This is a genomic window from Mesonia sediminis, assembly GCF_042684705.1.
GTDB classification, from domain to species: domain Bacteria; phylum Bacteroidota; class Bacteroidia; order Flavobacteriales; family Flavobacteriaceae; genus Mesonia; species Mesonia sediminis.
Genome location: NZ_JBHULZ010000041.1, coordinates 498,732 through 613,472 on the forward strand (window position 1 = coordinate 498,732; position 114,741 = coordinate 613,472).

102 protein-coding genes and 2 tRNA genes (1 of these 104 cut by a window edge) are annotated in these 114,741 nt (G+C 37.4%); 53 read left to right on the plus strand and 51 right to left on the minus strand.

What is annotated here, in order from left to right:
• On the plus strand, positions 1-610 hold the 3' portion of the coding sequence (locus tag ACFSQ0_RS10330) for a TonB-dependent receptor (RefSeq protein WP_379047871.1). Its footprint begins 1,790 nt before the window's first position; only the last 610 of its 2,400 coding nucleotides appear in the window; the start codon falls outside the window, past its left edge; its stop codon occupies positions 608-610.
• A 57-nt stretch (positions 611-667) separates the two neighbouring features.
• Here the strand turns inward: ACFSQ0_RS10330 and ACFSQ0_RS10335 are convergent, their stop codons facing one another.
• Positions 668-1,105, minus strand: coding sequence for a hypothetical protein (locus ACFSQ0_RS10335; protein ID WP_147862258.1), 438 nt, complete (start codon positions 1,103-1,105; stop codon positions 668-670).
• Positions 1,106-1,225: 120 nt separating this feature from the next.
• On the opposite strand from ACFSQ0_RS10335, the gene greA reads away from it, so the two are divergent.
• Positions 1,226-1,699, plus strand: a complete 474-nt coding sequence (gene greA, locus ACFSQ0_RS10340; protein ID WP_147862259.1) for a transcription elongation factor GreA — start codon at positions 1,226-1,228, stop codon at positions 1,697-1,699.
• 53 nt (positions 1,700-1,752) lie between these two features.
• Here the strand turns inward: greA and ACFSQ0_RS10345 are convergent, their stop codons facing one another.
• Positions 1,753-2,562: a purine-nucleoside phosphorylase gene (locus tag ACFSQ0_RS10345; RefSeq protein ID WP_370450892.1), complete on the minus strand. Its 810-nt coding sequence runs from the start codon at positions 2,560-2,562 to the stop codon at positions 1,753-1,755.
• A gap of 281 nt (positions 2,563-2,843) precedes the next feature.
• On the opposite strand from ACFSQ0_RS10345, the gene ACFSQ0_RS10350 reads away from it, so the two are divergent.
• The 7 genes from ACFSQ0_RS10350 to ACFSQ0_RS10380 all read left to right on the plus strand — a co-directional run bounded on the left by ACFSQ0_RS10350 (position 2,844) and on the right by ACFSQ0_RS10380 (position 10,676).
• Positions 2,844-6,908, plus strand: a complete 4,065-nt coding sequence (locus tag ACFSQ0_RS10350; protein ID WP_379047875.1) for a T9SS type B sorting domain-containing protein — start codon at positions 2,844-2,846, stop codon at positions 6,906-6,908.
• Positions 6,909-7,019: 111 nt separating this feature from the next.
• Complete coding sequence (locus ACFSQ0_RS10355) at positions 7,020-7,178, plus strand: hypothetical protein (RefSeq protein ID WP_379047877.1); 159 nt, start codon at positions 7,020-7,022, stop codon at positions 7,176-7,178.
• A gap of 254 nt (positions 7,179-7,432) precedes the next feature.
• Entirely contained in the window at positions 7,433-8,464 is a 1,032-nt protein-coding gene (locus ACFSQ0_RS10360) for an RHS repeat-associated core domain-containing protein (RefSeq protein WP_379047880.1), read from the plus strand.
• A 58-nt stretch (positions 8,465-8,522) separates the two neighbouring features.
• Complete coding sequence (locus tag ACFSQ0_RS10365; protein ID WP_379047883.1) at positions 8,523-8,981, plus strand: hypothetical protein; 459 nt, start codon at positions 8,523-8,525, stop codon at positions 8,979-8,981.
• A complete protein-coding gene (locus ACFSQ0_RS10370) occupies positions 8,974-9,507 on the plus strand; it encodes a hypothetical protein (RefSeq protein WP_379047886.1) in 534 nt (177 codons plus the stop codon). The genes ACFSQ0_RS10365 and ACFSQ0_RS10370 overlap by 8 nt, the downstream gene beginning before the upstream one ends.
• Positions 9,508-9,706: 199 nt before the next feature.
• Entirely contained in the window at positions 9,707-9,934 is a 228-nt protein-coding gene (locus tag ACFSQ0_RS10375; RefSeq protein WP_379047889.1) for a hypothetical protein, read from the plus strand.
• Positions 9,924-10,676: a hypothetical protein gene (locus ACFSQ0_RS10380; RefSeq protein WP_379047892.1), complete on the plus strand. Its 753-nt coding sequence runs from the start codon at positions 9,924-9,926 to the stop codon at positions 10,674-10,676. Before ACFSQ0_RS10375 ends, ACFSQ0_RS10380 begins: the two co-directional genes overlap by 11 nt.
• Before the next feature lie 292 nt (positions 10,677-10,968).
• Here the strand turns inward: ACFSQ0_RS10380 and ACFSQ0_RS10385 are convergent, their stop codons facing one another.
• Both ACFSQ0_RS10385 and ACFSQ0_RS10390 read right to left on the minus strand, forming a co-directional pair.
• Complete coding sequence (locus ACFSQ0_RS10385; RefSeq protein ID WP_379047895.1) at positions 10,969-11,124, minus strand: GIY-YIG nuclease family protein; 156 nt, start codon at positions 11,122-11,124, stop codon at positions 10,969-10,971.
• A 47-nt stretch (positions 11,125-11,171) separates the two neighbouring features.
• Positions 11,172-11,244: transfer RNA gene (locus tag ACFSQ0_RS10390), tRNA-Phe, on the minus strand.
• A gap of 98 nt (positions 11,245-11,342) precedes the next feature.
• Here ACFSQ0_RS10390 and ACFSQ0_RS10395 point away from each other — a divergent pair.
• From ACFSQ0_RS10395 to ACFSQ0_RS10420, 6 genes are all read left to right on the plus strand, one after another.
• On the plus strand, positions 11,343-12,083 hold the full coding sequence (locus ACFSQ0_RS10395; protein ID WP_379047898.1) for a type III pantothenate kinase: 741 nt from the start codon (positions 11,343-11,345) through the stop codon (positions 12,081-12,083).
• On the plus strand, positions 12,080-13,321 hold the full coding sequence (locus ACFSQ0_RS10400; RefSeq protein WP_379047901.1) for a hypothetical protein: 1,242 nt from the start codon (positions 12,080-12,082) through the stop codon (positions 13,319-13,321). The genes ACFSQ0_RS10395 and ACFSQ0_RS10400 overlap by 4 nt, the downstream gene beginning before the upstream one ends.
• Positions 13,322-13,346: 25 nt before the next feature.
• Entirely contained in the window at positions 13,347-14,723 is a 1,377-nt protein-coding gene (locus ACFSQ0_RS10405) for a tetratricopeptide repeat protein (protein WP_379047904.1), read from the plus strand.
• A gap of 1 nt (position 14,724) precedes the next feature.
• Positions 14,725-15,288: an LPS export ABC transporter periplasmic protein LptC gene (gene lptC, locus ACFSQ0_RS10410; protein WP_379047907.1), complete on the plus strand. Its 564-nt coding sequence runs from the start codon at positions 14,725-14,727 to the stop codon at positions 15,286-15,288.
• A gap of 197 nt (positions 15,289-15,485) precedes the next feature.
• Positions 15,486-16,775, plus strand: coding sequence for a hemolysin family protein (locus ACFSQ0_RS10415; RefSeq protein WP_379047910.1), 1,290 nt, complete (start codon positions 15,486-15,488; stop codon positions 16,773-16,775).
• 123 nt (positions 16,776-16,898) lie between these two features.
• Positions 16,899-19,019: a peptidylprolyl isomerase gene (locus ACFSQ0_RS10420; RefSeq protein ID WP_379047913.1), complete on the plus strand. Its 2,121-nt coding sequence runs from the start codon at positions 16,899-16,901 to the stop codon at positions 19,017-19,019.
• Between the two features lie 60 nt (positions 19,020-19,079).
• Here ACFSQ0_RS10420 and ACFSQ0_RS10425 read toward each other — a convergent pair whose 3' ends face one another.
• Positions 19,080-20,000 carry a GYDIA family GHMP kinase gene (locus ACFSQ0_RS10425; RefSeq protein ID WP_379047916.1) on the minus strand — a complete coding sequence of 307 codons (921 nt, stop codon included), beginning with the start codon at positions 19,998-20,000 and terminating at the stop codon, positions 19,080-19,082.
• On the minus strand, positions 19,987-21,303 hold the full coding sequence (locus ACFSQ0_RS10430; RefSeq protein WP_379048825.1) for a hydroxymethylglutaryl-CoA reductase, degradative: 1,317 nt from the start codon (positions 21,301-21,303) through the stop codon (positions 19,987-19,989). The genes ACFSQ0_RS10425 and ACFSQ0_RS10430 overlap by 14 nt, the downstream gene beginning before the upstream one ends.
• A 168-nt stretch (positions 21,304-21,471) precedes the next feature.
• On the opposite strand from ACFSQ0_RS10430, the gene ACFSQ0_RS10435 reads away from it, so the two are divergent.
• The 4 genes from ACFSQ0_RS10435 to ACFSQ0_RS10450 are packed head-to-tail and all read left to right on the plus strand — an operon-like array spanning position 21,472 to position 28,191.
• Positions 21,472-23,655 (plus strand): S9 family peptidase, encoded by a 2,184-nt coding sequence (locus ACFSQ0_RS10435; protein WP_379047919.1) that lies wholly within the window; start codon positions 21,472-21,474, stop codon positions 23,653-23,655.
• 16 nt (positions 23,656-23,671) lie between these two features.
• Positions 23,672-25,486: a peptide MFS transporter gene (locus ACFSQ0_RS10440; protein ID WP_379047922.1), complete on the plus strand. Its 1,815-nt coding sequence runs from the start codon at positions 23,672-23,674 to the stop codon at positions 25,484-25,486.
• 11 nt (positions 25,487-25,497) lie between these two features.
• A complete protein-coding gene (locus ACFSQ0_RS10445) occupies positions 25,498-27,606 on the plus strand; it encodes a peptide MFS transporter (protein ID WP_379047925.1) in 2,109 nt (702 codons plus the stop codon).
• A gap of 45 nt (positions 27,607-27,651) precedes the next feature.
• Positions 27,652-28,191 carry a thioredoxin family protein gene (locus ACFSQ0_RS10450; protein WP_379047928.1) on the plus strand — a complete coding sequence of 180 codons (540 nt, stop codon included), beginning with the start codon at positions 27,652-27,654 and terminating at the stop codon, positions 28,189-28,191.
• Here ACFSQ0_RS10450 and ACFSQ0_RS10455 read toward each other — a convergent pair.
• The 5 genes from ACFSQ0_RS10455 to surE are packed head-to-tail and all read right to left on the minus strand — an operon-like array spanning position 28,188 to position 32,894.
• Entirely contained in the window at positions 28,188-30,209 is a 2,022-nt protein-coding gene (locus ACFSQ0_RS10455) for a ComEC/Rec2 family competence protein (protein WP_379047931.1), read from the minus strand. The genes ACFSQ0_RS10450 and ACFSQ0_RS10455 overlap by 4 nt on opposite strands.
• 27 nt (positions 30,210-30,236) lie before the next feature.
• Positions 30,237-30,713, minus strand: a complete 477-nt coding sequence (locus tag ACFSQ0_RS10460) for a C40 family peptidase (protein ID WP_379047934.1) — start codon at positions 30,711-30,713, stop codon at positions 30,237-30,239.
• Entirely contained in the window at positions 30,710-31,825 is a 1,116-nt protein-coding gene (gene lpxB, locus ACFSQ0_RS10465; protein ID WP_379047936.1) for a lipid-A-disaccharide synthase, read from the minus strand. The genes ACFSQ0_RS10460 and lpxB overlap by 4 nt, the downstream gene beginning before the upstream one ends.
• A gap of 12 nt (positions 31,826-31,837) precedes the next feature.
• Positions 31,838-32,119, minus strand: coding sequence for a hypothetical protein (locus ACFSQ0_RS10470; RefSeq protein ID WP_379047939.1), 282 nt, complete (start codon positions 32,117-32,119; stop codon positions 31,838-31,840).
• Positions 32,112-32,894 carry a 5'/3'-nucleotidase SurE gene (surE, locus tag ACFSQ0_RS10475; RefSeq protein ID WP_379047942.1) on the minus strand — a complete coding sequence of 261 codons (783 nt, stop codon included), beginning with the start codon at positions 32,892-32,894 and terminating at the stop codon, positions 32,112-32,114. Before surE ends, ACFSQ0_RS10470 begins: the two co-directional genes overlap by 8 nt.
• 271 nt (positions 32,895-33,165) lie before the next feature.
• On the opposite strand from surE, the gene ACFSQ0_RS10480 reads away from it, so the two are divergent.
• From ACFSQ0_RS10480 to ACFSQ0_RS10490, 3 genes are read left to right on the plus strand one after another with little or no spacing between them, the layout of a single operon-like run.
• A complete protein-coding gene (locus tag ACFSQ0_RS10480) occupies positions 33,166-35,310 on the plus strand; it encodes a carboxy terminal-processing peptidase (protein WP_379047945.1) in 2,145 nt (714 codons plus the stop codon).
• Positions 35,310-36,425, plus strand: a complete 1,116-nt coding sequence (locus tag ACFSQ0_RS10485; protein ID WP_379047948.1) for an ABC transporter permease — start codon at positions 35,310-35,312, stop codon at positions 36,423-36,425. The genes ACFSQ0_RS10480 and ACFSQ0_RS10485 overlap by 1 nt, the downstream gene beginning before the upstream one ends.
• Positions 36,426-36,442: 17 nt before the next feature.
• Positions 36,443-36,832 carry an HIT family protein gene (locus ACFSQ0_RS10490; RefSeq protein WP_379047951.1) on the plus strand — a complete coding sequence of 130 codons (390 nt, stop codon included), beginning with the start codon at positions 36,443-36,445 and terminating at the stop codon, positions 36,830-36,832.
• On the opposite strand, the gene ACFSQ0_RS10495 is transcribed toward ACFSQ0_RS10490, so the two are convergent.
• On the minus strand, positions 36,822-37,979 hold the full coding sequence (locus ACFSQ0_RS10495; protein ID WP_379047954.1) for a sensor histidine kinase: 1,158 nt from the start codon (positions 37,977-37,979) through the stop codon (positions 36,822-36,824). The two genes, ACFSQ0_RS10490 and ACFSQ0_RS10495, sit on opposite strands and share 11 nt — an antisense overlap.
• 98 nt (positions 37,980-38,077) lie before the next feature.
• Here ACFSQ0_RS10495 and ACFSQ0_RS10500 point away from each other — a divergent pair, with 98 nt between their 5' ends.
• From ACFSQ0_RS10500 to aat, 3 genes are read left to right on the plus strand one after another with little or no spacing between them, the layout of a single operon-like run.
• A complete protein-coding gene (locus ACFSQ0_RS10500) occupies positions 38,078-38,956 on the plus strand; it encodes a flavin reductase (protein ID WP_379047957.1) in 879 nt (292 codons plus the stop codon).
• A 4-nt stretch (positions 38,957-38,960) separates the two neighbouring features.
• Positions 38,961-39,329, plus strand: a complete 369-nt coding sequence (locus ACFSQ0_RS10505) for a DUF3127 domain-containing protein (protein WP_379047960.1) — start codon at positions 38,961-38,963, stop codon at positions 39,327-39,329.
• A 53-nt stretch (positions 39,330-39,382) separates the two neighbouring features.
• A complete protein-coding gene (aat, locus tag ACFSQ0_RS10510; protein ID WP_379047962.1) occupies positions 39,383-40,024 on the plus strand; it encodes a leucyl/phenylalanyl-tRNA--protein transferase in 642 nt (213 codons plus the stop codon).
• A gap of 6 nt (positions 40,025-40,030) precedes the next feature.
• Here the strand turns inward: aat and ACFSQ0_RS10515 are convergent, their stop codons facing one another.
• Positions 40,031-40,747, minus strand: a complete 717-nt coding sequence (locus ACFSQ0_RS10515; RefSeq protein ID WP_379047965.1) for a DUF2490 domain-containing protein — start codon at positions 40,745-40,747, stop codon at positions 40,031-40,033.
• 151 nt (positions 40,748-40,898) lie between these two features.
• Positions 40,899-41,462 (minus strand): DNA-3-methyladenine glycosylase I, encoded by a 564-nt coding sequence (locus ACFSQ0_RS10520; protein ID WP_379047968.1) that lies wholly within the window; start codon positions 41,460-41,462, stop codon positions 40,899-40,901.
• Positions 41,463-41,512: 50 nt separating this feature from the next.
• Between ACFSQ0_RS10520 and ACFSQ0_RS10525 the strand changes: the two genes are divergently transcribed.
• The gene (locus tag ACFSQ0_RS10525; protein WP_379047971.1) at positions 41,513-42,121 is read left to right on the plus strand and encodes a thioredoxin family protein; all 609 of its coding nucleotides are present in this window, start codon (positions 41,513-41,515) and stop codon (positions 42,119-42,121) included.
• Here ACFSQ0_RS10525 and truB read toward each other — a convergent pair.
• Genes truB through ACFSQ0_RS10545 form a run of 4 tightly spaced genes read right to left on the minus strand, consistent with a single transcriptional unit; the run spans position 42,113 to position 44,797 of the window.
• Entirely contained in the window at positions 42,113-42,826 is a 714-nt protein-coding gene (truB, locus tag ACFSQ0_RS10530) for a tRNA pseudouridine(55) synthase TruB (protein ID WP_379048827.1), read from the minus strand. The genes ACFSQ0_RS10525 and truB overlap by 9 nt on opposite strands.
• Before the next feature lie 10 nt (positions 42,827-42,836).
• Positions 42,837-43,622 (minus strand): undecaprenyl-diphosphate phosphatase, encoded by a 786-nt coding sequence (locus ACFSQ0_RS10535; protein WP_379047974.1) that lies wholly within the window; start codon positions 43,620-43,622, stop codon positions 42,837-42,839.
• Positions 43,622-43,891 carry a DUF3098 domain-containing protein gene (locus tag ACFSQ0_RS10540; protein ID WP_379047977.1) on the minus strand — a complete coding sequence of 90 codons (270 nt, stop codon included), beginning with the start codon at positions 43,889-43,891 and terminating at the stop codon, positions 43,622-43,624. The genes ACFSQ0_RS10535 and ACFSQ0_RS10540 overlap by 1 nt, the downstream gene beginning before the upstream one ends.
• Positions 43,892-43,918: 27 nt before the next feature.
• The gene (locus tag ACFSQ0_RS10545; RefSeq protein WP_379048829.1) at positions 43,919-44,797 is read right to left on the minus strand and encodes a cell division protein FtsX; all 879 of its coding nucleotides are present in this window, start codon (positions 44,795-44,797) and stop codon (positions 43,919-43,921) included.
• Positions 44,798-44,942: 145 nt separating this feature from the next.
• Here ACFSQ0_RS10545 and leuS point away from each other — a divergent pair, with 145 nt between their 5' ends.
• Positions 44,943-47,816, plus strand: a complete 2,874-nt coding sequence (gene leuS / locus ACFSQ0_RS10550; RefSeq protein WP_379047980.1) for a leucine--tRNA ligase — start codon at positions 44,943-44,945, stop codon at positions 47,814-47,816.
• A gap of 50 nt (positions 47,817-47,866) precedes the next feature.
• Here the strand turns inward: leuS and ACFSQ0_RS10555 are convergent, their stop codons facing one another.
• The gene (locus ACFSQ0_RS10555) at positions 47,867-48,337 is read right to left on the minus strand and encodes a LysM peptidoglycan-binding domain-containing protein (protein WP_379047983.1); all 471 of its coding nucleotides are present in this window, start codon (positions 48,335-48,337) and stop codon (positions 47,867-47,869) included.
• A 171-nt stretch (positions 48,338-48,508) separates the two neighbouring features.
• Here ACFSQ0_RS10555 and ACFSQ0_RS10560 point away from each other — a divergent pair, with 171 nt between their 5' ends.
• Positions 48,509-49,201 carry a zinc metallopeptidase gene (locus ACFSQ0_RS10560; RefSeq protein WP_379047986.1) on the plus strand — a complete coding sequence of 231 codons (693 nt, stop codon included), beginning with the start codon at positions 48,509-48,511 and terminating at the stop codon, positions 49,199-49,201.
• Between the two features lie 52 nt (positions 49,202-49,253).
• On the opposite strand, the gene ACFSQ0_RS10565 is transcribed toward ACFSQ0_RS10560, so the two are convergent.
• Complete coding sequence (locus tag ACFSQ0_RS10565; protein WP_379047989.1) at positions 49,254-50,624, minus strand: saccharopine dehydrogenase family protein; 1,371 nt, start codon at positions 50,622-50,624, stop codon at positions 49,254-49,256.
• A 70-nt stretch (positions 50,625-50,694) separates the two neighbouring features.
• Here ACFSQ0_RS10565 and ACFSQ0_RS10570 point away from each other — a divergent pair, with 70 nt between their 5' ends.
• Positions 50,695-51,084: a DUF423 domain-containing protein gene (locus ACFSQ0_RS10570; protein ID WP_379047992.1), complete on the plus strand. Its 390-nt coding sequence runs from the start codon at positions 50,695-50,697 to the stop codon at positions 51,082-51,084.
• Between the two features lie 71 nt (positions 51,085-51,155).
• Positions 51,156-52,751: a phosphoenolpyruvate carboxykinase (ATP) gene (gene pckA, locus ACFSQ0_RS10575; RefSeq protein ID WP_379047995.1), complete on the plus strand. Its 1,596-nt coding sequence runs from the start codon at positions 51,156-51,158 to the stop codon at positions 52,749-52,751.
• Positions 52,752-52,826: 75 nt separating this feature from the next.
• Here the strand turns inward: pckA and ACFSQ0_RS10580 are convergent, their stop codons facing one another.
• Both ACFSQ0_RS10580 and ACFSQ0_RS10585 read right to left on the minus strand, forming a co-directional pair.
• A complete protein-coding gene (locus ACFSQ0_RS10580; RefSeq protein ID WP_379047998.1) occupies positions 52,827-53,573 on the minus strand; it encodes a uroporphyrinogen-III synthase in 747 nt (248 codons plus the stop codon).
• Positions 53,574-53,601: 28 nt separating this feature from the next.
• Positions 53,602-54,255, minus strand: a complete 654-nt coding sequence (locus ACFSQ0_RS10585; RefSeq protein ID WP_379048001.1) for a DUF4271 domain-containing protein — start codon at positions 54,253-54,255, stop codon at positions 53,602-53,604.
• A gap of 91 nt (positions 54,256-54,346) precedes the next feature.
• Here ACFSQ0_RS10585 and ACFSQ0_RS10590 point away from each other — a divergent pair, with 91 nt between their 5' ends.
• From ACFSQ0_RS10590 to ACFSQ0_RS10600, 3 genes are read left to right on the plus strand one after another with little or no spacing between them, the layout of a single operon-like run.
• Positions 54,347-55,075 carry a polyprenol monophosphomannose synthase gene (locus ACFSQ0_RS10590; RefSeq protein ID WP_379048004.1) on the plus strand — a complete coding sequence of 243 codons (729 nt, stop codon included), beginning with the start codon at positions 54,347-54,349 and terminating at the stop codon, positions 55,073-55,075.
• Positions 55,072-56,415 (plus strand): dihydroorotase, encoded by a 1,344-nt coding sequence (locus ACFSQ0_RS10595; RefSeq protein ID WP_379048007.1) that lies wholly within the window; start codon positions 55,072-55,074, stop codon positions 56,413-56,415. The genes ACFSQ0_RS10590 and ACFSQ0_RS10595 overlap by 4 nt, the downstream gene beginning before the upstream one ends.
• The gene (locus ACFSQ0_RS10600) at positions 56,412-56,798 is read left to right on the plus strand and encodes a DUF4296 domain-containing protein (protein WP_379048010.1); all 387 of its coding nucleotides are present in this window, start codon (positions 56,412-56,414) and stop codon (positions 56,796-56,798) included. The genes ACFSQ0_RS10595 and ACFSQ0_RS10600 overlap by 4 nt, the downstream gene beginning before the upstream one ends.
• A 9-nt stretch (positions 56,799-56,807) precedes the next feature.
• Here the strand turns inward: ACFSQ0_RS10600 and ACFSQ0_RS10605 are convergent, their stop codons facing one another.
• Entirely contained in the window at positions 56,808-57,827 is a 1,020-nt protein-coding gene (locus ACFSQ0_RS10605) for an NAD-dependent epimerase/dehydratase family protein (protein ID WP_379048013.1), read from the minus strand.
• A 72-nt stretch (positions 57,828-57,899) separates the two neighbouring features.
• Here ACFSQ0_RS10605 and tyrS point away from each other — a divergent pair, with 72 nt between their 5' ends.
• Positions 57,900-59,198: a tyrosine--tRNA ligase gene (gene tyrS / locus ACFSQ0_RS10610; protein WP_379048016.1), complete on the plus strand. Its 1,299-nt coding sequence runs from the start codon at positions 57,900-57,902 to the stop codon at positions 59,196-59,198.
• Between the two features lie 158 nt (positions 59,199-59,356).
• On the opposite strand, the gene ACFSQ0_RS10615 is transcribed toward tyrS, so the two are convergent.
• The 4 genes from ACFSQ0_RS10615 to ACFSQ0_RS10630 form a co-directional block, all read right to left on the minus strand.
• Positions 59,357-60,340, minus strand: a complete 984-nt coding sequence (locus tag ACFSQ0_RS10615) for a LuxE/PaaK family acyltransferase (RefSeq protein WP_379048019.1) — start codon at positions 60,338-60,340, stop codon at positions 59,357-59,359.
• A gap of 84 nt (positions 60,341-60,424) precedes the next feature.
• Positions 60,425-62,158 carry a T9SS type A sorting domain-containing protein gene (locus tag ACFSQ0_RS10620; RefSeq protein ID WP_379048022.1) on the minus strand — a complete coding sequence of 578 codons (1,734 nt, stop codon included), beginning with the start codon at positions 62,156-62,158 and terminating at the stop codon, positions 60,425-60,427.
• Between the two features lie 199 nt (positions 62,159-62,357).
• Positions 62,358-63,527, minus strand: a complete 1,170-nt coding sequence (locus ACFSQ0_RS10625) for a hypothetical protein (protein WP_379048025.1) — start codon at positions 63,525-63,527, stop codon at positions 62,358-62,360.
• 18 nt (positions 63,528-63,545) lie between these two features.
• Positions 63,546-66,332: a TonB-dependent receptor gene (locus tag ACFSQ0_RS10630; protein WP_379048028.1), complete on the minus strand. Its 2,787-nt coding sequence runs from the start codon at positions 66,330-66,332 to the stop codon at positions 63,546-63,548.
• Between the two features lie 184 nt (positions 66,333-66,516).
• Here ACFSQ0_RS10630 and ACFSQ0_RS10635 point away from each other — a divergent pair, with 184 nt between their 5' ends.
• Both ACFSQ0_RS10635 and ACFSQ0_RS10640 read left to right on the plus strand, forming a co-directional pair.
• Positions 66,517-67,200, plus strand: coding sequence for a response regulator transcription factor (locus ACFSQ0_RS10635; protein ID WP_379048031.1), 684 nt, complete (start codon positions 66,517-66,519; stop codon positions 67,198-67,200).
• 6 nt (positions 67,201-67,206) lie between these two features.
• Positions 67,207-68,259 carry a sensor histidine kinase gene (locus ACFSQ0_RS10640; protein ID WP_379048034.1) on the plus strand — a complete coding sequence of 351 codons (1,053 nt, stop codon included), beginning with the start codon at positions 67,207-67,209 and terminating at the stop codon, positions 68,257-68,259.
• Here the strand turns inward: ACFSQ0_RS10640 and ACFSQ0_RS10645 are convergent.
• The gene (locus ACFSQ0_RS10645; protein WP_379048036.1) at positions 68,228-69,283 is read right to left on the minus strand and encodes a glycosyltransferase; all 1,056 of its coding nucleotides are present in this window, start codon (positions 69,281-69,283) and stop codon (positions 68,228-68,230) included. The two genes, ACFSQ0_RS10640 and ACFSQ0_RS10645, sit on opposite strands and share 32 nt — an antisense overlap.
• An 88-nt stretch (positions 69,284-69,371) precedes the next feature.
• Between ACFSQ0_RS10645 and trmB the strand changes: the two genes are divergently transcribed.
• The 7 genes from trmB (at position 69,372) to ACFSQ0_RS10680 (ending at position 73,982) form a co-directional block, all read left to right on the plus strand.
• On the plus strand, positions 69,372-70,046 hold the full coding sequence (trmB, locus tag ACFSQ0_RS10650; RefSeq protein ID WP_379048831.1) for a tRNA (guanosine(46)-N7)-methyltransferase TrmB: 675 nt from the start codon (positions 69,372-69,374) through the stop codon (positions 70,044-70,046).
• A gap of 3 nt (positions 70,047-70,049) precedes the next feature.
• Positions 70,050-70,670 carry a LysE family translocator gene (locus ACFSQ0_RS10655; RefSeq protein WP_379048039.1) on the plus strand — a complete coding sequence of 207 codons (621 nt, stop codon included), beginning with the start codon at positions 70,050-70,052 and terminating at the stop codon, positions 70,668-70,670.
• 10 nt (positions 70,671-70,680) lie between these two features.
• Positions 70,681-71,016 (plus strand): MGMT family protein, encoded by a 336-nt coding sequence (locus ACFSQ0_RS10660; protein WP_379048042.1) that lies wholly within the window; start codon positions 70,681-70,683, stop codon positions 71,014-71,016.
• 100 nt (positions 71,017-71,116) lie between these two features.
• Positions 71,117-72,250, plus strand: coding sequence for an Mrp/NBP35 family ATP-binding protein (locus tag ACFSQ0_RS10665; RefSeq protein WP_379048045.1), 1,134 nt, complete (start codon positions 71,117-71,119; stop codon positions 72,248-72,250).
• Positions 72,251-72,258: 8 nt separating this feature from the next.
• Positions 72,259-72,513, plus strand: coding sequence for a NifU family protein (locus ACFSQ0_RS10670; protein WP_147862316.1), 255 nt, complete (start codon positions 72,259-72,261; stop codon positions 72,511-72,513).
• A gap of 68 nt (positions 72,514-72,581) precedes the next feature.
• Positions 72,582-73,643, plus strand: coding sequence for an NAD(P)/FAD-dependent oxidoreductase (locus tag ACFSQ0_RS10675; protein WP_379048049.1), 1,062 nt, complete (start codon positions 72,582-72,584; stop codon positions 73,641-73,643).
• Between the two features lie 3 nt (positions 73,644-73,646).
• A complete protein-coding gene (locus tag ACFSQ0_RS10680) occupies positions 73,647-73,982 on the plus strand; it encodes a ferredoxin (RefSeq protein ID WP_379048052.1) in 336 nt (111 codons plus the stop codon).
• A 218-nt stretch (positions 73,983-74,200) separates the two neighbouring features.
• Here the strand turns inward: ACFSQ0_RS10680 and ACFSQ0_RS10685 are convergent, their stop codons facing one another.
• The 5 genes from ACFSQ0_RS10685 to ACFSQ0_RS10705 form a co-directional block, all read right to left on the minus strand.
• Entirely contained in the window at positions 74,201-75,379 is a 1,179-nt protein-coding gene (locus tag ACFSQ0_RS10685) for an acyl-CoA dehydrogenase family protein (RefSeq protein ID WP_379048055.1), read from the minus strand.
• A gap of 234 nt (positions 75,380-75,613) precedes the next feature.
• On the minus strand, positions 75,614-75,955 hold the full coding sequence (locus tag ACFSQ0_RS10690; protein ID WP_379048058.1) for a hypothetical protein: 342 nt from the start codon (positions 75,953-75,955) through the stop codon (positions 75,614-75,616).
• Positions 75,956-76,378: 423 nt separating this feature from the next.
• Complete coding sequence (locus tag ACFSQ0_RS10695; protein WP_379048061.1) at positions 76,379-77,101, minus strand: tRNA1(Val) (adenine(37)-N6)-methyltransferase; 723 nt, start codon at positions 77,099-77,101, stop codon at positions 76,379-76,381.
• A 39-nt stretch (positions 77,102-77,140) separates the two neighbouring features.
• A complete protein-coding gene (gene rimM, locus ACFSQ0_RS10700; protein ID WP_379048064.1) occupies positions 77,141-77,665 on the minus strand; it encodes a ribosome maturation factor RimM in 525 nt (174 codons plus the stop codon).
• Positions 77,666-77,682: 17 nt separating this feature from the next.
• Positions 77,683-78,225: a 30S ribosomal protein S16 gene (locus ACFSQ0_RS10705; protein ID WP_147862322.1), complete on the minus strand. Its 543-nt coding sequence runs from the start codon at positions 78,223-78,225 to the stop codon at positions 77,683-77,685.
• A 134-nt stretch (positions 78,226-78,359) separates the two neighbouring features.
• Between ACFSQ0_RS10705 and ACFSQ0_RS10710 the strand changes: the two genes are divergently transcribed.
• A complete protein-coding gene (locus ACFSQ0_RS10710) occupies positions 78,360-79,031 on the plus strand; it encodes a DUF6252 family protein (RefSeq protein ID WP_379048067.1) in 672 nt (223 codons plus the stop codon).
• A 449-nt stretch (positions 79,032-79,480) separates the two neighbouring features.
• Here the strand turns inward: ACFSQ0_RS10710 and ACFSQ0_RS10715 are convergent, their stop codons facing one another.
• From ACFSQ0_RS10715 to ACFSQ0_RS10740, 6 genes are all read right to left on the minus strand, one after another.
• Positions 79,481-81,325 (minus strand): tetratricopeptide repeat protein, encoded by a 1,845-nt coding sequence (locus tag ACFSQ0_RS10715; protein ID WP_379048070.1) that lies wholly within the window; start codon positions 81,323-81,325, stop codon positions 79,481-79,483.
• Between the two features lie 421 nt (positions 81,326-81,746).
• A tRNA-Asp gene (locus ACFSQ0_RS10720) sits at positions 81,747-81,820 on the minus strand.
• Positions 81,821-81,957: 137 nt separating this feature from the next.
• Positions 81,958-82,887 (minus strand): DUF58 domain-containing protein, encoded by a 930-nt coding sequence (locus ACFSQ0_RS10725; protein ID WP_379048073.1) that lies wholly within the window; start codon positions 82,885-82,887, stop codon positions 81,958-81,960.
• A 74-nt stretch (positions 82,888-82,961) separates the two neighbouring features.
• A complete protein-coding gene (gene trxA, locus ACFSQ0_RS10730; RefSeq protein WP_379048076.1) occupies positions 82,962-83,279 on the minus strand; it encodes a thioredoxin in 318 nt (105 codons plus the stop codon).
• Positions 83,280-83,453: 174 nt separating this feature from the next.
• Complete coding sequence (gene dnaE / locus ACFSQ0_RS10735; protein ID WP_379048079.1) at positions 83,454-87,827, minus strand: DNA polymerase III subunit alpha; 4,374 nt, start codon at positions 87,825-87,827, stop codon at positions 83,454-83,456.
• 198 nt (positions 87,828-88,025) lie between these two features.
• Entirely contained in the window at positions 88,026-89,951 is a 1,926-nt protein-coding gene (locus ACFSQ0_RS10740; RefSeq protein WP_379048082.1) for a polysaccharide biosynthesis protein, read from the minus strand.
• Positions 89,952-90,198: 247 nt separating this feature from the next.
• Between ACFSQ0_RS10740 and ACFSQ0_RS10745 the strand changes: the two genes are divergently transcribed.
• Both ACFSQ0_RS10745 and ACFSQ0_RS10750 read left to right on the plus strand, forming a co-directional pair.
• Positions 90,199-90,966: a polysaccharide biosynthesis/export family protein gene (locus ACFSQ0_RS10745; RefSeq protein WP_379048085.1), complete on the plus strand. Its 768-nt coding sequence runs from the start codon at positions 90,199-90,201 to the stop codon at positions 90,964-90,966.
• 1 nt (position 90,967) lies between these two features.
• Entirely contained in the window at positions 90,968-93,355 is a 2,388-nt protein-coding gene (locus ACFSQ0_RS10750; protein WP_379048088.1) for a GumC family protein, read from the plus strand.
• Between the two features lie 344 nt (positions 93,356-93,699).
• Here the strand turns inward: ACFSQ0_RS10750 and groL are convergent, their stop codons facing one another.
• The 9 genes from groL to ACFSQ0_RS10795 all read right to left on the minus strand — a co-directional run bounded on the left by groL (position 93,700) and on the right by ACFSQ0_RS10795 (position 101,443).
• On the minus strand, positions 93,700-95,340 hold the full coding sequence (gene groL / locus ACFSQ0_RS10755) for a chaperonin GroEL (protein WP_379048091.1): 1,641 nt from the start codon (positions 95,338-95,340) through the stop codon (positions 93,700-93,702).
• 50 nt (positions 95,341-95,390) lie between these two features.
• Positions 95,391-95,666, minus strand: a complete 276-nt coding sequence (locus tag ACFSQ0_RS10760) for a co-chaperone GroES (RefSeq protein ID WP_379048094.1) — start codon at positions 95,664-95,666, stop codon at positions 95,391-95,393.
• A 136-nt stretch (positions 95,667-95,802) separates the two neighbouring features.
• Positions 95,803-96,156 (minus strand): preprotein translocase subunit SecG, encoded by a 354-nt coding sequence (gene secG, locus ACFSQ0_RS10765; protein ID WP_379048097.1) that lies wholly within the window; start codon positions 96,154-96,156, stop codon positions 95,803-95,805.
• Positions 96,157-96,158: 2 nt separating this feature from the next.
• Positions 96,159-97,010 carry a hypothetical protein gene (locus tag ACFSQ0_RS10770; protein WP_379048100.1) on the minus strand — a complete coding sequence of 284 codons (852 nt, stop codon included), beginning with the start codon at positions 97,008-97,010 and terminating at the stop codon, positions 96,159-96,161.
• A gap of 6 nt (positions 97,011-97,016) precedes the next feature.
• The gene (locus tag ACFSQ0_RS10775; RefSeq protein WP_379048833.1) at positions 97,017-97,523 is read right to left on the minus strand and encodes an LptE family protein; all 507 of its coding nucleotides are present in this window, start codon (positions 97,521-97,523) and stop codon (positions 97,017-97,019) included.
• 2 nt (positions 97,524-97,525) lie between these two features.
• Entirely contained in the window at positions 97,526-98,800 is a 1,275-nt protein-coding gene (locus ACFSQ0_RS10780) for a sigma-54 interaction domain-containing protein (RefSeq protein WP_379048103.1), read from the minus strand.
• Between the two features lie 94 nt (positions 98,801-98,894).
• Entirely contained in the window at positions 98,895-100,340 is a 1,446-nt protein-coding gene (gene miaB, locus ACFSQ0_RS10785) for a tRNA (N6-isopentenyl adenosine(37)-C2)-methylthiotransferase MiaB (RefSeq protein WP_379048106.1), read from the minus strand.
• Positions 100,341-100,469: 129 nt separating this feature from the next.
• Complete coding sequence (locus ACFSQ0_RS10790; RefSeq protein ID WP_379048109.1) at positions 100,470-101,048, minus strand: hypothetical protein; 579 nt, start codon at positions 101,046-101,048, stop codon at positions 100,470-100,472.
• Between the two features lie 11 nt (positions 101,049-101,059).
• Positions 101,060-101,443 (minus strand): hypothetical protein, encoded by a 384-nt coding sequence (locus ACFSQ0_RS10795; protein WP_379048112.1) that lies wholly within the window; start codon positions 101,441-101,443, stop codon positions 101,060-101,062.
• Between the two features lie 334 nt (positions 101,444-101,777).
• Between ACFSQ0_RS10795 and topA the strand changes: the two genes are divergently transcribed.
• From topA to porN, 6 genes are all read left to right on the plus strand, one after another.
• The gene (gene topA, locus ACFSQ0_RS10800) at positions 101,778-104,315 is read left to right on the plus strand and encodes a type I DNA topoisomerase (protein WP_379048115.1); all 2,538 of its coding nucleotides are present in this window, start codon (positions 101,778-101,780) and stop codon (positions 104,313-104,315) included.
• A gap of 15 nt (positions 104,316-104,330) precedes the next feature.
• Positions 104,331-105,491: a formimidoylglutamase gene (locus tag ACFSQ0_RS10805; RefSeq protein ID WP_379048117.1), complete on the plus strand. Its 1,161-nt coding sequence runs from the start codon at positions 104,331-104,333 to the stop codon at positions 105,489-105,491.
• 111 nt (positions 105,492-105,602) lie between these two features.
• Positions 105,603-106,982, plus strand: a complete 1,380-nt coding sequence (gene porK, locus ACFSQ0_RS10810) for a T9SS ring complex lipoprotein PorK/GldK (RefSeq protein WP_379048120.1) — start codon at positions 105,603-105,605, stop codon at positions 106,980-106,982.
• Between the two features lie 61 nt (positions 106,983-107,043).
• Positions 107,044-107,691, plus strand: a complete 648-nt coding sequence (porL, locus tag ACFSQ0_RS10815) for a type IX secretion system motor protein PorL/GldL (RefSeq protein ID WP_379048123.1) — start codon at positions 107,044-107,046, stop codon at positions 107,689-107,691.
• A 37-nt stretch (positions 107,692-107,728) separates the two neighbouring features.
• Positions 107,729-109,285, plus strand: a complete 1,557-nt coding sequence (gene porM / locus ACFSQ0_RS10820) for a type IX secretion system motor protein PorM/GldM (protein ID WP_379048126.1) — start codon at positions 107,729-107,731, stop codon at positions 109,283-109,285.
• Between the two features lie 19 nt (positions 109,286-109,304).
• Entirely contained in the window at positions 109,305-110,204 is a 900-nt protein-coding gene (gene porN / locus ACFSQ0_RS10825; RefSeq protein WP_379048128.1) for a type IX secretion system ring subunit PorN/GldN, read from the plus strand.
• 1,273 nt (positions 110,205-111,477) lie between these two features.
• On the opposite strand, the gene ACFSQ0_RS10830 is transcribed toward porN, so the two are convergent.
• Together ACFSQ0_RS10830 and ACFSQ0_RS10835 are read right to left on the minus strand one after the other, a co-directional pair.
• Positions 111,478-111,780 (minus strand): type II toxin-antitoxin system RelE/ParE family toxin, encoded by a 303-nt coding sequence (locus ACFSQ0_RS10830; protein WP_379048131.1) that lies wholly within the window; start codon positions 111,778-111,780, stop codon positions 111,478-111,480.
• Positions 111,764-111,997, minus strand: coding sequence for a hypothetical protein (locus ACFSQ0_RS10835; RefSeq protein WP_379048134.1), 234 nt, complete (start codon positions 111,995-111,997; stop codon positions 111,764-111,766). Before ACFSQ0_RS10835 ends, ACFSQ0_RS10830 begins: the two co-directional genes overlap by 17 nt.
• A gap of 508 nt (positions 111,998-112,505) precedes the next feature.
• On the opposite strand from ACFSQ0_RS10835, the gene ACFSQ0_RS10840 reads away from it, so the two are divergent.
• Entirely contained in the window at positions 112,506-113,024 is a 519-nt protein-coding gene (locus ACFSQ0_RS10840) for a hypothetical protein (protein ID WP_379048137.1), read from the plus strand.
• A gap of 261 nt (positions 113,025-113,285) precedes the next feature.
• Here ACFSQ0_RS10840 and ACFSQ0_RS10845 read toward each other — a convergent pair whose 3' ends face one another.
• Positions 113,286-113,918, minus strand: a complete 633-nt coding sequence (locus ACFSQ0_RS10845) for a hypothetical protein (RefSeq protein ID WP_379048140.1) — start codon at positions 113,916-113,918, stop codon at positions 113,286-113,288.
• Positions 113,919-114,741: the final 823 nt, after the last annotated feature.

Genomic DNA, 114,741 nt, shown 5'->3' on the forward strand with positions numbered 1-114,741 from the left:
TTACATGAATTATAAAAACCAATTGGTTTTAACTGGTGAAATTGATGCCGAGGGAGGAGCTGTTAGAGAAAACGTAGGCGATAGTTACCGAGCAGGAATCGAGTTAGACGCTAGTATCAAACTTGCCAATACATTAAGCCTTCACCCTAATGTGGCGATCAGTAGGAATCAAAATAGAGATTTTAAAACTCGTTTTGATGGTGAGCTGCAAAATTTTGGCAATACAGAAATTGCATTTTCACCTAGTGTAGTGGCCGCTAATGCTATTCGGTTTTCACCGGTAAAAAATCTTCAAATCAATTGGTTGAGTAAATATGTAGGAGAACAATATATGAGTAATCTTGAGCGTGAGGCTTCACGATTAGACGATTACTTTATTAACGATTTGAATTTGCAATACGTTTGGGAAAAACCACCTTTCTTTAACGAAATAGTTTTTACTGGTTTGGTGAATAATATTTTTAATGTAAAATATGTTTCCAACGGCTATTACTTCAATTATGAGGTTGAAAATACCAATATTCCAAGCGGTTTAGAGACCCTGGAAGGTGCTGGTTATTATCCGCAGGCTACTATAAACTTCTTATTCGGTATTAACCTAAAATTTTAAACAGTTAAAATTATGTTCCCCCCCCTTCCGTAAAGGAAGGAGGGGGAATTAATTTAATCAATTAGTCACCACTAGGGTGTTGTTGTCTATTTTAGAAATACGATAAGCATACAAAGGGAACCTCAAATTCTCACCACTTATAAAATTCCCGGTAAACAATTCGTAGGTATTTTGCTCACAATCACAAACTAATCGAGTCCCTTCTAGCTGCATGGCATAGCAATCAGATGAAATAGGGTGGTTAGGGTCTGAGGCGTCAAAAGCTACATAGGTGTTTGTGCCGGTATTCATTACAACAATACCAACATTACCTTGGTTGGGTATAAAAACGGGATTAGCAGGATTTAACAAAGGAGTGTATTGTGGTAGTCTAAGATTTATTTCTAGATTTACAGGTGCTCCAGACAAGTAAGGGTTGTCTAAACGGCCATCATCAGAATCGCAACCCGCAAAAAGAAGGCAAGTTAAAAGCAAAAAATTGAGGTATTTCATCATAATAGTTTTTGTGTGCGAATATAAATTGTTTTACTGATTTAATTTTATTATCTTTGGTCTTAACGAATCCTATGCGAGTAGGATTCTTTTTTTTATAGTATAATTAATAACGATGAAGTTATGAGTAAAGTATCTTATTACACTGCTGATGGTTTGAAAAAACTTAAAGCAGAGCTTGATCATTTAAGAGACGTTGAGCGTCCTAAAGCTTCGCAGGCTATAGCAGAAGCTAGAGACAAAGGAGATTTAAGTGAGAATGCAGAGTATGACGCAGCTAAAGAAGCCCAAGGTTTATTAGAAATGAAAATTTCTAAACTAGAAGAGGTGGTTTCAAATGCAAGAGTAATTGATGAATCACAACTAGACACCTCAAAAATATTAATCCATTCTACGGTGAAGCTAAAAAACCTTGCCAATAATATGGAGATGCAATATAAATTAGTAGCCCAAAGCGAAGCCGATTTGAAAGCCGGTAAAATTTCGGTAGATTCTCCTATTGGGAAAGGATTGTTGGGTAAGAAAGCAGGTGAAGAAGCTGAGATTCAAGTGCCTAATGGCAAGATTACTTTTGAAATCTTAGAAATTTCTAGGTAATCTATTAAATCTAAAATTTAGAAAGAGGCGGAGAGATATCTTCGCCTCTTTTTTTATAAACTTGCGATGAGTTTACAGAATAAAGTGATCATTTGCGGCTCAGCTTGCTTAGCGGCTTGCATTATACTTTTAATATTCACAGGTTTTAAATGGTCTGGATCACACAAATCGGTAATAACCGATAAAGCAATGACAGGTAATTTTAAATGATTGGCTACAATAATTTCTGGTACGGTGCTCATTCCTACTGCATCGGCGCCAATCAGTTTCAAATACCTATACTCTGCCCTGGTTTCTAATTGCGGACCCTTTACTGCGGCATACACCCCTTGATGTAGCTTAATGTTTTCTTCCTTAGCTATTTTCATTAGCTTTTTGCGCATACCAGTGTCATAGGGATTACTCATATCTACAAAACGCTCTCCATGTTTTGCAACACCTTTAAAAGCTAAAGGTGAATCTCCTAATAAGTTAATATGATCTTCAAGCAGCATTAAGTCGCTGGTCTTATAATTCAAATTTAAACCGCCAGCTGCATTAGATACCAATAAGTGTTTCACTCCTAGATTTTTCATTATACGTACCGGGTAAGTCACATCCCGTAAAGTATAGCCTTCGTAAAAATGAAATCGCCCTTGCATAACCATAATTTTCTTTCCGCTTAACTCACCATATATAAGTTTCCCCTTATGAAATTCAACTGTTGCAGTAGGAAAATGCGGAATATGATTGTAAGATACCTCTTGAATAATATTGATATGATTCACAAAATCGCTCAATCCGCTACCTAATATGATACCAATTTCTGGTGCCTCAAATCCTTTTTCTTTTAAATAGACAGAAGTCTCATTAATAAAACGCATAATTTTTAACCTTTAAATTAGGATTAAAGGTACAAAATTGATCTTTAACTACAGATAATAGTTTTATGAGGACGAAAAACAACCTTAAATCGATTTTGCAAGTACTTTATCTAGAGTGATTTATCTGTATAAAGACATTTTAATTCGCTAAAATACAATATGTTAAAAAAATATTAAAAAATTGTTTGTTATTTACCCGAAATAAAATACCTTTAATCGTGTAAAAATTAAGATAATCGATTATTTGTGCCATCGATTTTAAGAATAAATTAGGAGTTGCTATGAAATATGCTGTGTTGGTTGTTTTTTTGATCTTCAATATTGGATTTAGTCAGAATGTGCAGGTAGATGTGAATACATATAATGCGCAAGACTTAAGTGAAATGTTATTGAATAATGCTTGTTCTAGTTTATTCAATGCCGAGGTGTCATCTAGTCAAGCGGTTGGTTATTTTTCTCAAAACAACAGTAATTTTCCTATTGAGGAAGGCGTGATTATTCGAAGTGGAAACGCAAAGCATAGCGAAGGTCCGTTTTCAGGGAACCACCTGAGTTCTCAAATAAATCAAAATACTAATGCCTACTTAGAAAATTTAAATGCTGCCTCGGGGCAACACGCTCAAATTACCGACGTGGCATTTTTATCATTTGAGTTTGTTCCGTTGTCTCATGACTTCAGTTTTAACTTTGTCTTTGCTTCAAATGAGTATGGGCAGTGGCAATGTGTATCTAGTGATGTTTTTGCGTTTGTATTGACCAATCTTAACACTGGTCAATCACAAAACCTAGCGGTAATACCCGGAACAACTACCCCTGTTTCTGTAAAGAATATAAAAGACAAGGCTTATAACAATTCTTGTTCATCAGATAATAAACATTTGTTCGGTGAATATTTGGTAAATCAACCCAATGCTGGTTTAAATATGCGCGGGTATACCAAGGTGATGAAAGCCTCGGCTCAAATTGTCCCAGGTGATACCTATAAAATAGAGCTTTTAATAGCAGATTCTAACGATGCTAATTTTGATTCGGCCATTTTTTTGGAGGCAGGTAGTTTTCAAACCAATGTAAATCTTGGAGACGATGAAGCCATTTGTTTGGGGCAATCTAAAACCTTGACTACGGGATTAGATACTCAGCTTTATAACCATACATGGAAAATGAATGGTAGCGTGGTGAACTACACCAATACCAATACCCTTACGGTGACCAATCCTGGGGATTATAGTGTTGAGGTTACCGAAAATAATACAGGTTGTCTTTTAACCGACGAGATACAATTGACACAAGTGCAAATAAATGAAGCTAATAATTTAAAGATATGTTACGACGATCGAGCTAATTATTTCTGGGATTTAACCGTCAATAATCACCAGATTCTAGGTGTTTCGCCATCAGATTATGAGCTTTTTTATTACGCCAGTTTGCAAGATTTGAATAATGATTTGCCTATACCGGCAGCAAATATTACGGCTTTTGCGGGTACGCCCAACCAAAGTGTTTACATCAAACTGAAAGCTAAAAATAATAATAATTGGTGTACCCAAATCATCGACTTTAAGTTAGAAGTAGCCGATAAAATTCACTTAGGGCCGTTAGAAGATATTCAACTGTGCGATATCACAAAAATACATCTGGTAGATCTCACTCAGGTAAACGAAGATTTAGTAGGCTACACCCAAAACTATATGTTCGCATATTATTACAGTCAAGCTGATTTGGAAGCTGGTCAAAATGAAATTCAAGATTACCGAGCCTTTTCTGTTTCTCCTAGTCGACGCTCAAATAACCAGAACATCTATGTAAAAGTAACCGATAGATATATGCCCGAGTGTTACGTATTTACCAGTTTTCAAATTCAAGTAAATGGTTTGCCTTTGGTAGATGAATTGCCCGATGTTATTGAGTGTAGTACTTACACTTTGCCCCCCTTGACACACGGTAATTATTTTACCCGAGCGCAAGGTGGCGGAACCCCGCTTTTTGCAGGCGACGTAATAGATGAAAGCGGAACCTATTATATTTATAACGGTCCGACAGATGCAGGTTGTTATAACCAAAGCAGTTTTACGGTTCAACTCATTGAAGAGTATGGTATAAAAGATGAATACTGCGAATTTATGCGGGTTCCATCTCCACCTGCGGGCAATTTTTATACTTTGCCCGGTGGACCATCTGGTGGCGGAAAAATAATTCCGCCAGGTACCATCTATTATAATGACGCTAGCATTTATTATTATGCCGAAGTGAATGGTGTATTCTGTAAAGAAGATACCTTTTCTTTTCAGGTTTTTCCTTTGCCTCCAGTAGATCAACCAGCAGATGTAATTACCTGTAACAGTTACACCTTACCTGCCTTGACTCATGGTGATTATTACACACAGTCTGGCGGTGCGGGTGACCAATTGTTACCAGGAACAGTCATCACCGAGACCACCACGCTTTATGCCTTTAACTTTGATGGTAGATGCGCAAACGAATCAGAATTCACTGTATTCATAACCCCTCAACTTGACGATGTTGTTTCCTGTGGAGCTTTTCAACTTCCCGAGGTTGAAGTAGGTGGATTTTATAGCTTACCCAACGGTCAAGGTAACTTACTCACATCAACTACTAAAATTAAGTTTTCTCAGACTATATATTATTTTGCAGAAACCACTACATCGCCAAATTGTACAACAAACCAAAGCTTTGAGGTGACAATTTTTGATAAACCTAAGGTAGACACTTTGCCTAATGTGGTGCAGTGTGCAAGCACTCCTTATGTTTTGCCTCCTTTGCAAGATGGTGAATACTTTACAGAGAAAAAACGGGGTGGGCAAATGCTGGCTCCAGGCGATGTGATAGCAGAATCACAAACCATCTTTATCAATAATGCTACCGCTACTTGTATGAGCGAGACCTCTTTTACCGTAACTTTAATTCCCTTACCCGTGGTGCCTAATTTTGCCGATGTTTATACTTGTGATACTTACGAATTACCAGAGATAACAGGTGCAAAATACTTTAGTGGCCCTAATGGAAGTGGAAGTGAATACTTTTCAGGTGACCTAATTCACTCTACTCAGAAGTTATTTTTGTATAAAGAGTCTAGCAGTTTAGTGGGTTGCGACAATGAAGATTCATTTACCGTATATGTAGAGGGCGTAGAGGCAACTCAGTTACCTGATGTTCTTGCTTGTGAGACTTTTGTGTTGCCTCAATTAGCAGTAGGGGAGTATTTTACCGAACCTTATGCTAAGGGGCAGAAACTTCAACCTGGAACCGAAATCAAAGAGAGTAAAACAGTATATATTTTTGCTCAAAAAGGAGATCGATTTACGTGTTTTGATCAAACCTCTTTTAGGATAGAAGTAGAACCTAAAATAGATTTAAGCGCTTTTGAGCACTATACGCACTGCGGAGAATTATATCTGCCAGATCTGGCTCAAGAAAATCAAGATTTTAGGTTTTTTGTAGATCCTAACTTCAGTAAACCTGTAAGTCCAAATTCATTGCGTTTAACAAAGCCAGGAAAGTATATTTTTTATGTACAAGCCTCTTCTACTTTAATGGATGGTTGCATAAGTGAAGGCCGATTCGAGATAGAAATATTCCCGATAAAACAACTGAATTTAGAACCGGCTGCTATATGTTTAGACCCGGAAACAGGTGAACTATTGTCAACAGCTTTTCTAGAAACGGGACTTGATCCAAATAAGTACAATGTCTACTGGTACCTAGAAAATCAACTGGTGCATGAAGGAGTTAACTTTGAGGTTACTCAGGCAGGTACTTTTGAAATAGAGGTAGAGTTAAAAGAGATTAGCCATGTAGAGGATTGTGGCTATTACGCAACTTCGGTTCAGGTTTATGCCTCTAGCCGACCAGAGATTAAAGTTAATGTGTCTGAGCCCTTTTCTGGGGGAGCAGAGGTTTTTGTTGAGCTGATAAAAGCTGAGGGTGAAATGATGTACCAAATCGATGATCAGCCTTACCAAGAAAGTCCTTATTTTACTGGAGTAGGTTCTGGCCCTCATTTGGTACGTGCTAAAGGTAAATATGCCGATTGTGGCGAGGTAGTTAAAGAGATTCAAGTTATTAATTATCCTAAATTTTTCACCCCAAATACCGATGGAATAAATGATTATTGGAATATTAACGATATGTACGATTATCCAGAGGCTAAAATTTACATTTACGATCGTTTTGGTAAATTAATTACTTCTACCAATCCGCGAAAGCGAGGTTGGGACGGTTCTTTTAACGGAAAACAAATGCCGTCTGCAGATTATTGGTTTCAAGTAGAGTATAAATATCAGGGAAATATAAAAGTGTTTAAATCGCACTTTACGCTTAAAAGATAGTCCTGATTATCTAATTTTTCTTAGGTAATAAACAATAGTTAATTACTTATGAATTAAAGCTTTGTATTTTTTCTGTTTGGCGTTTTTATTCTAAGTTTTAGAAAAAAAGTTATGAATCCGAACAGTTTAAAAAAATCAGATCAAGAAAAAGATGAATTTATTCTAGCCGATATGCACCAAAATGGTGTTTACTTTGATGAGTCTATGCTAGGACCTCTATCGCCCAAAGCACCAGCTAAGAAAAATACTAATAAAAGATTAGAGAAGTGATAATTGGCGGACTAAAAATGGGACTAACCAGTCTAAAATTTTACTTTGCAAATGTTTGAATACATTATATGCTTTTGGTATTATTGAGTCATTACTAGGAAAGGTTAAACCAATTATCCTATTTTACTTATACGTTGTATTGATTGGTTTGTAAAAGCGTAAAATCATATATAAATTGGTTTATTTGTACTACTAATCCTAAGAATAGAATTTTTACCTTTACATCTAATAAAATAAAAATTCAATTTATAAAAATGTGGAGTTTTGATGATGGTGATTTAACAAATTTTATGATTGATAATTTCAATTTAAAACAATTTGAGTCAGAGATTATTGATGAAAATAATTATTATCCTTTTGGTCTTAAGCACAAAGGATATAATGGTGTAATTGATTATCTTGCTTATAATAAATCTTATCTTGGTCAGGAAGAAAATGAGGAATTAGGATTAAACTGGTTAACCTTTAGATTTAGAAATTACATGCCAGATATTGGTAGGTTTTTTGGAGTAGACCCTATTGCAGAAAAATTTTATTACCTAAGTCCTTATCAAACAGCACATAATAATCCAATTTGGAAAATTGAATTGGAGGGTCTTGAGGGCGAGCCAGGACAAGGAGATGATCATGTCAATGATGATGAATATTATCCTTCTAGTGATGACTACGGTGATTATGCTTATGAACATGATTTAGAAACGGTAGTAATAACAGCATCAAGAGATGAGGCTGGGACAGATGAGGAGCAGGGAGATGATTCTTGGTGGGATTGGTTTAACTGGGATGCTTTCGATGCTAGTATTTGGGGAGACAATAGAGTAGAAGGCGGTCACGCAACAAGAAGTAGTAGAGATGAGACCAGAAGTCACTCTTGGAACGCATCAGACTGGTATTCTTTTAACTTTGATTTTAAAAAATGGGCTTTAAATTATGCGGCAAGTTTTGCAGTCTGGGCCTCAAATGTAGTAGATGCTGTTGAAAATTATTGGAAAGAGAGAAATAAGAGTGATGATAAAAGTAATGAAGAAGCTCAACCAAATAACGAAACTCAATCAAACAAAAAAGATCAAGATCCGCTAGTGCCAGTACAAAATTCAAAAATTAGTAGAGTAGACCCCCCTTATGGGGTTGGGGCCTATGGCATGGGATACCAACAGGGTTTAAGAATCAATAGAACCAATTATACTGAGATGGTTCGAAGAAGTGATTCTTTAAATACCGCACAAGAAATACAAGCTAGAGTAGCAAGAGAAAACGATTCAATTAATTCTATATATGAGCAATAATAATATTAAAATAATAATAATTCTCCTAATCATAATTTCCTGTAAAAAAGAGAAAACCTTGAAAGAAGAAGTTAATGATAATCAATATAAGGATTTCACAGAAAGTCAGCCTATACTAGATTTCAAATTTCCCGATACTGTTTTGGTAGGCAGTCTAGTAGAAGGCGAAATTAAATATGATACATTCCAATATTTAAAAAGGTTTGGAGAAAATACAATTTGTGATAATCAAGTTATACTTTTATATTTATTAACCAACCAGTCTAAAAAAGAGCTTAATTTAAAAGATATAGATAAAAGCCCTCACAGAAAGATTATAATTGATAAATGTAAATCTGATAAATGTGAAGATGGAAAATTTTTCTTCAGCCTAATTTTTAATGAAACCGGATACAATACAATACACGGTGTTATTAATGAAAACTTAGGTCTCTATTTAGAAAATGATTCGGAACTTAAATATACTACAAGAAATTTACCCTTTTCGAAAGATGTATTTGTAAAAAAAAATGAATAATAATCTTATACAAATTATAACTTTCTTTCTAATATTCTTAACTTTTTTTTCCTGTAAAAATTCTGAAAAAAATAAAAATCAAATGCAAGATGAAGTCAGAATGGTTAAAGAAATTGAAAAACCTAAAGGTATAAAATTTAAAATAAGTTTTCCAGATACCGTAACAGTTGGTGTGAGTTACAGTGGTAAGTTGTTTTACAGTAGTGATTTAGATACCATAGTAACTCATTTTGGAGATCGAGAAAATTCCAGGTATGCTCGTTTTATGATGCACACTACGAATAATATTAACTATACTGAAGAATACTTAAACAAAAATGTCAAAGATACTTTTGGAGCAATAAGAAATGGAGAAATACCTTTTCATAATATAAACTTTAAAAACGAGGGAGTACATTATATAGATGGTTTTATTAATGAATTAGTATTAATGGATACTATGAGTAAATATAATAATCGTAGAGATAAAGCTAGATTAATTCAAAAAAGAGAAAGAGTTACTAAGAAAATTATTGTGAAAAAATAATAATTAATATACCATTGCGGGAGATTTTTTTCCATATTTTGAATAATATTATAAGTTAGGTAATCATTTTTTTCAGAAAATAAAAAGGCATTATATTTTTTTGAATCTCGAAAAAGGTTAGCTAAATAACATTTTATGAATTAAAACTCAATAATTTTTGATTACTTAAAATTTAGCTAACTTTACCGAAAGCTATAGGATGACCTCACGTTTTATTATTGTAATCATTTTTTTTACTGTTTTTTCTGCCTGTAAAACCGTTTCGATTGATCAGGAGAACTATAGAGTAACCAGTGATTTTGTTATTGATAATCCCGAAATTCTAGAAGAGTTGGGAGTTGACTCTAGTGAACCCATAGTGGTAACAGGGGAGTATGAAGTTTTTCAAACGGACATGTATAAATATATTGTTATTAATGAATCTTAGAATTTTATATTCAGTTAATACGCTAGTGGTCATTTTTATGGCAATTAGCGTATTGGCTTCTTGTCAGAATAAAGCAAGAAGTGTGAAGGTTATAGATGAAGTGTATAGCGATTCTATTAGCTTTACTATCTATGAAGGTAAAAATAAAACGAATGCAGATAATGATATTCAGTGTGCAAATTATTATTCCTATAAAAAACTAGAAAATGGCTATGAAGTAAGAGGAGCAGATTTGCGACATTTAATTTCTTTTCTTCAAGATGTTGATTTAAAAGATGTTATTGTTGATACCAGCATTGACAAAAATTTTTACACTTTAGAGTATAGAGGCCAGGATGCCACAGCGCATAAAAACCTTATATTAAAAAAGTTTGTTGATTATTATGATTTACACATAAATAAAAATCAAAAGTTAGAAAAAGGCTATACTTTGGGTCTAGCTAATAATAAAATAAATATTTATGTGGCAGAAAACAATCAAAACACTAGTGTAGAGCAAAACGGTAGCCTAGTTAATATGCGTAATGCAAGTTTAATAATATTAGCCAGTGTTATTCAAGATCTATATGGGGTAAAGGTTACTACGGGTAAAGGGCAAGAAAATTTACGAGGATATAATATAAACTTTGATTCAGTTATGTCCATTACTTCTTTACAAAACTTTTTAAATGAAAAATATGGTATACAATTTGAAAAGGAGGAATTTAGTGTGTTGAAGTATAAGGTGACAAAGAAAGAATAATAAATTAATAGTTTAAAGTCATTGAGCTATTTTATTCTTTCTGTGGTTGTCTCTATATTTTTCGGTCTATCCTCATAAGTTAGCTATGACAATTATACAAAAACCCCGATCAAAAGATCGAGGTTTTGCGGTGGTGCCTCTAGTCCCTATGCTTCGGGAGAGCCAGGGACTATTTTTTATTAATGATGTCCTTTAAGATATCGGGCTGCTCTATAATTTTAAGTATAAACTTTTTGCTTTTCATTCTTTTAATGAAATTCTCTATATAAAGCGCGTCGTTATGTTTCTGCATTTATGCGAGTGCTAGTTTCCAATCGTCTGCAGCCTTTGTGAATGACTTATTAAAGCTATGTTTATTGTTCTTGTTAATTCTATTTTGGATGTCTATTGTTTCTCCAACATAGAATTTATTTAAGGTAACCCTGTGTATAATATTAAGAAAATGCATAACCGGTTTAAAACAAAAAACCCCGACTAAAAGTCGAGGTTTTGCGGTGGTGCCTCCAGGAATCGAACCAGGGACACAAGGATTTTCAGTCCTTTGCTCTACCAACTGAGCTAAGGCACCAGTGCTTGTAAGCGGTGGCAAATATATATTCATTTTTACATTCTACCAAATAATTTGATAAAAAAAACTACATTTGTTGTGAAATAAAATGAAAGGGATTGAGCAATTTAATTTTAGATATCGGTAATACTTTTGCCAAAGTGGCTGTTTTTCAGCAGGATAATATTGTTACTTGGTGGCGCGTAGAGCGTGACGATTTGCTGGAAAAAATAAGTTCAGTTTTATTCGAAAATCTAATCCGTAAAGCGATTATTTGTAATGTGAGTGTAGTAATTCCTGAATTAGAATCGGTTTTTAAAGCTCAACAAATTGATTTTATACATTTATCTGCAACAACCCCTCTTCCTTTTCGTAATTTATACGCCACTCCAAGAACTTTGGGTAAAGATCGAATTGCTTTGGCTGCCGCTGCCGTTGGTTATTACCCTGCACGTAATGTTTTGGTTATTGATGCTGGTTCTTGTGTGACATATGAATTTATAAATGATCAAAATGAATATTTAGGAGGGGTAATTTCGCCAGGTTTAAAAATGCGATTTGCCGCCATGCATTCTTTTACCGCTGGATTGCCAGATCTACGAGATCAGCCTTTTGATGATCTGCCCTTGATAGGAGATGATACTAAAACAGGAATGCAGATTGGCGCAGCTGAAGGATTGGCTAGAGAAATAGATGGCTTTATAGATGATTATAAGAAAAAATACAGCGATTTAACAGTTATTTTTACTGGGGGAGACCACGAAATTTTGTCTAAGCGGTTAAAAAATAGCATATTTGCAGCGCCCAATTTTCTGGCCAAAGGATTAAACTACATTTTAGAATTTAATTTAAATAAATGATTAAAAAAACATTTTTTATTCTCTTAACCTTTCTAGGTTTTGCAGGATTTGCACAAGATAACACCGCATCGCCATACTCCTTTTTTGGGGTGGGTACCAATAAGTTTAGCGGTACCGTAGAAAATAGAGTTATGGGTGGCTTGGGCATCAAATCAGATAGTATTCATATCAACCTACAGAATCCGGCGGGATATGCTGGTTTAGGTTTAACCACTTTTAGTGTTGGTGCCTCGCATACTAGCAATACCATAAATGATAATATTTCAGAAAGTAAAGTTACCGCTACAGGATTAGATTATGTTGCTCTAGCTTTTCCTGCAGGTAAATTTGGTTTTGGTTTTGGACTTAAACCATTTAGCTCTGTAGGTTACGAAATGGGTGACTTCACCGAGGATCGCGAAGCTAGCTTTAGCGGAAGTGGTGGCGTGAACAAACTTTACTTAGGAGCAGCTTATCAAGTTTTACCTGAGCTTAGCGTAGGGGTTGAAGGTGGTTACTACTTTGGTAACATAAAGAATAAAAGTATTTTAAGACAACAGAACGTTCAATTTGGTACCCGAGAAAAGAATAGATCAGACCTTAGCGGTTTTAGATTTAATTTTGGTACACATTATGAGAAAATGCTAACAGATAAATTGCAGTTAACAGCATCTGCAACCTATGCGCCAGCTAGTACTTTAAATGCAAAAAACGAACGACAATTGGCTACTATTGTGCTTAATTTAGGAGATGATGAGTTAGTGGCAGAGGAACGTGAGATCGCTGTAGCCGATAGTGAGTTAGACCTAGGTGCAGTCTCAAGTTTTGGTGCGGGTATAGGGCAACCTAGAAAGTGGTTTGCCGGATTTGAATACCAAATTACCGAGGCGAATAAATTTTCAAATCGTTCGTATAGTTTAAATAATGTAGCGTTTAATACGGCACATTCTTATAAATTAGGAGGATATTATATACCTAATTTTAATGATGTTACAGGGTATTTTAAACGAGTTACTTACCGTGCAGGATTACGTTATGAGGAGTTAGGTTTAGCGATTAATCAAGAGAGTATCGATGAGTTTGGCATATCTTTTGGAGTTGGATTGCCAGCAGGAGACTTTTTAACCAATATCAACCTTGGAGTTGAATATGGCCAAAGAGGCACTACCAAAAACAACTTGGTTGAAGAAAAGTTTTTTAGTTTCTTTGTGGGCTTATCACTAAATGATAAGTGGTTTATAAAAAGAAAATACAATTAAAATCAATAGAGACAATTCAAATACTATGAAAATCAAATTCTTAATTTTATTGGCCATTGGTGTTTTTGCAAATCAATCTGTTGCTGCTCAAGAGGTAGATTGTGCTAGAGCTTTATCTTTGTTTTCGCAAAGTGCCAAGGTAAAAGATTACAAAGCCGCAAAACCTTATTATGAAAAATTGATAAAATCTTGTCAAGATTATCACATTAGCTTGTATCAATACGGAGATCGTATGTTAAAGCATTTTGCTAAGTCTACCAAAGATGATGCAGAGTTGCAAAAACAATATGCCGAGCAATTGATAGAGAATTATAAATTAAGACTCCAAAATTTCCCAGCAAAAACTTCAAAAGGAGAAACCTATGCCAACATCGCAGAGGCAATGTACGATTATAAAATCGGTACAGCAGCCGAGCAATTGAGTTGGTATGAGAAAGCCTGGAAAGAAGATAAAGAGAATGTAAATGATCCACGAACGCTTTATGTTTACTTTAATATTTTGGTAGCTGAACAAGATGCTGGAAACCGTGACTTACAAGAGGTTTTTACAATGTATGATGAGTTAATTCAAAAAATTGAAGAACAAGAAATTTATCGTGCCGGTCAAGCCGAACCTTTGCTTAAAAAGCAAGAGCTAGGTGAGTCTCTAAGTAGTAAAGAAGAGCGTATCTTAAAAAATACTGATATCTACTTAAATAATTTCAATAAAATTAAACAAGGAATTAACGGGTTGTTAGGAGAAAGAGCAGACTGTGACAACTTAATTCCATTATATAATAAAGAATTTGACGCTAAAAAAGAGGATGTAGAGTGGTTAAAGAGAGCAGCTAAGCGTTTATCGGCTAAGGAGTGTACTGGAGATCCTTTGTTTTTTAAATTAGTTGAATCATTACACAAACAAGAACCATCTGCTAAGTCAGCGCTTTATTTGGGGCAATTGGCTGCTAAAGACGGAAAGTATAGCAAGGCTTTGGAGTATTACGAGCAGTCGGCTGATTTAGAAGACAATAAAATTGATAAAGCTAGGGTGTATATGATGATTGCTGGTAACTATAAAAAGTCTGGCAGCTTCTCAAAAGCACGTAGTTACTATAAAAAAGCTTTAAACATACAGCCATCTTTGGGTAGCGCTTATTTGCAAATAGCAAGTATGTATGCTAGTAGTGCAAACAATTGTGGAGACACCACTTTTAATAAACGTGCGGTATACTGGTTGGCAGCAGAATATGCAGAAAGAGCAGCGCGTGTAAGTCCTGCAATTAGTTCATCTGCAAAGCAAGCAGCTGCAAGTTATAGAGGAAGAGCACCGCAGAAATCTGATGTTTTCCAAGAAGGTAGAAAAGCCGGGGAAACCATCAAGATTGGATGCTGGATTGGAGAAAGCGTTCGAATTCCAGGATAAGATGTATATCAAAGAGAGTCTAATTATTCAGTTTAAAAACATTGCTGCTATCGCTATAGCAGCAATGTTTTTTTCTTGCAATGAACGCCTGAGTACGGTAAGAAAATGGGAGGTGCAAGAAATAAAACCACAAACATCTGGTCAAGGTATTAAACTAGTTTATACCGATAGTGGTAAAATCAAAGCTTTTTTAAGAACTCCATTGATGCAGGACTTTACACAATTAGATTTTGGTTATAGAGCTTTTCCAGAGGGTTTAGAGCTTGACTTTTATGATGAGAAAAATCAGAAAAATACCATTAAAGCCGATTATGGTATTTTATATGAACAAACGAGTTTGGTAGATCTTCAAAATAATGTCGTAATCACTACAAGTGATAGTGTGGTGCTTAAAGCTAATCAACTTTATTGGGATCAATCTAAACAGTGGGTTTTTTCTGATGTACCCTATCAGGTTCAATTCAAAAACGGAGCGGTGAATAACGGCGAAAGTTTTGATGCTAATGAAAAATTTAATAAATTCATCTCGCGTTCTAATAAAGGAATGCAGGTTATAGACCAATAGACTATGAATAAAGTGTATAAATATTTTGAATATGCTTACCTTGTAATAGCAGCCTTCTTTACTTATGAAACGATTATGCTTTGGAATAAAGACCGAAGCCAAGCTTACTTATTTAGTTTTTTTGTAATTCTGGCAATCTTTATGTTCTTTTTTAAGCGAAGGTTTAGGAAACGCGTAGAGAAACGCAATCAGCAATAATGGAGTTAGATCTTTTTATAATTTTATTATCCTTAGTTCTCTCCGCCTTTTTTTCAGGAATGGAAATCGCCTACGTTTCGTCCAATAAAATTCATATTGAAATTGAAAAAAAACAAAATGATTTTCTAGCTAAAGTATTAGCAAAGCTTACCAAAAAACCATCCAAGTTTATCGCAACCATGTTGGTAGGCAATAATATAGCCTTAGTGATTTACGGTTTTTTTATGGGTGATTTGTTAGTAGAATTATTGCAACAATCCGTAAATTCAGATACGCCCGCTTTTTTTTCCTATTTGGTCAACGAAGCCTTGCTTTTTACACAGACTTTAATTTCTACATTGGTAATTCTTTTTACGGCTGAGTTTTTGCCTAAAGTGTTTTTTCAGATATATGCCAATACATTACTTAAGTTTTTTGCTTTGCCAGCATATTTCTTTTACCTCCTTTTTACTCCGGTTTCAGCATTTGTCATCTGGATATCAGATTTAGTGCTTAAACTTTTTTTTAAAACCGAGGGCGATGAGGTGCAATTGGCTTTTAGTAAGGTAGAATTGGGGCATTATATCAATGAGCAAATGGATGCCGTTCAAGAAAATGACGAGATTGATTCTGAAATTCAAATCTTTAAAAATGCGCTTGATTTTTCAGAGGTTAAGTCTCGAGAAGTTATGGTACCTCGAACAGAAATTATTGCCGTAGATCTAACCGAAACTCCACAAAACCTAATTAATATTTTTACCGACACAGGCTTGAGTAAACTGCTGGTCTACAAAGAGAGTAATGATGATATTATAGGCTATGTGCATTCTTTTGAATTGTTTAAAAATCCGCAAAGTATAAAAGATATAATGATACCAGTGGTGTATGTGCCCGAAACTATGCTGGTGAAAGATGTATTAAATTTACTGATTAAAAAACGAAAAAGTATCGCAGTAGTGCTAGATGAATACGGTGGCACTAGTGGTATGATGACGGTCGAAGATATTGTAGAAGAGTTATTTGGGGAAATTGAAGATGAGCATGATGCACCAGTGCTCATCGAAGAAGAGTTGGCCGAAAACGTGTACAAATTTTCGGCTAGAATGGAGGTTGACTACATAAACGAAACCTATAAATTAGATCTCCCCGAAGAAGAAAACTATGAAACACTTGGTGGGCTTATTGTTCATCACACCGAAGAAATTCCTCAAAAGGGAGGGCAAATCATGGTGAATGATTATAAGATTAAAGTGCTTGAAGTTTCCAACACAAAAATTGAATTGGTACAAATTGAACGTTTAGAAGATTAAGATTAGCCTTAGAAAATTGCTTAAAAAATAAAAATAAGCCTAAGTTTTTCTTTGAAAAATATTTTATTATCTGTATAAATATCTTATTTTCGCCCACTATATTTAGATAAATAACCTTTAAAAATGGCAGTATTAAATAAAATTAGACAACGTTCTGTTTTTCTAATCATCATTATCGCATTAGCTTTATTTTCTTTTGTTTTAGCTGATTTGTTTAGAAGTGGAGGATTTTCGGGTGCTAAAGATCAAAACATCATTGGTGTTGTAAATGGTGAGGAGATTAGCCGTGAAGCTTTTGCAAGACAAGTTGAGGGGGTTCAGCGTAATTCAAGAGGTAACTTAACCACAGCACAAGCCGTAAAGCAAGTTTGGGAAAATCAAGTAAACCAGACTTTGTTAAGTGAACAGCTTGAAAAATTAGGCCTGCAGGTAGGAAACGATCAAATCAACAACAGTATCAAGCAGCAATTTGCAGGTAATCCAAACTTTACCAATGAAAATGGACAATTTGATTTTGGTAAAATGAAAGAATACATTGCTAATTTAAAGGCAAACTCTCCAGAAGCATATCAGCAATGGGTGAGTATAGAAAATAATATTGCTCAACAAGCCAAAGCACAATTGTATTATAATCTTGTGCGAGCAGGTGTTGGGGCAACTTTAGTTGAAGGCGAGCAAGCTTATAAAAAGCAAAACGATCAAGTTAACTTGAATTTTGTACAAATACCTTACGAAAAAGCTGGAGAAGTAGAAGTAAGTAAAGAAGATATTAAGGCTTATTTACAAGATAATAAGAAAAAGTATACTACCGAAGCTTCTCGTGCTATACAGTATGTGTATTTTGAAGAAAAGCCTTCGCAAGCGGATGACGAAGAAACCAAGCAAGAGTTGATGAGCTTATTAGAAGATAGAAAAATCTACAATGAGGTTTCTAAAATGGAAGAGGAAATCAAAGGCTTAAAAAACACTTCTGATTATCAAGAATTTATTAATGAGAATTCTGATTTAGCCTATGAAGATCGCTTTAGTTTTAAAGATGAACTTCCAACGGCATTTGCAGACGCACTAATGAGTACCGAAATCGGATCTATATACGGGCCATACAAACATAATAACTTCTGGAAGGCCTCTAAGGTGGTTGAGTCAAAACAAATGACAGATTCTGTAAAAGCAAAACATATTTTGGTTGCTTATTCGGGAACTGCAGTTGGTCAAGATATAGAACGTACCAAAGAAGAAGCTAAAAAATTAGCGGACAGTTTAAGCGCAGAGTTGAAATCCAATCAAGATTTATTCAAAGAATTTGCACAGGAGTTTTCTGCCGATGCGTCTACCAAAGATAAAGAAGGCGACTTAGGTTGGGTAAACTATAGAAATACGAATAGCTCAGACTTTATTGACTATCTTTTCGCAGATAGCTCACCAAGTTTAGGGGTTACAGAAACAGAGTTTGGTTATCACGTAGTTTTGATTGAGGAGAAAAAAGCGCCTATAAAGGCAATTAAAATTGCAACAGTTGCCAAAGAAATAGAACCATCTGAAAAAACCGGTAATGATTTATTTGCTGAAACTACAAAATTCGAAATCGCAGCCGGTGAATCAGATTTTCAAGAAGTAGCCAAATCAAATACTTATGAGGTTAAAGATATCAACGGTATTAAAGAGATGGATGAAGCTCTAGGCGGATTAGGTAATCAAAGAGCGATTGTGCAGTGGGCTTTCAATGAAGATACAGCGGTAAACGACATTAAACGTTTTGATGTACCTACAGGGTATGTTGTGGCACAATTGACACAAAAGCATGATAAAGGCCTTATGGCTGTTGAAGAAGCTTCAGAAGAAGTTACACCAATTATCAAAAAAGAAAAGCAAGCAAAAATTCTTCTTGATAAGATAGGTAGCTTTGAGAGTTTACAAGACTTAGCATCTAGCCAGCAGGTTGGGGTGAAAAATGCTAACGCTGTTAATTTAGAGAATCCAGTCTTACCAGGAGCTGGTTCTGAACCACAGGTAGTGGGTGCAGCTTTCTTTTTACCTGAAGGTAAACCAAGCGCTCCAATTAAAGGTGAAAAGGGTATATATGTTGTAGAAGTAACTGGCAGAACGGCTGCTACACCCCTAGATTCATACCGTCTGATTGCAGAGAGAGAGTCGAAAGAAAGAGCCAACCAAGCAACTAATGCTTTGATGAAAGCTTTGAAGAATTCGGCTGAAATCGAAGATAAAAGAGCTAAGTTTTACTAAGCCCCTGACCTAAACTTAGTGTTTATAAAATAAAAAAAGCAGCTTTTAAAGCTGCTTTTTTTATTTTATAAAGTCCTCGAAAGAAAAATAATTGGTGTAACCCTGGCCAATGAAATAGTCCATATCTTTTGCTTTTCTTGTGGTTGCCAATACAAAATCTCCTCCCCAGCCCCCTAAGCTTTTTATGCTATAGGGGTAATCCTTAAAGCGCTCTTCTTTTACCGTTTTAATACCTAAGACTCTACTTAAAACCGATTCGCTTTTTTCCAACACAGCTTCAAAATCGGTTAGGGTTTGGGCAGTTAATAAATTTTGGGTTATCCTATTTTGTACTTCGATAAGATGGGTGCGCTGACTTTTTTTTAGCTGCTGATAATGCGCAATAGCCTCCCGACTATTTTTCTTCTCATTTAAATAAACAAAAAAGAGTTGCTCCTTAAAATCGGGGGCGAAATGTATAGGTTGTACGCTTGGTATATACGGTTGGTTGGTTTTCTTATAAAGTATGGCTGTGCTAGCATCCGCGCAAGCGAGATCATAGCCACTACCGCCAAAAGTATTCTCGAGAAGTTCGTATGCATTTACCCCTGCCCACTTACTTAAAGCGTAAATAAGTGTAGAAGAAGAGCCCAAGCCCCAATCTTTATCAAATTCTAGCTGGCTGGTTATTTTATAACCGCCAGTTTGTGCTAAATTTGGTTTTCTAATGAAAATGTACTCTAGGATTTCTTTTAAGCGGGTTGTTTCAGAGGTTGCTGGCGTTATTTGTTCGAATAGCTGGTTGTTTTCAAGCTTAAAAATAACTTCAAACCAAAGGCTGTTATCGGCAAACAGGCTTTTCCATTGAATTTCTGGTTCATTAATTTTTTCAAATCTAAAGATTTGACCCAGTTGGGTAGGGAGTGCCAGACTTTGAGCTCCATCAAGTACCCCGTATTCGCCAGACAATAAGATCTTACCGTTTGCTCTAATTTGCTGCATCACGCATGGCGTTTAAGGTTTCGACTACTTGGGTATGGCTTATGGTTTTGTTCTCATACATTTTGGCAATGGTTGTTTTTTCTTCTTCGGTAGCCTGAAATTGGTTTAAGATATTCATTAAATGCATTTTCATATGGCCCTTTTGAATGCCCGTAGTGGTCAATGAGTTTAGGGCAGCAAAATTCTGTGCCAATCCGCAAACTGCGGCAATACGCATAAGTTCTTGAGCATTCGGGTTACCCAGCATTTCTAAAGCTAATTTAACCAGTGGATGCAATTTAGTTAAGCCGCCTACAGTACCTAAAGCCAGAGGCAAGGTCATTTCAAAAATAAATTCATCATTTTCAATGCGTGCATCGCTCAAACTGCGATAAGTACCCGTTCGGCTGGCGTAAGCGTGCACGCCGGCTTCAACGGCTCTAAAATCATTACCTGTAGCCAAAACCAACGCATCAATTCCGTTCATAATTCCTTTGTTGTGTGTCACCGCACGGTAAGGTTCTACTTGAGCAATTTGCACAGCTTGTACGAATTTTTGAGCATACTGTTTGGCTTTATCCTGGTCTTTAGCTAGTGCCGATACTGGGCAGCTAACCTGTGCTTTGACCAGACAATTGGGTACATAATTGGATAATATACTCATTACCACTTCAAGCTTATGTGTACTGTTTGCTAATGCTGCATTCAACTCGTTTTCCCAGAGCTTAGCCATTGCTTCTAAGCAAGAATTGATGTAGTTGGCGCCCATGGCGTCTAAGGTTTCAAAACAAGCATGAATTTGATAGTAATTTTCTAAGGCATCGGTTTTGTCTATTAAGTCAATTGTCGTAAGTCCGCCGCCTCTTTTTATCATATTTGCGCTTACCTCATTGGCCGTTTCAATTAAGCTTTGTTTTAGAGAATTGAATTGTGAGAATAAAAAATCGGCTTGACCGTTAAAGGTAAAATGTATTTGTCCTACCTTTTCTGTTCCTATAATTTCGGTTTTAAACCCGCCTCTGCTTTGCCAAAATTTAGCTGCATTGCTGGCAGCAGCCACCACAGAACTTTCTTCTATGGCCATGGGCAAGCTATAGAATTGGCCATCGATTAAAAAGTTAGGCGCCACGCCAAAGGGAATGTATAAGTTGCTAATGGTGTTTTCGGTAAATTCGTCGTGTAATTGTTGTAGTTGTTGGTTCGAATTCCAATACTGCATCAAAGTTTGTTTGGCTAAATCTGCATTTTGAAAAAAATGAGTTGCTAGCCATTCGATCTTATCTTGCTTACTTAATTTAGAAAAACCTTGAATTTGCTTCATTATAAATTTGAATTATTGCTGGGCAAAGATACTAAGCTCAATTCAATTTAAAGCTAAGAAGATAATGAAGCTAATTTTTTGCTTAACATAATCTTAGTATTTAACAACAAAAACCCGTTAAAATCCGTTAATTTTTAGTAAACTTGGATTCGAAAAAATGAAATATAGATTATGAGAATTTTTAGGCCTTTCGCGCTAGTTTTTTTTATGGGTATTTTTTTGGTAAGTGCTCAAAATAAGCAAGTTACTTTAGAAGAGATTTGGGGAGGAGCTTTTAGGCCGGCCTATATGGAATCTTTAACTTCATTAAACAACGGAAAAGAATATGTAGTGCAACACTATGACCGCAGTAACCAAAATATGCGGGTTGATGCCTATAGTTACGAGACGGGCGAGCAAACGAGAAATATTTTATCTTCAAATAAAATCAAACAACTTAATTATTTCGAAACCTATCAGTTAAGTCCGAATGAAAATTTCGCGCTTTTAGGGGTAAATACAGAAGCGATCTATAGACGTTCTACGCGCGCCATTTACTTTGTTTATAATTTAAACAATGGAGAGAATATCATGTTAGCTGGTCACCCAGTTCAAGAGCCACAGTTTTCGCCAGACGAAACCAAAGTAGCCTATGTATACGAAAACAATATTTATGTTAAAGATTTAGCTTCTGGAACCACCACTCAGTTGACCCAAGATGGTAAAAAGAATGAAATCATAAACGGGATTACCGATTGGGTTTACGAAGAAGAGTTCGCTTTTGTTCGCGCATTTGATTGGAGTGCAGATGCTTCTAAGATAGCTTACTTGAAGTTTGATGAAACCCGTGTGCCGGAGTTTTCAATGGATATTTATGGGAGTTATAACAATCAATTATATCCTAGTCAACAGGTGTTTAAATACCCTAAAGCGGGTGATGATAATGCTAAAGTGAGTTTGCATATTTTTGATTTAAACCTGAAAGAAAATAAGGCCGTTAAGCTGCCAAAAAATTATGAATATTTGCCGCGTTTAAAATGGACGAAAGACAAAGATATTTTAAGTGTACAGGCCTTAAACAGACATCAAAATGAAATGGATTTATTGTTTGTAGATGCTACTTCGCTTGAAGCGGATGTAATTCTAGAGGAACGTGATGAGGCGTATGTAGATGTAACCGATAACCTTACTTTTTTAAACAACAATAGCTTTATCTGGACAAGTGAAAAAGACGGCTATAATCATATCTATCATTATAGCAAAAAGGGTAAGTTAATCAACCAAGTAACTCAAGGTGATTGGGAGGTGACGGCATTTTACGGATTTGACCCCAATACGGGAAGAGTCTTTTTTCAAAGTACAGAGAACGGTAGCGTAAACCGTGATGTTTATAGCATTTTGGCTAATGGAAAAAATAAGCTGCGTTTAACGCCTAAAACCGGGACCAATAATGCAGACTTTAGTGCAGATTATAGTTATTTTATCAATGATTATTCAAGTGTTAATACGCCAAGCGTTTACACTTTGCATCAAGCTAAAAATGGCAAGTTGGTACGTAAAATACAAGACAATAGTGCTTTAGCAGAAAAAGTAAAAGACTACGGTTTTTCTCCAAAAGAATTAAGCACCATCCGTGTAAACGGCGAAGATTTAAATATGTACATGATTAAACCCCATGATTTCGATGAGAATAAAAAATACCCGGTGCTGATGTATCAATATTCAGGACCCGGATCGCAATCGGTGGCCAATACTTACTTTTCTACTAATGATTACTGGTACCAATTATTGGCCAACCAAGGTTATATAGTTGTTACCGTTGATGGTCGAGGTACAGGGTTTAAAGGTGCTCAGTTTAAGAAAGTCACCCAAAAAGAATTGGGTAAATATGAATTAGAAGATCAAATCGCTGCTGCAAAATTATTGGGGGAGCGTGATTATATAGACGAAAATCGTATTGGAATATGGGGTTGGAGTTTTGGTGGTTATATGTCTTCTAATGCAATTTTTAGAGCAGGAGACGTATTCAATTTAGCCATCGCAGTTGCACCCGTAACAAGCTGGCGTTTTTATGATACTATATATACAGAGCGTTATATGACTACACCACAGGAGAACCCTACGGGCTATGATGAAAATTCGCCCATTACCCACGTAAGCAAATTTGACGATACCAATCACTTTTTACTTATTCATGGTAGTGCAGATGATAATGTTCACGTACAAAACACCATGCAATTAATCGAAGCTTTGGTGCAGGAAAACAAGCAATTTGATTGGCGCATATATCCCGATAAAAACCACGGAATTTACGGAGGAAATACCCGCTTGCACTTGTATACACTAATGACAAATTATATTTTAAAAAACTTATAAATCAACCTAAACATAAATGGCAGCAATTACGAGAGAAAGAAGAGAAATTTTTGGACACCCAGTAGGGCTTTTTATATTGTTTTTCACCGAAATGTGGGAGCGTTTCTCCTATTATGGAATGCGGGGTATTTTAACCCTATATATTGCGGCATCGGCCACAGCAGTTGATCCAGGTTTGGGATGGAGCAGTAAAGATGCCATTTGGTTATATGGATGGTATACTATGTTGGTATATGTTGCCTCAATTCCTGGAGGTTGGGTTGCCGATAAATTTTTAGGGCAAAAGAAAACGGTAATGTGGGGCGGTATATTGCTGTGTTTAGGGCATGGTGTTTTAGCGATTCCGCAAGACTGGGCATTTTTCACTGGTTTATTACTTATTGTATTGGGAGTTGGTGGACTTAAGCCAAATATTTCTACAATGGTAGGTGGTCTCTATGAAGAAGGAGATATCAGAAGAGATAGTGGTTTTACGATTTTTTATATTGGTATTAACATCGGTGCTTTTTTGGCTAGTATAAGTGTAGGATTGGTGGCTTATTATTACGGATGGCACTACGGGTTTGGTCTAGCTGGTATAGGGATGTTGTTAGGTCAAGCCGTTTATATTTGGGGACAAAAGTTTTTAAAAGGTGTTGGAGAATTTAGTGGAGGCTCTTTGGTAAGTGCCGAAGAAAAAGAAGCAGCCAAAAGACCACTAACTAAGATAGAGAAAGATCGAGTAATCGTCTTATTTATTTCTTTCTTGATTGTAATTGTTTTTTGGGGAGCCTTTGAACAAGCTGGTGGATTAATGAACTTGTACACCGATGCTAAAATAGATCGAAGCATAGGTTTAAGTTGGTTAGAAGAAATTCCAGCCGCTGTTTTCCAATCGCTTAATGCCGCTTACATCATAATTTTCGGAACTGCAATTGGAGCCTTCTGGGTATGGTGGAAAAAGAAGGGTAAAGAGTCTTCTTCACTTTTCAAAATGGCAATTGGTACCATTATTATGGGACTTGGTTATGTATTCATGATGTTTGCATCACAAGAAGCCAGTCAAGAAACTTTTGGTAAAGCAGCCATGTTTTGGATTTTCTTGGCTTACTTATTTCACACTATAGGTGAATTGAGTACATCTCCTGTAGCCTTATCTTTTATCACTAAGCTTGCACCGCTTAAATATGCCTCGATAATGATGGGGGTTTATTTTGCAGCCACTGGTTTTGGTAATAAATTGGCAGGAAGCATTGGGGAGTCTGCTCAGTTAGAGCCCTATTCGGGCACGATGCTATACAACAAAGAACAGATTGTTCCTTTTATGTCAAAAGATAGCATTGAGATTAAAAACGAGCAAAATAAAGTGGTTACGGTTTATGATTACCCGATAAATCAAGATAAAAATTTCACCCTTAAATCAACCGTTTTCTTAGAAAATGATCAGGTTAAATTTAAGCAATACCAAGCAGACGAAATCTTAAACCCGATTTTTGAATTGGATGATGAGGCGGTGAATAAGCTCAAAACAACACTTCAAGAAAATCAAGTAACAGCAGAAAATCCTTATCACGCGGCCTTAACATTTGAGAAAGATCCAGATGCCGCCCAGCAAGTAGAAAATAAGGGAGATGGTAAAAACTATCAGGTTTCTTTTGTCTTGAGCGAAGAGCAGAACGAACAAGAATACAATACCTTTTTGTTCTTGACTATTTTTACAGTGGCCTTCGGATTTTTAGTAATCCTGTTTCTTAAGAAACTAAAGAAACTAACCCACGGAGCGGAAGATAAAGAAGTAGAAAAATTGGAACAAGAGGGCTACGAAATAGCCGATACAGAAATAAAAGAATAATTTAAACACCTATGTCAGCAATTAGTGATACTCAACACAGTGAGTTTTTTAAAAGTAAAGTTTTAGGGCATCCAGCCGGTTTATTTGTATTATTTTTCACAGAAATGTGGGAACGCTTCTCTTTTTACGGGATGCGAGTATTATTGATTAACTTCTTAACCATGGCCGCCATTGGTTATAATCCTGGCTGGGAGTGGACTACCGAAAATGCTGGAGCGCTTTTTGGTACCTATGCCATGTTGCTTTATATCACGCCAATTATTGGTGGAGTTATAGCCGATAAATTTACAGGTTATAGATGGGCAGTAGTTATTGGTGCAGTAATAATGACTTTAGGACACGCCGCAATGGCCGTTGAAACTGAGTTTTGGTTATACATAGGATTAGCTTTACTGGTTATTGGTACTGGTTTCTTTAAGCCTACAATGACCTCAATAATTTCCGAAATGTATAAAGATTTACCTAAGAAAAAAGATGGTGCTTATACCATTTTCTATATGGGTGTAAATGCAGGTGCATTTTTCGGAATGATGCTTTGTGGTTACTTAGCTGAGCGTGTAGGCTGGTCTTGGGGATTTGGTCTAGCCGGAGTTTTCATGCTTTTAGGGACGCTTCAATTTTGGTTAGCTAAACCATTATTTGGGAAAATAGGAGATGTACCTTCTAAAGAAGAGCAAAACGTTAAGCAAGAAGTAGAAAGTGACGGAGAACCAGTAAAATACAATCCGTTTACTAGTATAGATAAAATCTTAATAGTCATTACCTCTATAATAGGTTTAGCATACGCCATCAATGATCCGCTTTCTAAAATCGCTGATATCAATTTGTTTCCATTTGAGATGTTTGGAATGGAAGGGCAGTATGTAGTAGTACTATTTGGTTTGGTGCTCTTTTTATATTTGACTTTAGGGCGTATAAACAGATATGCGACCGTCGTGCGTAATAGAATGTACGCTGTTATTGTATTCGCATTCTTTACCGTTCTCTTTTTCTTAGGTTTTGAGCAGGGTGCTACCTCTTTGGTTCTTTTTGCTCGTGATTATATCGATCGAGAACTCATTGGCAATGCAGCCATTACTTTTAACATTGTAAACGCATTATTAACCATAGTTCCATTAGCTATAATTACCTATGTTTTGGTGCTTCTAGCGAAACAGACCTTCGCAAAAATTCCTGGATCAAATATTGTTCTAGCGGTTTGTTTTGTCGGAATATGGGGAGTGGTTATTTATATGTTAAACAGAGATTTTAATACTACTGCCTATGAAGTAGAGTTTCAAGCTCAGAAGGTCGCGGTTATAGATGAAGAAACCAATGAGCCTAAATTGGCCAAGAATGGTGAGTTAATTTTTATGGAAACACCAATCTCTGTTGATCAAGATATTTCCCAAATTGAAAATGATATTATCACTAAAAAAGTGGTGATAGGTGAGGCTTTTAGTGATTTTAAAGAAGGACAAGAAATCAATATCATTACCAAGGATGAAAATTTCGCAAAGTTTGGCTATTTAACTCCAGAAAGATTAGAAGCCGCTAAGAAAAATGCCGAAAACTTAGGTCGAGATAGTGGCGTGGTTCAAGCTAAAGTTACACAGGTTAAAAATCACTGGGTTGAGATTACTGCTTCTTGGTTTAGTATTTTAAATTCATTCTTTATCATTGCGTTTGCAAGTTTATTCTCTAAATGGTGGGAAAGCAAATACAACCCTTCTGCACCACAGAAATATGGTATAGGCCTTATCCTATTGGCACTAGGTTTTGGTATGCTTGCTTTTGGTACCTTTGGAGTAGAAGATGGGGTTAAAGTTAGTATGATCTGGTTAATTTTGGCTTATCTCTTTCATACCTTTGGAGAGCTCTGTATTTCACCTGTAGGTTTATCTTACGTCTCCAAATTAGTTCCTGCCCGTATGATTGCCTTTATGTTTGGTATGTGGTACTTGGCAATTGCAATAGGTAATAAATTTGCCGCCGTATTGGGTGGGCAACTAGAGAATATTAGAGAAGAATATTCACTAACTACTTTTTTCTTAATTTTTACGGTGGTCCCAATCGCTGCTGGTCTATTGATAATCGCGGTGAATAAACCTATTAAAAAGTTAATGAAAGGGGTAGATTAAAAAAGTGGAACAATAATTGTTTCTTAATGCATTAAAATTTATCGTATGAAAAAAATAATAGGGGCGCTAGTTTTATTACTTAGTTTTAGCACGCAAGCCCAAGAAATCAATTGGATGACCATGAATGAAGCTTTAGAAGCTCAAAAAGAAAATCCAAAGAAGATCTTTATGGATGTTTATACCGATTGGTGTGGACCTTGTAAATTGCTAGATAAAAACACATTTAGTAATAAGCAAGTTGCGCAGTATGTGAATAAACATTTTTATCCGGTGAAGTTTAATGCAGAGGGAACAGAGGAAGTAACCTATAAAGATTTCACCTATACAAACCCAAAATATAAGCCGGGAAGAAAAGGTAGAAATAGTCAGCATCTTTTTGCTCACGCTCTTAAAATTACAGCTTACCCTAGTATGGTCTTCTTTGATGAAAAAGGAGAAGTTATTTCTCCAGTAGCGGGATATCATACCCCTTCTCAGCTTGAGATTTATTTAAAGATGATTGCCAACGACGATTACAAAAATTTAAAAACGAGCGAGGCCTGGGCAAGTTATCAAAAAAACTTTAAGGGAGAATTTAAAGATTAAGGTTTAGACATTATGTAAAAGGTCCCTTTCTTTGCGCTGTCAAAGAAAGGGATTTTTTCTTTTAAGGCAGTTCTTTGCCAACGGGTAACGTAACTTTTGTAATTGCTTTGATCGGCTACAATGGTTTTAGGCTGTACAAGTCTTATAACTCGTTCTAGATTTATACGAGGTGAATGACTTAGCCACAATACGTCTACTGGTGTTTTAGAAGGTTCTGCGTATAAGTCACTGTCAATACGTAGCACCGATATACCATCTATTTCTAAAGCCCGATTTAAGCGTTTATTTTGCTGAATATCGTTGATGAAATACTTGGTTTTATAATTGTCTAAAACCTTTGTAGACACCGTAGAATCGGTGTAGATCTGCATTGCGTTAGGATTATGTATAGCTAGGGTGCTGGTTTTATAATAAGGTAAAATCATAGCTTTACGGATTTGTTTTGCATTTTGATAGTCTATGATATAAACCAACTGTGTTGCTATTAGTGCACTCAGTGCAAATAATCCGAATATTCTTTTTTGCGAACTATAAAAAAATCCGATAAGGCTAAAAAATGAAAGAACAGACAAAGCTAACATGGATTCAGAAAAATATACGTGGTCAAAGTAATACGCATCTTGCTGGGCAATAGACTCAATAACCCACATTAAAGCATCAATTATGCGTTCGGTTAACCCTTGAATCCATTCTAATTCAATAAAATAAAAACTCCCCAAAATACTTATGATGCAACTAAGAAGCACCAAAAATAGGGAGGGTAAAATCAGTAAGTTAGAAATAAGAAATAATCCTGGAATCTGATTAAAATAATAAAGCGTAAAGGGCAGTACTCCTATTTGCGCACTTAAGGTAACCGAGGCCAATGCCCAAGCCTTACGAATCAACCAGGTCTTTTTAGAAAATAAGTTATAAATAATTGGGTAAAAAAATAATATGGAGGCTACCGCAAAATAACTGAGTTGAAACCCAACATCAAATACCAACCAAGGATCTATAAACAGTAACAACATAGCCGATAGCGCCAAACTTGTAACCCCATTGGTTTTCCGCTTATTTAAAGTAAGAAGAATAAAAAAACTAAACATCGTTACGGCACGGGTTATAGAAGGACTAAAACCAACCAGCCAGGCATACAACCATAGAGCAATAACTATAAGCAGGACGCGCATTGCCCGAGTCCATTCATTATATTTTAAAAAATAGGTAATTCCCTGCAACAATAAAACGATGAGCCCAACGTGTAATCCAGAAACCGCCAATATATGAACTACACCTGCTTTTTGAAACTGTTGATAAGTGCTACGCTCTAAAAGATCTTTATTTCCTAAAACTAGAGCATTTATAAAAGCTATATGCCGTGGCTTTAATTTAGTTTTTTTAAGTTGGTGGGTTATTTTCTTCTTGATGACTTCAGACTGGTCTACCCAAGTTGGATTACTATTTTTATGATGAATAATTTCGGTACTGGCTACCCGAGTCTCTCGCGTCACGTGCTTATTGGCTAAGTATTTTTTGTAGTTAAACTGTTCGGGAAATAGGGGCTCTTTTAAGGGATTTAAATTTGTTTTAGTAATGATTGCATCTCCAGGTTGATAATTTACTGTACTATCTTTTAAATACACCCGTAATAAAACAAGGTTGTTTTGCCGAAAATCGGTTGGGTTTTTAATTTGTGCGATATAATTTCTATATGAAATTGAACCTTTTAATTCTTGCTTTAAATTTAAATGTAAGAGCTGGTTAGGTTGTGTTTTTATTTCTTGATATAAATAATGCTTTTGCAATTTGACACAAAAAAATCCTATAACTAAGAAGGTTATCAAACTGGTTACACTAAAAATTCTTAGGGGTAGCCAACTTCTCTTTTGGTAAAGAAATACAATTAACCAACTAAATAGGGTAGCAAGCAATAAAGAGAAAGCAAAGTCAAAATTACATGTGTAATTATGCCCTAAGAATATGCCTATTACAAATGCAAGAAAAAGCCACAAAAAAGAGGTGTTGAGTAACTTCATTTGGTTAAGTTACTCAAAAATAGTAATTTATAAAATCCTTTTTGCTAAAACATAAGCCTTCTTCCAATAGTTTTCCTCTAATTTTGATACTATTACACCACGAGAGGTTGAAGAGTGTATAAAATAAATGCCAGATTTGTCATGATTTACTACTAGTCCAACGTGATTGATACGTCTACGGCGTTTGTTTGTTCTAAAAAAAACCAAGTCGCCAGGTCTTATTTCTCTTTGTCTAAGTGTTTTCCCTTTTTTAGCCATTTCGCTAGAGACACGCGGTAAGCTAATATCCTGACTTAAAAATGAGGTGTAAATAAGCCCAGAGCAATCCATACCCCGCTTCGTGGTTCCGCCAAATTTATATGGAGTACCTTCAAAACTACGGGCGTAGGAAATGATCTTTTCGGTTGTGGTTTTATTTTTATTATTTTTTGATGCCACCTCGCGCTTGCTTCCACAGGCAGAAAGTATTAAAAGTAAGAGTAGAGAGAAGGCTTTTATTTTCATACTTTTATTGAATTATAAATTAATTTGGCGGTTCTTTCGCTGGCACCGGGGCCTCCCAATTTTTTGCGTAACTGCTGATAATCTTCTAAGACTTGTTTACGTTTTGTAGATTGGAGAATTAAATTCAATTCCTCTCGTAGCTTTCGCGGATTAAAATCATTCTGAATCAATTCTCTTACAACAGGCTTATCCATGATAAGGTTCACCAAAGAAATATAGTTAAGCTTAATAATGCGTTTAGCGATTTGGTAAGAAATATAACTCCCTTTATAGCATACCACTTCTGGAATATTAAATAAAGCGGTTTCGAGCGTTGCTGTTCCCGATGTTACCAGTGCAGCGGTAGACACCTCGAGCAAATCGTAGGTTTTATTGTTGATAACAGATACCCTGTTTTTAGCTAAAAACTGCTCATAATAAGCTAGGTCTTGACTAGGGGCACCGGCTATTACAAATTGGTAATCGGGAAAATGCGGTACCATTTCGAGCATGGTTTTTAGCATTTTGCTAATTTCTTGCTGTCGAGAACCAGGCAGCAAAGCGATGATGGGTAAATCGTTAAAATTATGTTCAGCGATAAAAGCTTGATGAGAAATCGAGGGTCGTTGTTCTATAGCATCAAGCAAAGGATGACCCACGAAATGCACCGGAAACTTATGCTTTTGCTCGTAAAACTCTTTTTCAAAGGGCAAAATAACATACATAGCATCGATGTCTCGCTTAATGGCTTTTATCCGGTTTTCTTTCCAAGCCCATATTTGTGGAGAAATATAATAATGCGTTTTAAAACCTTGTTTTTTGGCCCATTTGGCGATTCTAAAATTAAAGCCTGGATAGTCAACAAAGATTATAACGTCTGGTTGAAAAGTACTAATATCGGCTTTGCAAATTTTTATATTTTTAAAAATGGTTTTTAAATTGGCTACCACTTCAATAAAGCCCATAAAGGCTAAATCTCTGTAATGTTTTACCAACTTTCCGCCTACAGCTTGCATCAAATCGCCTCCCCAAAATCGAAATTCTGCTTTTGCATCCTGCTTTAATAAAGCCTTCATAAGATTGGCGGCGTGCAAATCTCCCGAGGCTTCTCCTGCAATCAAATAATATTTCATAAACGTTTGAGGTTATAAAAATTCAAAATATATGATACTCAAGCCTGCAAGTAAGGTGGCTAAAATTACGCCGCGAGCACGGTATATTCTATTTTTTTTAATGTATACAAAAAATGGTAAAAAATTAGCAATTGCACCCAAGGCGATAACATTTCCTAGTACGCCATTTTCATAAGCCATAGTCAAAGAAGTTTCAATTTTGTACTCCGAAAAAAAATACAAGTACATAAATATCCCAGCTATATTGGCAAAAATTCCAACAACAAAACCGATAAATATCTCCTTTTTAATCATTTAAATTCCAGTTGTTTATGGTGTTAATGGCTTTGTGAGCAGTAAGGTCAAACTGTATAGGTACAAGCGAAATATAATTATTAGCCAGAGCCCACTCATCTGTATCTTCGCCTTCATCTTCGTTTATAAAAGTGCCGGTAAGCCAGTAATAATCTCTACCTTGCGGATTGGTGCGCTTGTCAAATTCTTCACGCCAATGCGCTTTTGCTTGTCTACAAACCTTAATTCCTTTAATCTCCTCTCGTTTGAGCTTAGGTATATTTACATTTAGAACCACACCAGGGGGTAGTTTATGTTCTAAAACATTACGAGCAATGCGTTCCACAAAATCCTCACAAGGAGAAAAATCGGCTGTCAGGCTGTAATCTAATAATGAAAAACCAATAGCAGGTATGCCTTCTAAACCGGCCTCTACCGCTGCACTCATAGTGCCAGAATAAATCACATTTATAGAAGCGTTTGAGCCGTGATTAATACCACTCACGCATAAATCGGGTTTACGCTTTAAAATTTCCTGCTTGGCTATTTTTACGCAGTCAGCAGGGGTTCCCGAACAGCTATACTCTAAATGATTGGCCGTTTCTTCAACGTTTAACGGGTCGCAATAGAGATTGTCGTTTAGTGTAATGGCATGTCCCATTCCACTTTGCGGACTATCTGGAGCTACCACTACCACATCTCCAAGTTTATTCATTATTTTTATAAGTGTGCGTATTCCTGGTGCAGTAATCCCGTCGTCATTGGTAACGAGAATCAAAGGCTTTTTGTCTTCCATTCTTTTTTTAAGCTAAAATAAGCAAATTGATAGAAACTACGATTAAAGTAGCTATTAAGTGATAAATTCAATTATTTTTACGGACACGCTTTGTTTCGGTTAAACCGGATTAAAGCAAATACTTATTCAGCTTAGGCTGCTAAGCTAATGCTGTTTTAGCAAAAATTTATTAGCTGATTATTCAATAAAACTATTTATTATTTTTAATTTAGACCTTGGCATAATTTTTATGCTTGTTGTAAGAAGAAATTCTATGAAAATAAAAACGTTTATGAAAAGAAATTCAATTATATGGTTACTTGGGTTGCTGTTTGCGGTTGCCTCTTGCAGCTTTACCACCAAAAAGTTTGATGCCGATGAAAACTCAGATAAAGACCAAGTTCTTATTGAGTTAATTACTTATGTTTTAGAAAAAGGTCATTATGACCCTAAAAATATAGACGACGAATTTTCACAATCTGTTTATGATGATTTTTTAAATAAAATCGATCCGCGAAAGCGCTATTTTACCACGGCAGATATAGGTGATTTTTCGGTGTATGAAGAGCAAATAGATGATCAGATAAGATCGAGAAATATAGATTTCTTTAATTTGGTTTATGAACGTTTTCTAAAGCGTATTGAAGATTCTAAATCGTATTACACCGAAATATTAAACGAGCCTTTTGATTTTACGGAAAAAGAAAGTATTAATCTAGATTATGAGAATTTACCTTTTGCCAGCTCTAAACGAGAGATAAAAGAACGCTGGCGTAAACAATTAAAATATTCAACCTTAGGTTACTTTTATGATCTAAAAGAAGAGCAAAAGCTAAAGAAAGAAAAAGAAACTGAAGATTTTGTTGAAAAAACAGACAAGGAGTTGGAGCAAGAAGCACGAGAGAAGGTGAAAAATTCTTTAGATGAGTTTTTTGATTTGACAGATGATTTAGAACGCAAAGACTGGTTTAGCGTTTATGTAAATGCCATTGTCGAAGGTTTTGATCCGCATTCATTTTATTTTGCTCCGCAAGACAAAGAACGCTTTGATATACAAATGTCTGGTAGTCTAGAGGGTATTGGTGCTCGCTTGCAAAAAAAGATGGACGAGATTAAAATTATGGATGTGATCTCTGGCGGTCCCGCCTGGAGAGGAGAAGAACTTGAGGTTGGCGATGTAATTCAAAAAGTAAGACAGGAAGACGAAGAAAAGGCCGTTGATATCTCAGGAATGCGATTAGATGATGCTGTAGGTTTAATAAAAGGTCCAAAAGGCACCACCGTACATCTTACGGTTAAAAAGGTGTCGGGAGCTATTGAAGAAATTTCAATTGTTCGTGATGTGGTGGAAATTGAAGAGACTTATGCCAAAAGCGCTATGGTAGAAAAAGACGATCAGAAATTTGGTCTTATTTATTTGCCAAAGTTTTACTTTAATATAAATGATGCCAATGAACGTAATGCGGCTAGCGATGTGCGCAAAGAAATAATTGAACTCAAGAAAGAAAATATGGACGGTTTGGTGATTGACTTGAGAAATAACGGGGGAGGTTCTTTATCTACCGTTGTTGATATTGCCGGACTTTTTATAGAGAAAGGACCAGTAGTTCAAGTTCAAGACGGTGATAAACGCAAAGAGATTTTAAAAGATAAAGATGGCGAAGTACTATGGGACGGTCCGTTGGTAATTTTGGTAAATGAGCTATCTGCTTCAGCTTCAGAAATTTTAGCCGCAGCGATGCAAGATTATAAGCGCGCCGTAATTATTGGTGGCAAACAAACCTATGGTAAAGGTACCGTGCAAGGTGTAATCGACCTAAATAGATGGATGCGAAATAGCGATTTGGGAGATATGGGAGCTTTGAAAGTTACACGCCAGAAGTTTTATAGAATAAACGGAGGTTCTACACAATTAGAAGGTGTAAAAAGCGATGTGGTAGTGCCCGATAAATACAGTTACATAGATCTAGGGGAGAAAGACCTTAACAATCCGCTGCCTTGGGACCAAATACAACCAGCGAATTATAGCTTGTGGGATGGGTACGATGATATTGATGCTGTGATTGCAAAAAGTAAAAGCAGAATTGCTCAAAATAAACAGTTTAATTTAATCGATAAAAATGCGAAGTGGATTAAAGCGCAAAGAGATCTAAATCAATACAGTATAAATTACGAAGAGTATAAAGCAGATTTAGAACAAAGTGAGGCTGTATTTGAGGAGTTCGAAAGTATAAACGATTATAAAACCAATTTGAGTTTTTCAGCTTTACCCGTAGAAGAAATGCTTTTTGAAACCGATACTACCCTGCAAGAGAAAAGAAAACGCTGGCATAAAAATTTGAGTAAAGATGTGTATGTAGAAGAAGCTATTTTTGTTTTAGAAGACTTGCGTGCAGGCAGCCAAAACAAGAAAACAGCTGCAAACTTTAGAGACTAATGCACCACGAGTCTGGATCACCAACCAAAATGGCACTCCAAAAATTTAAATCAAATTTTTGGGGTGTTTTTTGTTTAATTTATATCACCATCATAGGGTTTATGGCCCTTTTTGCCTATGTTATTGCGCCAGACAGCTCAGTCAATGCAAATACGATGAATCTGAGCATTCATTCTCAGCCACCTGGCTTTCAGGTTGAAATGTTAATCCTTCCGCAGAGAAGTGGTAATCATCACAAAAACAACTGGGAATGGTTATTGGGTAAAGAGGATACGCCACAACAAATACCATTTAGTCGGTTAAAAATTGAAGAAAATGAAGTTTTGGTGTATCGATATAAAAAAGATGCGCAAACTTCATTAGGCTTGCCCCAGCGTTTTGAGCTTTCTCGCTTTAACGGATTAACAAATTTGGAGGCTATACAAGAAGTATTTGTTAAAAAACATACATTTTTATTGGGTACAGATAAATATGGTAGAGACCTATTTAGTCGCTTATTGGTTGGGAGTAGAATCTCACTATCTATCGGTTTTGTTGCCGTATTTATTTCATTAATAATAGGACTTAGTCTGGGTGCGCTTGCGGGATATTTTGGAGGTTTTATAGATGCCACTATTATGTGGTTGATTAACGTGATGTGGTCTATACCCACTCTACTATTGGTAATAGCCATAACCTTAGCTTTGGGCAAAGGTTTCTGGCAAGTTTTTATTGCTGTAGGTTTAACGATGTGGGTTGAGGTGGCGCGAGTAGTTCGTGGACAGGTGATGGGAGTAAAAAAATTACAGTATATAACGGCTGCTAAGGCATTGGGGTACTCGCACAGCAGAGTAATTTTAAAGCATATCTTACCTCAAGTAGTAGCACCTTTAATTGTAATTTCTGCAGCCAATTTTGCGGCAGCTATTTTAATTGAAAGCGGATTGAGTTTCTTGGGTATAGGTGCTCAACCGCCAACACCAAGTTGGGGCGGTATGATCAAAGATCATTATAGTTATATTTTGCTGGGCAAACCCTACTTGGCATTGGTTCCTGGATTAGCCATCATGAGTTTGGTCATGGCCTTTATGCTAATAGGAAATGCTTTACGCGATGCTTTAGATGTTAAAACATAAATTTAAAATAAATAATTATGGCTAGTATTTTTTCAAAAATAGTGGCGGGCGAAATCCCGAGTTATAAAATTGCAGAAGATGATAAATTTTATGCCTTTTTAGATGTAAATCCTAATGCAAAAGGACATACTTTATGTATTCCCAAAAAAGAAGTAGATAAAATATTCGATTTGGATGAAGAAACTTATATGGAATTGATGCGGTTTTCTAGAAAAGTGGCTAAAGCTATAGAGAAATCTATTCCGTGTAAACGTGTAGGAATGGCTGTTATTGGGTTAGAAGTGCCTCACGTACACGTGCATTTAATTCCGCTACAGCGTATGGAGGACGCTAGCTTTAAAACAAAAGTGAAAATGAATGAAGAAGAGATGAAAGCCACCTGTGAAGCCATACGGTCTAACTTTTAATTTTTTTTAATTTTATTTCAAAACAAGTACCTTGATTCAATTCGCTTTTGAGTACCCTAACTTTACCCTTATGGTAGGATTCTATAATGCGTTTTACCAAAGATAAACCTAGACCCCAGCCTCTTTTTTTGGTTGTAAAACCAGGCTTGAAAATCTTTTTAAAATCAGATTTAGGAATTCCTTTTCCCGTATCTGAAATGTTTAGCAGTACCCATTGAGCTTCTTCTCGCATTTCAATTTTGAGTGTGCCTTTGCCTTTCATGGCATCTATGGCATTTTTGACTAAATTTTCAATCGTCCAGCTGAATAGCTGTTCATTTAGATTTACAAAAATAGCATGCTTGGGTAGTTTTACATCAAATTGAACCAGCTTTGAGGTTCTGATTTGCAAATATTGACTTGTCTCAAGGGTAGCTTGAACCAGATTAGTAGGTGTTAAATTAGGAACAGAGCCTATCTTGCTAAAACGATCGGTTATGGTTTGTAGCCGGTTTATATCTTTTTGTATTTCTTGAACATAATCGGGGTTGATGTTTTCAGTTTTTAGGATTTCGATCCACCCCACTAGCGATGACAAGGGTGTACCGATTTGATGCGCGGTTTCTTTGGCCATTCCTGCCCATAACAAACTTTGTTCTTCGCTTTTTGAAGTGATATGAAAATAATAAATAATACTCACAAAAAGGATAATGATGAAAATCACAAAAGCAGGGAAGTAGGTAAGCCGTTTAAGTGTGTCTGAATAACCGTAGTAAACTATATTAATTATTTTATTATCATCTTTAATTTCTATGGGTTGGTATTGCTTTTTAAACTCTTCGATTAAAGCCAATTTCTTTTCGCGGGTATTAACTTTATCTTCTTCAATATTTCTTGAATTGTAGCTGTCATCACCAACTGAGTAAACCAACATGGGTGTGGTTGTGTTTGAACTAAAGATTTCAATTACATTATTACTGAGGCTAGTGCCAGAATTAGGTGTTGAGACTTCAGTAAAGGCATTTACCCAGATCTCCATCTTATTTTTCTCTTCTTCTTTGATGCGCTCAAAAAAAATAGAAACATTCCATAAAAATAAACCTACAATTATCAGAGAAGCAATGGTTACAAACCAACGGGCAAAACTACGTTCTTTAAGGTAAAGCATAGGTTGTTTTAAAGTTGAAAGATAATCTTTTTTATAAAAACAAAGCTATTTTTTATTAGCTCGGTACTTTCGTTATCTTTGCAAAAACATCTTAATTCATGTTGACAATAAACCCAAAAGAAGTTGAAATTGCTAGAAACTATGGTATTATGGCTGGTAGCGTAGGGCCTAGGCCTATTGCTTTTGCCAGTACAATAAATGAGGAGGGGCAAGCCAACCTAGCGCCATTTAGTTTTTTTAATGTTGTAAGCGCTAATCCGCCTATGCTTATGTTTTCACCTTTATTACGCATTAGCGATGGCAGTGCTAAGGACACCCTAAATAATGTACGCACACAAGGTGAGGTGGTTATTAATATAGTAAATTATGAGATGGTGCAGCAAATGTCATTGGCTAGTACAGATTATGCGACTGGTGTTAATGAATTCGTGAAAACGGGTCTAACGCCATTAGAGTCTGATGTAGTGAAGCCTTTTCGAGTAAAAGAAAGTCCGGTACAATTTGAATGCGTGGTGAAAGAGGTAGTAAGTTTGGGTGAAGAAGGAGGCGCAGGTAATGTGGTGTTGTGTGAAGTGGTGCGTATGCATGTTGCTGAAGAGGTTATGGATGAGCATTTAAATATTATCGATCAAATAAAAATTGATCAAGTAGCACGTATGGGGAGCAATTATTACTCACGTGCCAATCAAGGTATGTTTGAAATTCCTAAACCCAAAACAACTATGGGTATAGGCGTTGATGCTTTTCCAGAAGATATACGGTCTAGTAAGGTGTTAACCGGGAATGACCTAGGAAAATTAGGAACAATTGAGCGTTTACCCAATAAAGAGGAAATCAATTCTTTTTTAAATGAATTGAATTTAGTAGAATATATTAAAGAAGGCTCTGTAGAGAAAATTCATGCAGTGGCCCAAGAGTATTTAAAACAAGAGGAAATAGAGAAAGCCTGGAAGGTATTATTAGCAAAATTAAATTAGAAATATGGAAGTACAAGGAACGATAAAGAAAATAGACGAGACCAAAACTTACGGGAACAACGGATTTAGAAAACGTGAAGTTGTTGTAACTACCCAAGAACAATATCCGCAACACTTGCTTATTGAATTTATTCAAGATAAATGCGACTTACTGAATAATTTTCAAGTAGGTCAGCCGGTAAAAATTGGGGTAAATTTACGCGGAAGAGAGTGGGTAAGCCCACAAGGTGAAACCAAATACTTTAACTCTATTCAGGGCTGGCGTATTGAAGATTTAGGCGGTAGTGCTCCACAAGGAGATGTACCTCCTGTAGATCAGTTTGAACCCGCAAACGATTTCAACGATGACGATAATGACGATTTACCGTTCTAAATTGATAACTTAAAAACTTCAAGCTGTTTTAACATTTTAAAGCAGCTTTTTTTATGACTATACCTTTTTTAGATACAAAACAAGAATTCCCGCATCCCAATACTTCAAACGAACTGGGATTGGTGGCATATGGTGGTGATTTAATACCAGAGCGTGTTTTGAGAGCTTATAAAAAAGGTATCTTTCCTTGGTATGAAAACGATCAACCCGTATTGTGGTGGTCGCCAAACCCAAGAATGGTTTTGTTTCCTAAGAAGCTAAAAGTGTCAAAAAGTATGAGGAAACTTCTTGATAGGAAAACATTTAAAGTCACTTTTAATCAACATTTTGAGCAGGTGATTCAAGCCTGTGCACAAGTAAAAAGACCAGGCCAAAACGGAACTTGGATTACCAAAGACATTATAAATACCTACACCCAATTGCACCAGCAAGGATTTGCCTATTCGGTAGAGGTTTGGCAAAACGAAAGATTGGTGGGAGGGCTTTACGGAATTTGGCTAAAACCTCAAGGTGTATTTTGCGGAGAAAGCATGTTTTCGTTAGTAAGTAATGCATCTAAATTTGCATTCATAACTTGGGTTCAATTCTTGGAGAGACAGAAAGTTAGCTTAATTGATTGCCAAGTGCACACTAATCATTTAGCCAGCTTGGGAGCCGAAGAAATTGAACGGGAAGCTTTTTTAAGTTATTTGTAGTAAATTTTACAAATTGATATTTAATCCGCTTATCAAAAACAATTCTGTAAAGGGTTGGTGGGTATAATTACGGTGGCGATACTCTAGCCCTAAATCTATCTTTGAATTTTGCCCAATTGGCAAACTAAATTTTCCTGTAAAACGCTGACCCAAACTAGGCTTGTTATATTTGCCAAACTCCCAAACGCTCTCTGTTGAGGCACTAAAAATCAGAGGTTCTTTATCGGCTAAAGCCGGGCTTAATTTAAAACTAGCTCCTATGCGGTAGCGCCATCTTAAAACCAGTTCTTCTCTAAATCGTTGTGCGAAGCGAAGCCGTTGTCCTAAAGTAAAACTGTTGAATTTTATTTTGTGGCTATATTGTTGGAGTAGTCTTAGCTCGTCATGTTTATCGATAAAAATATCTTTAAAGCGATAGCGAGCTGCCACTGTTGCTTTACCCTTTTCGCCCAGTTTAAAATGAGTATATTGATTTAACTCTATAAACTCAGCTTCGTATTTTACTTGATCATCAAATTGGCTGTTATCTTCAATATCGGTAAATACAATCGATCGGTGTGCGATGCCAAAAGTATAACTCCAAAGCGTTTCGGTCTTGAGATCTAAATTAATCTCCGGATTAATGAAACCATCAAAATGTGTTTGCGCATTAGCTGAAAAGCTAATGAAAATCAAGGTTAAAAGAGCGAAACTACTTTTTCTGTATTTATAAAGACACTCCATAAATGCTAAGATTTATTTAATCTAATGTTGACAATTTATTAAAGTTGCGAAAATAATTATTCTTAGCTGCTTTTTTTAACTTTATTCTATTTTTATTGAAAATATACCTCAAGTTGTCGTCTTATTAAATTAAACACTAGAAATTGCTTTGTTAAGATTGCTGGTGTTTAAAACAATTTACCAGATGATCATTCACTAGTCCTGCTGCCTGCATAAAGCTATAAACGGTTGTAGCTCCTAAAAATTTGAATCCTTTCGCTTTTAGGTTTTTACATATATCAGCACTAAGCTTTGTACTTGAAGGAATTTCATTTGCTTTTTTGGGTCTGTTATTTTTTGGTATGTGATTAACAAATGACCAAATATATTTGCTAAAACTACCAGATTCTTGTTGTAATTGTAGAAAAACGTGAGCATTATGAATCGTAGCTTCAATTTTAGCTCTATGCCGAATAATACCGCTGTCGTTTAGTAGTGCTAGAACCCGTTTAGAATCATATTGGGCAACCGTAGCCGGATTAAAATCATCAAAAGCTTTACGGAAATTATCTCGTTTTTTTAATACCGTAATCCAGCTCAATCCAGCTTGAAAAATCTCTAAAGAAAGGATTTCAAATAACTTTTGGTCGTTATATTCGGGTACACCCCATTCTAAATCGTGATATTTCTCATATAAATCATTCCCCTGACACCAAAGACAACGCTGCTTGCTCATAATTGTGTAATTTTGAATTAACCTTAAAGGGGATAAAAATAGAATAAAAAATGAAGGTAAAAGAATTACAAACCGAAGTGTCCAAAGCCTTAGAAAACGCAATGACTTATACTGATTTTAAAGAATTGGTGGTTGATAGTTTTGAAGAAGGCCGTGTAACGGGGCATACACAATCTGAAGATTTACTAAATTATACTCAGCTCAATTTAAAAAGGATAAAGCGATGGGATAAAACCCTAAAGGTTGATGAGGCTTTAGCCGATAAAGTTGCAGCCTTTCAAAAAAAAGTGTTTTGGATAGTAGTAGCCGAAGGTTGGTGCGGTGATGTAGCCCATAGTTTGCCAGCTATAAATAAGTTGGCTGAGTTAAATGAGAATATTGAATTAAAAATTGTTCTTCGCGATGACAATAGCTTTTTTATAGATCATTTCTTGACCAATGGCGCGAGATCTATTCCTAAATTAGTGATGGTCGATCAAAAATCGCTCGAGGTTTTAGGGGTTTGGGGAGAGCGTCCGGCGCCAGCTAAAAAATTAATAACCGATTATAAAGCTGCGCACGGGCAAGTAGATGCCACCGTAAAAGAGGAACTCCAGCGTTGGTACAACAAAGACAAAGGTAAAACCGTTATGAAAGAATTAAGTCTGCTTCTAGCTTAAATCTTTTGGTAATTTAGTAATAAAAGTTTCTAAAGTATAGGCGTTTTTAATGTTGAAATCGCCTATTTTTGTACGTCTTAACTCGGTAAGGTGAGCACCATTGTTAACCGCTTGACCTAAATCATGAGCTAAGCTTCTTATATAAGTTCCTTTGCTGCATTTGACTTTAAACTCTACATCGGGTAAATTTATTTTACCAATAGAAAATTCGTCTATGCGAACGGGGCGACCTTCTATTTTTATTTCTTGGCCTTTGCGTGCATATTCATACAGTCTTTTGCCATCTTTCTTTAAGGCCGAGAAAACAGGGGGTTTTTGAATGATATCTCCTTCAAAGCAGGCCGCTTTTGCTTTTATAATTTCCGGTTGCAAATCATTAATCGGATAAGTTTTGTCGATATCCGTTTCTAAATCGTAAGAGGGGGTAGTTGCCCCAAAACGAATAGTCCCTGTATATTCCTTGGGTAAGCCTTGAATTTCATGAATGGTTTTGGTGAATTTTCCCGTACAAATAATCAACAAGCCAGTAGCTAATGGATCTAGGGTCCCTGCGTGACCTACTTTAATTTTTTTTATGCCATAATTTTTCTTGATTAACCAGCGTACCTTATTAACCAACTGAAAAGAGGTCCACTCCAAGGGTTTATCGAACAATAAAACTTGGCCTTTCTTAAAATCTTCTAGACTAAAAAAACTCAAAAAAATAATATTTTAATTAATAACTTACCGCTAAGGCTATGATTCCCACCACTAAGCAATATATAGCAAAATAAGAAAGTTTGCTTTTTCGTACCAGTGCGATCATCCAAGTACAAGCGAAGAGGCCAGCAATAAAGGCACTTATAAAACCAACAAATAATGCCGTACTGTTGCCAGTATGGCTTAAATCGCCGCTGAGTATATCTTTAGCAATTTTCCCCAATATTAATGGGACTACCATTAAAAAAGAAAATCGAGCCGCCTTGGTTTTGTCATTCCCCAATAAAACAGAAGTAGATATAGTAGCGCCACTACGAGAAATTCCAGGAAGCATAGCAATAGCTTGAGCTATTCCAATAACAAATGCATTGGAGTAGCTAACGGGCTTTAAAGTGCTTTTTGCTTTATCGGCCAACCATAGAAGCAAAGCAGTTACAATTAGCATAGCTCCTACTAAAAACACACTGCCTCCAAATAATTGTTCTAACTGTTCTTCAAAGAGCAACCCAATTATGGCTGCAGGAATCATCGATAAAATAATCTTTAAAGTAAATTGGGTTTCCTCGTTCCATTTGAATGCTAACAGGCCTTTAATTATAGTGTAAATATCTTTACGGAATATAACCAAGGTGCTCAGCGCAGTAGCAAAATGCATCACAACGGTGAATAGCATACTCTCTTGTGGTATACTATCATCACCCAAAATCGCTTTGCCTAGCTCTAAATGGCCACTTGAAGATACGGGTAAGAACTCGGTTAATCCTTGAATAATGCCAAGAACAAGCGCATCTAAAACATCCATTATTTCTTTTTACTTGGATTTAAAAGAATAGCGTAAACCTCAATACCAAAACCCAGTAGCACAAGACTAGGTGCTAGGTGAATACGTCTCCAACTGTAAATATCGGGATTAAAAACTTCTGGGTTATCGCTTCCGCCTCCGGCCATCAGTATATAACCCAAGGCAATAACGGCTAAACCAACAGCCATAAAAATGTAATTCTTCTTCTCAAAAATGAAATAAGCCTCTGGCTTTTCCTGTTCTCTTTCTCGTCTCTTTTGCTCTCCCATAATTTATTTTAAAGCTATAGATAGCGCTTAATAATATAATTCGTCTGTTTTTAAGTTTAAAAATCTCGAGGTAGCAAAGAAGGTGCTAATCCAAGATATAATCAAGCCTAAAATGAATACACCGGCAAATATAGCAATAAGTAATCGATGATCGGTTAGTAATTGCAATTCAGGAAAAGCTTTGTCTAAATAGTAAAGAACTGCAGCCATTCCCGAGAGCGCTAAAATAGAACCAATAATTCCTAGCTTTATGCTTTTCCAAATAAACGGTCTGCGGATAAACCCCTTGGTAGCGCCAACCATTTGCATTGTTTTAATCGTGAATCGCTTGGAGTACACCGAGAGTCTTATACTGCTGTTGATCAACAATACGGCTATAAAGGTGAAAATACCACTAATGATTAAAATCCAAAAGCTTATGCGTTTAATGTTGTCATTGAGCAGGGCTATTAACGGCTTATCATACACCACTTCCTCAATAAAATTTTTATTGCTAAGATCTTTCGATATTTCTGCAATCTTAGCTTCAGAAACATAATCGGCTTTAAAGTAAACATCTATTGAGTTTTTTAAGGGATTATACCCTAAAAAATCCATAAAGTCTTCACCGATTTCTTGACTATGCGCTTTAGCGGCATCTTCTTTGCTAACAAATTGAGTAGATTTGGTGTAATCAGCTAAAGCTAAGCTTTTCTCTAATTGATTAATTTCTACTTCTTTGGCACTATCTTTTAAAAAGATGCTTAAGGCGATTTGCTCTTTAAAATGGTCGGCTACTTTTTTGGTGTTTAATACCAGCAACCCTAATAAACCTAATAAAAACAATACCAAGGCAATACTTATAACTACCGAAAAGTAGGAGGATATCAAACGCCTTTTTTGGTATTTTTCAAACGAAGAACTCATAAAGAATAGGCTTGTAATTTTTGTAAAAATAATAAAGTAATTGAAACTAGTTTCTTTAAAACGTTCAAACTTTTCACTTTCGTACATTAATAGTACTTTTGCCATTCAAAATAATAATTATAGGCATTTATCGAAAGCGTTTACCATGAGTTATAATTTTAATACTATAGAAGCCAAATGGCAAAAATACTGGGAGCAAAACCATACTTTTAAAGCTAGTAATAACAGTAATAAACCAAAATATTATGTGTTAGATATGTTTCCTTATCCTTCTGGGGCAGGCTTGCATGTAGGACACCCCTTGGGGTATATCGCTAGTGATATTTTTGCACGATATAAAAGACATACCGGCTTTAATGTATTGCATCCGCAGGGTTATGATTCTTTTGGGCTTCCCGCCGAACAATATGCTATTTTAACAGGACAACACCCTGCCGATACTACCAAAGTTAATATTGAAGGAGGAACAGATAAATCAGGAAACCAAATTGCTGGTTATAGAAATCAATTAGATAAAATAGGTTTTTCTTTTGATTGGAGTAGAGAGGTGCGTACCAGTGACCCCGAGTATTACAAGTGGACTCAATGGATTTTTATACAGCTTTTTGAGTCTTATTATTGTTTTGATGTAAATAAAGCCAGGCCGATAACTGAGTTAGTGCAAGCGTTTGAAGCAAGTGGTAACCAAGAAATCAATGCGGCTTGCGATGAAGAAGTGCCTAGTTTTACTGCAGCACAATGGAAAGAATATAGCACAGAAGAACAAGAGACGGTCTTGTTGCAATACCGCCTAGCTTTCTTGGCAGAAACAGAAGTAAACTGGTGTCCTGCACTGGGTACAGTATTAGCTAATGACGAAATTGTCAATGGAGTATCTGAACGAGGTGGACACCCCGTAGTGAGAAAAAAAATGAAGCAATGGAGTATGCGCATTTCTGCTTACGCCGAAAGACTTTTGCAGGATTTAGAGAAGTTAGACTGGACAGAGAGCTTAAAAGAAACTCAACGCAATTGGATAGGAAAGTCAACCGGTGCTCAGGTAAAATTTAAGGTGCAAAATGAGGACGACTTTATCGAAGTGTTTACTACTCGGCCAGATACTATTTTTGGGGTTAGTTTTATGACGCTTGCCCCAGAACATCCGTTGGTTCAAAAAATAACCACAGACCAACATAGAGAAGCTGTGCAGCAGTATGTAGAAGCGGCTGCTAAGAGAAGTGAGCGAGAAAGAATGGCCGATGTGAAGCGTATTTCTGGTGTATTTACTGGTGCATATGCCTTGCACCCTTTTACTCAAGAACCTATTCCTGTTTGGGTGGGCGATTATGTGTTGGCTAGTTATGGTACAGGGGCAGTTATGGCGGTTCCTTGTGGCGATCAGCGTGATTATGATTTTGCTAAACATTTTGACATACCTATTCTAAATATTTTTGAAGGTGTAGACATTAGCCAAAAAGCTTTTACAGAAAAAAATAATCAGGTTAAACTTACCAACTCTGATTTTCTTAATGGATTGACCTACGAATCGGGTATGCAAAAAGCGATTGAAAAATTGGAGCAAAAGAAAAATGGAGTAGGAAGAACAAATTATCGCTTACGTGATGCTGTCTTTAGTAGACAACGTTATTGGGGCGAGCCTTTTCCTGTATATTACAAAAACGGGTTGCCTCAAACAATTGCACCTAAGCATCTTCCCATAGTATTACCCGAGATAGAAAAATATTTACCAACAGAAAGTGGAGAGCCGCCGCTAGGTCGTGCAGATATTTGGGCCTGGGATACCGCTAAAAACCAAGTGGTGAGTAACCAAGAAATAGACCATAAAAATATTTTCCCATTAGAGTTAAACACCATGCCTGGATGGGCAGGTAGCTCTTGGTACTTCTTTAGGTATATGGAAGCTGGTAAAAATGAAGAAAACTCAGAACGAGATAATGTTTTTGCTTCCGCGGAAGCGTTAAATTACTGGGAGAATGTAGATTTATATATTGGTGGAAGCGAGCACGCAACCGGTCATTTATTATATGCTAGGTTTTGGACTAAATTCTTAAATGATCGGCAATTTGTACCCGTTAATGAGCCTTTTAAAAAGTTGATCAACCAAGGTATGATTTTAGGAGAAAGTGCTTTTGTTTACCGTATAGCAAATCAAAACAAATTTGTTAGTGCCGGATTGAAAGATGATTACGACACACAAGCTATACACGTAGATGTATCTTTGGTGAATAACTCAAATGAGCTAGATATAGAAGGCTTTAAAAATTGGCGTGAGGAATATAAAGATGCTACTTTTATTACTGAAGGTGATGGGACTTATCAAGTAGGGCGTGAGGTCGAAAAAATGTCTAAGTCTAAATACAATGTGGTAAATCCTGATGTGATATGCCAGGAATATGGTGCAGACACTTTGCGTATGTATGAAATGTTTTTAGGACCTTTAGAGCAATCTAAGCCTTGGAATACAGCGGGTCTTTCTGGAGTTCATAATTTCCTAAAGAAATTATGGAAGCTATACCATAAAGGAGATGAGTTTGTGATAAGCGAAGAGCAACCTAGCAATGATGCTTTAAAAATTTTACATAAAACTATTAAAAAAGTTAGAGAAGATATAGAGGCGTTCAGTTTTAATACATCAGTTTCTACTTTTATGATATGTGTGAACGAATTGGCTGCCTTGAAATGTAATGCTCGAGCAGTTTTAGAACCACTTGCCATATTAATCGCTCCTTATGCCCCTCATATTGCCGAAGAACTTTGGGAAAAAATGGGTCATAAACAAAGCATTAGCTTTGCCGATTATCCTATTTTCGAGGAAAAATTTTTGAAAGAGAGTTCGAAGAATTACCCTATTTCTTTTAATGGAAAAATGAGATTTACCCTAGAGTTAAGTTTAGAGCTTTCTAAAGATGAAATTGAACAAATCGTTATGGCAGATGAGAGAACCCAAAAACAATTAGCAGGACGTACCCCCAAAAAGGTTATTATTGTGCCAGGTAAAATTGTGAATATTGTAGGTTAAATACATCACCACATAAGTCAAAACGCGTTGCTTAAAAGTAGCGCGTTTTTTTAATTCGGTATACGAATTACTAAACCGCTAAAAATATCAGAGGGCGCTGTCAAAAGTGGCTTATTAGCATTTATTATTTTATCGATATAGCTTTCATCCCCATAAAATCGTTTGGCAATTTTTTTTAAATTGTCATTAGGAGTTATTTCATAAAACTGTGAAGGTTTCTTAGCGTTAGCTTCGCCGCTAGTTGATTCTTGGTAAAGAGACATTTTGTCATTCACACAAGCAATACCTTTGGCGTTTCCTAAAAGTAATATAATTATTTCTCTGGTTTTTTGGCAATTTACTTCACCATAAACCGTCAAGATACCGTCTTTTAACTCTAAATTTAAATCGTGAATGTTCATCTTGTGAATATTCAACAAATTGCGCATATTCTGTATGGCTTGCGCATTGGCTTCGGCAGTAGTGTGCTCAAAATCAAAAAGGCAAATTCCCTTGCTCTTATCAAACAAAAAAGATTTCATAAAATACTTTTTATTAAAGATACACTAGTGTTAAGCTTTGCGGAAATTTTTGTTTATAAATACTTGTTAAAAAACATGAAGAAATATTTATTGACTGTCAGGTTATTTTTAAATATTAAAATTGGTGCTATTTTTGATAGTTGAGTGCTAAACAATAAAAGTTAATCGACCATGATGGGATATTATGTAATTGCTGGTTTAATTATGCTTGTAAGCTGGTATGTAAGTAATAAATTAAAAACTAAATTTAAAAAATACAGCAAAACGCGTTTGCAAAACGGTATGAGCGGAGCAGAAATAGCGCGTAAAATGCTAGAGGATAATGGGATTTATGATGTCAAAGTAATTTCAACCCCAGGGCAATTGACAGATCATTACAATCCTAAAGACAAAACCGTTAATCTAAGTGAGGCGGTGTATAATCAACGAAATGCTGCTGCGGCAGCCGTGGCGGCCCATGAATGCGGGCACGCCGTACAACACGCGACGGCTTATAGCTGGTTAACAATGAGAAGCCAATTGGTGCCTATAGTAAGTGTGGCTGCAAATTATAGTCAATGGGTGATAATGGGAGGTCTTATATTAATGTCTGCTGTTTCATTGGGAGTGGGTAAAACTGTATTATTGGCCGGAATTATTATGTTTGGTTTGGGTACACTCTTTAGTTTTATTACTCTTCCTGTAGAATATGATGCTAGTAATCGTGCGCTAGCTTGGCTTGAAGAGAAACAAATTGTTACCCCTACAGAATATGATGATTCTAAAGATGCGCTTAAATGGGCCGCTAGAACATATGTGGTAGCTGCTGTAGGTTCATTAGCTACGTTATTGTATTTTGTAAGTGTTTATCTGAGTAGAGATTAAAAGGATAATTAATAAAAAAAGCCGACTTACCCGGTGGTAAGTCGGCTTTTTTTTATCCTACTACATTATCAATGTTGTAGCCTAGATACGGAACTTCCTTTTCTTTAAATACAATCCCAAAGTCTTCTAGCTCTTTTAAAATGGGTTCATACACCTCCTGACTTATAGGGCGTAAAACACCTGGGGTTTTAATTTCTTTATTAAGTATTTTTAAAGTGGCAATACCCACCGGTAAGCCAACCGTTTTAGCCATCGCGGTGAAAGTCTGATCTTCGCCAATATGCACCATAGTAGAGTCAATTTGTTTTTTCTCCCCGTTTAGTTCATAACCAAATTTATGGTACATAACAATCATGTCCTTATCATCTGGAGCCAAAGTCCATTTCTCTTCTAAGATTTTTTGAAGCGCTTGTGCAGGCGTCGCATCTTTTATACCTATGGTTTTATTTTTATTAAATAAATCAAGTTCAAGTAACTTTTCCCACATCAAATCATCTTGATCAATCTTTAAAGAATGACGCATTTTCAATTCTACCGAGTCTGTAGGAGAATATGGTAAGAATGCATTTATAAAATCGCGGTAGCTCATATGCTCCGAATTTTGCATAGTATAGGTATCATCAGTCATTCCAAGTTGAACAAACATATTCCAAGCTTTACTAAAGCCTACTCGGCGTAGCGTTCCGCGGTAAAGGGTTTTAATATTCTCAAGTCCGTAAACCTTTTGGTAAGCTAGCGAGTTGCGATTGGCTAAACCTTCGAATTTACCATAGCCTTCCACTTCAAGAAATTCGGTTCTTCTAAAAAGGCGGTGGTAGGGAATGTATTTGTATTGGCCTTCTTGAATAAATTCAGCAGCGCCACCTTGGCCAGCCACCACTACATTTCTAGGATTCCAAGTAAATTTATAATGCCAAAGATTATTATCGCTTTCGGGAGCAACTAAGCCTCCTGTAAACGATTCGAATAAGAGCATCTTGCCGCCAGACTGGCGAATGCGATCAATCACCTGCATAGCGCTCATATGATCAATTCCAGGGTCAACACCTATTTCATTCATGAAAATAAGCCCTTTGCTTTTTACTTGTTCGCTTAGAGCTTCCATCTCCTTACTCACATAAGAGGCAGTTACTAGATTTTTTTCTAAGCTAATACAGTCTTTAGCAACCTCGATGTGAAAGCGAGCGGGAAGCATAGAAATCACAATGTCGGCTTCGCTTATAGCGGATTTTCGATCATTCTCATTAAAAATATCTAATTTTAAGGCTTGAGAATTCTTATGGTTGCCAGCCAGCTTTTGGGCTTGTTCTAGGTTCAAGTCTGCGATTATTAACCTTAAATTTTCTTGGTCTGATTTGTTTTGTAAATATTGTATAAGGGCCGAAGTAGATTTTCCGGCACCAATAATAAGAATACTTCTCATAAGTTAAACTAAGTTGATTAAATTTGTGTTTCGTTTCCGAAAGTAATAAAATTTAATTCGGCTTAAAAATATGCAAAAGAAATTATTGATTTTGGGTGCCGTACTAGGTCTATTGGGCGTAATTTTAGGCGCTTTTGCTAGTCACGGTTTAGAAAAATTATTGACTAGTGAACAGCTTGAAACCTTTCAAGTAGGGGTGCGTTACCAGTTTTACCATGCCTTTTTAGCGTTAATTCTGGGGAGCACAACATTTATATCTAATAAAGCAAAAAATATTTTGTTTGTGCTCTTGCTCTCTGGTGTGACATTATTTTCAGGGTCAATTTATGGGTTGGCAACCAACTCTTTAACCGGCTTTGATTTTACCAAAATTGCGCTGCTAACGCCAACAGGAGGCTTACTTCTGATTAGCGCTTGGGTGCTTATTTTATTTCAGGTGCTTAAAATGAAAACTAAATAAAAGAAAGCTAATTCTTTATATGTTAGTGAATATTGTTATTTTTGTTCAAAGAACACAACTCAAAATTTTTTATGGTGGACAATAATAAAACCACGCAAGAATTTTCGCTAGAAAATTACGGTATAAAAGACGCAAAAATCAATTATCAACTTTCTTCTGAAGAACTTCACGAAATCACTGTGCAAAAAGGCCAAGGTGTAACGGTTAACTCTGGTGCTCTGGCCGTAAATACGGGAGAGTTTACAGGAAGATCGCCCAAAGATCGATTTATTGTAAAAGATGATGTAACACAAGATGAGGTATGGTGGGGAGATGTAAATATACCTTTTGACCCAGCTAAATTTGATGCCCTTTATGCAAAGGTTGTAGATTACCTATCGGGTAAAGAAGTTTTTGTAAGAGATGCATATGCTTGTGCAGATAAATCATATCAATTAAACATTCGCGTTATCAATGAGTTGCCTTGGAGCAATATGTTTGCGCATAATATGTTTTTAAGACCAACCGAAGAAGAATTAAAAGATTTTTCTCCAGAATGGACGGTGGTAAACGCACCTAACTTTATGGCCGATCCAGAAATAGACGGTACAAGACAGCATAATTTTGCTATCTTAAACTTTAAAAAGAAGATTGCGCTTATCGGTGGTACTGGTTACACAGGTGAGATCAAAAAAGGTATTTTTTCTGCTTTAAACTTTATTTTACCCGTGAATAAAAACACCCTACCTATGCATTGTTCTGCTAACGTAGGCGAGGCAGGTGATACGGCAATATTTTTCGGCTTGTCGGGTACGGGTAAAACTACCTTGTCGGCCGATCCAGAGCGTAAACTTATAGGTGATGATGAGCACGGATGGACAGCCGAAAACAAGATCTTTAATTTTGAGGGAGGTTGCTATGCTAAAGTAATAAACCTTTCTTCAGAAAAAGAACCAGACATCTATGGAGCTATTAAACCTGGAGCCATTCTTGAGAACGTAATCATAAAAGATGGAGAGGTAGATTTTGATGATACTAGTATTACTCAAAACACTAGAGTAAGCTACCCTATTTATCACATTAACAACATTAAAGAGCCTTCGGTAGGTGAAAACCCGAAAAATATTTTCTTTTTAACTGCAGATGCTTTTGGAGTATTGCCTCCTATCAGTAAGCTTACACCAGGGCAGGCAGCTTACCATTTTATAAGTGGTTACACTGCAAAAGTGGCAGGAACAGAAGCGGGTATTACAGAGCCTGTACCTAGTTTTTCTGCTTGTTTTGGAGCGCCATTTATGCCACTACATCCAACGCGTTATGCAGAAATGCTAAGCCATAAAATGCAAGAGGCAAATGTAAATGTTTGGTTGATTAATACGGGGTGGACAGGTGGCCCTTACGGAATCGGTTCTAGGATGAAATTAAAATACACGCGTGAAATGATTTCTTCTGCTTTAGAAGGTTTACTATCTGATGTAGAGTATCAAGAGCATCCTATATTTGGTCTACAAATGCCAAAAACTTGCCCTAATGTACCCAATGAGGTGCTTAATCCAAGAGATACTTGGAAAGATAAAGAGGCTTATGATGTTAAAGCCAAAGAATTAGCTTTATTCTTTAAAAATAACTTTAAGAAGTTTGAAGAATACGCCAATGAAGAAATTATGAATGGCGGACCCAAGGCATAAACTTTAAATGTATTATTACAAAAAAGAGGCGGTTTTAAACCGCCTCTTTTTTGTAATAATAATAAAAACTTGAAACTATTTTTTGTTATGCTCTTTAATATATTTTTCTAAAGCCATTGTCATTGATGGAGTCTCTGGAGTTGGAGCTTTGATATTTACCTCCAAACCATGTTCTTTGGCAGCCTTAATTGTTGAATTCCCAAAGACAGCGACACGCGTATTATTTTGTTTAAAGTCTGGGAAATTCTCGAAAAGTGATTTAATACCACTCGGACTAAAAAATACCAATACATCATAAAAAACTTTTTCTAAATGAGAAAGATCGCTAACAACAGTTTTATAAAATATACCTCGTTTCCAGTTTACTTTTATCTTATCTAGTTCTTTTGGAATAAGTGGTTTAAGCATGTCTGAAGAAGGGAGTAAAAACTTTTCGGTTTTGTACTTTTTAATTAAAGGTATAAGCTCAGGAAAAGTACGCTTACCCACGTAAATCTTTCTCTTGCGGTATACTACGTATTTTTGTAAATAATAGGCAACAGCTTCACTCTGGCAAAAATATTTCATAGTGTCAGGTACCTCATAGCGCATCTCTTTGGCAATTCTAAAGAAATGGTCTACTGCATTTCTACTTGTTAGAATTATAGCCGTGAATTGACTCAGATCTATCTTTTGCTGCCTAACATCTTTTGAGGTTACCCCTTCTACGTGTATAAAAGGAATAAAATCAATTTTCACCTTTTGTCTCTCCTCCAACTCTGTATAGGGAGAGTTCTCCATCTTTGGTTCTGGCTGAGAAATTAGAATTGTTTTTACTTTCATCGATAAGCTGTTTGTTAAATGCTGTTTTTTATGTAATCACTTTATATAAAATAATATAGGGAGCGATTTCAAGGCTGCAAAGGTACAAAATAAAATAATACCAATACAATATAAGCGACTTTTGCTGTTTTATGTAATAAACAATCAAGCCACCTGTTTGCAGAAGAACCATCATTCCAATGCAGATTAAACTGATTAATCTATGGAAGTTTAGCGTATAAATTAATAAAAATAATAAGGGTATGAAGTATAAACTAAAAAGGTTGCGATAAGTGATTTTATAAAAAATATAATTATCGATTAAGGGTTCGATTTTAAATACTACGGCCGTTATTTTCTCAACCAAATATTTTAAAATACTTAGCGCAGCAAAAATCACAAGAATTTGAAGGTATAAATTAAAATTGTATGTTGTAGAAAGTAAATCGGTTGCTTTGAATAAAACAAATAAACCTAAACTGGCAATTAGTTGATGAGCTAAAAACAAAAGCAGACTAAACAGGCTTACAACATTTGGGCTTTTTTTGTATTGTGTGAAATAAACATTTGAACGATACAACTCCTTAAATTGAATAAACCGATTTCCAAAGGCACGAGCCGTACCGGCTATAAGAGCCATAGCTATAAGTAGAACAATAATAATCCAATCTTGCGGTATTAAATTTCTAAGGCTGATATCCAAGCTACACAATTTATTTGCAAATTTAAGACTAAATTGACGGATAGGGCTTAATATTTCATCCTAAAAATAAGTACATTTGTCACCAAAAAATATGTCCAATCGCTTAGTCATCATACCTACCTATAACGAGGCCGAGAATATTGGGCATATTCTGGATGCTATTTTGCGCCTTCCGCTTAGCTTTGACGTTTTGGTGGTAGACGATAATTCGCCAGATGGTACTGCAACCTTGGTAGAAGAGAAAAAGCAACTGTACAAAGATTGCATTCATTTGCTTTCTAGGTCAAATAAATCAGGATTGGGTACGGCCTATATTGCCGGATTTAAGTGGGCTCTAGCGCGAAGTTATACTCATATTTTTGAAATGGATGCCGATTTTTCTCACAACCCAAAAGATTTAGTACGTTTGTTTAATGCTTGCGAAGAAAATGACGCTCAAGTGAGCATAGGTTCGCGTTATGTTACTGGGGTTAATGTTGTTAACTGGCCTATGAAACGTATACTGTTGTCATATACGGCCTCTAAATACGTTAAGTTCATAACCGGTATGCCCATCCACGATACTACGGCTGGTTTTGTCTGCTATAAGCGAGAAGTATTAACAGGTATTAATTTAGATAAAATACAATTTATAGGCTATGCTTTTCAAATTGAAATGAAATTTAAAGCATATTTGAAGAAATTTAAGATTGTAGAAGTTCCAGTTATTTTTACAGACAGAGAAAGAGGAAAGTCAAAAATGAACGGGCGCATAATTTCGGAAGCGATTTTTGGCGTTTTAAAAATGAAATTTAAGAGTTTATTTGGTAAAGAATTATGAAAAAGATATTGATTAAAAATGCTAAAATTGTAAACGAGGGCAAGGTTGAAGAAGGTGAGGTTTACATTGAAAATGATACCATTGTTGAGGTGGCGTCAATCATCAGTGTTAAATCGCAAGATGTTCATGTGGTAGATGCCGAAGGGAAATATCTATTACCTGGAGCCATTGATGATCAAGTTCATTTTAGAGAGCCCGGCTTAACGCATAAAGAAGATATAGAACACGGAAGTAAGGCAGCTGTTGCAGGAGGAATAACTTCGTTCATAGAGATGCCCAACACCCAACCACAAACCACTACACATGAGAGGTTTGCAGAAAAGTTTGCTATAGCAGCTAAATCCGCTTACGCCAATTATTCTTTTATGTTTGGCGGTACCAACGATAACTTAGAGGAAATCAAAAAAATTGATCCAAAAACCACCCCAGCGCTAAAGTTATTTTTGGGTTCTTCTACTGGTAATATGTTGGTAGATAATGAAGAAGTCTTAAAAGAAATTTTTACGCAATCTCCTGTTTTGATTTGCGTACATTGTGAAGATGAAACTACCATAAAAGATAATTTAGAAGAGTATATAAATAAATATGGAGAAGATATTCCAGTAGAAAATCATCCCAAGATTAGAAGCGATAAGGCCTGCTACTTATCGTCATCTCGCGCTATTGCTTTAGCCAAAGAAACCGGTGCAAGACTTCACGTGTTTCATTTGAGTACAGCTAAGGAAATGGAACTTTTTGATGGGAAAAAGCCCTTAAAGGATAAAAAGATAACCGCCGAGGTTTGTATACATCACCTTTGGTTTAATGACACCCATTATGCCGATAAAAAAACCTTGATTAAGTGGAACCCTGCCGTTAAAACACAACAAGATCAGGAAGCCTTGTTTAAGGCCTTATTGCAAGACAAAATAGACGTTATCGCTACAGACCATGCGCCACATACATTAGAAGAGAAAAATAATGTCTACACCAAAGCACCAAGTGGAGGGCCTCTAGTACAGCATGCTTTACCGGCCATGCTTCAGTTTTATCATCAAGGTAAGATTACCTTGCCTAAAATTGTCGAAAAAATGTGTCATAATCCGGCCATTCTTTTCCAAATTGAAAGGAGAGGTTTTATCCGTGAAGGCTATAAAGCCGATTTGGTTTTAGTCGATCTAAATGCGCCTTGGACAGTGCAAAAAGAAAATATATTATATAAATGCGGGTGGTCGCCATTTGAAAAAACAACTTTTAAGTCACGAATCACACATACTTTTGTAAATGGTGCATTGGTTTACCATAATTTTAAAGTATTAGATGTTCGAAATGCACAAGCTTTAAGTTTTCAAAGATCATGAAACATCTAGTTGCACTTTTTCTAATGGTTTTTTTGGTAATAACTGGTTGTCAGAATATCGAAGAGGCACCAAAGCCAGATTCGCTTATAGATGAAGAAACCATGGTAAATTTGTTATTTGATTTGCATTATACAGATGCAATTCAAGGGTATAGCGGCACCAAGTTTATGCAACGGGACGTAAAGGTGAATAAGTTAATCTTGAAAAAATACAATATAGACAGTCTTACTTTTGTAGAAAACGCGAATTACTATTTTGAAGATGCCGAAAGAAACGAACAAATCTATCGAGAAGTTTTAGAGCGTTTAGAAGCTAAAAAGGCGGTTAATGATAGCTTATTGAGAAAAGAAAAAGAGGTTGAGAAGGCAAATGCCTTGCCCTAATATTCATTACTATTTTTGTTGAAGATAATGCTGGCAAATTCGTTTGATGCTTTGACTCAAATCGGTGAATTGAAAATCTAAGTGCTTTAATAATTTTTCTGAGCTATATAGCCTCATGGTATCGCTGTTTCGTACAAAAGTTTTACTGATTTGTTGTCGTGTGCCCAATAGTTTTCTACCTAAAAATTGAATGAGCCACAACAAATATAGTATAGGTTTCTTGGCTTCAAATTTTGGGGCCGGCACCCCCAATTGCTGTGCTGCTTCCGTAAAAAACTCTTTAAAGCTTAGCGATTGGTTAACAACGATATACGACTCATTTTGTATAGGGCTCTGCATTAGTAAGACCATAATACTACAAAGGTCTTGAACGTCGGTAAAACCCGTTTTTTTGTTAATGTAAAACTTTGAACCTTTTGCAATTTTTTGAAATAACCTACCGCTACTTTGTTCATAGAATCCTGCTCCTAGTATAACTCCAGGATTAACAATTATTACTGGTAACTTTTCTTGAGAAGCTCGCCATACTTCCATTTCGGCACCATACTTAGTGATGCTGTAATTGCTGTAAACCTGATTGCTTTCTCTTATAGAGGTTTCAGTGATTGGTATTGTAGGTTTTATCTCTTGCCCTAAAGTGGCAATAGAGCTAACGTGACATAGCTTTTGTACCCCTGCTGTAAGCGATAGGTTTACTACGTTAGCCGTACCTTCCACATTAACTTTGTATAATTCCTTAAAGCCACGATTCGATGGTTCGTCGGCTACTAAACCTGCGCAATGGAATACCCATTTTACGTTTTGCATAGCCTTTTCTAGTTGAGGGATATCTAGAATAGAAAGTTTAACCCAATGTATCCGTTCTAAAAGCGAATGAGAAAGTTGATAATAAGAAGCTAATAGCCTTAAGCTGTACTCTTTTTTATAATCTTCTCTATAAATCGCACGTATGTTACTTTCTTGCTTTTCAAGCAGTTCAGCCAGCAGGTGTGTGCCCACCAAACCTGTTGCTCCCGTCACTAAAATCATAGTGTAAATATAGGAATTTTTGTGTTTAATAAATACAGAAACCAGTATCTTTGCTAAGATAAATCAGTAACAATGGAGAATAAAAACTTTGTACAAGAACTCAAGTGGAGAGGTATGTTAAATGATGTGATGCCAGGAACAGAAGAGCATCTACTTGAAAAAATGCGTTCGGCTTATGTAGGTATAGATCCTACCGCAGATTCGCTGCATATTGGCCACTTGGTAGGTGTTATGATGCTGCGTCACTTTCAACTGGCGGGGCATAAACCAATGGCTTTAATAGGTGGTGCCACGGGTATGATTGGAGACCCTTCTGGAAAATCGGCAGAGCGTAATCTATTAGATGAAGAAACGCTTAAGCATAACCAAGACAGCATTAAAAAGCAATTAGAACGTTTTCTTGATTTTTCTGAAGGAGAAAACAACGCAATTTTGGTCAATAACTATGACTGGATGAAGAATTTTTCTTTTTTAGACTTTGCACGTGATATAGGTAAACATATTACGGTAAATTATATGATGGCAAAAGATTCTGTGAAGAAACGTTTTAGTGCTGAATCTAAAGAAGGGATGAGTTTTACTGAATTTACTTATCAATTGATTCAAGGTTATGATTTTTTACACCTTTACCAGCAAAAAGATTGCACCTTACAAATGGGAGGTAGCGACCAATGGGGTAATATTACTACCGGTACAGAAATGATTAGAAGAATTGGAAAAGGTAAAGCTTATGCTTTAACCTGTCCGTTGATTACAAAAGCTGATGGCACAAAATTTGGAAAAACAGAAGGGGGTAATATTTGGTTAGATAAAGAGCGTACCTCACCCTACAAGTTTTACCAATATTGGTTAAATACTAGCGATGAGGATGCCGAAAAATATATCAAGATATTTACCTTTTTAGGCCAGCAAGAAATTCAGAACCTTTTGAAAGAACATCAAGAGGCTCCGCACTTACGTCTACTTCAAAAACGATTAGGAGAGGAGGTGACCATAATGGTACACGGCGAAGAGGATTATGAAAAAGCTATTCAGGCCTCGCAAGTCCTTTTTGGAAAGAGTACGGCAGAAGACTTAAAAAAATTGGATAAAGCTACTTTTCTAGATGTCTTTGAGGGGGTTCCCCAAGCAGTGGTGAGCAGAGCCGATATTGAGCAAGGCTTAGATATGATTGCAGCACTATCGGCTAAGACTAATTTTTTATCTAGTAATGGTGAAGCGAGAAGAGCGCTTCAAGCCAATAGTATTGCGGTAAATAAAGAAAAAGTAAAGGAGGATTTTGTTATTCAACCAGAAGATCTAATCAATGATCAATATGTGATTCTTAATAAAGGGAAGAAGAATACCTATATTATCGCTATTGCGGATTAAACCAGAGTTTTAAAATACCGTTATAAAAAAAGAAACCCCAGCACTGCTGGGGTTTCCTACTAACTAACCAATCTATTATGAAAAAACTTTCATCTTAGCATAATATAAGACGAATTTAAGGCAAAAAACTTACATTTAAAAATAACTTTAACAAAATTTTATAATAAAAGTAAATTGCAGCCGCGAATATCACTAGCGTCAAAGCGGCCAATAACCCTGAATTCATTGGCGTTGAGCTTACTTCCGAGGTCTTGTGTTGCAATAAAAGAGCATGAGTGCAAATTGGCTAAATCAATGACGTTTATACCTCCAGTTTTTCCGTTTTTAAGAATTCTAGTGGGTTCTTCAGGATCACGTATTAAAATATCCATCCAGGCTGCCGGTTTAAATATTCCTTCTCCCTTCGAGTACGCCTGTGAGAGCAGTTCTGTCATTCCGTATTCACTATGAATGTTTGATAAATTAAATGCTCTACCAATTACTTGATGCAATTCTTCCCGAATCATTTCTTTTCGTCTGCCTTTCATGCCTCCCGTTTCCATTATTATTGTGTGCTTTAATTCCATCGGAAATTGCTCGGCTAGATCCAATAAGGCAAAAGAAACACCTAGTAATAAAGTTTTTTGTTTTTGCGACTCTAGCAATTTTAAGCTCTGCACTAATTCTTCTAAATTGTTGAGGTAAAATCCGCTTTTAGCATGATTGCTTTCCACGATTAAATCTTGCGCCATATAAATGAGAGAGGAGCCCTCTCTTTCTAAATAAGCAGGTAACAGAGCTAGTACAGCATAGTCTTTAATATCTCCGTAAAATTGTTTAAAAGTAGTTCTAAAGCTTCTTTTATAAAGGTTAAGCTTATTTACATAGTGTTTGCTAGTTGTCTGTCCTGTGGTTCCGCTACTGCTAAAGACAATTTCGGCAGGAGTGCTGGGGCTATAAATTTTATTCGATTTAAAAAACTGAATGGGTAAAAAGGGAATCTCCTCCTTTTGATCTATCTGTTCTGGTGCTACCTTAAGGTAATCGCAAAACTCTTTGTAAATAGGTACATGACGGTATTGATAATGGAAAACTTCAAGACAAACCTCGTCAAAAGTACGCTGGTTGGAAATGGCAAATATTTTATTTTCTAATTTCGTCATTTTGCGAATGCATTTGAGGCAAAATTACGAATAAAAAAAGCGCTCTGGTGTAGAGCGCTTTTATAAATTGAAAAACGAATCAACTTATTCAACAATTAGCTTTTGTGTAACGGTGTTACCATCTGCTTTGATTTGTACCAAGTACATACCGGCAGCGAAGTTAGATACGTCAATAGTTTTTATGGCGTTATTGGCCTTAAAAATTTGCTCTCCTAAAATCGTGTAAATACTCACTTCTACCTCGTTTAAATCGCGGTACTCAAAGTTAACCACAGATCCGTTAGCAGGGTTAGGGTACATATTGATTTTGCTTAATAACTCAACAGATTGAGTAGATAAGGCAGCGTTAAAGTCGTTAGAACTTCTTGGGAATATTTGAGCAGTTACGTTTGTTCCGTCATCGTAAGATGAAGCGATTCCTACTACATTTTGGTATTGTCCCGCGATTACGGTACCAATATAATCTGCACTGTAGAAGTTGGTTCTTAATACTGTATTGTCATTACCATCGTTTAAAGTATAGTTGGTGCCAGTTGCAAAAGTAGCTGTACCATCTGCTTCAGTAATGGTTACATTTTGAAATGCAATTAACTCAGACTCATACATCTCTGGATTAGCATTGTAAGCGCTTATGCTAAGAATTTGTGGAGCAACGCTATTACCTGTTGAAGTAGCTGCACCTGGATCGGTTTCTGGTACAAATTGCATAATGCCACCAAACTCGGTTAAAGTACCCTCAATTCCTGTGATTCCGTCACCGATGTTATACGTAGTAGTAATTACACCGTTGTTATCATCGATTAAGATTGCAGCAGTAGCATCTTGAATATACTTCTGGCCTCTAAAAGACTGTTGCATTGTAAGTACAGCCTCACCGGTTAAGATGTATTTCTCGTTTAAGGTTTGTGTTCTTAAGGTAGCTAAATCTGCAACAGGGGTAGACGGGTCACAAGTAGGAGAAGTTATGGTTCCTGAAATGTTACAGTTGGCACTAGTAATGGTATAGTTCAAGTCGGTTCCTTCGGTAATACCTGAAATAGTAACCGTACCTGTTGCTTGTGTATTGGCGTCGTCACCTCCTAAAGTACCTTCATTAAGGCTAAGCGTATAAGTTTCTGTTCCTCCACCTGAAAATGAAGCAGTAACGGTATACGTGTCTGTACCACTAGTTTTTGCATCACAGCTTACGTCTGTAATAGTAAAGCTTAATGGGCATGGAGTACCCGCTGTAGTATAAGTTCCCAGACCAATAATGCTCTCAAAAGTAGCACCACCTTGGCAAGTTCCTAAACCATCTAAGGCTCCGTTATAGAAATCCCAATCTGCTGCGGCAAATGTGCCAGCCGTAGTACCGGACTTACGCTTCGCGTAACCATCTTTGTATTCCCAAACTTCTCCTGTACCGTCTTGGCTATCTACGCCGTACTCATCTACAGAAACGCCTGGGTTACTATCTAGTACCAAACGAATACGGTCATCACCGTTAAAACTCATTACACTTGCTGTAGTAGCAAAGGTATTGGTTGCGCTAGGAAACTCAGTTGCAAAACTCGGGTCATCTGCATACACATAAGCAAAAGCATCGGTAAGGGTACCAAGAGAAGCTAAGTTTAAAGCGTTACCCCAAGTGGTATTGGCATTGGTTTGGTTCTCTAAAGAGTACAAAGAAAAATCTACAGTACCTTGAGCGTAGATTTCTAATACTTTAGGATTACCACCTGAACAATCCCCATCGGAAATCATGGTAATAATAGGTCCTTGAGCAAAACTAAATAAGCCTGTAAGGAGCATGAAAGTTAAAAAAGTAATTTTTTGCATAATAAATTTATTTAATGATGTCATCAAAGGTACAAATATGTACTAGGATTTGGTATGATTTTAATCAATTTTTTTATTTCTTAACTTATTAGGCGATAATATATAAGTCTGATTGTTAATTGATTAAAGGCTAATTTTTTTGGTTTTATTTATTTAACAGCGGAAAAGTTTTAAAACTTTCCCGCTGTTATTGTATGAGTTACTGATTGAATCCGCCTTGAGCAGAGAAATTAGTCCAATTGGCAAAAGCGCTTTCATCTGCACCACTTGCCGCAGGATTTTCATCGATTAATTGAGTGGCAATGTCGGTCTGATCTACGTTATTAACCACTAAGTTGTTGTATTGGTCAAAGAAAGTATTGGTAAAAGATAATTCACCATTAGTTACTTCTTGTGTTTGATCGTTTACAAAAATCATGCTGTCATAATTATATCCTACAATATTGTCAAAAATACCCGCCGTACCTTGTTTTAAGTCAAATGCAGCTTTACCAGGTCTATTGTGTCCTCGTAGGGTAACATTACTCACTTGGGCTTTAGAGCGTGGGCTAGCATTGTTCTCTCCACTTCTGTTGGCTAATTCAAAAGCAAAATCTCCAGTAGCATCGTATTGGTAAATCACAACGTTGTTTAAGCTTCCGCGGAAACCTTCATCCCAATCGATTGAATCATCTTCCATTCCTACGGCTGAAAGGTTCTTGGCATTTACCGTACCTCCATAAAACTCAAAACCGTCATCTGCACCTTCAAATGCTTCGCAATACTCTACTACAGTACCGCTTCCCACTGCAAAAAACGAGAAAGCATTGAATTCAAATTGACCATCTGAAGAGGCTTGACCGGCATACTCTACACGAACATATCGTAAAACTCCAGAGTTGTCGTTATCGTCGTTTCCGCCGTAAGGCAATTGTCCTGCTTCAGATAAAGAAGTGCCGCCAGGAGCGTTCATTTTAGCTTTACCGTGTATGCCAATACCGCCCCAATCGCCATCGCCTCCTTCTGCATTTTTATTCTCAGAAGTAAATACAATTGGCTCTTGTGCTGTACCTTCAGCCATTATTTTACCACCTTGCTCAACGAACAAAAGGTTGATTCCGGCAGCTTGATCTTCGGCAGTTACCGTAAAAGTAGTACCTTTTTCTATGGTTAAAGTAGCACCATCTTTAACAGAGACCGCTCCGCGAAGAGCGTATTTTCCTTTAGGAACAAATAAGTCTTGCGTGATTTCACCTGTAAGTACGTCACCTTGAAGAATATCCTCATTCACAGGGTTGTTGCTTGAGTTTCCTTCGTCATCGCTGCTGCACGAGAACAGCATACCCAAAAGGGCTGTGGCTAAAATGGTTTTGCTGATTGTTTTTTTCATTGTTTTAAAATTTAAAGGTTAAAATGTATATGTAAAGTTTAATCCAAAAGTAATTCCCTGGTCAAAACGTTCAATTTGATTGCTAAAGCGGTCGGGAAAACGAACGTTTTGCGTTGGGTCTTGTGTAAATAAAGTTTCTTCATTTAAGAGGTTACGCACGGTTAGCTTAACGCCAAACTTCTTGTTGAATTGAGTGTTCCAGGTAAGGTCTAATTGGTTGAGAGGTTTTTCATAAATCTCGTCTGCACCTTCAACTCCAACGGCATAAATACGTTTTCCGTAGGTGTTAAAAATCAGGTTGATTTTAGACTCTAGTTGCTCCTTATCAAACAATTGATAGCCTAAATCGGCATTTAAGCCCCAGTTAGAAGCACCTTGTAATTTTCTCTCTTTATGGGTAACCACTGCAAAACGAGGGTCATTCTCATCGGCCTGAGCCTTTGAATTCATAAGTATGGCATTTAAACCAAATTGCCAAGGCTTAAGCTGATCAATTTTACTTACATTCCCTAGGTTTAATTTCATTTCAAATTCCAATCCGTAAAGGTGGGCGCTTTCAAAATTGTCGAAAAAGGTACGGTAACCAACCGAGGTAGAACGCGCCAAACGCTCAATAGGATTTTTTAAATACTTACCAAATGCGGTTACGGCAAGTAGCTCGGCATTACTAGGGAAAATTTCGTACTTGATGTCTAGGTTATAATTGGTAGAGTTTAATAAATCGGGGTTACCAATTACTTGGTTACCGTCACCATTTTGGTATACTGTGGGTAAAATTTCGCGTAAGCGTGGTCTGGTATTGGTAATTGATGAGGTGAAACGCAAATTAGACAACTCGTTTAAACTGTATTTTATGTTTAAAGATGGATTGATGTCTAGCGGATCATACTTAATCTTGCTAAAGGGGGTGTCGGGACGGTCTAAAGGCTCACGATAGCTGATCTCTCGTATAGCTTTTTCTACGCGTACCCCTGCTTCTAAGACTATTTTTTCCCACTGTCTGTTGAATTGTAAATAACCCGCATGAATACCTTGGGTGATTTCACTTTTGGCAGTCGGATCAAATGTACTTGAATAACTTAAAAACCCGTTGGCAAATCCTGTCTCGAAGAAATCTTGTGGGTTGTTGGTATTCAATGCGGGAAGATCGTTGGTATTAACTTGGGCAGTAATAAATTTATTAAAGAAGTCATAGGCAATTAGATCGGTTTGATAACCTATCTCTAGATGACCCATAAAATCTTCTGATTCTGTAGGGAGTAAGCCTAAGCGGTAAGCCACTCTAGCATTAAAGTTCTGGTTGTCTAACTCTTGGTAAAACTTAAAAGGATTAATCCCATTAGTGGTAATGTACTCTGCATCTTCACCTACTCCAGCAGCACGTAGTACACGTCTATCAGGTACTTGATTATTTCCGAGACCCACAGCGCTGGCAAAGTGCAATTCTTGCCTTTTTCCGTCTAGAGCATATTTACCTAAAAGTTGAAAATTTACTTGCTGATTCTCGGTATACCGCATATCTCGAATAAAGAAATCTCGATTATTCAACTGGGTAAATCCATCATTTCGGCCAAAGGCTTCTCGAATGAAATTAGAACTGTTTTGTAGGTAAATTGTATTAAAGGTTAGATCTAATTTTTCATATAAATTATAATCTAAACTTAGCAAAGCCGATTTTTGTGTACGGTATTCATAGGTAGATGAGGTAAAATCTTGTCCGGCTGTACCTTCAGAGTTCAAAGTACGTTCAACACCGTCTTGGGCGCGATGTGAATTTCTAAAATTCATACTTAAAACCATACCAAGATTACTATTATCTGAACTAAAAAGGCGCTGACCGTGGGTAATCCCAAAGCGTGTGTCTAGGGGTGCTTTTCTTTTTTTAGGGGTCCAAGAGGTCGAAAAAAGCTCACCCGATTCACGCGGTGAAGCACTGTAACTCAGGTCGCCAATTTCAGAAGGTAATGCACGCGAGTCACCCGTGTAACCAAATAATTCGGTTCCGCTGGCATCATCGGTATAAAAATCTTTAAAAGTGGTTTTAGTATTATAATTTACGCCAAAATTTATTTGTGTTTTAGGCTTAGCAGGAGCTTTTGGTGTATTTATTTTAAAGGTAGCTCCCGCAAAATCACTATACAAATTGGGAGAGAAAGTTTTTAAGACATCAACCGAACTTACAATCGAAGTGGCGATATAGCTAAGAGGAATGATTTTGAAATCGGGATCAGAGGAGGCTAATGGCAAGCCGTTTACCAGTAGGTAGTTGTAACGGTCATCTAATCCGCGCACAAAGACCCCACGATCTTGAACCATAGTAATTCCCGACACTTTAGAGACGCCTTGTTCTACATTACTTACAGCTTTTCGCGATAATTCTTCGGCACCAATCGATTGCTGCATCTGAATCGCATTTTTTTGATCGAGTAAAAGTGCTACTTCAGAGTCTCTGCTCTTTACTGCAGTAATCATTACTTCTTCTAATGCTGCTGCACTCGATTTTAACCCAGTGCTTAAACGCGTAGTTTGATTGGCTTTAATAATAACTCCAGGAATGCTTACGGTTTCGTACCCAACAAAACTGAATATAACAGTATAGGTACCTTCAGGTACTTGGGTTATTTCATAATTCCCATCAAAATCTGAGGTGGTACCTTTGTTGGTGCCTTTTAGGGTAATGTTGGCAAAGGGTAGTGGTTCATTGTTCACTTCCTCATCGGTAAGGTTACCGCTAATACTTCCAAATTCTTGCGCCCAGACCAGTGGTGTTAGGCAAAATAATAATAATGTTAATGTGGTTTTCATTGCAGTTTTCATTTACGCTGCAAAGAAATTTTATAATCACAAGAAAAAAGTTATCCCGTTGTTAAGTATCTTTAAACCTATGTTAGCAAATGGTTATCTATGTTAAGTTGGTAGTGTCAATTCTTAACAAAGGGGGTAGCTTAATTTTAATTATTTTTACACCAGCATAAATATTGTATAAAGCATGAATAAAAGTGATATAAAGATTCTGTTAGTCGATGATGAACCCGATATTTTAGAAATCATAAGCTATAATTTAAAGCAAGAGGGGTATCAAGTGTTGACGGCCGAAAATGGGAAAGAAGGAGTTCGAAAAGCCAAAAAGCATCTACCCCAATTAATTGTATTAGATGTTATGATGCCCGAGATGGATGGCATGGAGGCTTGTGAAAAAATTCGTCAAGAGCCCCAATTAGAAGATAGTTTGATCTGTTTTCTTACCGCTAGAGGAGAAGACTATTCCCAAATGGCAGGTTTTGATGCTGGAGCAGACGATTATATCACCAAGCCTATTAAACCTAAGGTGCTGGTGAGTAAGGTTAAGGCTTTGTTGAGACGAACTCAGCCTTCAAATAGCGATCAGGGAATTACAGAAATTGGTGATATTACCATCAATCAAGAAGAGTACAAAGTAATGCTAGGCAAAAAAGAATTGATTTTACCCCGAAAAGAATTCGAACTTTTAGCCTTACTCGCATCTAAACCAGGAAAAGTCTTTAAGCGCGAAGATATTCTAGCTAATGTTTGGGGCAACGAGGTAGTTGTAGGCGGAAGAACCATAGATGTGCACATCAGGAAATTGCGCGAGAAAATGGGCGATAAGCGCTTTAAAACGGTGAAAGGGGTAGGCTATAAATTTGTAGTGTAAAAAACTATGGGTAAAGAAATACAGAAATCCTATAAATTTGCAACCGCTAGTGCCAGCCTCATTAGTGTAGTGATGCTAGGCTTAGCCGTGCTCCTACAAGCCATTTATATCGAGGTGCATATCGGGCCAAGTATCCTGTTTTTTGTACTCGCGTGGGTGACCACCTTTTTACTGATTCAATTGCGGTTAGAAAGCTACATTTTTAAACGGGTTAAAGAGGTTTATGATAAGGTTGAATTAATCGAAAGCTCTGCCATTAAAAGTCCCAGAATCACAACCGATATGAATACCCTAATTCAAGAACTCGAGCATTTTGCCGAAGTTAAAAAACTTGAAATAGAGACCTTAAAAGATCGTGAAAACTACCGTAAAGAGTTTATGGGTAACATTTCACACGAACTTAAAACACCGCTTTTTACGGTTCAAGGCTATATTTTAACGCTATTAGATGGCGCGATTAACGATAAAAAAGTTCGTGAGAAATACTTACAACGCGCAAGCAAAGGCGTTGACAGATTGGTTTATATTGTAAAAGACCTCGACTTGATCACCCGACTCGAGATGGAGGATATACAATTAGAAAAACAAGATTTTAACTTAGTGTCTCTTATACAAAATGTATTTGATTTGCTAGAAATGAAAGCGCATAAAAAAGATATCAGCTTTACTTTTGATACCGACTATAATACGCCTATTTATGTACATGCCAATAAAGATAAAATACAACAGGTTTTAATCAATTTGTTTGTAAATTCAATAAAATATGGAAAGCACGGAGGCACTACCGAAGTAGCGATTGAGCCTTTGGTGAAAAATAAATTGATTGTGCGCATTACAGATAATGGCGAAGGAATACAGAAAGAAAACCTTAACCGCATTTTTGAACGTTTTTACCGCATCGATAAAAGCGGATCTAGAAAAGAGGGTGGTGCAGGTCTAGGTTTAGCTATTGTCAAACATATACTCGAGGCGCATCAAGAGAGCATTTATGTAGAGAGCGATTTTGGAACAGGCAGTGAATTTTCTTTTACGCTCGAAAAATCGAAAACAAAGCTTTAAAATCGGGAGCCTCAAAAGTAGGAAATCCTTTTATGTTTTTTAGTTCCTCTAATTTGCGCCATGTAAAAGCCTCTTGTGTGCAACTTGCCGTCCAGCCTTTCTTCGAGAAATAGCTTGCTAAATACTCTTGTTCGGGTTGCCCCGGTGTGGGAATTAAAAATGCTTTAAGGCCTAAAGCGCAAAAATCCATCAAGCTACTATAACCAGAACGGGCAATAACAAAATGACTGCTTTCTAAAACTTGCTGTACTTGGGTTCTAGTAGCAAAATCAATTATTTCTAGGTGGCTAGGAACTTTATCTAGTTTTAACTTTTTATCGCTTCCGCGGATAAGAACAACGGGTAGTTCGCTAAATTCAATCGCCTTAAGTAAAATGACTTCTAATTCACTGCGCTGCGGCTCGGGTCCAGATAATAGTATACTAATGTGTTTTTTCGTAACCGGGTGAGTATCCGCTTTAAGCTGACTTAATAAACCAATTTTTTTTATCTTAACTTGTTTTGAGGTTGTATGTTGACTCAGCTTTCCGGCAAAAGCCAACTTATGCGTGAAGTCCGGAATCCAACAATGCGAATGTGCTCGAATGATGCGCCAGTGTAGCATATTGGCAATAGGTTGCCAAGCGCCCAAAATATTGGTTTGATGGGTGAGGTAAACACTGGGTATGCAGGATAAAGCAGCCCCAGGTCGGTTATCACTAATTACTCCAGAAAGTTTTTCTTTTTTGTGTATGGCCAAAATCTGCTTTTTATCAAAATAGATATGCTTAAGCCAACTAAACACCTGGAGAGCCAAGACGGCTTTTAAAAAAACAGGTTTTCGGCTATAGCGTATTTCGTAAGCTTGCAAGCGATAAGACTTAAGATGCGGAAAGTTTTTTGTGAGCAAAGTTAAAGCCAAGCCGTCTGAAGCTACAATAGGTTCAAAACCCTGTTGTTCGAGTGCTGCGATTAAGGGTATACAGCGGCTGGCATGCCCCAGCCCCCAATTTAAAACAACTACTAAAATTTTTGGTTTTTGCATCGCTTAAAAATACAACATCCTGCAATATTGAAAACAATTCTTAAAGCTGCGTATAATTTGTTTAATTTTGCCAAAAATTAATGCAGCAGTGGGAAGCAAAAATAAATTAAAAAGGTTTAGAGAAAACGAAAGTTTTGAAAATGTAATACAGCCAAGCCGAGAAGAAATTACCTCGGGTAATTTTAAATACCAAGGCAAATGGAAATCAGATTTCTTTAAAAATGATTTACCCTTAGTGCTAGAATTAGGTTGTGGAAAAGGAGAGTATTGTTTGGGACTCTCGGCGATGTATCCCGAAAAAAACTTCTTGGGCATAGATATTAAGGGCGCGCGTTTTTGGCGTGGAGCTAAAACTGCTTTATCGGAAAACAACACACGAGTTGGCTTTTTACGTACGCAAATCGAATTAATAGATCAAATTTTTGCACCCGGAGAGGTAGATGAAATTTGGATTACCTTTCCAGATCCGCAAATAAAATACAAACGTACCAAGCACCGCTTAACCAATTCAGAATTTCTACAGAAATACAAAGGTATTTTAAAAGTAGATGGTGTGGTAAACCTTAAAACAGATAGTGAGTTTATGCACGGCTATACTTTAGGTCTACTGCACGGAGAAGGGCACGAGATTATCGAAGCCAATCACGATGTGTATAAAAATGAATACAGTGCACCAGAAGTGGTAGGTATACAGACCTTCTATGAAAAACAATATCTTGAAAAAAACAAACCAATTACGTATATTCGATTTAAGATAAACTAAGATTTGTTAGACACGGCCCAATTTATTGTAATCACTTATTTTGCTGCCATGGTGGGCGTTATTCCTCCAGGATTGGTTAATATGACGGTAGCAAAAACCTGTGTTAATAAAGGTAAACGTAGTGGCCTACGAGTAGCTTTGGGTGCATCTATGGTCGTGTTTTTTCAAGCTATGCTGGCCATTTTAATGGCCAAATACATCTTTAATCATCCTTACGTACAAAAGATGATTTTGCGAGCAGGTCTAGTGGTTTTTTTGATTATGGGGATTTATTTTTTTATAGCCGCACGCAAACCCAATAAAAAGGTAGCCCTTAAAAAACAAGAATCAACTCGCAATCTGGTAAAAGGTATGATGATTGCTGCTGTAAACGTGTTTCCTATACCTTATTTTGTAACCATAAGTGCCGCCTTTCACGCAGATGATTTTAATTTTAGCCGTACGACCATAGTTCTTTTTGCTTTAGCTGCCAGTTTAGGAACTTTCACTACTTTGTATATGTATGTGGTTTCTTTTATGAAAATAGAAAAACACAATCAGTCTTTCTCTAAATACAGCAATTACTTTATGGCTGGATTAATGTTTATTTTGGTCGTAATTACTTTACTCCGAATTTTTTATTAAGTAAAAAACTATGGCGCAAAGCGATTTTTATGAACGCGTTTATCATATGACTCGTCAAATACCCTACGGGCGAGTAACCTCCTATGGCGCCATAGCCAAAGCTATTGGTTCGCCTAAAAGTGCTCGGGTGGTAGGTTATGCTTTAAATGCTAGCGCCGGCAATATAGATATTCCAGCTCATCGTGTAGTCAATAGAAACGGAATGCTCACAGGTAAAGCTCATTTTTTGGGTTCTCAGGCCATGCAAGCTCAGCTTGAAGTGGAAGGAATTAGCGTTAAAAATAATCAAGTGCAAAACTTTCAAAAGTATTTTTGGCAGCCTCCTGTTTTGTCGCTAGATAATTAATAAATGCCTCTTAAAGGGCTTTATAGTTAGAAGCTTAAATCTTATATTTGCATTTAGACTTAATCCAAATTAAGTGCTCATTATAAAATAGATATACTTCATGAAATTAAATAAACAAGATATTTATAAGGCCCTAGAAAAAATAAGCGTTTCTGGTGAAGGCCAAAATATGGTAGAGAGTGGTGCAGTAAAGAACATCGTTACTTTTGGTGATGAGGTTGTGGTCGATCTTGAGTTGACCACACCGGCTTTGCACATAAAAAAACGAGCAGAGGTAGATGTGATGAAGGCAATTCATGAACACGTGTATGCCAAGGCTAAGGTAAAAGTTAACGTGAAAGTAAATGCACCTTCTAAGCCAAAAAATGAGATTAAAGGTAAACCTATACCCGGTATTAAAAATATCGTTGCGGTGGCCTCTGGTAAAGGTGGGGTGGGTAAATCTACTGTTACCGCCAACCTAGCGGTTAGTTTAGCCAATAAAGGATTTAAGGTGGGTCTGCTTGACGCGGATATTTACGGCCCTTCGGCAACCATTATGTTTGACGTAGAACGCGAGAGACCGCTGTCTGTGCAAGTCAATGGTAAATCTAAGATGAAGCCAGTTGAAAATCACGGAGTAAAAATTCTTTCAATAGGATTTTTTACCCAACCCAACCAAGCGGTAATCTGGCGCGGACCTATGGCGGCGAAAGCTTTAAACCAAATGATCTTTGATGCCGATTGGGGTGAGCTTGATTTTCTTTTAATCGATTTGCCTCCAGGTACAGGAGATATCCACTTGTCTATCATGCAATCTTTACCTATTACAGGAGCAGTAATGGTAAGTACACCGCAAAATGTAGCGCTTGCCGATGCAAAAAAGGGTGTGGCGATGTTCAGACAAGAAAGTATCAATGTTCCTGTCATCGGTATCGTGGAAAATATGGCCTATTTTACGCCTGAAGAATTACCAGACAATAAATATTACATCTTCGGAAAACACGGAGCTAAAAACTTAGCAGAAGACCTAGAAATTCCTTTCTTAGGAGAACTTCCGTTGGTGCAAAGTATTCGTGAAGCTGGCGACATAGGTAGACCGGCTGCGTTACAGAAAGATACGCCAAGCGCTCAAGCAATTGAGGCTATTACCAAGCAGGTAGTGCAAGAAACCGTAGCAAGAAACCAAGGCTTACCACCTACCGAAGCTATCAAAATAACCACTATGGCAGGTTGCAGTGCTGTAAAAAAATAGGAAAGAAAATGAATTTAGAACTTAGGAAAAAGGTAGAAAAAGCACTAGAAGAAATTAGACCTTTCTTAAAGAATGACGGGGGAGATATTTCTTTACTTGATATCGACGAAAAAGAAAATATAGTGCGCGTGCAACTTGAAGGAGCTTGCGTGGGTTGTAGTGTAAATCAAATGACTTTAAAATCTGGAGTAGAAATGACCATCAAAAAATATGCTCCGCAAATTGATAAAGTTATCAACGTTGCACCCGAATTATCAAATTGATAATTGTCATTCATCGTTAATCCTATATCCGCTAATTTTGTATAAAATACTAAGCGATTAAATAAGCTATGATTAAAACAGATATTCTTATAATCGGTGCAGGTCCAACCGGACTCTTTACCGTATTTGAAGCCGGTTTACTCAAATTAAAATGCCACTTGATAGATGCCTTGCCACAACCTGGCGGGCAATGTGCAGAAATATATCCCAAAAAACCTATTTACGATATTCCAGCTTTTCCTGAAGTATTAGCCGGAGATTTAGTAGATAACTTGATGGAGCAAATCAAACCCTTTGAACCCGGTTTTACGCTAGGAGAACGTGCAGATACCATCGAAAAATTAGACGATGGTACTTTTATCGTAACAACAAACAAGGGCACAAAACATCATGCACCAGTGGTGGCTATTGCAGGTGGTCTAGGAAGTTTTGAGCCTCGTAAACCCTTGATAGAAAATTTAGGCCAATACGAAGATAAAGGCGTTCGTTATATGATTAAAGACCCTGAGTTTTACCGTGACAAAAAAGTGGTCATCGCAGGGGGGGGCGATTCGGCTTTAGATTGGAGTATCTTCTTAGCCGATGTGGCAGAAGAGGTGACTCTAGTACATCGAAGAAATGAATTTAGAGGAGCTTTAGATTCTGTTGATAAGGTGAAAGAATTAAAAGATTTGGGAAAAATCAACTTGATTACTCCAGCCGAAATTGTACAGTTGGAGGGTGAAGATCATCTCGAGGCGGTACTCATAAGAAAAAACAACGAGGCGAAAGAAGAATTTTGGTTGCCAGTAGATGAGTTTATTCCTCTCTTTGGCTTGTCTCCAAAACTTGGACCTATAGCTGACTGGGGCTTAGAGATTGAAAAAAATGCGATTAAGGTTGACAATAGCCTAGATTACCAAACCAATATTCCTGGTATCTATGCCATTGGCGATGTAAATACCTATCCTGGTAAACTAAAATTGATTCTATGTGGCTTCCACGAAGCTACTTTAATGTGCCAAAGTGCATACCAACGTATTTTCCCCGATAAAAAGTACGTAATGAAATATACAACCGTAGGAGGCGTTACTGGTTTTGATGGTAGCAAAAAAGAAGCTCCCAAGGCTGTAGTAAAGGCAATAAATTAAGTTATGAATCCAGATATAAATATCATCATTACAGATCGTGAGGGTCAAAAACACGAAGTGGTAGCCCCAACTGACATGAATATGAACATTATGGAGCTTGTGCGTTCTTATGAGCTGGCTCCAGAAGGTACTATTGGTGTTTGTGGAGGAATGGCGATGTGTGCCTCTTGTCAATGCTATATTTTAACACCTCAAATTGAGTTGCCAGACATGCAGGATGATGAAGAGGCCATGCTCTCGGAAGCATTTTATACGAAAGAAAACAGCCGTTTGGGTTGTCAGATACAACTTACTCCAGAGATGGAGGGATTAGAAATAGAATTAGCACCAGAGTCTTAACTGCCGCTATTGTTGGTGGTTGACTGAAATAAAAATGGAATTTTATAAAGGTCGTTATTAAAAAATAACGACCTTTTTATATTATTGAGAACTAAAAAGTGATTCTTCTATTTTTTAGGTCAGCTGCTCGATTAAAATAAATTCCCATCGATAAGTACATAAACAAACGGCAAGGATTTAAGCCTTGCCGTTTTACTTTTATTTTATGTTTTAATCGATTATTTAAAAGCTGGGATTCCGGTTATATCGGCACCGGTAATTAAAAGGTGAATATCGTGCGTTCCTTCGTAGGTGATAACACTTTCTAAATTCATCATATGACGCATTATGCTGTATTCTCCTGTTATTCCCATACCACCAAGCATTTGTCTAGCTTCACGTGCAATATTAATAGCCATTTCAACATTGTTTCTTTTGGCCATTGATATTTGCGCTGTAGTCGCTCGATCTTCGTTTTTAAGTTGTCCCAAACGCAAAGCCATTAGTTGAGCTTTGGTAATTTCGGTAATCATTTCTGCAAGCTTCTTTTGTTGCAACTGAAAGCTGGCAATAGGTTTACCAAATTGTATACGCTCTTTGGCATAGCGCAAAGCCGTATCATAGCAATCCATTGCGGCACCAATTGCGCCCCACGAAATTCCGTAACGAGCAGAATCTAAACAACCAAGTGGAGCCCCTAAACCAGATTTATTGGGTAATAAATTCTCTTTAGGTACTTTTACGTCTTGAAATATAAGCTCTCCGGTTGCAGATGCACGAAGCGACCATTTATTATGTGTTTCGGGAGTACTAAAGCCTTCCATACCACGCTCTACTATAAGTCCGTGAATGCGGCCTTCTTCATTTTTAGCCCATACGACGGCTACGTCACAAAATGGGGAGTTAGAAATCCACATCTTGGCTCCATTTAATAAATAATGGTCGCCCATATCTTTGTAGTTGGTAGTCATCCCTCCAGGGTTAGATCCATGGTCAGGTTCAGTAAGACCAAAACTTCCCATCCATTCGCCACTAGCCAGTTTAGGTAAATACTTTTGACGTTGCTCTTCGGTACCGTATTTAAAAATAGGGTACATCACCAAAGAAGATTGTACCGAGGCGGTAGAACGCACACCACTGTCTCCTCGTTCAATTTCTTGCATGATTAAGCCGTATGAAATTTGATCTAAGCCCGCACCGCCATACTCAGCCGGAATATAAGGACCAAATGCACCAATTTCGGCTAGACCTTTAATAATTGATTTTGGGAATTCTGCCTTTTGAGCGGCATCTTCTATAATTGGCGACACCTCTTTTTTAACCCAGTCTCGGGCGGCAGTACGTACCATTTTGTGTTCGTCGCTAAGCAAATCATCTATTTGGTAATAATCAGGGGCTTGAAATAAATCGGGTTTCATAGGTTTATTTTGTTTTTTTGGTAGCCGTAAAGTTAACCAAATCAAGCCGACTGGGCAATAAAATGGGTTGAATAAATTAGTGCTTTGCAGTAAAGGTATTTAAGCGAATGTGCTCTTTCCAGACCAATCTTAATTCGCTATAAGTCGTATTAAAATTTTGACTTTAAGAAAGAAAATTCCTTGCTTATGGGTTATTTTAGGAAATCCGCTAGGGGAAAACCAAACCATTTTTAGTTAATCTTTTATTTTTTTAAGTATATTAAGATCAGTCATAACTTCAAAGAAAAGCTCATTGGCAATAAGGGTGTCACTTGTAATCTCAATTTTATATTTACCTAATTCTTTTGGTGGAATGTATTTTTTCAAAGAATCTTGTTGGGTAAAAGAATTAATCTCTTCAGCATTATAAATATAGCTTGTATCGTTAACCTTAGCGTAGGGGTAATCAATATTAAAAAGTGATTTTTCACGCCATTTTACCGAGGTGTTGTTTTTATATTCTCCATCTTTTACAACTTGATTCGTAAAGGAAACATTATCTAAAGTAGCATTTATATTGTTTAATATGTGAAACAAAATAGCTAGAATAATAGAGTAGTTAACGGTAAACCAACAAAACAAAAAACTGAAGCTAATATATCGACAGCATTAAAGTGAAGAACAACCACGTGAACCAGTCATAGAAATTTTCATTAAATAGGATAACGATTAGAATCAAAAAGCATAGAAGACTAATTGCCTTAAGATACTTGTTTTTGATCAATGTCCCGCGAAATGCTAGCTCTTCAAATATTGGTATAAAAAGAACATAGGCGAAAAATAATACCTAAGCGTCTAGTTTTAATCTTATAATTTCAACATCATTAAGGTAGCTTTTACCCATATTAAACCATATTGCCTTTATTATAAAAAACTGACAGAAAAGTATTCCTGCCAGCAGCAATAACCAAATAAATCTGCCATATAAAACACAAAACAGTAAATTAAACTGTTCTTGCCTTACATTTTCAAATAAAAATCTTGTACTAGCTTTTTATAGGCTTGGGTGTATTGATGCCTTTTGGTCTCTATAGTCAACTCGTCTTTTTCTGGTGTTTGCACGGAGGTGAAACCAAACTGTAGCAAACAGCGTTTGATGGGACTGTTTTTATTCCCTTTTACGAAAGTTACTTTCTGTATATGCAGTTGCTCTGCTTCCGCGAAAGCGAGGAAAGCCTCATAATGTTTAAACGGAATAATGGTGCAAAAAATACCCTCTTCTGAAAGTAATTGGGAAGTGTGTTTTAATAACTCTTGAAAAGGAAGAGCATCTGTAAAACGGGCTTGGTTGCGCGGGGTATTTTTTGATTTGTAGTTTTCTTCATAAAACGGCGGATTACTCACAATCAAATCATAAGTATCGTCTATTTCGGCTGCAAATTCATCTAAGCTAACGTGATAACAAAAAAGTCGGTCGTTCCAATGGCTGGCTTCAAAATTATCGACACACTGTTCATAAGCATTTGCTTCGATTTCAATGGCGTCTATGATTTCTGCGTGGCTTCGTTGTGCTAGCATCAAAGCGATAACGCCGGTGCCTGCCCCAATATCGAGTATAGAAAAAGGGTTTTGGGAAATGCTTGCCCAAGCACCCAGCAATACGCCATCTGTGCCAATTTTCATAGCACAGCGATCTTGCGCGACACTAAATTCTTTAAATATAAATGCTTTTTCGGGGTTCATACGCTTTGCGGTTAAGTTTATAAATCCGCTTTAAGCGAATTACAAATACAAATCTAATAAACCGGGAGGAGTTTCTAGATGTATTTTTTTATTGACCTTGTCTACCTGCTTCAAGAAATGATCGTGAATAGGAACTAAGATTTCTTTACCTTGAAAGGAGATTTCGAACAGGGCTTGAGCGGTGGTATCATTTACACCCGTAATCTTACCTATAGGCCCCAATTGATTGTCGATTACCTCAAAACCAATGATTTCGTGATAGTAAAACTGGTCCTCTTTTAATTCGGGTAAAAAACTTAGAGGGAGGTATACTTCTTTTTTTAGCAAGGCATCGGCATCTTCCTCGTTATTCACGTCTTCTAATTTGAGGCGTAGCAGCTGACTTTTTTGTAGGGAAGATTTTTCAATAAAAAATGGAATCAATCGCTTGTGTTTTTCTACAAGGATTGATTCCATTTCAAGGAAACTTTCGGGATCATCGGTGTCTAGTTTAACCAGTACCTCTCCCTTAAAACTAAATTTACTTACGATTTTGCCTACATAAAAACAATCTTCTTTACGCATACCGTAAGCAAGTAAAATTAATCTTCTTTAGTCTCTTCTGTTTCTTCGCTAGCCTCTTCGGCCTGAGCTTCTGCTTCGGCAGCCTTTGCAGCAGCTTCTGCTTCATCTGCAGCTGCTTTTGCTTCTGCTTCGCGCTTCTCATTCACCTCTTTTTCTGCAGCAAGCGCTTGAGCTTTAGCTTCTTGGTCGGCTTTTGAGATAGAATCTTTTTTGGCATCGATACGGTTTGCTTTATCTTCTAACCAAGCGTTGAATTTCTTCTCTGCTTCTTCTTCGGTTAAAGCACCTTTACGAACACCTACCATTAAATGGTTTTTTAATAAAGCACCTTTGTAAGAAAGAATGTTTCTTGCTGTGCTTGTGGGTTGAGCTCCGTTTTGAAGCCATTCTACAGCTTTGTCTACGTTTAATTCGATAGTAGCCGGATTAGAAACCGGGTTGTAAATACCAATTTTTTCTAAGTATTTACCATCTCTTTTAGCACGCGCATCTGCTGCAACGATCCAGTAAAAAGGTTTACCTTTTTTACCGTGTCTTTGTAATCTTATTTTTACTGACATAAAAATTAAATTTTGAGGTTCTCGACCTCGATTATTAATAATTCGGCAAAGATACGAGATATTTTTTTTCTGCGATTAATTTAGTTCTTAATTTTTATTATAAATTTGCAGGTGTACCCAATAACTTTAAACTTATGAAAAAATTTTTCTTACTTAATTTAATGGCTTTGTTTTTAGTGAGCTGTGGCGATGATGTAGAATCTAATGCTCCTTCTATTCAAGGAGAATTAGAAGGCGTCTTTTTTAGAACCTCTACTTCTTATGCTGATGTAGCTACCGATAATTCACTGCAAATTGTGGGGAACACAGCCGATGAAACCATTACTTTAAACACAGAGAATTTTAAAGTTGGTAATTACTTGATTACACCAGAGGGTAGAAATTCGGCTAGTTTTATGACTTTTGACGGAGAGTTCTTTACCACCTCAGAAGCTAACGGTGAGGGAATGATTAGTATTACGCGAAGCGAAAATGGTAGTGTTTCAGGTGAGTTTTACTTCAATGCCATATCTGAAATAGATGGAGATACGCTAAACTTTTCTAAAGGTTATTTCTTTGAGGTTCCTTTTACTAGTGTAGGAGGAGGAGAACAGCCAGGTCCAGAACCTAGCCTTACCTGCGAAGAAGCGCAAACTACATCAAACCAATCTAGAGTATTATTTGAAAATACCAACCCTAATAATCCAAATTACTCCGCCATTTGCCAGCAGTATGCGGTGGCCTTAGAGCAAGAAAAAGCAGCTTGTGGGGATGAAGATGGTAGTATTCAAGATAAAATAGATGCGCTTCCTTGTTCGGCTCAATAGAATATTTCGCAATTATTAAAAGTTATAAAACCTCCACTTGGAGGTTTTTTTTGTGTTTTTTTTAAAACCAAAATTAGCCACTAGCAGGCTAAACATTTGTATTGGAGAAGTAGAGGCCGCTTGGCAATCTTATTAATGACAAAATGATAAGTGCGTTATGAACCATGAAAAAAGCTCCCTTTATGGGAGCTTTGCCGTGTTTAACAGCGCGCCCCCACGCTAGATAAACACCAAATTTATTTTAAAACACTAAAGTTTTATTTTGAGCTTTGGGAAAAATACTTTAGCTAGCTAAAAAACATTTTTGGCAGCTGTAATATATTCTCGGCTCTTGTACAAACTTATAAATTTGTTTGGGAGCGAGGATTTTTTAGGCATAGACAAATAATAGACAAGTTTGTTTTTTTTATAAGTTGCTTGCTGTGAGTTGAATACAGGTCTATTTTTTGTTATAAGTCTAGGATAAAACGGGTAAAGTCAACATCTTTTTCAAGATTGAATTTCTTTTTTAAACGGTATTTTCTTGTAATTACACTCTGAGGTGTGATGCTTAAAGCCTTAGCAATTTCTTTATTGGATAGGTTGATACGAATCAAGGCGCAAAAGTCAATTTGAGAGCTTGTGATAGCAGGATAATGCGCTTTTAATTGTTGGATGAAATCAGGGTTTAGGGCGATAAACTTATCTTTAATGATAGCCCAATAATCTTCGGCTTTATCAGTATTTCCTAAATGGATTAATAGCTGCTGTTGTGTTTCCTTATCTAATCTGTAGATGGCTTTGGAGTATTTTTGTTGTACCTGATTAAACTTTGCGGCCAAAGCTAAAATTTCGGATTTTTGAATCGCCAAGGTTTCTTCAGCTTTCTTTTTTTCTGTTTTTACTGCTTCTAAATCCTTGTTTAATTTTTTGGCTTTGGTGTCAGCTTGGCTTAAGGCGGCACCTGCTTTTTTCTGTCCGATTTTATATCGATAAAAATAATATGCGCTGCCCAATAGTAGCAAAGTTCCCAATCCTAGTAATAGATAAATGCGATAGGTGGACGAGGCTAGGTTTTTTTCGAGGGTTTTATTCTCTTCCAGTTTGTCTTGAAAAGCTAAACTTTCATAAAAATGCTGTTTGGCTAATTCATCGTTTCGATCATTTAACGAATCCTGAAGACTTAAAGTGCGTAAAAGCAATTTATTGTAGGTCTCTTTGTTGCTTCTGAGATAATCTTTTGCTTGTATATAAAATTTGATCTTTGATTTTATGCCAAATTGCTGTTGCGGATTGTTTTTTTCGTAATCTAAAACCCATAAGGCAAATGCAGTGGCTTCTTCTTTTAAGTTTTCTGACTCGAGTAAACTCATATACCTACGTGCAACATGATAAAGGCGTTCATTGATAGGATTCCATTCCTTGTTGAAAATTGAACGATAAATGCCAAGTGCTCGCTCCGAATCGCCTAAATAGGTAAAATATTTGGCCCTCAACTCATCATGGTAGTCCAAAATATTAGAGTGACCAAATTCTACTATTTTTGGGTGACTAAGGCTCAATAAAGAATCGGCTAAGGCAAGCTGACCGGTTTCTAGATAAGAGTGACTCAAATTGAGGCTTCCTAGGTAATAGGTGTCGAGTAGTTCATTGGCCTTTAAACGTGGGAGGGTTGCTTTAAATTCGGCAATAGCCAAATCTTGCATGTTTAATCGCCTATACAAGTTTGCTAAATTGTGATATTCGATAGGCACTTGCCTGAAAGTAAGCTCATTTGCTTCAATGGTGGCAATCACTTTCTTTTGAAAGTTTAAAGCGGTTTTGTAATCTTCTAAGCGGGCGTATGTGACAGATTTAACGGCTTTGAGTAAAGATACGGACTTAAAGTCTTTTCGGTTTTTTGCTGTTTTGATAGCCTCATCGGCTAGTTTTAAAGCTTCAGCATACTGGCCGTTATGATTATACATAACAGCTAAGTTATTTAGCATTTTTGGATACCGAGCCGAATTGGAGTCTATAAAAACAAGGTTTTGCTTAAAATGATAAATTGCAGAGTCTAATTTACTCTTTATCGAATAGTAAGTGCCGTTAAGTAGATGATTAGAGGCGCGCAGGCTATCGGGCCAAAAGCGTTCACCTACAAGTTGTAAACTGTCTAAGATGGGTTTGACTTCATCGGGTTGAGAAAAGAGTTTTTGAAATTGAGATAATTGATATTGGTGTATCCGCTGAGCTTCATCATGGCTTAGATTTTGAGCATGAGAAGACAGGCTTAAGACGAATGAAATTAGGATAGTTAGGTAGTGGGGCTTCATAGTTTTAAATGCCACAAAAGTAAAAAATATCCGATTAATGATGCATTTTAAGTTTATTATTTTGTAATTTTTAAAACAATGGTGCTTTTGTTAGGATGAATGTGAACTTTTTTTAGATTTATATATGACTAAGAATTTATTCTTGATCTATCCTTAAAACTCAATTAAGAGGAGTAAGAAGAACTGAATTCTTCCTGTATAGACTTGAAAAATTATTTGCTTAAAAACCCAGAAAATGGTCTTGATCCAAAATGTCCTTGATCCTTTATCAGCCCTAAACTAAAAAAAGCCTCTCCTTAAAAGAAAGGAAAAGCTCTTCATTGGTTTAACTACTTAAACCGAGATGCCAAACAATTGCTTGACATACACAACACAACTTCGCAAAAAAAAGCCTCAATGAAAATTGAAGCTTTTTTTATTGCGGTCTGGACGAGACTCGAACTCGCGACCCCCTGCGTGACAGGCAGGTATTCTAACCAACTGAACTACCAGACCGTAACTCATTTTTTAGACTTTGTTTTGTCTGTATTGCGCTTCTTCAAAGCTTCAGCGCAATTGCGAGTGCAAATATAAGTGCTTTTATGGTTCGTGCAAAAAAAAACACAGCTTTTTTTATATTTTTTTTAATAAAATCATTTAAAGCCTTGTCGTTCAATTAAATAAGTAATCAGTATTTTTTGCAGATCTTTTTGAATATCTACAGTTTGGTACTGTATCTTGTTTTTTAAACACATTTGTTTAAACAAATTCTGGTAACTTTTCATCTGTTGGCGATAGGCTTCCTGTAATTGAGAGGGGTAAACCGCCAATTCCTCACCGGTTTCTACATCGATAAATTTTTTAGGGGTATCTTCAAAGTCAAAATCCATTTCTTTTGAGCCATCTAATGTATGAAAAACCACAAGTTCGTGTTTATTGTGATTCAAATGACGTAAAGCAGCCAGGAGTTGTTCTTGGTCTTCATGGGCTTGTAATAAATCGGTAAAGAGAAATATCAAGGAACGACGTTTTACCTTTTCGGCAATTTGATGTAAAACCTCATAGGTGGCGGTTTTTTTGCGGCTTGAGGTAGGGGTAAGCATGTGTTCCAACTGATGTAAAAGCAGTTGAAAATGCCGTTCACTTCCTTTCTCAGGCAGGTAAAAATCGTAGGCATCGCTGTAAAGACTAAGTCCCATAGCGTCGCGTTGTTTCTTAAATAATTGCATTAAAGATGCTGTAGCTAAGGCTGCAAATCCTATTTTATTATACGCTCTTAAACTTTGCTTTTTTAAAGCCGGATAGTGCATGGAGCTCGATTGATCAATGATTACGTGACAACGCAAATTGGTCTCTTCTTCATACTTTTTGGTGTATAACCTATCGGTTTTGGCATAGAGTTTCCAATCGATGTGTTTGGTGCTCTGCCCAGGATGGTAAAGCGTATGTTCGGCAAACTCGGCTGAAAAGCCGTGAAACGGACTCGCATGTAGCCCCGATATAAAGCCTTCAACTACTTTTTTAGCCAGCAAATCTAGACGCCCAAAACCGGGCCCGTTTTGTATCTGTTCTTGTAAATTCATAGCCCAACAATTTAATAAAAATAAAAAAGGTCTAGCCGATAAGCTAAACCTTTTTTATGAATTAAAGATAAAAATTATAAAAGCTCGTCAATTGCTTTAGTGTAAGTATCTTTTGGAGAAACTCCTACTTGTCTTCCTACTAATTCCCCTTTGTTAAAAACTAAAACGGTAGGTATATTTCTTACACCATACTTAGCAGCAAACTCTGTATTTGCATCTACGTCTACCTTTCCAACAACTGCTTTCCCTTCATATTCTTTACTGATTTCATCAATTACAGGTCCAACCATTCTACAAGGTCCACACCAAGCTGCCCAGAAATCAACCAATACGGGTTTGTCGCTATTTAATACTTTTTCTTCAAAATTTGCGTCTGTAAGTTCTAATGCCATAATTTATATTTTTGTTGTTCTACAAATTTAGTCAATATTTTTATGTTTTCCCTACACCTTCTAAATTAGATTTTCCAATAGTCGTATGTGCTTTATCAATACTAAAAACTAGAGGACCTCAGCCATTGAGAGGCGGGTTGATATTCTTTTATACAAAGTAAATCAGCTTGACTTCTATTGCACTTTAAAATGCATATCTTTTGCTTTTAAACTATCGAGTAATTCTCTATTGATGCTTACTTTTCGACTCCTACTGGGCATTTGTAATTTAATTTTTTCTTTCAGTTCATAAACGATGAAGTTGATGTGCTTATCACCAACTTGTGCCGTGGTGAGTTGATCTAAATAGTCGATGGTATTTTCGTTTAACTGATCGATATCGAGCTGTATGCTAATTTTCTTGGATAGATCTGGTAATACATCTTGAAGTTGTTTAAACATATTAAATTGTATTCGCGGATCTCCCTTTTTTCCGGTTTCCCGATTGGTCCAGCCTTCTTTTACAAACAGACGGATGAACACAAAGTTATTGGGCAATAAAAAATGCCTGAACTTTAGGTATTCCTCACCAAATATTTTGAATTCATAAGAACCGTCATAATCTTCAACGGTAAAAATACCCCAACCTTTACCTGTCTTACTTGTGCGATGTTGAACTTCGCCACTTACAATTCCACCTATGCAGAGTTCTTTATTTACATAATATTCTAAGTGTTCTAATTTGTTCAGCGAAGCATTACAAAAATATTTTAATTCCCACTTAAAATCATCTAGTGGATGTCCAGAAATGTAAATTCCCACCACCTCGCGTTCTTTTTTCAATTTCTCCATGGTACCCCAAGGTTCGCATGGCGGCACTTCAGGCTCGGGAATCTGTACCTCGCTGGCTTCGCCAAATAGACTCACCTGAGCAGAATTTTGATTTTCTTGAAACTTGGCAGCGTATTTAATCACTTTTTCTAAAAAACTAATACCGTCTCCGGGGTCGTGAAAATATTGTGCTCTATGCGTGCCGCCAAAACTGTCAAACCCGCCAGCCAAAGCTAGGTTCTCAAAGGCTTTTTTATTGGCTGCTCGTAAATCAATGCGTTTGGCCATATCAAAAATAGATCTATAAGCACCATCTTTTTTACGGTTGTCTACAATGGTTTTTACCGCTCCGGCACCCACTCCTTTTACAGCTCCCATGCCAAAGCGAATTGCGTTTTGTTTGTTTACCGAAAACTTATAGTAAGATTCATTCACATCTGGACCCAATACGGCTAATTTCATACGCTGACACTCTTCCATAAAGAAGGTTATGTCTTTGATGTTATTCATATTATTAGATAAAACCGCTGCCATATATTCGGCCGGGTAATGCGCTTTCAGATAGGCCGTTTGGTAGGCGATCCAGGCATAGCAAGTAGAGTGCGACTTGTTAAAGGCGTAACTAGCAAAGGCTTCCCAGTCTTTCCAAATTTTCTCAAGCGTTTCCTGCGGATGTCCGTTAGAGGCACCGCCGTCCATAAATTTAGGCTTTAGGAGTTCGAGTTGGGCAAAAATCTTTTTCCCCATCGCCTTTCGCAATTTATCGGCTTCACCTTTAGAGAAGTTGGCTAGTTTTTGCGAGAGCAACATCACCTGCTCTTGGTAAACCGTAATTCCGTAGGTTTCTTTCAGGTACTCTTCCATATCGGGCAGGTCATAAGTAATTTCCTGCCGCCCGTGCTTACGGTCGATAAAATCAGGAATGTACTCCATAGGTCCTGGGCGGTACAAAGCGTTCATGGCAATGAGATCTTCAAACACGGTGGGTTTCAAGTTCTTCATATGCTTTTGCATCCCAGGTGATTCATATTGAAACACCCCGATGGTTTCTCCGCGTTGAAACAGTTCATAGGTTTTTTGATCGTCAAGCGGAAAATTTTCTGGGTCGAGATCTATATTGTGTCTTCCTTTTACAATTTTTACCGTGTCTTTGATCAGCGTAAGCGTCTTTAACCCCAAGAAATCCATCTTCAATAAGCCAGCATCTTCAACCACCGAGTTATCAAATTGGGTGACATATAAATCGGAATCTTTGGCTAGCGAAACGGGAACGTGATTGGTGATATCACTTGGGGTGATAATAACCCCACAAGCGTGAATACCGGTGTTTCTAACCGATCCTTCCAAGGTGCGCGCTAGGTTTACGGTTTCGGCCTCTAAGTCGTTACCGGCGGCAATATCAAAGAGCGATTTTATTTTTTCTACATCCTCACTGCGGTATTTTTTAGCAACTCCTTTTTCGTCTAAAGCAAATATTTTATACAGCTTAGACATATCGGGTACCAGCTTGGCAATTCTATCGGCTTCAGATAAAGGTAAATCCAATACCCTTGCCGTATCTCGAATAGACGATTTGGCGGCCATAGTACCGTAAGTGATTATTTGCGCAACTTGGTTGGCACCGTATTTATTGATTACATAGTCCATCACACGACCGCGACCCTCATCATCAAAATCAATATCAATATCGGGCATACTCACTCGATCAGGGTTTAGGAAACGCTCAAAAAGCAAGTCGTATTTAATAGGGTCTATATTGGTAATTTTAAGGCAATAAGCAACCGCACTACCGGCTGCCGATCCTCGTCCCGGGCCCACCGAAACGTCCATATTTCGGGCTTCACGAATAAAATCTTCTACAATTAAGAAATATCCGGGATAACCGGTTTTTTCAATTACCGATAGTTCAAAATCAAGTCGCTCGCTTATTGATTCGGTAATTTCACCATAACGTTCTTTGGCGCCTTGGTAGGTGAGGTGACGCAAATAAGCATTTTCTCCACGCTTTTTATGATCTATCTCATCTTGTGGGTCTTTGAATTCATCGGGTATATCAAAAGCAGGTAACAAAACGTCACGAGCAAGACCAAAGGGGGTTACCTTATCTACAATCTCTTGGGTGTTGCTTATGGCTTCGGGTATATCTTTAAAGAGATCTTTCATCTCTTCGGCGCTCTTAAAATAATATTCTTGGTTGGGCAGGCCATACCTATAGCCACGTCCTCGACCTATGGGTGTCGATTGTTTTTCACCATCTTTTACACAGAGTAAAATATCGTGGGCATTAGCGTCTTCTTTCTTTTCATAATAGGTGTTGTTGGTGGCTACAAGCTTTACATCGTGACGCTTGGCCATGGGGATTAAAATATCGTTTACACGGTTTTCGTCCTCTTGTCCGTGACGCATTACCTCGATATAAAAATCTTCTCCAAAAGTTTCTTTCCACCAAATAAGGGCTTCTTCGGCTTGATTTTCACCTACATTTAAAATTTTTCCGGGCACCTCTCCGTAAAGGTTACCCGAAAGTACCATAACATCTTCTTTGTATTGCTCTATTATCTTTTTATCGATTCGCGGTACATAGTAAAAGCCTTGGGTATAGGCAATAGAAGATAGCTTGGCTAAATTGTGGTAACCGTTTTTGTTTTTGGCAAGCAAAACAATTTGGTAACCGTTATCTTTTCTACTCTTATCTAAGTGGTCTTCGCAAACAAAAAATTCACAGCCTACAATAGGTTTTAAGGGTTTTTCTTGGCTTTCGCCGGATGCATCTGCCGATATTTTGGCGTTATGATTCTCTATAGCCGTTACAAAATGAAAGGCCCCCATCATATTGGCGTGATCGGTTAGGGCTACCGCTGGCATATTTTGCTTGGCAGCCGCTTTTACCAAGTCTTGCACGCTCATCGTCGATTGTAAAATAGAAAACTGACTGTGGTTGTGTAGGTGGGTAAAAGAAACGGCTTCTAGTTCGGCTAGGTTTTCTCGGATTTGAGCCTGACTTATACCGGCATCAGGCGCTTGTTTTTTTTGTTGCTTGCGCAACTGGGCCGAAGCCTTTTTTAAATTGATGTGCTTTAAACCAATACCTTTTATTGGTTGTGGATTGGCGGCGGCATAAGCTTCAAAATACTTCGGTTGGGCGTGCAACTCATCAAGGCTGTATTGCTTAAGGCGTATTAATTCTAAAAAACAACGTGTGGTGGCTTCAACATCGGCTGTTGCATTATGTGCCTCGTTAAAGGCTTCTCCAAATAAATGCTCATGCAATTCGGTTAGGGTAGGAAGTTTAAACTTTCCTCCACGTCCGCCTGGAATTTGGCACAATTGAGCTGTTTTTTCGGTACAGGTATCTAAAACCGGAAGTTGAGTAAGCTGCGTTTCCATGCCGAGGCGATGAAACTCAGCTCCCATAATATTGATGTCAAAACCTACGTTTTGACCCACCAAAAATTTGGTTTGCCCAAGTGCTGCTTGAAATCGTTTTAATCCTTCTTTTAGCTCTATTCCCTGATCTTGGGCAAGTAGAGTAGAAATCCCGTGAATTTTTTCTGCATCAAATGGAATGTCAAATCCATCGGGTTGTATTAAAAAGTCTTCTTGTTCAATTAGATTCCCGCGTTCATCGTGCAATTGCCACGCGATCTGTATGGCTCTAGGCCAATTGTCGGTATCGGTTATGGGGGCATCCCAGCGTTTGGGTAAACCGGTTGTTTCGGTGTCAAAAATTAAATACATAGCGGTGGTATTGAGAGCTAAAATCCAGGCTAAACTTACATTTATTTATGGGCTTCGAAAAAAAATAGAGCATTTTTTTATAAACAAAAAGCTAAGTCTTATGCGCCGCGCTAATACCTACTCAAATCAAGAATGTTAGCATCAGCCAAGGCTTGGGTTTACTTACCTTGCCGTGTTTAAATAAACTAAAATATACTATTAACTGACTTGTTGTTTTTTGTTCAGCTGCTCTTCTTGTTGGCGACATTCATATTCGGGTACCAAGCTTTTAAGCGTTGCAAAAGCAAGGTGAATATCATTGGAAATAATATGCTGACTAAATTTGTGCAGTATTACCCCGCTGGTTTTGTTGAAATAATTGGTGTCCTCGGCAATCAGAATTTTCTCGTGGTGCGTAGGTAATGTAGTTTCCTTATCGGCAAGCAGTTCTTCGTAGAGTTTTTCTCCCGGTCTTAATCCGGTGTAAGTGATAGCGATATCTTCATTGGGTACCAATCCGCTTAAGCGAATCATTTGCTTGGCAAGATTGATGATTTTAATGGGTTGCCCCATATCAAATACATAAATCTCTCCGCCTTTTCCCATAGCTCCAGCTTCCAATACCAATTGACATGCTTCATCGATCGTCATAAAATAACGGGTGATTTCAGGATGGGTGACCGTTACGGGACCACCGGCGGCTATTTGTTTTTTAAAGTGTGGTATGACCGAACCATTTGAACCCAATACATTACCAAAACGGGTAATAATAAAGGTGGTTTGTTTTTGATTTTTGGCTTGCGCCTGAATGTATATTTCGGCCGATCGTTTAGAAGCCCCCATAATATTGGTAGGGTTAACCGCCTTGTCTGTACTTACAAAAACAAAACGCTCTACTTGGTATTCAAGGGCTAAATCAGCTAGATTACAGGTACCACAGAAATTTACCGAAAGCGCTTCAATAGGATTGTTTTCCATCATGGGTACATGCTTATAGGCCGCTCCATGAAAAACCACTTGAGGTTTGTATTGAGAAAAAACTTCGGCTAATCGGGTTTGGTTACGCACATTGGCAATCACCTGACTAAAACTGAGTTGTGGGTGATTGTTTTTAAGTTCTAAAGAAATTTCATGCAAAGGGGTCTCGGCTTGATCTAACAGAACAATGTGTCCTGGGTTAAAAGGAATAAGCTGTCGCACAATTTCACTACCAATAGAACCTGCAGCTCCTGTAACCAAAATCGTTTTTCCTGTATAGCGTTCTTTGAGTTTGGGATTGTTGATTTTAATAGGGTTACGCTGCAGTAAATCTTCTATTTTCACCTCTCTAAGGTTTTTAAAATCTACGCGGTCTTCTAGATTCTGTGGCGGTGCTATTTTGTAAATGGTCAATTGCAATTCGAGCAATTCATCTACCAAATGCGGACGACGCAGCTGCAGTTTTTTCAGCTTTTCTTCGGTAATAATTAAAGCAGAAGCTTCTTTTGAAATCTGCTTCAATTCAGCTAGACTGTAAATGGGGAGGTTATGAATGCGATTGACCAAGGCACCTTTTCCCGAATGAATGAATCCCGCAATACGAAAATGCTCAGAGTGGTCTGATAATAAACCCTCGGTGGTGGTTAAGGTTTTTAAATCGGTACCGTATATGAAGGCTTTGACGCTATTCTTTTTGCTTGGATATATGCTTTTATATACTTGCTTTACCAATACGCGAAAGAAAAACAATAGAGAAAAACTGATAAACCCGTAAACGATTACCCCTGCATCTAAAATGAGTTTTTGAGCGTCATAATAGTAATAAATACGGTTGATGATCAAAATGGTAAATACCGCTAATGCCGTTACTTTTAATTGGGTGATGACATCGCGAAAGCTAGAAAAACGAACCAATCCAAAATAGGACTTTAGTAAGATAAAGCTAAGTATTTGAACTCCTAGCATCACCGCTAACTCCCAAGATAAAACAAATCGAACTTGGGTATTGCCTTGAACGCTGTTGATTAGAAAGAACGAGCATTCTAATGCGATGAAAGCCAATAGGCTGTCAATAAATAAAATGTACCGCCTGGGCACATAATTTTGCACTAGAGGTTTTAACAGCCGTAGCAGCTTGATTTTTATTTTGGGTAAAAGTGTTCTCATATAAAGAGGGCGTTGCTAAGGAAAAGCACTTTTTGTTTCTTATGTATGGCTAAAATTTGTTTATCCTTCAAAAAAAAACAAGCTAACCTGCTCGTTTTCTTAGGTTAATCGAATTGATTTATGGGACAAAAATAGGTTTAATCTTGATGAAAATACAAATAATACTAAAAGTTTTTATAAATTGAGCGTTTGTAAATAATAAGTGCTCTTAATTTTATAGTAGCAAAACTTAATTATCTTTGCACGCATGAAGAAATTACTACTACTCTTTGTTGGGGTTCTCTGCTTGACCGCTTGTACCAGTAAAAAGGACATCTTATATATGCAGAATATAGACCAGCATACACCTGCGCAAACCTTGGATTTATATACCGAAAAATACATCCAAGTAAACGATATTTTAAAGATCGATGTAACCGCTTTAAACGAAGAAAGTTTAACCCCTTTTAAGTTTAAGAAAACTCAAGCTATGGGCGCAACCAATTTAAACGGTCCGGCCGTATTGCTAGAGGGTTATTTGGTGAATAAGAACGGAGCCATTGATTACCCCGGTTTAGGGAATATTCAGGCAGCTGGTCTCACCACCCAAGAACTCAAAGAGGTGATTGAGTTGCGTTTGCAAAAATTTGTACGGGATGCACAGGTTAAAGTGCGCTTGGTTAATTTTAAGTTCACCGTTTTAGGCGAGGTTAAAGCTCCAGGGACTTACAGTATTACCGATGAAAACATCAGTATTCCACAAGCATTAGGGATGGCGGGTGACTTAACCATCCAAGCCGATCGCAACCATGTTTTATTGGTACGCGAAATCAATGGCGAGCGTGTGCATCAACGCATCGACTTAACTCAAACCGATTGGATGAACTCGCCTTATTACTTCCTAAAACAAAACGACATTCTTTATGTTACCCCAAATACCGCCAAAGTAAAATCGGCTGGTATAGTAGGTAATTTAGGAACCCTGCTTTCTGTGTTTTCAATTCTCTTAAGTTCAGCGGTATTAATATTTAAATAAGATGAAAGAACCTCAAGCTTTTCAAGAAAATCAAGCTACAGATCCGAATCTGGAAAACGGTGAAGATATCAAGGCGATTATTTTTCAATACTTGCGTTACTGGCCATGGTTCTTGGCCAGTGTGTTAGTCTTTGTAATTGGGGCTTTCATTTATTTGCGGTATTCAACTAGTATTTACCAAACTACGGCAAAGGTTAAAGTACTCGATGAAAACGATGATGGTGGGCTCGACCTTTCGGGACTTTCGGGCTCGCGTACCTTGTTTAATATGACCAAGGTAAATCTCGAAAACGAAATGCAAATTTTTAAATCGAGACGTATTCTAGAGCAAGTGGTTAAAAGTCTTGATCTTAATACCACTTACCAATCCAAAGGAACCATCAAGTCTTTTCTGGTTTTTGGTCCAGATGCACCTTTTCACGTTAATTGGATTCCCGATAGTACGCAGCAGGAGGTAGGAAACTCCCCAAGCATACAATTAGCGAGCCTAGGGAATAATGAGTTTAAGCTGAGTGCAGAATCTATAGGCGAACAAAAGGGGCGCTTTGGTGATACCCTCCAGTACGGCGATTTCACTTTGTTAATCACTGATAAGCGCGTAGGAGAAGATCCCAAACCCATTGCCAACATGTCTTTTTGGCACACGGCGATGAACCATAAAGTAAAAAACCTAGCCCAGCAAATCAGTATAGAGCCAGTAGGCGATAAGAGTCACGTATTGCAACTAGGCATCAAAGGCGCTAATCAAGAGTTGAATAAAGCCATATTAGATCGGCTAATTCAAGTATTCAATCAAGATGGTATAGAAGACAAGCGCTTGGTTTCAAAACGTACTCAAGATTTTGTTGAACGGCGTTTGGTGTTTTTAGAAGGAGAGTTAGATACAGTTGAGTCGGGTCTGGTAAATTTCAAACGCGATAATAATGTTGTAACCGTAGAGTCTAGTGCCGAGCAATTATTTGGTAAAGAAGCTGGGGCCGAACAAAAACGTTACGAGATGGAAACCCAGTTGCTGGTAGCGCGTGATTTCCAAGAAACACTGCAAAATCAGTCGGCTTTTGATTTATTACCTGCCAATATTGGAATAGACAATGAAAATGTAAATGCGCTTACCCAGCAGTACAACAGTTTGGTGACCGAGCGCCAACGCTATTTGGTTTCAGGAACCGAAGAAAACCCTATGGTGGTTAACTTAAACCAGCAAATCAATCAGTTGCGTGGCAATCTAAACGGAAGTGTAAATGCTTATATCCGTTCGCTAGAAACCGCTTTGCGCAGCATTAGGCAACGCGAAAGCGTTTCGGCTGGGCAGTTAGGAAGTATTCCTGAGAAAGAGAAACAAATCAGAGACATCACCCGTCAGCGTGAAATTAAAGAAAGACTTTACTTGTTTTTATTACAGCGTAGAGAAGAAGCGGCCTTGAGTTATGCTATTACTTCGCCGGTGATTAAGGTAGTAGATTGGGCATATACTCAACCCCAACCGGTAGCGCCTAAAAAGCAAATTATTTTGTTGGGGGCATTGGTGTTAGGACTCTTATTGCCTTTTGGTATTTTATACGTTTTGTTTTTATTGGATACCAAAATTCACCATAAAAACCAAGTGAAGCGCTTGTTACCACAAATACCAATTGTAGGTGAAGTGCCTACTTTGTTAAAAACCGCTGACCGACTCATTCAAAAGAACGATCATAGTGTGTTGGCTGAAGCTTTTAGGATTTTAAGAACCAATTTAAACTTCTTTGTAGAGCGGGAGCAGGAAGGCGGTAAAGTAGTGTTTACCACCTCGACCACTAAAGGAGAAGGGAAGACCTTTGTGGCGATTAATTTAGCCATTTCAATGGCCTCTACAGGTAAAAAGGTGTTGTTGCTGGGTTGTGATTTACGGAATCCGCAGTTGCATGCCTATATCAATTTGAAGAAAAACCTGGCCGGTACAACCGATTATTTATACCGCAAAGATATTAGTTTAGCAGAATTGGTTCAGAAAAATGCTTTTGAACACGCGAACCTGGATTTAATTTTATCGGGAGAGATTCCACCAAACCCGGCGGAGTTGTTGCTTAACGGACGTTTTGAAAGTCTGTTAAACGAAGCCAGACAAAAATATGACTATATTGTAGTAGATACTGCACCTACCATTTTGGTTACCGATACCTTACTGATAGCGCATCATGCCGATGCTACCTTATATATGATCCGTGCCAATTATACCGACAGTAAATTGATTCAACATATAGAGGAATTAAAACGCAATGATAAAATTAAGAATATGGGTCTGGTGCTTAACGATGTAAAAGCCGATGGAGCCTATGGTTATAATTACGGCTACGGTTATGGTTACCACGCCGAAGAAGTGGCCAAAAAGAAAAAGTGGGGCTTGTTTTAATTTCCTTAATCCTACCAAGTATACTTTAAATTCCCCTCACAAGGGGAATTTTTTTTTGCCTATGATTTTGAACCTGCATTTATATCTAAATAAAGTTTAACTGAGTTACCTAGTTTATTGAAGAAGAGTTAAACGATTTAACCACGGCACACCCAAAAGAAGTGCATCAATTGCTCGATTACTGCGGATTAAGGATAGAAAAGCTGCCACTTTCTTGCATTATATTGGTCAGATTCGTTTTGGTACAAGGTTAAAATTATATTAGGCTCAAAAGGTCGAGGCATAAAAAAAACAGCCCGTCGAAAGACGAGCTGTTTTGAGTATTATGAGATATGATGATAGGTTTACATCATACCGGGCATTCCTCCGCCCATACCTTGTGGCATTCCGCCTCCAGCGTTATCCTCTTCTGGGATATCGATTAAAGCGCACTCGGTAGTTAAGATCATACCGCTTACAGAAGCTGCATTCTCTAAAGCAATACGAGTAACCTTTTTCGGATCAATGATACCAGCCTCTAGCATATCTACATACTCTTCGGTTTTGGCATCGTATCCAAAGTTATCTTTACCTTCAAGCACTTTGTTGATCACTACAGAACCTTCTCCTCCTGCGTTTTCTACGATGGTTCTAAGCGGTGCTTCAATAGCACGGTTTACAATTTGTACTCCCGTAGTTTCGTCTAAGCTAATGGTTTCTAGGTTAGCCAATACGGTTTTAGCACGTACTAAAGCAACTCCACCTCCAGCAACAATTCCTTCTTCTACGGCTGCGCGAGTAGCATGTAAAGCATCGTCTACACGGTCTTTCTTTTCTTTCATTTCAACTTCAGAAGCTGCACCTACATAAAGTACGGCTACACCACCAGCAAGCTTAGCAAGACGCTCTTGTAACTTCTCACGATCGTAGTCTGAGGTAGTAGTTTCTATCTGAGATTTAATTTGGTTTACGCGGTTTTTGATCATTTCATCATCACCAGCACCGTTTACAATCGTTGTGTTGTCTTTATCGATGCTCACTTTCTCTGCAGTACCCAATTGATCGATACTTGCGTTCTCAAGAGTGAATCCGCGCTCTTCAGAGATTACAGTTCCTCCAGTTAAAATGGCGATATCTTCTAACATCGCTTTTCTACGGTCTCCAAAACCTGGTGCTTTAACCGCAGCGATTTTTAAAGAGCCTCTTAATTTGTTTACTACCAAAGTAGCTAAAGCTTCACCATCTACATCTTCAGCAATGATTAATAGAGGCTTACCAGTTTGTGCTACCGGCTCTAGTACAGGCATTAAATCTTTCATGGTAGATATTTTCTTATCTACAATCAAGATATAAGGGTTTTCTAAATCGGTAGTCATTTTTTCGCTATTGGTCACAAAGTAAGGCGACAAGTATCCGCGATCAAATTGCATTCCTTCTACCACATCTACGTAAGTATCGGTACCTTTAGCTTCTTCAACGGTAATAACACCTTCTTTTCCTACTTTGGCAAAGGCCTGAGCGATTAATTCACCAATCACTTCGTCGTTATTGGCAGAGATAGAAGCTACTTGTTTGATTTGCTCAGAAGAGCTTCCTACTTCTTTGGTTTGTTCAGCTAGGTCTTTGGTAATGGCTTCAACGGCCTTATCGATACCGCGTTTTAAATCCATCGGATTTGCACCTGCAGCTACGTTTTTTAAACCTTCTTTTACAATTGCCTGCGCCAATACGGTTGCCGTTGTGGTACCGTCACCGGCTAAATCATTGGTTTTAGAAGCAACTTCTTTCACCATCTGAGCGCCCATATTTTCAAGCGCATTTTCCAATTCGATTTCTTTAGCTACAGAAACACCATCTTTGGTTACTACAGGAGCACCAAAAGATTTTGAAATAATAACGTTTCTACCTTTTGGACCTAAAGTTACTTTTACTGCATTGGCCAATGCATCTACACCGCGCTTAATACCATCGCGTGCTTCAATATCAAATTTTATATCTTTTGCCATAATTCTTTTTTTTTAATTGTTTCAATACAAGTTTTAAAGAGGTGAACAGATTAGAGTATTCCTAAAATTTCAGTCTCACGCATAATTAAATAATCCTTACCGTCAAGCTTTAATTCGGTTCCAGAAAACTTTCCGTAAAGAACCATATCGCCTTCTGCAACGGTCATATCATGTTCTTTAGTTCCCTTTCCTACAGCGATTACTTTTCCTTGCTGTGGTTTCTCTTTTGCAGAGTCAGGAATGTAAATACCAGAAGCGGTTTTCGTTTCGGCAGCTACGGGCTCTATCACCACGCGGTCTGCTAAGGGTTTAAATGTTAATGCCATATGTATTTGTTTTAATGTTATTAATTTCTGCTCAGCATTATTCCCAAAAGTATGCCAGTCTAATAAGGGCAAAAAAAAATGCCATCTTGTCATTTTTAAGTGACAGATGGCATTGGTAAACTTTATAAAGTAAGGCTTAGTTCTGCTCGCCTGTAGTGTTTTCTGTAGCTGGTGTAGTCGGGTTAGGAACAGGAGCTTCAATTGGAGTAGCTTCTTGATCGCCGCCTATGATTCTAGATTCTTCGGCACTTCCTGTACTCATAATGGTTACGTTAGAAAGTAAGATAAGCACCAATAAAACCGTAGCTAATGTCCACGTACTCTTATCTAAAAAGTCGGTGGTTTTCTTAACACCACCCATTTGCTGGCCGCCACCGCCTCCAAAAGAAGAAGAAAGTCCGCCTCCTTTAGGGTTTTGTACCATAATAACAACTACCAATAAAAAGGCTACGATAACGATTAAAACTAAAAATATTCCAAATGTGCTCATATCTAATGTTTTTCTTGTAATTTTTCGATTGCTCGAATCTGGTCTGCAAATAAACTACTTTTTTCGGGATTTTTCAAAATTAATATTTTAAAAGCTTGAATTGCTTTAGAATAATTTTTTTGTTCCAAGTAAACTCGCGCCAAAGTTTCAGTCATTAAGTCCGTATTTAAAGGGGTAGTCTGCAGGCCTTCGGGTTTTCCTACCGGTTCTTTAGACGGAATTATTTTTGGGTTACTCGCAATAAATTTATCAATCAATTCAAATTTCTTAGGAGGTACAGTGGATGATTCCCCAGTGCTTATTTCTTCTGCTTTGGCAGCAGCTCTATCAATGGGTTGAGCTTGAGTGAGTTTCAACCACTCGCTAAAGCTATGGGTCTCCTGGCGGTCAAAAGTTAGCGGGCGTCCGCTTTCCAATACATCTTCTGTAACGGGAGCCTGGTTTTGATCTGCGGCGTTTGAGTCCTCCAGCTCGCTTGCTTTAGGTTCTTCTGCCTTCTCGGGTTGAAATAAATCGGGATCAAATACCTTGCTGGCTTCTTCGGGGGCTAAGGATAAATCTGATTCCAGTTCTTCGCTTAAGCGGATTTTTATCTGCCGGGCCTTTTCCAATTGCTTAAAAACCGGCGAGGTGATATAGTCGAATAAAACACCTCGGTCTTCGGTATAAGCTGCTGTAACTTTTAAAGCATGGTTATAGCTAAAACTATTTTCCTTTTTAAGAGCCTTTAGGTACAAAGCACGTGCAGCTTGAAAATAAGGGTATTCTTCCAATAGCTCGGCATATTGACTAGAAGGGAGACTATCGGTAGTTTCTTTTTCTAATTGTGCATTAAAAGTAGCCTTATCTATCATTTTCGATTACCAATTGGTTAAGGAGGCATTAAACACATCTTGAGTAAGCCTTAAAAAGATTTCATCGAGTGCGGTATCCAAGGTGCTTCCTACCAATTGTTGGTTGGCAGGATAATCCCAGTAGAAGGAGAATTGCTTTTCAAAATCTTTCTCTGGATCTAAGTTATTATAAAAACGTACGTTAACCGCAATGGTCAGTCGGTTTTCGGCAGCGGTATTGCTACTGGTAGCCGTCATCGGCGCAATATAATATTGTGTGATTTCTCCTTCATATACCAAATCTCCTCCCGTATTGGTTAAACTCAAGCTGGTTTGGTTTTGAATACGATCTTGTAGCGCATTGGTAAAACTTCGTTCTATTCCAGGCTCTACCAAACTGGCAGTGTTTTGGAATAAATTTACCTGAAAGCTTTCGGCATCTCCGGTATCGGCACCCGTAAAACTATAAATACCACAGGCTTGCAAAGTCAACAGACTTGCACATACCAAACATAGCTTTAAAAATTTCTGCATCATTACAATTTGTATTGTTTTATTTTGCGGTACAAGGTGCGTTCGCTAATGCCTAATTCTTCAGCTGCAGCTTTGCGCTTACCGTCATGACGTTCGAGCGACTTTCTAATCAGTTCGATTTCTTTTTCTTGCAAAGACAGGGTTTCCTCTTCTTCAATCTCTTCTGCAAAATCATAAGGATCGGGTGCTGTATTTACCGGTTCTGTCGGAGTTTTGTTGCTTTCATTTCCCAATTGCAATATCTCCATCTGCTCATCAAACTCTTCCTCGTAAGCTTCTTGCTCTTTGCTCTGACCGTATATTTTATTGATAAGCCCTTCGTGCTCATCTTTTAAATCGGCGCTATTGCCGCTCTGCATGAGTTCTAAGGTAAGCTTTTTTAAGTCGTTTAAATCGCTCTTCATATCAAACAAGATTTTATATAAAATCTCTCGTTCGTTACTAAAGTCGCTTTCGCTTTTTTTGTTTTCTACCACGGCAGGAAGGTTGCTTCCTGCTTCAGGTAAGTATTCTGCCAAGGTTTGCGCATCGATGCTTCGGTTTTGTTCTAATACCGATATTTGTTCGGCTACATTGCGCAACTGACGTATATTTCCGCTCCAACGATATTTGACTAAAGTATTTACAGCAGCCTCATCTAAGCGTATGCTGGGCATTTTATATTTTAAAGCGAAATCGGATGCGAATTTTCTAAACAATAAATGAATATCGCCTTTTCTTTCCCTCAAAGGGGGAAGGTGAATCTCAATGGTGCTCAAACGATAATACAGGTCTTCCCGAAACTTTTCTTTTTTAATGGCTTCAAACATATTCACATTGGTTGCTGCTACAATGCGTACATTGGTTTTTTGAACCTTAGAAGAACCCACTTTAATGAATTCACCATTTTCGAGCACGCGCAATAAGCGCACCTGGGTGGTCAAAGGCAATTCACCCACTTCGTCTAAAAAGATGGTCCCGCCGTCGGCTTCTTCAAAATAACCGCTACGGGTTTGGGTTGCCCCTGTAAAGGCACCCTTCTCGTGACCAAATAGCTCACTGTCAATAGTTCCTTCGGGTATGGCCCCGCAGTTTACGGCGATATACTTACCGTGTTTACGATGAGAAAGCGAGTGTATGATTTTTGGAATACTCTCTTTACCTACACCGCTTTCACCGGTTACCAATACCGAAATATCGGTAGGTGCTACCTGCATAGCCTTTTCTATGGCTCGGTTGAGCCCGGCATCGTTGCCGATTATTTCAAAACGCTGTTTGGTTGCTTGTAATGATTCCATTTTTTAAGGTATTAAATCGGTGGTAAAAACCGCCAATAAGATAGGCCTTTGCGGCAAAACTGAATAAGGTACTCGGCAGGCGAGTACCCGATTTTTAATTGTTGTCAGAATATCCAACTGGTGTTCCTAATAAGGTGGCACTGGTACAATCTTCAATCTTTACCTTTACAAAGTCGCCTACTTTATAATTTTCTTTAGGAAAAACCACCATAGTGTTTTGGGTGTTTCTACCACTCCAATGTAAGTCAGATTTTTTAGACTCCTTTTCGATAAGCACTTCTTCTATCTTACCCAAGTGCTGTTGGGTGCGGTACAACGAATGTTCGCGTTGCAACTCGATGATTTCTTGAAGTCTTCGTTTTTTTACTGGCTCAGGTACATCATCTTCCATCTTTCTACCTGCCATCGTTCCGGGGCGCTCCGAGTAAGCAAACATAAAACCAAAATCGTATTTCACATATTCCATCAGCGAAAGCGTATCTTGATGATCTTCTTCGGTTTCAGTGGGGAATCCCGCAATCATATCCTGAGAAATCGCACAATCGGGTATGATTTTTCTAATATTATCAATCAATGTAAAATACTCTTCGCGTGTATGCAAACGGTTCATTTTTTTCAAAATACGATCGCTACCGCTTTGTACGGGCAGGTGAATGTACTTACAAATATTTTGGTGCTTAGCCATGGTCTCAATAACATCTAAAGTCATATCCTGCGGATTAGAGGTAGAAAAGCGGATACGCATCTTAGGCTGAGCCTTTGCTACCTGATCTAATAATCCGGCAAAATTCACTGCTGTAGCCTTTTGCATTTCACTGGCTTTGTCAAAATCTTTTTTAAGCCCACCACCATACCATAAATAGCTATCTACATTCTGGCCTAATAAAGTGATTTCTTTAAAACCGCGTGCCGCTAGGTCGTTTACCTCTTCGAGTATACTTTGAGGGTCACGGCTACGTTCTCTACCACGGGTAAAAGGCACCACACAGAAGGTACACATATTATCACAACCGCGGGTAATCGATACAAAGGCAGAAACTCCGTTGCTTTGCAAGCGTACCGGTGAAACATCGGCATAGGTTTCTTCCTTACTTAAAATTACATTTACGGCATTGCGGCCGGCCTCCACTTCTTCAATAAGGTTGGGCAGGTCTTTATAGGCATCTGGACCTACCACCAGGTCTACTATTTTTTCTTCTTCTAAGAATTTGCTCTTTAAGCGCTCGGCCATACAACCTAAAACTCCTACCTTCATACTGGGGTTATGGCGTTTTACCGCGTTGTATTTTTCAAGACGCTTGCGTACGGTTTGCTCTGCTTTCTCTCGAATCGAGCAGGTGTTCACCAATACCAAATCGGCATCTTCTAATTTATCGGTGGTGTTAAAACCTTCTTTGGCTAAGATGGAAGCTACAATCTCACTATCGCTAAAATTCATCTGGCAACCGTAACTCTCAATAAAGAGTTTGCGGCTGTTATCTTTTTTGGGCTCCATAACCAAGGCGCTGCCTTGCTGGGTTTCGTCGATCACCTTCTCCATATTCTATGCTATTAATCAAATTTGAACGCCAAAGATACAATGAAAACCATACTCTGACAAACTGACAGATTGTTAATTTTTGCACTAATACTTAATTGTAGTTTTGTGGAGGAAGTATTTTTTTAAGAATTATTCAGGGTTTATTAGTTGAATAACATCTTTTATAGGTTGTTTTTTTGTGTAATCGGAAAAGTAAATGATATCTCCTTTATCATCTAAAAGAATTATAGATCCTCTACTTACATTTTTATAATCTTGGTGAGGGGTAATTTGTTTTAAGAATAGCTTTAGTTTTTTATCTCCGTTTTTAGAATATTTATCACTTACTACAAAAAGCGGATATGTATAGTTTATTTTCAAGAAATATTCATAAAATCTGTTTAGACTTTTAGAATTATCTTTGTCAATGCTAAAAAATAAAATATCTATTTGTTTTTCTTTTAATAGTTTGGCTACATCTATCATTCTATTTTTAACGGAACTACATGTGGGAGAAAAAACATAAATTAATGTAAATTTCTTCTCTCTACATTTAATTAACGATTGTAATTCAGAAGCATTTATAGTATAGATAGTACTGTCTATATTTTTTTTGTTAAATATAAACTCCTTACAACTTTTATATGCTAATGGTTTAGAGATGTATTTTTGTCCACTACAAAAAATGGAGGTTAATAAAAAGAATAAAGTAGTAAGGAGTTTTATCATAATGATTATTTTTAATTATTAATAATTGGCACTCTATAACCGCCAAATTCACCAATATTAAGTTCTAGTGGGTATGATGATGCAGGAAGGTAAAAACTTGTATCGTCTTCTGCGTATAAATCTTCATCAATATAGAAGTTTGTATCATATATATTTGAATCAAGAGGTTCATTTAATTTAAATATCAAATGTGAATCATGTGGTAGTCCTTGTGCTTGATTTTGAGCATTTTCAATAGCTTCATCAACTATTTCTGCTACTTTTTCATCAGGTAATCCTGGATTTGCTTCGCAGAACATGCAAAACCTGCATACACCGATTTTTTTACAATCTTTTGATTTTTTACCAATCTCAACTACAACAAAACGTATTCCTCCGTTTCCACGAGCTTGCATTAAATTATTTTGTTCGAGCGGGTTAAGAATAATTGAAGATTCTGGTTCTATTAATTTTTGATCGCTATTACTTTCTGTAGAACAGGCTATTATTAAGCTTAAGGATAGTAATGCAAATAGTTTTATAAATTATTTTTTCATAATTAAAAATTTTAGATTATCGGATTTTACTCCTTTTCAAGATTATATGTTTCTAGCTTACATAAGCAATATATATAAAACAAAAAAGATACATAATTTTTAGTTTAAAAACGCTTGAAGCGGACTAAAAATCGGTAAAGAAAAAAGAAATCAAAAATTTCTCCTACTTTTGCAAATACAAATAAACGAAAGCATGGCGAAAAATTTAGTAATAGTAGAGTCACCAGCGAAGGCCAAAACCATTGAAAAGTTTTTGGGTAAAGACTATAAAGTAGCTTCTAGTTTCGGGCATATTGCCGATTTGCCTACCAAAGAATTGGGGGTAGATGTAGAAAAAGACTTCAAGCCCAAATATGTGGTTAACAAAGATAAGAAAGATGTGGTGCGCAACTTGAAAAAACTAGCCGAAGCTTCAGAAACCGTTTGGCTCGCAAGTGATGAGGACCGCGAAGGAGAGGCTATTGCTTGGCACTTGGCAGAGGAATTGGATTTAAAGCCGAGTAAGACCAAGCGTATTGTTTTTCATGAAATTACTAAAAATGCTATTCTCAAAGCTATAGAGAACCCTAGAGAAATCGATTACAACCTGGTGAATGCCCAACAGGCAAGAAGGGTGCTCGATCGTTTAGTGGGCTATGAGCTCTCGCCTGTATTGTGGCGCAAGGTAAAGGGAGGACTTTCGGCCGGACGTGTGCAATCGGTTTCGGTGCGTTTGATTGTAGAACGCGAACGGGAAATCATCGATTTCGAAACCAAAGCCAGTTACCGTATCGATGCGGAATTCGCAACCCTAGAAGGCAAAAGCTTTAAAGCTAAAATCCCGAAAAACTTTGACACCAAGGAAGAGGCTGAGGCCTTCTTAAAACAAAATATCGGCGCTGAGTATGTGGTAGCCGACCTCACTAAAAAGCCTGCCAAGAAAAGACCAGCACCGCCATTTACCACTTCTACCTTGCAGCAGGAAGCCGCGCGTAAATTGTATTTTTCGGTGAGTAAAACCATGAATATGGCGCAGCGTTTATACGAAGCCGGACATATTACTTATATGAGAACCGATAGCGTAAACCTGTCTGATGAGGCTAAAAAAGGGGCCGCAAAAGAGATTCAAAGCGCCTATGGTAAAGAATATTTAGAACCGCGTAATTATAAAGGTAAATCCAAAGGTGCTCAAGAGGCGCACGAGGCGATAAGACCTACGCATTTTGAGAACCATAGCGTGCCGGCAGAAAGAGACCAACAACGTTTATACGAACTCATTTGGAAACGTGCCATTGCCTCGCAAATGAGCGATGCTAAATTGGAGCGTACTGTGGTGAAAATTGATGCCGATAAGCACGATAAGCAATTCACAGCCAACGGAGAGATCTTGAAATTTGACGGATTCTTAAAAGTTTATTTAGAGGGAACCGATGATGAAGAAGAAGAGCAAGCAGGTCTTTTACCAGCGATGAAGGTGAACGATAAACTCGACAACAACTACATCAGCGCGACCGAAAGATTTACCCGTCCACCCGCCCGCTATACCGAAGCTTCATTGGTTAAAAAGCTAGAAGAATTGGGTATTGGTAGACCCTCAACTTATGCGCCCACCATATCGACTATTCAAAACCGAAAGTATATTGAGAAAGGAAGTATAGAGGGGAAAGAACGTGCCTATGCCAAGCTGGTGCTGAAAAAAGACAAGTACAGCGAAAAAAGCCTAACCGAAATGGTAGGATCAGATAAAGGTAAGCTTATCCCTACTGATGTAGGTATGGTAGTAAACGACTTTTTAGTACAGCACTTTAGTAATATTTTAGATTATAATTTCACTGCTAAAGTAGAACAAGATTTTGATGATATTGCCGAAGGGAATGAGAAGTGGACGGAGATGATGCAGGCTTTTTATCAGGAGTTTCATCCTACCGTAAAAGATGTAGCCGAAAATGCCGAACGTGAAGTAGGAGAGCGCGTACTGGGTAAAGACCCCAAAACGGGCAAACCGGTAAGTGCTCGATTAGGAAGATTCGGACCCATGGTTCAAATCGGTTCGGTTGAAGATGAGGAGAAACCACAATTTGCCAGCCTAGGACCCGATCAGACCTTAAACAGTATTACCTTCGAAGAGGCTATGGCTTTGTTTGAGTTGCCTAAGAAATTGGGTGAATACCAAGACGAAGCGGTTGAGGTGAATAACGGTCGCTACGGTCCGTATGTGCGTTATGGGAAAAAGTTTGTCTCTCTAGATAAAGGCGAAGATCCGTTAGATGTGACGTTTGAACGTGCGATGGAATTGATCAAGGCTAAAGAAAAAGCCGATGCGCCTATTTATACTTATGAGGGTAAAGACGTGCAAAAAGGAGTAGGTCGTTTTGGTCCGTATATCAAATGGAACAATATTTTTATCAATGTAAATAAGAAATACGATTTCGATAACCTGAGTGAATCCGATATTATCGAGCTAATCGAAGACAAAAAGAAAAAAGAACGCGATAAGCTGATTCACCACTGGGAAGAAGAAGGGATAAAGGTAGAGAAAGCCAGATGGGGACGTTTTAAGCTAAGCCAAGGAAAGACCAAAGTAGAATTACCTAAAACCACCGATGCCGAAAACCTTACTTTAGAAGAAGTGAAGGCGATGCTTGAGAAGGCAGGTGGAAAGAAAAAGACTACAAAAAAGAAAACCGCTACCAAAAAGAAAACTACGGCCAAGAAAAAAACGACTACAAAGAAGACGACCAAAAAATCTTAAGCCGATTAATAATTTATGAATACATCATTTTTTACTCCCTTGCCCGAAACTTTTTTTGAAACCTTAGATTTGGGCGAGGGGAGTATAGGCTTGCAAATACAGGCCTACCGGGAGGCTGGCGCTTTTCCCGATTTAGAAAATGTGCAGGTGGCTATTTTGGGTGTAAAAGATTCGCGCACTACACAAGCGCAAAACCCAGATTTTGAAAACTGGGAAGCCATCCGTAAAGCTTTTTATCATATGCACCGCGGCAATTGGCCGCTACAACTAGCCGATTTGGGTAATATTCGAGCCGGTGCCACACCTCAGGATACCTATTTTGCCTTGCGCGAATGTTTAGCGCATTGCCTAGAGCAAAACACCATTCTTTTGATACTGGGGGGTAGCCAAGATTTGGCCTATGCCCAATACCGAGCTTATGACAACCACGGGCAAATGGTGCATTATGTGAATGTAGATGCGAAATTCGACTTGGGTGATACTGCCGCCCCTATTGGGCCCTATTCTTATGTGGGTAAAATGGTGGTTGAAGAGCCTTTCAACTTGTATCATTATTCCAATATAGGTTACCAAACCTTTTACAATGCACAAGAAGAGATCAACTTACTCGAGAAGCTTTATTTTGATACCTATCGCTTAGGCGAGGTCTGTCAACAAATCGAGCGAGTAGAGCCGGTATTTAGAAACGCAAGTATGGCTAGTATCGATGTAAATGCCATCGAGCCCGCTCATTTGGCGGCGCCCAATTTGACGGCCAATGGCTTTAACGGTCGGGAGATTTGCGCCATTGCCCGCTACGCTGGTTTGGGAGATCAAGTTTCGAGTATGGGACTTTATCATTTAGACGATTTGCCCAATTGCCAAGCAGCCAATACCCTTGTAGCCCAAATTATGTGGTATTTTATCGAGGGGGTGGTGTACCGAAAGGATGAAAATTCACCCAGCGCTAAAAAAGATTTTATCAAGTACCAAGTTCCGGTAGATACCGATGTTTTAACGTTTTATAAGAGTCAGCTTACCGGTAGATGGTGGCTTGAGGTACCAATTGCAAAAAAAATTAACAATAAATTAGAAAATACGACGTTATTGCCATGTACTTATGAAGACTATGAGAGCGCTTGCAACCAAAACCTACCAGCCATTTGGTGGAAAGCAAGAATAAAAAACGAGTTATAGTCAGCAATTTGTCGCCAATTTTAACTTTTTTTTAAATAAAAAATTGTTTTTTTGGAAATTATTAAATAGGTTTACGCCCTTAAAATTAGATTATCTTAACCTGATATAGTTATGAAGAAAGTTTTTTCAGTTCTTGCTTTAGTTTCATTCTTAGCCAGCTGTGGCGGAGGAGACAAAGGTCAATTAGTTGGAGTAAAAGGAAAGCAGTGGCATGCAGAGAAGCCCTACGGAATGACACTGGTACCCGGTGGTTCATTCATTATGGGTAAATCTGACGATGATGTGGCTGGCTTGAACAATGCCCCAACCAAAACGGTTACCGTTCGATCCTTTTATATGGACGAAACCGAAATTACGAACTCAGAATACCGTGAATTTGTACATTGGGTAAGAGATTCCATCATCAGACAACGACTTGCCGAGGAGGCAGAGCTAGCCGGCGGCGGTGGCGGTGGCCAAGGAGGTAAAACCGCGAGTATTGCCGATTTCGCCTTTAAAGGTTCGGCAAATGCCAACAATAAAAAAGGAGGTCAGGCACAAGAAACGCCTTACCAGCAGTATTCAAAACACTACGACCCTAATAACCAGCGTTTGAACTGGGATGTAGATATCATCTGGAAAACCGATGAGTATCCAGACGAGTCTTACGTTTATGTAATGGACGAAATGTACTTGCCTCAAGACCAGTCGTACAACGGCGAGCGTCTTATGGATGTAACTAAATTCAAATACAGCTATAAAACTATGGATATGGATGCTGCGGCCCGTTCTCGTGGCGACCGTTCCAACTTCATTCAAACCGAAGAAGTTGAGGTGTATCCAGATACCACAGTTTGGATTCGTGATTTTAGCTACTCGTATAACGAGCCTATGCATAACGACTATTTCTGGCACGCGGCTTATGATGAGTATCCAGTAGTGGGTGTTTCTTGGAAACAAGCCAAAGCATTTTGTGACTGGAGAACTTTAAAGCATAATGCTTACCGTAAAGAAAAAGGTTTGCATAACGTGAATACGTATAGATTGCCAATTGAATCAGAGTGGGAATATGCCGCTCGAGGCGGAATTGAATCGGCTACTTACCCTTGGGGTGGGCCGTATGCAAAAGACGATCGCGGATGCTTCTTGGCAAACTTCAAGCCTTTGCGTGGAGATTATGCAGCAGACCAAGCTTTGTATACCGTAGAGGCCAAGTCATTTGAGCCTAACGATTTTAACTTATACAATATGGCCGGTAACGTGGCCGAGTGGGTAAACTCATCTTACTCAGACGATTCATACGACTACTACTCGTCGATGAACCCGAACGTAAACGATAAAAACAACAAGCGTAAAGTAGTGCGCGGAGGTTCTTGGAAAGATGTAGCCTATTTCCTACAAGTAAGCTCGAGAGATTACGAGTATGCAGATTCGGCAAGAAGTTATATCGGTTTCAGAACAGTACAAGATTATTTAGGTAATGATTTAGACTTGAATCAGCCACCGAGATAAGAACAACAAACAACAAACTCAATTTTAATTAAACTTAACTTAAACAACTAAAATTTAAATTATGGCAAAGTCAAAAAAAGGAAAGAAAATCATGAATATGGTTTATGGTCTAGGAGCAGCGGTAGTAATCTTAGGAGCACTATTTAAAATTATGCACTGGCCTTTTGGAAACGAGATGTTAATCCTTGGTCTTGTAGTAGAGGCATTAGTATTCGCTATTTCAGCTTTCGAACCAGTAGATGATGAATTAGATTGGTCTTTGGTTTACCCAGAATTGGCAGGAGGTGCTTCTTCAGGTTCTAAGCGAAATACCTTAGTAGAAGATCCTAAAGATGCGCAAGGTGCCCTTTCTAAGAAATTAGACGATATGTTGAAAGAAGCTAAGATAGATGGAGCTTTAATGGCAAGCTTAGGAGAAAGTATTAAAAACTTCGAAGGTGCGGCAAAAAATATGGCTCCAACAGTAGACGCTATTGCTTCGCAAAAGAAATACAGCGAAGAAATGACCTTAGCGGCATCTCAAATGGAATCTTTAAACAACCTTTACAAAGTACAATTAGAATCTACTAGCAAGCAAGCCGAAGTAAACCAAGCGGTAGCAGATAACGCGGTGAAGTTAAAGTCTGAAATGGAAAGCTTAACTAGCAACCTATCAAACTTAAACAATGTTTACGGAGGTATGTTAACGGCAATGCGTCCTAACGCCTAAGTCTAAATTGAATTATTAATATTTACAAAATTTAACTATGGCAGGAGGAAAACAAACCCCAAGGCAGAAGATGATTAACTTGATGTATTTGGTTTTCATCGCAATGATGGCCCTAAATATGTCAAAAGAAGTATTGTCTGCTTTTGGTTCAATCAATGAAAGCTTTAATGAGGCCAATACAGCGGCTACCGCTCGTAATGCCAACTTTATGGCCGGTCTAGCCGAAAAAGCTTCAGAACAACCTAAACAATACAAGCCTTTACAAGAAAAAGCGGCTAAAATTAGCGCAGCTTCATCAGACTTGTATAACTTCATCGGTGAATTAAAAGCCGGTGCATTAGAAGGAGTAAAAGATCCTAAAGATTACGAAACTATGGACAAGACAGCTTATTTCGATGAGTTGTTCTGGAAAGGTGGAAAACTACAACCTAAAGGGGAGGAGTTGATGAATAAAATCATCGCTTATCGCCAAACGGTTATAGGAGAATTAGGAGAAGGTTATGACGATATCAAAAAAGATGTTGCCGATAAATTCTCAACCGGTGGTGACGATAATAAAGTGGCTACACGTGACGGAATTAAGAAGCACTGGGTAAACTATCACTATGTTGGTTTCCCATTAATCGCATCGGTAACTAAATTAACTAAGATTCAAGCAGATATTAAAACTACAGAAAGCCAAGTATTATCGGCTATGTTGCAAGGTCAAATGACTTCGCAATTATCGATGAGTAATTACGAGGCAATTGTGGTACCCGAAAAAACAGCATTCTTCAGTGGAGAGAGCTTTAAAGGTAAAGTAGTATTGGGTCGTTTTGATAACTCACTTACTTTTGATAAAGTAGTAATCAACAACAAAGAATTAGAAAACCAAACCGGTCAGGTAGAATTAGAATTCCCAGCCGGAAACGTGGGGCAGCAAGAAATCAATGGAGAGTTGCAGTTTAAAGAAGGAGATTCGATTGTAAGCATTCCTGTAAAGAGCGCTTATACCGTAATTCCTGAACCTAACTCAGCTGTAATTTCAGCCGATAAGATGAACGTGGTTTACCGTGGAGTTAAAAACCCAATGACCATCTCTATTCCTGGTGTACCACAGGTAAATGCTCAAGCACCTGGTTTATCTCCAGCAAGCGGAGCCGGAGCTTATGTGATGGATGTAACCAACGTAAAAGCAAGAGAGGTTAAAATTAACGTGTCTGGAACTTTACCAGGAGGTAAATCAGTATCCTCTAGCAAGGTTTTCCGTATCAAAGAAATTCCACGTCCATTAGGAGTTATCGGAGCTAAAGATGGTGGTAATGGTGCTATTCGTATGAGTAAGCGTGCCGTTGAAGTATCACCGATTGCAGCCAAATTACCAGACTTCGATTTCGACTTGAATTTAAATGTATCTGGATTTAAATTCCAGGTAATGGGTAAACCAGTAGTACAAGTTAATGGTAACCGTTTAAATGCCGCTGCAAAAGCAGCCTTGAACTCGGCAAAAAGAGGTTCGGTAGTTCAGATTTTTGACATCCAGGCTAAAGTAGCCGGTAACTCGAAGTACAAATTGCAACGAGTAAATCCATTAATTATAGAACTACAAGATTAATATAAAATTAAAAACGTATATGAAGAAGAGTTGTTTATTTATGTTAGCTGCACTAGGATTTAGCTTTGCGAGTTTCGCGCAGCTGAACATCCTAAATGCAGAATCACCAGAAGAGATCGGGAAGAAAAGTCAGGCTCAAGTGCAGAATGATGCCAACCAGGAACCTTTAGACTACGGTTATGTAGACGATAGAGATATCTTGTGGGCAAAAACAACTTGGGAATACATAGATTTGAATCAGCGAGTGAACTTCCCTTTGCTTTACCCTTTAGATAAGACCAGCCAAGGAAGAAAATCTTTGTTTGAGGTGATTATCGACGCGGTGAAAACCGACCAGGTAACCATGTATATGGATTCTTACTTTCATCAGAAATACCCGATGGATCAGTTGGAGACCAACTTGTCTGTAAAGGTATTAAACGATGCGGGTATCGCAGCCGAAAATGCAGGAGAGCCTTTAGAAGAGTGGCATTATTCAATGGCCGAAATCAAGCCAGCTGATGTTCACGCTTATAAGATTAGAGGTTACTGGTACTTCGATAAAAGACAAGGCGAGTTAAAATACCGCTTGTTGGCTATCGCACCAGTAGTAATCTCTGCTCAAAACAAATTGCAGCAACAGGAGAATCCAGACTTAGAGGTTGTGCCCGTAGAATTATTCTGGGTATACTATCCCGAAATCAGAAAGCAGTTGCATAGCAATTATGTATTCAATGCTAAAAACACAGCACACCCGCTTACCTTTGATCACTTGTTAAACTCAAGACGTTTCGACGCCATGATTTACAAAGAAGATAACGTATACGGTGACCGTGAAGTAGATGAGTACATTGCAGACAACACCTTGATGCAGTTGCTAGAATCAAATCGTATCAAAGAGTCTATACGTAACTTTGAATCGGATATGTGGAATTACTAATCCGTTGCTAAAATATAAAAAAGCATCCGCCAACGCGGATGCTTTTTTTTTGATGCCTACTTAAGTTTTTAAAATGTTTTGAAACCACGATTTGGCACTGCGAGTGCGGTTGTTGCGAAAGCCATAAAAAATTATATCGAGATCCCGCGAATACTCGGGACTCCCTAAGGGTCGCGCTAAGTAGATAGCGGTATATAATTTATCTTTAATTCTATTGTTCTGCCTAATGTATGCGTAAAACACAAGTTATACTGAAGAAAAAGATTGCAAAGCCCTGCTTTGAATCGCTTTTTTACGTGGGCTGCTGGTATGTAAAATAACTCTAAAACCTGCCTTGTCACACTGAGTGCGGGTTTTTGACGATAGGCAAACACCCGTGTATCGAAGTGCAGTCGAAAAGTAGCGAATATCTTTATAGTTACCATTATTATACGCTATTAATCGAAAGCCCAAAATATCCATTTCTTAATCCTCTACTTTTTTCCATCGCCGAAAAAAGTAGCAAACCCCGAAATATGGGGACTACGAAAGTCTAGGCTTACGAAACTAGCGCTAAATTGTATGTTTGCAAGCTAAATTTTAGGAACTCACCCGATTTCCAATCGGTCTCAAACAGCCTAAAATTTTCAACGCTTACTGCACTGCCAATTTTACGCGCTATTTTCGATAGGCCAAGATTAAATGGTATTTCTATTTATTCTTTTTATAAAATAACCTGCCTTGTCACACCGAGTGGGGGTTTTTGCCGATAGGCAAATACCCTTGTATCGAGGTGCAGCCGAAAAGTAGCGAGTTTATTTATATTTTCAAAAGTTACTCTTTTACAATTCATTGATAATACTATGTCCTAATTTTCATTTTCTTTACGGTGTATTCCTCTCGCTGCGCTCGTCGGATACAGGAGAAAACGAAACAAAAGAAAGTACACTTTTTCTGAGGTATTTTTCAGGCAAGCTGAAAACCACTTGTATTTTGCTAAATTGGTTCCAAGGCTTCACCAATTCTTCACGCAAAACACAAGTTATACTGAAGAAAAAGATTGCAAAGCGCTGCTTTGAAACGCTTTTTGACGTGGGCTGATGGATGTTGTTATTGCTATATCCACGTATATCTAAAAAGCACTGCCAATTTTCCGCCCTATTTTCGATAGGCCGGGTTTAAATGGTACTTCTACTTATTATTCTTTGGTGAAAAAACCTGCCTTGTCTGTTTTGTCGTTAGTTAAATTAAACCAGTGAGAGTAAGGACTTATTTGCATTGTGGCTCAATACTCTTATGTTCTTTTTTTATTTGGATTCTTTCTGTTCGAAAATAAGGACACAATCTCAATGGTATTTTTATTGATTCTATAGTATAAATTATTGTGGACATCGACTACAGCTTTTCGGGTTTTCTTTTTCTCCATTGATTCAGGGAAAATTTCAGGCATTTTTGAAATCAGTTGGATAGTGTGATCTAATTTTGCGGCAAATTTTCTTAGTTCTCTCTCAGTCCAATTCGCTTCAAGATATTCTATGGTTGCTTTAAGTTCAGAAATGGCGTGATCGGTCCATAGAATTTTATAACCACTTTTCATAAATATCTTTCACCTTATGGTGAGAAGTTAATTTTGCATTGTCTGCATCTTGAATTCCTTTTTCAATAGAATCTTTTTCAGCAGCAGAAATTTCCTTCCACCAATCGGTTTTTTCTTTATCCCTTATTTTCATTAGTTGATCAATCAAAGACTTGTCGTTTAATGTGGACAACCATTGAATTAATTCAATTTTTTTATTTTCTAAACTTAGATCCATAATATCAAAGTTACGAATTAAATCCTATTCTTTGATTTTTAAATTATTTTTTACTGTTGCAATACTTTCCCTACGCTCCCGCACGATTGCCGCCTGTGGTCTTCTACCTATTAGCAGGTTGATAAAAAAATCCTATTTTTAAAATATGAGCTGCAATTACAAGTTTCGTGATTCAGAAGGTTTTTATTTTGTAAACTTTAGTTTTATACTTGAATGATGAATTGGGCAGTTGATTGCAATTTGGTTAGGAGAACGCGATGCAATCGCGCACTAGCGGGGTAATCCTAACGCATTAAATAGAACTTTACCTGGTTTTACAGATGAAGTTTCAGATTCAATGTATCGACAAGGTAGAGGAGCTTTACAAGATTTTGCAACACAAAAACCTGCATTGATGCGACTCAACTCTCAAAAATTCAGCAAATATGGTCAGTGGGGAACTGGAGTTGGACTGTCTGGTGCAGCCGTTATTATTACAAAAAAATGATGGGAAAGTAATGATTAGGATATGAAAGTAGTTATTTGTCAAAAATTCAAGTCTTATAAAGAAGATTCTGTCAAGTATTTGGTACTTGAAATATTGAATAGACCATTTGTTGTCGTTGTTTTAATTTATGTTGCTATCACTTTAATACATTTTTTAAATAAAGCATCTTACCTATATTTTTTTCCAGAAATTATAGGGTTATTAGTATTTTCATTAGGTGTAGGAATTTCAGGAATGATATTGTATAGTATTTTTTCACTGTTAAAAACCATAAAAAAAGTAAATAATGAAAAAAATACTTTATACGAAGGGAAAGTTCATATAATTATGGATAACGAGTGTGTTATAATTCAAAAAGAGGATGATGAGAACTCCCTTAGAAGGAATTGGAATCAAATTAAAGAATTTAAAGTTATAGGTAAAACAGCTTATTTAATCCCTGTAAAAAAGAATGACTTTATGATTAGAATAAACCAAAAAGAAGTCATTGAAGGGAGATTTAAAAATATAATCAATTTTATTAAATCTAAAATGTTATGAATACAGGAGCTTCTCCCCGCTCCCGCAGGATTGGAGCCTGTGGTTTTTGTAGTCTGTGGTCTTCTACCTATTAGCAGGTTGATAAAAAATACTATTTTTAAAATAGGAGCCGTAATTACAAGTTTGATAATGCTGAAGATTTTTATTTTGTGAGTTTTAGTTTTATACTTTAATGATGAATTGAGCAGTTGATTGCTATGTGGTTAGGAGAACGCCATGCAATCGCGCACTAGCTAATATTTATATTAGCTTGTATTTTATTTAATTCAATTCTACAATCCCATTTAGCAGTTTTTCAATTTCCGGTAAATAGCTATCCAATAAATTTTGAGAAGTATAAGTTATGAATTGCACTGTTCCTTTATCATTAGAATAGTAATACCCATAATAAGTAATTTTAATTCCTTGCATATTGCCATCCATCCGAATTTGAAGTACTTTTAAGCCGTTTACGGTTCTATACTCTTGATTTACAATCTTTAAGTCAGGTACGATTGTTTTTCCATTTTCAAGTGCTATTGATCTAAGGGTTTCTAAGGGTATTTCAACTCTTTCGGTAATGATTAAACCATACAAATCCTCTCCCTTTAGCGCAAGTTCATATTCCGCGTCAGGGTTTTCAATAGATTTATTAAACGACCATTGTTTAGGATTTAAATAGTAACCTATATTAAGGTTTTTGCTTTTTAATAGAAATGTAGAGTTTTCATCTCTTTCAAATTTTTTAGGATTAATTCGTATTTTTCTCTCTAACTGTTGGTTTTCATCTTGGTATTTCCAAACACCATCATCATATAGAATAACTTGGTCCCCCGTTTCTGTAACTGCTTTTTGTTGAGCTTTTGTTATACCAATTGTAAAAAAGCAAATAATTAATAAGCTTATCTCTCTCATAATAAATTCTTAATTAATGGGTTTTTAGTTTGATGCTGGTCGATAAATATACAAACTTTTCCGTTTTGATTTTGCTCTTATCGATTTGTATTGTGATTTTTACTTATGGAATGTTTGTAATTATGGAAGCATCGCCCGCTCCCGCAGGATTTCAGCCTGTAGTTTTTGTAATCTGTGGTCAGCAGATTGATAAAAATAACACCCTTTTTAAAATAGGAGCCGTAATTACAAGTTTCATAATTCAGAAGGTCTTTATTTTGTGAGTTTTAGTTTTATACTTGAATGATGAATTGAGCAATTGATTGAAATGTGGTAAAGAGAACGCGATGCAATTGCGCACTAGCAAGAGGTCGGGACTGCCAAAAGCTCGCACCAAGTACGTAGTAGTTTAAAACCACGCCTTGTCAGCTCGAGTGCGATTTTATGGCGAGAGCCATAAGAACGTGTATCGAGAGCTAGTCGAAAAGTAACTAATACTTTTAAAGTTTCCATTAAATCACTTCTCGATACAGCCCAGCGAGTCCAACTACGGCATAAATGCCTGTTGGCTAAGCTGGCCCACTCGAAGTGACAGGGCGTTTAAAACCTACCTTGTCACACCGAGTTTTGGATTTTTGGACGATAGAAGAAAAATACGAAGTATCGAGGTGCAGTCGAAAAGTAGCGAATATCTTTATAGTTTCCATTATAATAAACTACTAATCGAAAACTAAAAATACCCATTTCTTAATCCTCTACTTTTTTCCATCGCCGAAAAAAGTAGCAAAAAAGTCTAGGCTTACGAAACTAGCGCTAAATTGTATGTTTGCAAGCTAAATTTTAG

Bases quoted from the DNA above. Each gene is read 5' to 3' on its own strand.
- ACFSQ0_RS10435 (WP_379047919.1), top strand. From the start codon at position 21,472: ATGAGAATTTTTAGGCCTTTCGCGCTAGTTTTTTTTATGGGTATTTTT.
- ACFSQ0_RS10495 (WP_379047954.1), bottom strand. From the start codon at position 37,979: ATGCTTTACCTTAAAGAACGTAGTTTTGCCCGTTGGTTTGTAACCATT.
- ACFSQ0_RS10515 (WP_379047965.1), bottom strand. From the start codon at position 40,747: ATGGAGTGTCTTTATAAATACAGAAAAAGTAGTTTCGCTCTTTTAACC.
- ACFSQ0_RS10450 (WP_379047928.1), top strand. From the start codon at position 27,652: ATGAAAAAAATAATAGGGGCGCTAGTTTTATTACTTAGTTTTAGCACG.
- ACFSQ0_RS10675 (WP_379048049.1), top strand. From the start codon at position 72,582: ATGATTAAAACAGATATTCTTATAATCGGTGCAGGTCCAACCGGACTC.
- ACFSQ0_RS10415 (WP_379047910.1), top strand. From the start codon at position 15,486: ATGGAGTTAGATCTTTTTATAATTTTATTATCCTTAGTTCTCTCCGCC.
- ACFSQ0_RS10600 (WP_379048010.1), top strand. From the start codon at position 56,412: ATGAAACATCTAGTTGCACTTTTTCTAATGGTTTTTTTGGTAATAACT.
- ACFSQ0_RS10375 (WP_379047889.1), top strand. From the start codon at position 9,707: ATGACCTCACGTTTTATTATTGTAATCATTTTTTTTACTGTTTTTTCT.
- porN (WP_379048128.1), top strand. From the start codon at position 109,305: ATGAAGAAGAGTTGTTTATTTATGTTAGCTGCACTAGGATTTAGCTTT.
- ACFSQ0_RS10795 (WP_379048112.1), bottom strand. From the start codon at position 101,443: ATGCAAGCTCGTGGAAACGGAGGAATACGTTTTGTTGTAGTTGAGATT.
- ACFSQ0_RS10840 (WP_379048137.1), top strand. From the start codon at position 112,506: ATGAAAGTAGTTATTTGTCAAAAATTCAAGTCTTATAAAGAAGATTCT.
- dnaE (WP_379048079.1), bottom strand. From the start codon at position 87,827: ATGTATTTAATTTTTGACACCGAAACAACCGGTTTACCCAAACGCTGG.
- ACFSQ0_RS10490 (WP_379047951.1), top strand. From the start codon at position 36,443: ATGGCTAGTATTTTTTCAAAAATAGTGGCGGGCGAAATCCCGAGTTAT.
- ACFSQ0_RS10455 (WP_379047931.1), bottom strand. From the start codon at position 30,209: ATGAAGTTACTCAACACCTCTTTTTTGTGGCTTTTTCTTGCATTTGTA.
- ACFSQ0_RS10630 (WP_379048028.1), bottom strand. From the start codon at position 66,332: ATGAAAACCACATTAACATTATTATTATTTTGCCTAACACCACTGGTC.
- ACFSQ0_RS10355 (WP_379047877.1), top strand. From the start codon at position 7,020: ATGAATCCGAACAGTTTAAAAAAATCAGATCAAGAAAAAGATGAATTT.
- porK (WP_379048120.1), top strand. From the start codon at position 105,603: ATGAAGAAAGTTTTTTCAGTTCTTGCTTTAGTTTCATTCTTAGCCAGC.
- ACFSQ0_RS10385 (WP_379047895.1), bottom strand. From the start codon at position 11,124: ATGCATTTTCTTAATATTATACACAGGGTTACCTTAAATAAATTCTAT.
- ACFSQ0_RS10835 (WP_379048134.1), bottom strand. From the start codon at position 111,997: ATGGATCTAAGTTTAGAAAATAAAAAAATTGAATTAATTCAATGGTTG.
- ACFSQ0_RS10830 (WP_379048131.1), bottom strand. From the start codon at position 111,780: ATGAAAAGTGGTTATAAAATTCTATGGACCGATCACGCCATTTCTGAA.
- lptC (WP_379047907.1), top strand. From the start codon at position 14,725: ATGTATATCAAAGAGAGTCTAATTATTCAGTTTAAAAACATTGCTGCT.
- ACFSQ0_RS10360 (WP_379047880.1), top strand. From the start codon at position 7,433: ATGTGGAGTTTTGATGATGGTGATTTAACAAATTTTATGATTGATAAT.
- ACFSQ0_RS10440 (WP_379047922.1), top strand. From the start codon at position 23,672: ATGGCAGCAATTACGAGAGAAAGAAGAGAAATTTTTGGACACCCAGTA.
- surE (WP_379047942.1), bottom strand. From the start codon at position 32,894: ATGGAAGACAAAAAGCCTTTGATTCTCGTTACCAATGACGACGGGATT.
- ACFSQ0_RS10335 (WP_147862258.1), bottom strand. From the start codon at position 1,105: ATGATGAAATACCTCAATTTTTTGCTTTTAACTTGCCTTCTTTTTGCG.
- ACFSQ0_RS10615 (WP_379048019.1), bottom strand. From the start codon at position 60,340: ATGACGAAATTAGAAAATAAAATATTTGCCATTTCCAACCAGCGTACT.
- ACFSQ0_RS10420 (WP_379047913.1), top strand. From the start codon at position 16,899: ATGGCAGTATTAAATAAAATTAGACAACGTTCTGTTTTTCTAATCATC.
- ACFSQ0_RS10560 (WP_379047986.1), top strand. From the start codon at position 48,509: ATGATGGGATATTATGTAATTGCTGGTTTAATTATGCTTGTAAGCTGG.
- ACFSQ0_RS10745 (WP_379048085.1), top strand. From the start codon at position 90,199: ATGAAGAAATTACTACTACTCTTTGTTGGGGTTCTCTGCTTGACCGCT.
- leuS (WP_379047980.1), top strand. From the start codon at position 44,943: ATGAGTTATAATTTTAATACTATAGAAGCCAAATGGCAAAAATACTGG.
- ACFSQ0_RS10680 (WP_379048052.1), top strand. From the start codon at position 73,647: ATGAATCCAGATATAAATATCATCATTACAGATCGTGAGGGTCAAAAA.
- ACFSQ0_RS10670 (WP_147862316.1), top strand. From the start codon at position 72,259: ATGAATTTAGAACTTAGGAAAAAGGTAGAAAAAGCACTAGAAGAAATT.
- ACFSQ0_RS10570 (WP_379047992.1), top strand. From the start codon at position 50,695: ATGCAAAAGAAATTATTGATTTTGGGTGCCGTACTAGGTCTATTGGGC.
- ACFSQ0_RS10685 (WP_379048055.1), bottom strand. From the start codon at position 75,379: ATGAAACCCGATTTATTTCAAGCCCCTGATTATTACCAAATAGATGAT.
- ACFSQ0_RS10750 (WP_379048088.1), top strand. From the start codon at position 90,968: ATGAAAGAACCTCAAGCTTTTCAAGAAAATCAAGCTACAGATCCGAAT.
- ACFSQ0_RS10665 (WP_379048045.1), top strand. From the start codon at position 71,117: ATGAAATTAAATAAACAAGATATTTATAAGGCCCTAGAAAAAATAAGC.
- ACFSQ0_RS10565 (WP_379047989.1), bottom strand. From the start codon at position 50,624: ATGAGAAGTATTCTTATTATTGGTGCCGGAAAATCTACTTCGGCCCTT.
- pckA (WP_379047995.1), top strand. From the start codon at position 51,156: ATGGTGGACAATAATAAAACCACGCAAGAATTTTCGCTAGAAAATTAC.
- ACFSQ0_RS10425 (WP_379047916.1), bottom strand. From the start codon at position 20,000: ATGCAGCAAATTAGAGCAAACGGTAAGATCTTATTGTCTGGCGAATAC.
- ACFSQ0_RS10695 (WP_379048061.1), bottom strand. From the start codon at position 77,101: ATGAACCCCGAAAAAGCATTTATATTTAAAGAATTTAGTGTCGCGCAA.
- porM (WP_379048126.1), top strand. From the start codon at position 107,729: ATGGCAGGAGGAAAACAAACCCCAAGGCAGAAGATGATTAACTTGATG.
- ACFSQ0_RS10525 (WP_379047971.1), top strand. From the start codon at position 41,513: ATGAAGGTAAAAGAATTACAAACCGAAGTGTCCAAAGCCTTAGAAAAC.
- ACFSQ0_RS10760 (WP_379048094.1), bottom strand. From the start codon at position 95,666: ATGGCATTAACATTTAAACCCTTAGCAGACCGCGTGGTGATAGAGCCC.
- ACFSQ0_RS10710 (WP_379048067.1), top strand. From the start codon at position 78,360: ATGAAAAAATTTTTCTTACTTAATTTAATGGCTTTGTTTTTAGTGAGC.
- trxA (WP_379048076.1), bottom strand. From the start codon at position 83,279: ATGGCATTAGAACTTACAGACGCAAATTTTGAAGAAAAAGTATTAAAT.
- ACFSQ0_RS10580 (WP_379047998.1), bottom strand. From the start codon at position 53,573: ATGAAAGTAAAAACAATTCTAATTTCTCAGCCAGAACCAAAGATGGAG.
- ACFSQ0_RS10640 (WP_379048034.1), top strand. From the start codon at position 67,207: ATGGGTAAAGAAATACAGAAATCCTATAAATTTGCAACCGCTAGTGCC.
- ACFSQ0_RS10540 (WP_379047977.1), bottom strand. From the start codon at position 43,891: ATGGGAGAGCAAAAGAGACGAGAAAGAGAACAGGAAAAGCCAGAGGCT.
- ACFSQ0_RS10535 (WP_379047974.1), bottom strand. From the start codon at position 43,622: ATGGATGTTTTAGATGCGCTTGTTCTTGGCATTATTCAAGGATTAACC.
- ACFSQ0_RS10790 (WP_379048109.1), bottom strand. From the start codon at position 101,048: ATGATAAAACTCCTTACTACTTTATTCTTTTTATTAACCTCCATTTTT.
- aat (WP_379047962.1), top strand. From the start codon at position 39,383: ATGACTATACCTTTTTTAGATACAAAACAAGAATTCCCGCATCCCAAT.
- porL (WP_379048123.1), top strand. From the start codon at position 107,044: ATGGCAAAGTCAAAAAAAGGAAAGAAAATCATGAATATGGTTTATGGT.
- ACFSQ0_RS10705 (WP_147862322.1), bottom strand. From the start codon at position 78,225: ATGTCAGTAAAAATAAGATTACAAAGACACGGTAAAAAAGGTAAACCT.
- groL (WP_379048091.1), bottom strand. From the start codon at position 95,340: ATGGCAAAAGATATAAAATTTGATATTGAAGCACGCGATGGTATTAAG.
- miaB (WP_379048106.1), bottom strand. From the start codon at position 100,340: ATGGAGAAGGTGATCGACGAAACCCAGCAAGGCAGCGCCTTGGTTATG.
- ACFSQ0_RS10545 (WP_379048829.1), bottom strand. From the start codon at position 44,797: ATGAGTTCTTCGTTTGAAAAATACCAAAAAAGGCGTTTGATATCCTCC.
- ACFSQ0_RS10595 (WP_379048007.1), top strand. From the start codon at position 55,072: ATGAAAAAGATATTGATTAAAAATGCTAAAATTGTAAACGAGGGCAAG.
- ACFSQ0_RS10520 (WP_379047968.1), bottom strand. From the start codon at position 41,462: ATGAGCAAGCAGCGTTGTCTTTGGTGTCAGGGGAATGATTTATATGAG.
- ACFSQ0_RS10505 (WP_379047960.1), top strand. From the start codon at position 38,961: ATGGAAGTACAAGGAACGATAAAGAAAATAGACGAGACCAAAACTTAC.
- ACFSQ0_RS10715 (WP_379048070.1), bottom strand. From the start codon at position 81,325: ATGAAGCCCCACTACCTAACTATCCTAATTTCATTCGTCTTAAGCCTG.
- ACFSQ0_RS10770 (WP_379048100.1), bottom strand. From the start codon at position 97,010: ATGATAGATAAGGCTACTTTTAATGCACAATTAGAAAAAGAAACTACC.
- ACFSQ0_RS10380 (WP_379047892.1), top strand. From the start codon at position 9,924: ATGAATCTTAGAATTTTATATTCAGTTAATACGCTAGTGGTCATTTTT.
- ACFSQ0_RS10645 (WP_379048036.1), bottom strand. From the start codon at position 69,283: ATGCAAAAACCAAAAATTTTAGTAGTTGTTTTAAATTGGGGGCTGGGG.
- ACFSQ0_RS10500 (WP_379047957.1), top strand. From the start codon at position 38,078: ATGTTGACAATAAACCCAAAAGAAGTTGAAATTGCTAGAAACTATGGT.
- topA (WP_379048115.1), top strand. From the start codon at position 101,778: ATGGCGAAAAATTTAGTAATAGTAGAGTCACCAGCGAAGGCCAAAACC.
- secG (WP_379048097.1), bottom strand. From the start codon at position 96,156: ATGAGCACATTTGGAATATTTTTAGTTTTAATCGTTATCGTAGCCTTT.
- ACFSQ0_RS10480 (WP_379047945.1), top strand. From the start codon at position 33,166: ATGAAAAGAAATTCAATTATATGGTTACTTGGGTTGCTGTTTGCGGTT.
- ACFSQ0_RS10460 (WP_379047934.1), bottom strand. From the start codon at position 30,713: ATGAAAATAAAAGCCTTCTCTCTACTCTTACTTTTAATACTTTCTGCC.
- ACFSQ0_RS10405 (WP_379047904.1), top strand. From the start codon at position 13,347: ATGAAAATCAAATTCTTAATTTTATTGGCCATTGGTGTTTTTGCAAAT.
- ACFSQ0_RS10470 (WP_379047939.1), bottom strand. From the start codon at position 32,119: ATGATTAAAAAGGAGATATTTATCGGTTTTGTTGTTGGAATTTTTGCC.
- ACFSQ0_RS10845 (WP_379048140.1), bottom strand. From the start codon at position 113,918: ATGAGAGAGATAAGCTTATTAATTATTTGCTTTTTTACAATTGGTATA.
- ACFSQ0_RS10485 (WP_379047948.1), top strand. From the start codon at position 35,310: ATGCACCACGAGTCTGGATCACCAACCAAAATGGCACTCCAAAAATTT.
- ACFSQ0_RS10805 (WP_379048117.1), top strand. From the start codon at position 104,331: ATGAATACATCATTTTTTACTCCCTTGCCCGAAACTTTTTTTGAAACC.
- ACFSQ0_RS10445 (WP_379047925.1), top strand. From the start codon at position 25,498: ATGTCAGCAATTAGTGATACTCAACACAGTGAGTTTTTTAAAAGTAAA.
- ACFSQ0_RS10345 (WP_370450892.1), bottom strand. From the start codon at position 2,562: ATGCGTTTTATTAATGAGACTTCTGTCTATTTAAAAGAAAAAGGATTT.
- ACFSQ0_RS10555 (WP_379047983.1), bottom strand. From the start codon at position 48,337: ATGAAATCTTTTTTGTTTGATAAGAGCAAGGGAATTTGCCTTTTTGAT.
- ACFSQ0_RS10625 (WP_379048025.1), bottom strand. From the start codon at position 63,527: ATGAAAAAAACAATCAGCAAAACCATTTTAGCCACAGCCCTTTTGGGT.
- ACFSQ0_RS10660 (WP_379048042.1), top strand. From the start codon at position 70,681: ATGGCGCAAAGCGATTTTTATGAACGCGTTTATCATATGACTCGTCAA.
- lpxB (WP_379047936.1), bottom strand. From the start codon at position 31,825: ATGAAATATTATTTGATTGCAGGAGAAGCCTCGGGAGATTTGCACGCC.
- ACFSQ0_RS10775 (WP_379048833.1), bottom strand. From the start codon at position 97,523: ATGCAGAAATTTTTAAAGCTATGTTTGGTATGTGCAAGTCTGTTGACT.
- ACFSQ0_RS10725 (WP_379048073.1), bottom strand. From the start codon at position 82,887: ATGAATTTACAAGAACAGATACAAAACGGGCCCGGTTTTGGGCGTCTA.
- rimM (WP_379048064.1), bottom strand. From the start codon at position 77,665: ATGCGTAAAGAAGATTGTTTTTATGTAGGCAAAATCGTAAGTAAATTT.
- ACFSQ0_RS10635 (WP_379048031.1), top strand. From the start codon at position 66,517: ATGAATAAAAGTGATATAAAGATTCTGTTAGTCGATGATGAACCCGAT.
- ACFSQ0_RS10605 (WP_379048013.1), bottom strand. From the start codon at position 57,827: ATGATTTTAGTGACGGGAGCAACAGGTTTGGTGGGCACACACCTGCTG.
- ACFSQ0_RS10780 (WP_379048103.1), bottom strand. From the start codon at position 98,800: ATGGAATCATTACAAGCAACCAAACAGCGTTTTGAAATAATCGGCAAC.
- ACFSQ0_RS10620 (WP_379048022.1), bottom strand. From the start codon at position 62,158: ATGCAAAAAATTACTTTTTTAACTTTCATGCTCCTTACAGGCTTATTT.
- ACFSQ0_RS10400 (WP_379047901.1), top strand. From the start codon at position 12,080: ATGATTAAAAAAACATTTTTTATTCTCTTAACCTTTCTAGGTTTTGCA.
- ACFSQ0_RS10590 (WP_379048004.1), top strand. From the start codon at position 54,347: ATGTCCAATCGCTTAGTCATCATACCTACCTATAACGAGGCCGAGAAT.
- ACFSQ0_RS10370 (WP_379047886.1), top strand. From the start codon at position 8,974: ATGAATAATAATCTTATACAAATTATAACTTTCTTTCTAATATTCTTA.
- greA (WP_147862259.1), top strand. From the start codon at position 1,226: ATGAGTAAAGTATCTTATTACACTGCTGATGGTTTGAAAAAACTTAAA.
- ACFSQ0_RS10740 (WP_379048082.1), bottom strand. From the start codon at position 89,951: ATGAGAACACTTTTACCCAAAATAAAAATCAAGCTGCTACGGCTGTTA.
- tyrS (WP_379048016.1), top strand. From the start codon at position 57,900: ATGGAGAATAAAAACTTTGTACAAGAACTCAAGTGGAGAGGTATGTTA.
- ACFSQ0_RS10350 (WP_379047875.1), top strand. From the start codon at position 2,844: ATGAAATATGCTGTGTTGGTTGTTTTTTTGATCTTCAATATTGGATTT.